Annotated in this window: 116 protein-coding genes, 1 tRNA gene and 1 pseudogene (2 of these 118 running past the window's edge); 40 read left to right on the top strand and 78 right to left on the bottom strand. The window is 55.6% G+C overall.

The window, feature by feature from the left end; genetic code table 11:
* From fliF to flgB, 22 genes and pseudogenes are all read right to left on the bottom strand, one after another.
* Window positions 1–1,362, bottom strand: the 5' portion of a protein-coding gene (fliF, locus tag HCU74_RS04980) for a flagellar basal-body MS-ring/collar protein FliF (protein ID WP_168449324.1). The gene continues 312 nt to the left of window position 1, outside the view; only the first 1,362 of its 1,674 coding nucleotides appear in the window; it begins with the start codon at window positions 1,360–1,362; its stop codon lies beyond the left edge, outside the window.
* A 27-nt stretch (window positions 1,363–1,389) separates the two neighbouring features.
* A complete protein-coding gene (fliE, locus tag HCU74_RS04975; RefSeq protein WP_168449323.1) occupies window positions 1,390–1,746 on the bottom strand; it encodes a flagellar hook-basal body complex protein FliE in 357 nt (118 codons plus the stop codon).
* Window positions 1,747–1,761: 15 nt separating this feature from the next.
* Window positions 1,762–2,745 (bottom strand): annotated as a pseudogene (locus HCU74_RS04970) (sigma-54 interaction domain-containing protein); the annotation flags it as partial.
* Between the two features lie 2 nt (window positions 2,746–2,747).
* Window positions 2,748–2,906, bottom strand: a complete 159-nt coding sequence (locus tag HCU74_RS04965) for a hypothetical protein (RefSeq protein ID WP_168449321.1) — start codon at window positions 2,904–2,906, stop codon at window positions 2,748–2,750.
* Between the two features lie 396 nt (window positions 2,907–3,302).
* Complete coding sequence (locus tag HCU74_RS04960; protein ID WP_168449320.1) at window positions 3,303–4,352, bottom strand: sigma-54 interaction domain-containing protein; 1,050 nt, start codon at window positions 4,350–4,352, stop codon at window positions 3,303–3,305.
* 385 nt (window positions 4,353–4,737) lie between these two features.
* A complete protein-coding gene (gene fliT, locus HCU74_RS04955; RefSeq protein ID WP_168449319.1) occupies window positions 4,738–5,100 on the bottom strand; it encodes a flagellar protein FliT in 363 nt (120 codons plus the stop codon).
* Window positions 5,100–5,546 (bottom strand): flagellar export chaperone FliS, encoded by a 447-nt coding sequence (gene fliS, locus HCU74_RS04950; protein ID WP_168449318.1) that lies wholly within the window; start codon window positions 5,544–5,546, stop codon window positions 5,100–5,102. The genes fliT and fliS overlap by 1 nt, the downstream gene beginning before the upstream one ends.
* A 115-nt stretch (window positions 5,547–5,661) precedes the next feature.
* A complete protein-coding gene (fliD, locus tag HCU74_RS04945) occupies window positions 5,662–7,059 on the bottom strand; it encodes a flagellar filament capping protein FliD (RefSeq protein WP_168449317.1) in 1,398 nt (465 codons plus the stop codon).
* A gap of 226 nt (window positions 7,060–7,285) precedes the next feature.
* Complete coding sequence (locus tag HCU74_RS04940; RefSeq protein WP_168449316.1) at window positions 7,286–7,744, bottom strand: flagellar protein FlaG; 459 nt, start codon at window positions 7,742–7,744, stop codon at window positions 7,286–7,288.
* A gap of 131 nt (window positions 7,745–7,875) precedes the next feature.
* A complete protein-coding gene (locus HCU74_RS20170) occupies window positions 7,876–9,342 on the bottom strand; it encodes a flagellin N-terminal helical domain-containing protein (protein ID WP_168449315.1) in 1,467 nt (488 codons plus the stop codon).
* 193 nt (window positions 9,343–9,535) lie between these two features.
* Complete coding sequence (locus HCU74_RS04930) at window positions 9,536–12,262, bottom strand: tetratricopeptide repeat protein (protein WP_168449314.1); 2,727 nt, start codon at window positions 12,260–12,262, stop codon at window positions 9,536–9,538.
* A 61-nt stretch (window positions 12,263–12,323) separates the two neighbouring features.
* Window positions 12,324–13,517, bottom strand: coding sequence for a flagellar hook-associated protein FlgL (gene flgL / locus HCU74_RS04925; protein ID WP_168449313.1), 1,194 nt, complete (start codon window positions 13,515–13,517; stop codon window positions 12,324–12,326).
* A gap of 61 nt (window positions 13,518–13,578) precedes the next feature.
* A complete protein-coding gene (flgK, locus tag HCU74_RS04920; RefSeq protein ID WP_168449312.1) occupies window positions 13,579–15,465 on the bottom strand; it encodes a flagellar hook-associated protein FlgK in 1,887 nt (628 codons plus the stop codon).
* A 1-nt stretch (window position 15,466) separates the two neighbouring features.
* Entirely contained in the window at window positions 15,467–15,871 is a 405-nt protein-coding gene (locus tag HCU74_RS04915) for a rod-binding protein (protein WP_168449311.1), read from the bottom strand.
* Window positions 15,871–16,980: a flagellar basal body P-ring protein FlgI gene (locus HCU74_RS04910; RefSeq protein ID WP_168449310.1), complete on the bottom strand. Its 1,110-nt coding sequence runs from the start codon at window positions 16,978–16,980 to the stop codon at window positions 15,871–15,873. The genes HCU74_RS04915 and HCU74_RS04910 overlap by 1 nt, the downstream gene beginning before the upstream one ends.
* Before the next feature lie 24 nt (window positions 16,981–17,004).
* Window positions 17,005–17,685, bottom strand: a complete 681-nt coding sequence (gene flgH, locus HCU74_RS04905) for a flagellar basal body L-ring protein FlgH (RefSeq protein ID WP_168449309.1) — start codon at window positions 17,683–17,685, stop codon at window positions 17,005–17,007.
* Between the two features lie 35 nt (window positions 17,686–17,720).
* Window positions 17,721–18,506 carry a flagellar basal-body rod protein FlgG gene (gene flgG / locus HCU74_RS04900; protein WP_168449308.1) on the bottom strand — a complete coding sequence of 262 codons (786 nt, stop codon included), beginning with the start codon at window positions 18,504–18,506 and terminating at the stop codon, window positions 17,721–17,723.
* Between the two features lie 12 nt (window positions 18,507–18,518).
* Window positions 18,519–19,259: a flagellar basal body rod protein FlgF gene (locus HCU74_RS04895; protein ID WP_168449307.1), complete on the bottom strand. Its 741-nt coding sequence runs from the start codon at window positions 19,257–19,259 to the stop codon at window positions 18,519–18,521.
* 24 nt (window positions 19,260–19,283) lie between these two features.
* Window positions 19,284–20,501 (bottom strand): flagellar hook protein FlgE, encoded by a 1,218-nt coding sequence (gene flgE, locus HCU74_RS04890; RefSeq protein ID WP_168449306.1) that lies wholly within the window; start codon window positions 20,499–20,501, stop codon window positions 19,284–19,286.
* A 65-nt stretch (window positions 20,502–20,566) separates the two neighbouring features.
* On the bottom strand, window positions 20,567–21,232 hold the full coding sequence (locus HCU74_RS04885; RefSeq protein ID WP_168449305.1) for a flagellar hook assembly protein FlgD: 666 nt from the start codon (window positions 21,230–21,232) through the stop codon (window positions 20,567–20,569).
* A gap of 9 nt (window positions 21,233–21,241) precedes the next feature.
* On the bottom strand, window positions 21,242–21,643 hold the full coding sequence (gene flgC, locus HCU74_RS04880; RefSeq protein WP_168449304.1) for a flagellar basal body rod protein FlgC: 402 nt from the start codon (window positions 21,641–21,643) through the stop codon (window positions 21,242–21,244).
* Between the two features lie 3 nt (window positions 21,644–21,646).
* Window positions 21,647–22,054: a flagellar basal body rod protein FlgB gene (flgB, locus tag HCU74_RS04875; protein ID WP_168449303.1), complete on the bottom strand. Its 408-nt coding sequence runs from the start codon at window positions 22,052–22,054 to the stop codon at window positions 21,647–21,649.
* Between the two features lie 395 nt (window positions 22,055–22,449).
* Here flgB and flgA point away from each other — a divergent pair, with 395 nt between their 5' ends.
* The 3 genes from flgA (at window position 22,450) to HCU74_RS04860 (ending at window position 23,935) form a co-directional block, all read left to right on the top strand.
* Window positions 22,450–23,154 (top strand): flagellar basal body P-ring formation chaperone FlgA, encoded by a 705-nt coding sequence (flgA, locus tag HCU74_RS04870; protein ID WP_168449302.1) that lies wholly within the window; start codon window positions 22,450–22,452, stop codon window positions 23,152–23,154.
* A 77-nt stretch (window positions 23,155–23,231) separates the two neighbouring features.
* Window positions 23,232–23,528 (top strand): flagellar biosynthesis anti-sigma factor FlgM, encoded by a 297-nt coding sequence (flgM, locus tag HCU74_RS04865; RefSeq protein ID WP_168449301.1) that lies wholly within the window; start codon window positions 23,232–23,234, stop codon window positions 23,526–23,528.
* Entirely contained in the window at window positions 23,528–23,935 is a 408-nt protein-coding gene (locus tag HCU74_RS04860) for a flagellar export chaperone FlgN (protein WP_168449300.1), read from the top strand. Before flgM ends, HCU74_RS04860 begins: the two co-directional genes overlap by 1 nt.
* A gap of 60 nt (window positions 23,936–23,995) precedes the next feature.
* On the opposite strand, the gene dinB is transcribed toward HCU74_RS04860, so the two are convergent.
* The gene (dinB, locus tag HCU74_RS04855) at window positions 23,996–25,060 is read right to left on the bottom strand and encodes a DNA polymerase IV (protein ID WP_168449299.1); all 1,065 of its coding nucleotides are present in this window, start codon (window positions 25,058–25,060) and stop codon (window positions 23,996–23,998) included.
* A 199-nt stretch (window positions 25,061–25,259) separates the two neighbouring features.
* On the opposite strand from dinB, the gene HCU74_RS04850 reads away from it, so the two are divergent.
* From HCU74_RS04850 to HCU74_RS04835, 4 genes are all read left to right on the top strand, one after another.
* Complete coding sequence (locus HCU74_RS04850) at window positions 25,260–25,664, top strand: hypothetical protein (protein ID WP_168449298.1); 405 nt, start codon at window positions 25,260–25,262, stop codon at window positions 25,662–25,664.
* A 128-nt stretch (window positions 25,665–25,792) separates the two neighbouring features.
* Window positions 25,793–26,440 carry a 7-carboxy-7-deazaguanine synthase QueE gene (queE, locus tag HCU74_RS04845; protein ID WP_168449297.1) on the top strand — a complete coding sequence of 216 codons (648 nt, stop codon included), beginning with the start codon at window positions 25,793–25,795 and terminating at the stop codon, window positions 26,438–26,440.
* Window positions 26,441–26,454: 14 nt separating this feature from the next.
* Window positions 26,455–27,156 carry a 7-cyano-7-deazaguanine synthase QueC gene (queC, locus tag HCU74_RS04840; protein WP_345889653.1) on the top strand — a complete coding sequence of 234 codons (702 nt, stop codon included), beginning with the start codon at window positions 26,455–26,457 and terminating at the stop codon, window positions 27,154–27,156.
* A 68-nt stretch (window positions 27,157–27,224) separates the two neighbouring features.
* Window positions 27,225–27,299: transfer RNA gene (locus HCU74_RS04835), tRNA-Lys, on the top strand.
* Window positions 27,300–27,447: 148 nt separating this feature from the next.
* Here the strand turns inward: HCU74_RS04835 and HCU74_RS20410 are convergent.
* Window positions 27,448–27,666 carry a helix-turn-helix domain-containing protein gene (locus HCU74_RS20410; RefSeq protein WP_428480336.1) on the bottom strand — a complete coding sequence of 73 codons (219 nt, stop codon included), beginning with the start codon at window positions 27,664–27,666 and terminating at the stop codon, window positions 27,448–27,450.
* A gap of 145 nt (window positions 27,667–27,811) precedes the next feature.
* Between HCU74_RS20410 and HCU74_RS04825 the strand changes: the two genes are divergently transcribed.
* The 6 genes from HCU74_RS04825 to HCU74_RS04800 all read left to right on the top strand — a co-directional run bounded on the left by HCU74_RS04825 (window position 27,812) and on the right by HCU74_RS04800 (window position 31,211).
* Window positions 27,812–28,048 (top strand): hypothetical protein, encoded by a 237-nt coding sequence (locus HCU74_RS04825; RefSeq protein ID WP_168449295.1) that lies wholly within the window; start codon window positions 27,812–27,814, stop codon window positions 28,046–28,048.
* 7 nt (window positions 28,049–28,055) lie between these two features.
* Complete coding sequence (locus tag HCU74_RS04820; RefSeq protein WP_210425127.1) at window positions 28,056–29,309, top strand: Arm DNA-binding domain-containing protein; 1,254 nt, start codon at window positions 28,056–28,058, stop codon at window positions 29,307–29,309.
* Window positions 29,306–30,247 carry a TraI domain-containing protein gene (locus HCU74_RS04815; RefSeq protein WP_168449293.1) on the top strand — a complete coding sequence of 314 codons (942 nt, stop codon included), beginning with the start codon at window positions 29,306–29,308 and terminating at the stop codon, window positions 30,245–30,247. Before HCU74_RS04820 ends, HCU74_RS04815 begins: the two co-directional genes overlap by 4 nt.
* Window positions 30,248–30,305: 58 nt before the next feature.
* Window positions 30,306–30,650 (top strand): hypothetical protein, encoded by a 345-nt coding sequence (locus tag HCU74_RS04810; RefSeq protein WP_168449292.1) that lies wholly within the window; start codon window positions 30,306–30,308, stop codon window positions 30,648–30,650.
* Between the two features lie 67 nt (window positions 30,651–30,717).
* Window positions 30,718–30,960 carry a hypothetical protein gene (locus tag HCU74_RS04805; RefSeq protein ID WP_168449291.1) on the top strand — a complete coding sequence of 81 codons (243 nt, stop codon included), beginning with the start codon at window positions 30,718–30,720 and terminating at the stop codon, window positions 30,958–30,960.
* Between the two features lie 14 nt (window positions 30,961–30,974).
* Window positions 30,975–31,211, top strand: a complete 237-nt coding sequence (locus HCU74_RS04800; RefSeq protein ID WP_168449290.1) for a hypothetical protein — start codon at window positions 30,975–30,977, stop codon at window positions 31,209–31,211.
* A 915-nt stretch (window positions 31,212–32,126) separates the two neighbouring features.
* Here HCU74_RS04800 and HCU74_RS04795 read toward each other — a convergent pair.
* Complete coding sequence (locus HCU74_RS04795; protein ID WP_210425126.1) at window positions 32,127–34,316, bottom strand: tetratricopeptide repeat protein; 2,190 nt, start codon at window positions 34,314–34,316, stop codon at window positions 32,127–32,129.
* 190 nt (window positions 34,317–34,506) lie between these two features.
* On the opposite strand from HCU74_RS04795, the gene HCU74_RS04790 reads away from it, so the two are divergent.
* From HCU74_RS04790 to HCU74_RS04770, 5 genes are read left to right on the top strand one after another with little or no spacing between them, the layout of a single operon-like run.
* Window positions 34,507–35,652, top strand: a complete 1,146-nt coding sequence (locus HCU74_RS04790; RefSeq protein ID WP_168449288.1) for a glutathione S-transferase family protein — start codon at window positions 34,507–34,509, stop codon at window positions 35,650–35,652.
* A 21-nt stretch (window positions 35,653–35,673) separates the two neighbouring features.
* Entirely contained in the window at window positions 35,674–35,982 is a 309-nt protein-coding gene (locus tag HCU74_RS04785; RefSeq protein ID WP_168449287.1) for a hypothetical protein, read from the top strand.
* 9 nt (window positions 35,983–35,991) lie between these two features.
* Window positions 35,992–36,675 (top strand): glutathione S-transferase family protein, encoded by a 684-nt coding sequence (locus HCU74_RS04780; protein ID WP_168449286.1) that lies wholly within the window; start codon window positions 35,992–35,994, stop codon window positions 36,673–36,675.
* A 30-nt stretch (window positions 36,676–36,705) separates the two neighbouring features.
* Window positions 36,706–37,809, top strand: coding sequence for a DUF2855 family protein (locus tag HCU74_RS04775; protein WP_168449285.1), 1,104 nt, complete (start codon window positions 36,706–36,708; stop codon window positions 37,807–37,809).
* 3 nt (window positions 37,810–37,812) lie between these two features.
* Window positions 37,813–38,454 (top strand): glutathione S-transferase family protein, encoded by a 642-nt coding sequence (locus HCU74_RS04770; protein WP_168449284.1) that lies wholly within the window; start codon window positions 37,813–37,815, stop codon window positions 38,452–38,454.
* A 45-nt stretch (window positions 38,455–38,499) separates the two neighbouring features.
* Here the strand turns inward: HCU74_RS04770 and HCU74_RS04765 are convergent, their stop codons facing one another.
* From HCU74_RS04765 to HCU74_RS04740, 6 genes are all read right to left on the bottom strand, one after another.
* Window positions 38,500–38,949 carry a PaaI family thioesterase gene (locus HCU74_RS04765; protein ID WP_345889652.1) on the bottom strand — a complete coding sequence of 150 codons (450 nt, stop codon included), beginning with the start codon at window positions 38,947–38,949 and terminating at the stop codon, window positions 38,500–38,502.
* A gap of 161 nt (window positions 38,950–39,110) precedes the next feature.
* On the bottom strand, window positions 39,111–40,898 hold the full coding sequence (locus tag HCU74_RS04760; protein ID WP_168449283.1) for an acyl-CoA dehydrogenase C-terminal domain-containing protein: 1,788 nt from the start codon (window positions 40,896–40,898) through the stop codon (window positions 39,111–39,113).
* Window positions 40,899–40,946: 48 nt separating this feature from the next.
* The gene (locus HCU74_RS04755) at window positions 40,947–41,744 is read right to left on the bottom strand and encodes an SDR family oxidoreductase (RefSeq protein ID WP_168449282.1); all 798 of its coding nucleotides are present in this window, start codon (window positions 41,742–41,744) and stop codon (window positions 40,947–40,949) included.
* Window positions 41,745–41,780: 36 nt separating this feature from the next.
* On the bottom strand, window positions 41,781–42,704 hold the full coding sequence (locus HCU74_RS04750) for a haloalkane dehalogenase (protein ID WP_168449281.1): 924 nt from the start codon (window positions 42,702–42,704) through the stop codon (window positions 41,781–41,783).
* 38 nt (window positions 42,705–42,742) lie between these two features.
* On the bottom strand, window positions 42,743–43,900 hold the full coding sequence (locus tag HCU74_RS04745; RefSeq protein WP_168449280.1) for a glutathione S-transferase family protein: 1,158 nt from the start codon (window positions 43,898–43,900) through the stop codon (window positions 42,743–42,745).
* Complete coding sequence (locus HCU74_RS04740; protein WP_168449279.1) at window positions 43,900–44,907, bottom strand: NADP-dependent oxidoreductase; 1,008 nt, start codon at window positions 44,905–44,907, stop codon at window positions 43,900–43,902. The genes HCU74_RS04745 and HCU74_RS04740 overlap by 1 nt, the downstream gene beginning before the upstream one ends.
* 284 nt (window positions 44,908–45,191) lie before the next feature.
* On the opposite strand from HCU74_RS04740, the gene HCU74_RS04735 reads away from it, so the two are divergent.
* Both HCU74_RS04735 and HCU74_RS04730 read left to right on the top strand, forming a co-directional pair.
* Entirely contained in the window at window positions 45,192–45,845 is a 654-nt protein-coding gene (locus tag HCU74_RS04735) for a hypothetical protein (protein ID WP_168449278.1), read from the top strand.
* Between the two features lie 168 nt (window positions 45,846–46,013).
* Complete coding sequence (locus HCU74_RS04730; RefSeq protein WP_168449277.1) at window positions 46,014–47,672, top strand: AMP-binding protein; 1,659 nt, start codon at window positions 46,014–46,016, stop codon at window positions 47,670–47,672.
* 86 nt (window positions 47,673–47,758) lie between these two features.
* Here the strand turns inward: HCU74_RS04730 and HCU74_RS04725 are convergent, their stop codons facing one another.
* Window positions 47,759–49,153, bottom strand: coding sequence for a DsbA family protein (locus HCU74_RS04725; protein WP_168449276.1), 1,395 nt, complete (start codon window positions 49,151–49,153; stop codon window positions 47,759–47,761).
* 50 nt (window positions 49,154–49,203) lie between these two features.
* Entirely contained in the window at window positions 49,204–50,871 is a 1,668-nt protein-coding gene (locus HCU74_RS04720) for a sulfatase (RefSeq protein ID WP_168449275.1), read from the bottom strand.
* A gap of 110 nt (window positions 50,872–50,981) precedes the next feature.
* On the opposite strand from HCU74_RS04720, the gene HCU74_RS04715 reads away from it, so the two are divergent.
* Window positions 50,982–51,620: a hypothetical protein gene (locus tag HCU74_RS04715; protein ID WP_168449274.1), complete on the top strand. Its 639-nt coding sequence runs from the start codon at window positions 50,982–50,984 to the stop codon at window positions 51,618–51,620.
* A gap of 319 nt (window positions 51,621–51,939) precedes the next feature.
* On the top strand, window positions 51,940–52,662 hold the full coding sequence (locus tag HCU74_RS04710) for a TonB-dependent receptor domain-containing protein (protein ID WP_168449273.1): 723 nt from the start codon (window positions 51,940–51,942) through the stop codon (window positions 52,660–52,662).
* An 828-nt stretch (window positions 52,663–53,490) separates the two neighbouring features.
* Here the strand turns inward: HCU74_RS04710 and HCU74_RS04705 are convergent.
* From HCU74_RS04705 to HCU74_RS04685, 5 genes are all read right to left on the bottom strand, one after another.
* Window positions 53,491–54,198: a hypothetical protein gene (locus HCU74_RS04705; protein ID WP_168449272.1), complete on the bottom strand. Its 708-nt coding sequence runs from the start codon at window positions 54,196–54,198 to the stop codon at window positions 53,491–53,493.
* Window positions 54,199–54,269: 71 nt separating this feature from the next.
* On the bottom strand, window positions 54,270–56,087 hold the full coding sequence (locus HCU74_RS04700; RefSeq protein WP_345889651.1) for an arylsulfatase: 1,818 nt from the start codon (window positions 56,085–56,087) through the stop codon (window positions 54,270–54,272).
* Window positions 56,084–56,473 (bottom strand): hypothetical protein, encoded by a 390-nt coding sequence (locus HCU74_RS04695; RefSeq protein WP_168449271.1) that lies wholly within the window; start codon window positions 56,471–56,473, stop codon window positions 56,084–56,086. Before HCU74_RS04695 ends, HCU74_RS04700 begins: the two co-directional genes overlap by 4 nt.
* A 16-nt stretch (window positions 56,474–56,489) precedes the next feature.
* Complete coding sequence (locus HCU74_RS04690; RefSeq protein WP_210425124.1) at window positions 56,490–57,356, bottom strand: type 1 glutamine amidotransferase domain-containing protein; 867 nt, start codon at window positions 57,354–57,356, stop codon at window positions 56,490–56,492.
* 39 nt (window positions 57,357–57,395) lie between these two features.
* Window positions 57,396–58,439, bottom strand: coding sequence for a glutathione S-transferase N-terminal domain-containing protein (locus tag HCU74_RS04685; RefSeq protein WP_168449270.1), 1,044 nt, complete (start codon window positions 58,437–58,439; stop codon window positions 57,396–57,398).
* A 211-nt stretch (window positions 58,440–58,650) separates the two neighbouring features.
* Here HCU74_RS04685 and HCU74_RS04680 point away from each other — a divergent pair, with 211 nt between their 5' ends.
* The 3 genes from HCU74_RS04680 (at window position 58,651) to HCU74_RS04670 (ending at window position 62,916) form a co-directional block, all read left to right on the top strand.
* Entirely contained in the window at window positions 58,651–59,241 is a 591-nt protein-coding gene (locus tag HCU74_RS04680; RefSeq protein WP_168449269.1) for a TetR/AcrR family transcriptional regulator, read from the top strand.
* 188 nt (window positions 59,242–59,429) lie between these two features.
* Window positions 59,430–61,814, top strand: a complete 2,385-nt coding sequence (locus HCU74_RS04675; protein ID WP_168449268.1) for a TonB-dependent receptor — start codon at window positions 59,430–59,432, stop codon at window positions 61,812–61,814.
* Window positions 61,815–61,854: 40 nt separating this feature from the next.
* Window positions 61,855–62,916, top strand: coding sequence for an MBL fold metallo-hydrolase (locus HCU74_RS04670; protein WP_246864469.1), 1,062 nt, complete (start codon window positions 61,855–61,857; stop codon window positions 62,914–62,916).
* A gap of 436 nt (window positions 62,917–63,352) precedes the next feature.
* Here HCU74_RS04670 and HCU74_RS04665 read toward each other — a convergent pair whose 3' ends face one another.
* The 3 genes from HCU74_RS04665 to HCU74_RS19735 form a co-directional block, all read right to left on the bottom strand.
* Window positions 63,353–64,399: an SIS domain-containing protein gene (locus HCU74_RS04665; RefSeq protein ID WP_210425123.1), complete on the bottom strand. Its 1,047-nt coding sequence runs from the start codon at window positions 64,397–64,399 to the stop codon at window positions 63,353–63,355.
* A 105-nt stretch (window positions 64,400–64,504) separates the two neighbouring features.
* Window positions 64,505–65,290 (bottom strand): SDR family NAD(P)-dependent oxidoreductase, encoded by a 786-nt coding sequence (locus HCU74_RS04660; protein WP_168449267.1) that lies wholly within the window; start codon window positions 65,288–65,290, stop codon window positions 64,505–64,507.
* Between the two features lie 194 nt (window positions 65,291–65,484).
* Complete coding sequence (locus HCU74_RS19735; RefSeq protein WP_210425122.1) at window positions 65,485–66,057, bottom strand: hypothetical protein; 573 nt, start codon at window positions 66,055–66,057, stop codon at window positions 65,485–65,487.
* A gap of 119 nt (window positions 66,058–66,176) precedes the next feature.
* On the opposite strand from HCU74_RS19735, the gene HCU74_RS04650 reads away from it, so the two are divergent.
* Window positions 66,177–66,467 carry a DUF1244 domain-containing protein gene (locus tag HCU74_RS04650; RefSeq protein WP_168449266.1) on the top strand — a complete coding sequence of 97 codons (291 nt, stop codon included), beginning with the start codon at window positions 66,177–66,179 and terminating at the stop codon, window positions 66,465–66,467.
* A 66-nt stretch (window positions 66,468–66,533) separates the two neighbouring features.
* Here the strand turns inward: HCU74_RS04650 and ybgF are convergent, their stop codons facing one another.
* From ybgF to HCU74_RS04575, 15 genes are all read right to left on the bottom strand, one after another.
* Complete coding sequence (ybgF, locus tag HCU74_RS04645) at window positions 66,534–67,367, bottom strand: tol-pal system protein YbgF (RefSeq protein WP_168449265.1); 834 nt, start codon at window positions 67,365–67,367, stop codon at window positions 66,534–66,536.
* A gap of 16 nt (window positions 67,368–67,383) precedes the next feature.
* Window positions 67,384–67,875, bottom strand: coding sequence for an OmpA family protein (locus tag HCU74_RS04640; protein WP_168449264.1), 492 nt, complete (start codon window positions 67,873–67,875; stop codon window positions 67,384–67,386).
* 83 nt (window positions 67,876–67,958) lie between these two features.
* A complete protein-coding gene (gene tolB / locus HCU74_RS04635; RefSeq protein ID WP_168449263.1) occupies window positions 67,959–69,248 on the bottom strand; it encodes a Tol-Pal system beta propeller repeat protein TolB in 1,290 nt (429 codons plus the stop codon).
* Window positions 69,248–70,015, bottom strand: a complete 768-nt coding sequence (locus HCU74_RS04630; protein ID WP_168449262.1) for an energy transducer TonB — start codon at window positions 70,013–70,015, stop codon at window positions 69,248–69,250. The genes tolB and HCU74_RS04630 overlap by 1 nt, the downstream gene beginning before the upstream one ends.
* Window positions 70,016–70,020: 5 nt before the next feature.
* Complete coding sequence (tolR, locus tag HCU74_RS04625; RefSeq protein ID WP_168449261.1) at window positions 70,021–70,461, bottom strand: protein TolR; 441 nt, start codon at window positions 70,459–70,461, stop codon at window positions 70,021–70,023.
* Between the two features lie 11 nt (window positions 70,462–70,472).
* A complete protein-coding gene (tolQ, locus tag HCU74_RS04620) occupies window positions 70,473–71,147 on the bottom strand; it encodes a protein TolQ (RefSeq protein WP_168449260.1) in 675 nt (224 codons plus the stop codon).
* 83 nt (window positions 71,148–71,230) lie between these two features.
* Entirely contained in the window at window positions 71,231–71,647 is a 417-nt protein-coding gene (gene ybgC, locus HCU74_RS04615; protein WP_168449259.1) for a tol-pal system-associated acyl-CoA thioesterase, read from the bottom strand.
* Window positions 71,647–72,678, bottom strand: coding sequence for a Holliday junction branch migration DNA helicase RuvB (gene ruvB, locus HCU74_RS04610; RefSeq protein ID WP_168449258.1), 1,032 nt, complete (start codon window positions 72,676–72,678; stop codon window positions 71,647–71,649). The genes ybgC and ruvB overlap by 1 nt, the downstream gene beginning before the upstream one ends.
* Before the next feature lie 12 nt (window positions 72,679–72,690).
* The gene (ruvA, locus tag HCU74_RS04605) at window positions 72,691–73,290 is read right to left on the bottom strand and encodes a Holliday junction branch migration protein RuvA (RefSeq protein ID WP_168449257.1); all 600 of its coding nucleotides are present in this window, start codon (window positions 73,288–73,290) and stop codon (window positions 72,691–72,693) included.
* Window positions 73,287–73,829 (bottom strand): crossover junction endodeoxyribonuclease RuvC, encoded by a 543-nt coding sequence (gene ruvC, locus HCU74_RS04600; protein WP_168449256.1) that lies wholly within the window; start codon window positions 73,827–73,829, stop codon window positions 73,287–73,289. The genes ruvA and ruvC overlap by 4 nt, the downstream gene beginning before the upstream one ends.
* An 84-nt stretch (window positions 73,830–73,913) precedes the next feature.
* Window positions 73,914–74,660 (bottom strand): YebC/PmpR family DNA-binding transcriptional regulator, encoded by a 747-nt coding sequence (locus HCU74_RS04595; RefSeq protein WP_168449255.1) that lies wholly within the window; start codon window positions 74,658–74,660, stop codon window positions 73,914–73,916.
* A gap of 58 nt (window positions 74,661–74,718) precedes the next feature.
* On the bottom strand, window positions 74,719–76,488 hold the full coding sequence (gene aspS / locus HCU74_RS04590; protein WP_168449254.1) for an aspartate--tRNA ligase: 1,770 nt from the start codon (window positions 76,486–76,488) through the stop codon (window positions 74,719–74,721).
* A 54-nt stretch (window positions 76,489–76,542) separates the two neighbouring features.
* The gene (locus HCU74_RS04585) at window positions 76,543–76,800 is read right to left on the bottom strand and encodes an FmdB family zinc ribbon protein (protein WP_168449253.1); all 258 of its coding nucleotides are present in this window, start codon (window positions 76,798–76,800) and stop codon (window positions 76,543–76,545) included.
* A gap of 209 nt (window positions 76,801–77,009) precedes the next feature.
* Complete coding sequence (locus HCU74_RS04580) at window positions 77,010–77,399, bottom strand: HU family DNA-binding protein (protein ID WP_168449252.1); 390 nt, start codon at window positions 77,397–77,399, stop codon at window positions 77,010–77,012.
* Window positions 77,400–77,645: 246 nt separating this feature from the next.
* Window positions 77,646–78,113 (bottom strand): HIT domain-containing protein, encoded by a 468-nt coding sequence (locus HCU74_RS04575; RefSeq protein WP_168449251.1) that lies wholly within the window; start codon window positions 78,111–78,113, stop codon window positions 77,646–77,648.
* Window positions 78,114–78,221: 108 nt separating this feature from the next.
* Here HCU74_RS04575 and HCU74_RS04570 point away from each other — a divergent pair, with 108 nt between their 5' ends.
* Entirely contained in the window at window positions 78,222–79,946 is a 1,725-nt protein-coding gene (locus tag HCU74_RS04570) for a proline--tRNA ligase (protein ID WP_168449250.1), read from the top strand.
* On the top strand, window positions 79,927–80,553 hold the full coding sequence (locus HCU74_RS04565; RefSeq protein WP_428480332.1) for a lytic transglycosylase domain-containing protein: 627 nt from the start codon (window positions 79,927–79,929) through the stop codon (window positions 80,551–80,553). The genes HCU74_RS04570 and HCU74_RS04565 overlap by 20 nt, the downstream gene beginning before the upstream one ends.
* On the opposite strand, the gene HCU74_RS04560 is transcribed toward HCU74_RS04565, so the two are convergent.
* From HCU74_RS04560 to HCU74_RS04535, 6 genes are all read right to left on the bottom strand, one after another.
* Window positions 80,547–81,032, bottom strand: a complete 486-nt coding sequence (locus HCU74_RS04560) for a periplasmic heavy metal sensor (protein WP_168449249.1) — start codon at window positions 81,030–81,032, stop codon at window positions 80,547–80,549. The genes HCU74_RS04565 and HCU74_RS04560 overlap by 7 nt on opposite strands.
* Window positions 81,029–81,478 carry a hypothetical protein gene (locus HCU74_RS04555; RefSeq protein WP_168449248.1) on the bottom strand — a complete coding sequence of 150 codons (450 nt, stop codon included), beginning with the start codon at window positions 81,476–81,478 and terminating at the stop codon, window positions 81,029–81,031. The genes HCU74_RS04560 and HCU74_RS04555 overlap by 4 nt, the downstream gene beginning before the upstream one ends.
* Complete coding sequence (locus HCU74_RS04550; RefSeq protein ID WP_168449247.1) at window positions 81,459–82,043, bottom strand: sigma-70 family RNA polymerase sigma factor; 585 nt, start codon at window positions 82,041–82,043, stop codon at window positions 81,459–81,461. Before HCU74_RS04550 ends, HCU74_RS04555 begins: the two co-directional genes overlap by 20 nt.
* Window positions 82,044–82,060: 17 nt before the next feature.
* The gene (locus HCU74_RS04545) at window positions 82,061–82,516 is read right to left on the bottom strand and encodes an EF-hand domain-containing protein (protein ID WP_168449246.1); all 456 of its coding nucleotides are present in this window, start codon (window positions 82,514–82,516) and stop codon (window positions 82,061–82,063) included.
* 111 nt (window positions 82,517–82,627) lie between these two features.
* A complete protein-coding gene (locus tag HCU74_RS04540; protein WP_168449245.1) occupies window positions 82,628–83,305 on the bottom strand; it encodes an NUDIX domain-containing protein in 678 nt (225 codons plus the stop codon).
* Window positions 83,302–84,153, bottom strand: coding sequence for a peroxiredoxin family protein (locus tag HCU74_RS04535; RefSeq protein ID WP_168449244.1), 852 nt, complete (start codon window positions 84,151–84,153; stop codon window positions 83,302–83,304). The genes HCU74_RS04540 and HCU74_RS04535 overlap by 4 nt, the downstream gene beginning before the upstream one ends.
* 293 nt (window positions 84,154–84,446) lie before the next feature.
* Between HCU74_RS04535 and HCU74_RS04530 the strand changes: the two genes are divergently transcribed.
* Entirely contained in the window at window positions 84,447–85,847 is a 1,401-nt protein-coding gene (locus HCU74_RS04530) for a wax ester/triacylglycerol synthase family O-acyltransferase (protein ID WP_168449243.1), read from the top strand.
* A 226-nt stretch (window positions 85,848–86,073) separates the two neighbouring features.
* The gene (locus HCU74_RS04525; RefSeq protein ID WP_168449242.1) at window positions 86,074–88,062 is read left to right on the top strand and encodes an SDR family oxidoreductase; all 1,989 of its coding nucleotides are present in this window, start codon (window positions 86,074–86,076) and stop codon (window positions 88,060–88,062) included.
* Between the two features lie 135 nt (window positions 88,063–88,197).
* Here the strand turns inward: HCU74_RS04525 and HCU74_RS04520 are convergent, their stop codons facing one another.
* The 5 genes from HCU74_RS04520 to HCU74_RS04500 all read right to left on the bottom strand — a co-directional run bounded on the left by HCU74_RS04520 (window position 88,198) and on the right by HCU74_RS04500 (window position 93,605).
* Window positions 88,198–89,343 (bottom strand): coiled-coil domain-containing protein, encoded by a 1,146-nt coding sequence (locus HCU74_RS04520; protein ID WP_168449241.1) that lies wholly within the window; start codon window positions 89,341–89,343, stop codon window positions 88,198–88,200.
* A 111-nt stretch (window positions 89,344–89,454) separates the two neighbouring features.
* A complete protein-coding gene (locus HCU74_RS04515; RefSeq protein ID WP_168449240.1) occupies window positions 89,455–90,609 on the bottom strand; it encodes an acyl-CoA dehydrogenase family protein in 1,155 nt (384 codons plus the stop codon).
* Window positions 90,606–91,298: a glutathione S-transferase family protein gene (locus HCU74_RS04510; protein ID WP_168449239.1), complete on the bottom strand. Its 693-nt coding sequence runs from the start codon at window positions 91,296–91,298 to the stop codon at window positions 90,606–90,608. Before HCU74_RS04510 ends, HCU74_RS04515 begins: the two co-directional genes overlap by 4 nt.
* Before the next feature lie 11 nt (window positions 91,299–91,309).
* Entirely contained in the window at window positions 91,310–92,485 is a 1,176-nt protein-coding gene (locus HCU74_RS04505; protein ID WP_168449238.1) for an acyl-CoA dehydrogenase family protein, read from the bottom strand.
* A 103-nt stretch (window positions 92,486–92,588) separates the two neighbouring features.
* On the bottom strand, window positions 92,589–93,605 hold the full coding sequence (locus HCU74_RS04500) for a helix-turn-helix domain-containing protein (RefSeq protein ID WP_168449237.1): 1,017 nt from the start codon (window positions 93,603–93,605) through the stop codon (window positions 92,589–92,591).
* Window positions 93,606–93,727: 122 nt separating this feature from the next.
* Between HCU74_RS04500 and HCU74_RS04495 the strand changes: the two genes are divergently transcribed.
* On the top strand, window positions 93,728–95,029 hold the full coding sequence (locus HCU74_RS04495) for a GntP family permease (protein ID WP_168449236.1): 1,302 nt from the start codon (window positions 93,728–93,730) through the stop codon (window positions 95,027–95,029).
* A 29-nt stretch (window positions 95,030–95,058) separates the two neighbouring features.
* Here the strand turns inward: HCU74_RS04495 and HCU74_RS04490 are convergent, their stop codons facing one another.
* The 3 genes from HCU74_RS04490 to HCU74_RS04480 all read right to left on the bottom strand — a co-directional run bounded on the left by HCU74_RS04490 (window position 95,059) and on the right by HCU74_RS04480 (window position 97,676).
* Entirely contained in the window at window positions 95,059–96,009 is a 951-nt protein-coding gene (locus tag HCU74_RS04490) for a glutathione S-transferase family protein (protein WP_168449235.1), read from the bottom strand.
* Between the two features lie 27 nt (window positions 96,010–96,036).
* The gene (locus tag HCU74_RS04485; RefSeq protein ID WP_168449234.1) at window positions 96,037–96,453 is read right to left on the bottom strand and encodes a DUF1330 domain-containing protein; all 417 of its coding nucleotides are present in this window, start codon (window positions 96,451–96,453) and stop codon (window positions 96,037–96,039) included.
* 215 nt (window positions 96,454–96,668) lie between these two features.
* Entirely contained in the window at window positions 96,669–97,676 is a 1,008-nt protein-coding gene (locus HCU74_RS04480) for an NAD(P)H-dependent flavin oxidoreductase (protein ID WP_168449233.1), read from the bottom strand.
* Between HCU74_RS04480 and HCU74_RS04475 the strand changes: the two genes are divergently transcribed.
* The gene (locus tag HCU74_RS04475) at window positions 97,670–98,797 is read left to right on the top strand and encodes a helix-turn-helix domain-containing protein (RefSeq protein ID WP_168449232.1); all 1,128 of its coding nucleotides are present in this window, start codon (window positions 97,670–97,672) and stop codon (window positions 98,795–98,797) included. The genes HCU74_RS04480 and HCU74_RS04475 overlap by 7 nt on opposite strands.
* Before the next feature lie 5 nt (window positions 98,798–98,802).
* On the opposite strand, the gene HCU74_RS04470 is transcribed toward HCU74_RS04475, so the two are convergent.
* Together HCU74_RS04470 and HCU74_RS04465 are read right to left on the bottom strand one after the other, a co-directional pair.
* A complete protein-coding gene (locus HCU74_RS04470) occupies window positions 98,803–99,069 on the bottom strand; it encodes a DUF4404 family protein (RefSeq protein ID WP_168449231.1) in 267 nt (88 codons plus the stop codon).
* An 81-nt stretch (window positions 99,070–99,150) separates the two neighbouring features.
* A complete protein-coding gene (locus HCU74_RS04465; protein ID WP_168449230.1) occupies window positions 99,151–99,627 on the bottom strand; it encodes a hypothetical protein in 477 nt (158 codons plus the stop codon).
* Window positions 99,628–99,873: 246 nt separating this feature from the next.
* Between HCU74_RS04465 and HCU74_RS04460 the strand changes: the two genes are divergently transcribed.
* The 3 genes from HCU74_RS04460 (at window position 99,874) to HCU74_RS04450 (ending at window position 102,441) form a co-directional block, all read left to right on the top strand.
* Window positions 99,874–100,644, top strand: coding sequence for a glucose 1-dehydrogenase (locus tag HCU74_RS04460; RefSeq protein WP_168449229.1), 771 nt, complete (start codon window positions 99,874–99,876; stop codon window positions 100,642–100,644).
* Between the two features lie 137 nt (window positions 100,645–100,781).
* On the top strand, window positions 100,782–101,597 hold the full coding sequence (locus HCU74_RS04455; protein ID WP_168449228.1) for a mechanosensitive ion channel family protein: 816 nt from the start codon (window positions 100,782–100,784) through the stop codon (window positions 101,595–101,597).
* A gap of 121 nt (window positions 101,598–101,718) precedes the next feature.
* Window positions 101,719–102,441: a DUF481 domain-containing protein gene (locus HCU74_RS04450; RefSeq protein ID WP_168449227.1), complete on the top strand. Its 723-nt coding sequence runs from the start codon at window positions 101,719–101,721 to the stop codon at window positions 102,439–102,441.
* Between the two features lie 12 nt (window positions 102,442–102,453).
* Here HCU74_RS04450 and HCU74_RS04445 read toward each other — a convergent pair whose 3' ends face one another.
* Window positions 102,454–103,122 (bottom strand): cyclic nucleotide-binding domain-containing protein, encoded by a 669-nt coding sequence (locus HCU74_RS04445; protein WP_168449226.1) that lies wholly within the window; start codon window positions 103,120–103,122, stop codon window positions 102,454–102,456.
* A gap of 122 nt (window positions 103,123–103,244) precedes the next feature.
* Here HCU74_RS04445 and HCU74_RS04440 point away from each other — a divergent pair, with 122 nt between their 5' ends.
* Together HCU74_RS04440 and HCU74_RS04435 are read left to right on the top strand one after the other, a co-directional pair.
* Entirely contained in the window at window positions 103,245–104,000 is a 756-nt protein-coding gene (locus HCU74_RS04440; protein ID WP_210425120.1) for a class II aldolase/adducin family protein, read from the top strand.
* A 20-nt stretch (window positions 104,001–104,020) separates the two neighbouring features.
* Window positions 104,021–104,347, top strand: a complete 327-nt coding sequence (locus HCU74_RS04435; protein WP_168449224.1) for an Mpo1-like protein — start codon at window positions 104,021–104,023, stop codon at window positions 104,345–104,347.
* On the opposite strand, the gene HCU74_RS04430 is transcribed toward HCU74_RS04435, so the two are convergent.
* Complete coding sequence (locus tag HCU74_RS04430; protein WP_168449223.1) at window positions 104,348–105,403, bottom strand: 2-dehydropantoate 2-reductase; 1,056 nt, start codon at window positions 105,401–105,403, stop codon at window positions 104,348–104,350.
* Window positions 105,404–105,644: 241 nt separating this feature from the next.
* On the opposite strand from HCU74_RS04430, the gene HCU74_RS04425 reads away from it, so the two are divergent.
* Window positions 105,645–106,835: an acyl-CoA desaturase gene (locus tag HCU74_RS04425; RefSeq protein WP_246864467.1), complete on the top strand. Its 1,191-nt coding sequence runs from the start codon at window positions 105,645–105,647 to the stop codon at window positions 106,833–106,835.
* Window positions 106,836–106,952: 117 nt separating this feature from the next.
* Here HCU74_RS04425 and HCU74_RS04420 read toward each other — a convergent pair whose 3' ends face one another.
* The 4 genes from HCU74_RS04420 to HCU74_RS04405 are packed head-to-tail and all read right to left on the bottom strand — an operon-like array spanning window position 106,953 to window position 111,814.
* Window positions 106,953–107,927 (bottom strand): GDYXXLXY domain-containing protein, encoded by a 975-nt coding sequence (locus tag HCU74_RS04420; RefSeq protein WP_168449222.1) that lies wholly within the window; start codon window positions 107,925–107,927, stop codon window positions 106,953–106,955.
* Window positions 107,920–109,215 carry a DUF2157 domain-containing protein gene (locus tag HCU74_RS04415; protein WP_168449221.1) on the bottom strand — a complete coding sequence of 432 codons (1,296 nt, stop codon included), beginning with the start codon at window positions 109,213–109,215 and terminating at the stop codon, window positions 107,920–107,922. The genes HCU74_RS04420 and HCU74_RS04415 overlap by 8 nt, the downstream gene beginning before the upstream one ends.
* 28 nt (window positions 109,216–109,243) lie before the next feature.
* Window positions 109,244–110,899, bottom strand: a complete 1,656-nt coding sequence (locus HCU74_RS04410) for a cation:proton antiporter domain-containing protein (RefSeq protein WP_168449220.1) — start codon at window positions 110,897–110,899, stop codon at window positions 109,244–109,246.
* A 60-nt stretch (window positions 110,900–110,959) separates the two neighbouring features.
* Window positions 110,960–111,814, bottom strand: coding sequence for a DUF1295 domain-containing protein (locus HCU74_RS04405; protein ID WP_168449219.1), 855 nt, complete (start codon window positions 111,812–111,814; stop codon window positions 110,960–110,962).
* Between the two features lie 179 nt (window positions 111,815–111,993).
* On the opposite strand from HCU74_RS04405, the gene HCU74_RS04400 reads away from it, so the two are divergent.
* Together HCU74_RS04400 and HCU74_RS04395 are read left to right on the top strand one after the other, a co-directional pair.
* Complete coding sequence (locus HCU74_RS04400) at window positions 111,994–112,869, top strand: LOG family protein (protein WP_168449218.1); 876 nt, start codon at window positions 111,994–111,996, stop codon at window positions 112,867–112,869.
* Window positions 112,870–112,950: 81 nt separating this feature from the next.
* A protein-coding gene (locus tag HCU74_RS04395; RefSeq protein ID WP_168449217.1) for an ATP-binding cassette domain-containing protein crosses the window boundary here: on the top strand, window positions 112,951–113,268 show its 5' portion. Its footprint extends 1,149 nt past the window's final position; only the first 318 of its 1,467 coding nucleotides appear in the window; it begins with the start codon at window positions 112,951–112,953; its stop codon lies beyond the right edge, outside the window.

Raw genomic sequence — 113,268 nt, 5'->3', positions numbered from 1 at the left:
CAACAGCAAGGCCAGGCCTACCAGCACTTGTCTCGCCAGATTGGCAAACCAGGGCTGCTCCCACATTTTGGGTTCACTGTTCTCCCGGTCAAACATTCCCTCTTCGCGAAAATCCGCGGCAATCACGGTAACCCGGTCACCCCGCGCGGCATCAAAGCCCACCGCGTCTTTCACCAGTAAAGTCATACGCTCTATTTCGGGATTGCTCAATGGCTCGACAACACGTTCGCCCTCTTCATTGGTCGAGCGCGGGTTATCCACCAGCACCGCCACCGACAATTTATTAACCGCGCCACTGGGGTTACTGCTGTGGGCCAGGACCCGTTCAATTTCATAGTTGCGTACCACGGAACGGCTGTTTACCTTACCGTCGGTAGCCCCGGCGCCCTCGGGAACCCCCGCAATGGGCGGCTGGTTGCTCAATGCGCCCGGCACCCCCGTCGCCACCCCGGCGCCATCAGCCATATTCTGTTCGCTGATTTGTTCGCTGCGCACCACCTGGCGATCCGGATTCCAGCTTTCGCGGCTTTGCTGCTCGGTCGTGAAATCAATATCCGCGGCAACCTTCACCCTCACCCGCCCGGAGCCGGCAATGGGCCGAATCAGATCTTCAACCCGCTCTTCGTAGGCCTTTTCAATACGCTGACGATAACTGAACTGGCGATCGCTCAGCTCAAGACCGTCGTTCTCGCTCTCTGTCTCAGACAACTGTTGGCCGAGCTGGTCGATCACGGTGACATCTTCGGGCTTCATTCCCCCGATACTGCTGGCCACCAGATTGACGATCGCCGACACGTTCTGCCGTGACACCACCGCGCCGGGGTAGACATCGAGCATAATTGATGCGCTGGGGGTCTTGCGATCCCGGACAAATACGGATTGTTTGGGAATTGCCAGATGCACCCTGGCCTGCCGCACCTGTTGCATACTTTTTATCGTATTGGCCAGTTCCTGCTCCAGGGCGTAGTGATATTTTTTCGATTGCATAAACTCGCTAACGCCAAAACCCTGCTCTTTTTCCAGCATGGCCATGCCGCTGCTATCCCGAGTGAGGCCCTGCCCGGCAAGACGCATACGCGCGTTGTGCAGCTCATCCGAAGGCACCTGTATCGCACCGGTCGCGTCCTGTATTCGATAGCGTATTCCCGCCAAATCCAATGCATCCACCACCGACGCCGCTCGCTCCGGGGGCAGCGAGGAATACAGGGTGCGGTACTCGCTGCCCTGAGACCACATCACGGCGGCACCGCCAATAGCCACACTGGCCGCAATACCCACCAAAATCAGCAGCTGCCGCAATACATCATTCTTCGCCAGATCTGCCAGCAAACTGTTCACCGACACCGCCTTTGCCTCAGCCATGGTCGCCTCCCACCGGATTGTTCGCCATTACACCGACATCCTCATCACTTCCTGATAAGCATCAACGACCTTGTTGCGAACCTCTGTCAGCGCCTTGAAAGACACATCGGCTTTCTGCATGTTTATCATTACCTCGGTGATACTGACATCTTCATCGCCGCGCTGATAGGCCGTGGCGAGACTGCTGGAGTGCTGCTGTGCGGTGTTCACCGACTCGATCGCCGTTTGCAGCATATCGCCAAACCGGGCCGGCTCAGTGGCCACCCCCTGGCTGGGCTGTAAACTGTCGATGCTCGGCTTATCACCCAGATTGAGATTCTGCGTTTGCTGCCGAATCGACCGAATCTGGCTGAGGATGGAATCTACTTTCATGCTGTCAGACATTGGTCTCTCCTCCCCTTATCCCGCCAATACGCCCTGGTCGCGCAAACGCGCCAGCTTGTAGCGCAGCGTCCGCGGGCTGATGCCCAGGATTTCAGCGGCTTCTTTCTTCGACCGCCCCTGACGCAGGGCATCGTCGATGCGACGGCGTTCCTGATGGCGCAAAAAATCATCCAGTTCGCCGTCGTCCGCACCCTCGTCACTGATCCCCGGGTCACAGGTACCATCACCCGCCAGCACCGAGGCCGTACCCCAGCCCATGTCCTGTTCGAAATGGATATCGTCAACGCCGAGGGTCGCATTCTGTCGAAGGATCAATGCCCGTTGCATTACGTTGTCCAGCTCACGGACATTACCCGGCCACGGGTACTGGTTCAGCTTGTCCAATGCACCGGCAGACAACACCTGGGCACCGTCTCTCACGCCTTCGTTGCGCTCAAGAAAATAGGCAGAGAGCGGCAAAATATCGAGGGGGCGTTCGCGCAGCGGTGGAATAAACAAAGGAAAAACATTCAGCCGATAAAACAGATCTTCACGAAAATCGCCATTGCGCACTGCTGCTCGCAAGTCGCGGTTCGTGGTAGCGATAACGCGAACGTTTAGCTTGACTGTGCCGCGCCCACCCAGGCGCTCGATCTCGCGCTCCTGCAAGACTCGCAACAGCTTGGCCTGCAAACCGATATCCATTTCAGAAATCTCATCGAGCAGCAGTGTTCCACCGTTAGCCTGCTCAAACTTTCCGGCGTGGGTGGTTGTCGCACCGGTAAAAGCGCCCTTTTCATAGCCGAACAACATCGCTTCGAGCATATTCTCGGGGATCGCCGCGCAATTAATCGCAACAAAGGGTGCACTGTCACGGCTGGAGTGGGTATGAATAAATCGGGCATAAACCTCTTTTCCGACGCCGCTCTCGCCACACAACAGCACGGTAGCGTCGGTGTCCGCCACTCGCGCGGCCAGCTCACGGGTCGCTTTCGAGGCGGGGTCAACCGCGATCAGCTCACTCATGACTGGGCTCCCTTGCAACGCAGCGCCGCCGACGTGGGCCGCAAACGGCGCAGCACGGCTGACAAAGCTTCGCGGCTGCGAACAAGCTCCGCCTCACTGCTTGCCAGCAGGCTGCGGCGCGGGTCGGTAGTAGGCTGTCTGAGGTCGGTCATCATGCTGCTCTCAATACGGTATTCAACAACCGCTATTGCAACAGACGTACCAGTATTTTTTTTGTTTTAAATCATACAGTTAAAAACAAAATCCGGCGGCAGCCATTTTTTTGGCGATCGATATAGCCCGTACTTTGTCACTGCTGACGGCCAGCCAAACACCGCGGCGCGGCGCCCTTTCCTGAGCCGGACAGAAGGTGATTCGCCACACGCTGGCCGTTGAAGGGTTTTATCAATTAATGGCCAAGGCGGCCAAATTTCGGGGAACCGAAACACACCTCCGCTCAACGAGAAAGCGAGGTTAAGGGGATTATCGAGATATGAAAGGAGAAGGATAAAAGCAGCTCGCCATAGCTGACATGCTGCACTACCGTCAGGCCGTCACTGAGGTATCGTCACTCAGGCGAGGCCCAGCTTTTTCATTTTTTCCGCCAGGGTCGTTCGCTGTAACCCCAACAACTGTGCGGCACGCGTAATCACCCCATCTTCCCGCGACAGTGCTTCGGTAATAAAGCGCTGCTCCAGCTCCTGAAGGTGATTTTTCAGATTGATTCCGCCGTCGGGCAGCAGGCTGCCTGGCACGTCGACCTCCGGTGGCAGGCCATCGTCCAGCGCATCGAACGCCGCTTCGGGCGGCTCAGAGACCTGCGGTCTGGCCAACAGGGCTTCCATCAGCGCGTCCTGATCGTCACGGTTAGCGGAATCGGACAAGGAACGGGCATCGCCGGACACCTGATATTTTTCCGGCAATTCCGATAACCCGACCCGCTTCCCACCGTGGGTGATGCACAGCCGCTCTACCAGGTTTTCCAACTCGCGCACATTGCCCGGCCAGTTGTAAGAAAACAAGGCTCGCTGAGCGGCTGCCGTGAGGATCGGCGGCTGCATTCCACGCTCTTTCATCTGGCAACAAAAGCGCGCGATCAAATCCGGAATATCTTCGGGGTGCTCGCGCAATGGGGGCACGACCACAGGAAATACATCGAGACGAAAAAACAGATCCTGACGAAAGCTGCCCTCGGCGACCATGGCTTCCAGGTCGCGGTGGGTGGCGGCAAGTATTCTAACATTGCACTCACGGCTTTCATTACTGCCAACGCGCTCGTAGGTACGCTCCTGCAGTACCCGCAACAGTTTGACCTGCATGGGCAGGCTCATATCGCCAATTTCGTCCAGGAACAACGTACCGCCTTCGGCCATTTCAAAGCGACCTTTGCGACACGCCACTGCACCGGTGAAGGCTCCCTTTTCGTGGCCAAACAGCTCGCTTTCCAGCAGATCGGCGGGGATCGCGCCACAGTTAACGGGAATAAACGGCTTTCGCTTTCGCGAGGAATACTCGTGCAGCTTGCGGGCAACAACCTCTTTACCACTGCCGGACTCACCGCGAATCAACACCAGGGTATCGAACACCGCAACCTGGCTAACCAGTGTATCCAGCTGCCGCATAACACCCTTTCCAGCGGCGTGCTGCTGACCAGAAGATGTACTCTTGAGTGCGAGAGAGGCGTTCATAAGGCAACCAGTATCATTATTAGGTTAAAGCGGGTAACGAGTACCGACCTGTATAGTATTAGCGACACTTGCTAACTTCGCCAGTAATCGACAGAAATAGTGTGCCAAATTTTTGGCTATGCTGTTAATACGTAATCAACGCAGGGCCTCATATCGGCCTGGTCACAAGCTACTATGGAAGGGAATCAGACAGGAAAGGCCCGCACAATCACCAAGGCAGGCGGGATACTACAGGAATGGGTTAAACTGCTACAACTACGGACCTTTGAAACAGCCCCGCAGCGAACGACGGGGCGTACTATTTTCTTGAATGCTGCGATCAGGCGCCGCAGTTCAGATATTGATTGACATTGTTTACCTGGCGACGCTGCTCGGCACCAAAGGCCATCACCGAGCGGCGCTGCTGGTACACCAGTTCCGTGACCCGGTCGTCCAGCGATAACATTGTCTCAATAACATCTGCGATCAGGCTGCTTTCATCACTGGAACAGGCCTGGGCAAAGAAGCTGTCCATCGCATCGCGGCGGACTTTTTGCAAATTCACCGCCTCGATCCAGCTACCCGTCTGGGCCTTATCCAACACCTGTTCACTGAGCCGCAGTAATTCGCGCAGCGCAGCGGCTCGGGCGCCCAATACCTCGGCGGCGCGCAATTCATCAATAGACATCGCCAGGCCCGCCATTACTGTGCCGCCGCGGCCAATTCGCCCCGGGCAATCTCGTGGGCATCATCTCCGCGCAATTGTTCAGGGATCGCTTCCCACGCCTCTTTAAGCTCTCTGAGCAGCACCGCCACCTCGTCCAGTGCTGACGGGTCGTTGTTAACATTGGCGATTAATAAACGTCGATTCATATAGTCGTAGAGGTTTTCAAGGCTTTCGGTCAGGTCGACGCTCACGCTGTGATCGAGACTTAGGCGAAGACCGTCAACAATGGCCATTACCCGCGAAATACTTGCCACTTTCTGGGGGATTTCCCGCCGCACCATATGGCCGCGAGCAATGCTCAAGCGATCCAGAGCGCCGTCCATCAGCAGTTGTATTAACCGGTGGGGACTCGCCGACGACACCTGGGTTTCTGCGCCTACCGACGCATAGGCCTGACTCGCTCTACCTGCTGAATAGCTCATTGTTTATCCTCTTATACTGTCTGGATGACTACCCAAAATAACGGCGCATCTCACATAAACTTTAGTCATTTCAAGCGAAAATTTCCGTATATTTTCGGGTTATTCGCTGGGTGCGTTAATCCTTGTTACGCACGATACCCGGCAGATTGGCTAACTGTTGATTCAGAAAATCTCCAGTGCTGGTCAGCTGGCCGAGAAGGCTGTCCAGAGCGGTAAACTGCGCGAAATAGCGGGCTTCTATGGCGGCTACGCGTCGATTCAATACCTCGCGCTGATCGCCGATGCGATCTATCTGACTTTCCAGACCATCGGTACGGCTGGCGATAATTCCACCGGATTGGGTCAAACCGGAAATCAAGGCATCAAAGCGGACGGCATAACCGGATTCACTGGAAAAAACGTCGCCTATTTCGCCAAAGTTGTTGTTTATGCGATCGGTCAATATATCGCTGTCGATCTTGAGTTTGCCCTTGTCGCCGGTGGTGATTCCCAACTGTGCCAGCGAATTGATATCCGAGCCGACCCCGTCAACAATCACGCCAATCTCCTGGCGAATACTCTGGGCTATCCCTCTCGTGGTGGAGTCACCCTGCAGCAGGCCCGCCGTGTTGGCTTCCGGGTCAAAGGCGGTCAGGTCGTTCAGTGTCGTCACCAGTTTGTTGTAATTGGTGACAAAACTCTCAATGGATTTCTTGACGCTGGCGGTATCCAGCGCCACTGACAACTCTATTTTCTCACCGGGTTGCGCTTTCACCAGATTCAGCGTCACCCCTTCGATCATATCTTCAACAACGAGATTGGGAGAGCTCTGGGTGAAGCCGTCAACGTCGACAATCGAGTCCAGCGCCTCCACCTTTTCCGTCATCGGATTGGATACCGCATTGGGGTCGAACGCCAGCTGGGTCAAGTCGCCGGTATCACCGCCATCGGTGGTTACGGCAATGGTCATCTCGTTTTCAACACCGCTGTTATTGCTGCTGAAAACAAGATGGGCACCATCCTGATCGTTAACAATTGTCGCGGTCACCCCGACATTGTCTTCCGCACTATTTACGGCGTCGCGAATACTGGCCAGCGAGTCCGAGCCGGCTTCCACGTCAATCGAGAAGGATTCGCCATTTACGGTAAATTGGAGCGTGCCGGTGCCAACACTGGTGGCGCTGTCGGCATAGGCTGCCGAGGCAATTTTGTGGCGGGTAGCCAGTTGTTCGACGCTAACCGAGTAGTTTCCCGCCACCGCCGTATCGTTGACAGAGGCAGTGAAGATGTCCTTATCGCCCACCGTCGCCGAACGCTTGGAGAAGGTCTCTGCATTTTTCAGCGCACTGAGGCTGTTCTTGAAGGTGTCGAGTGCGGACTTGAGGGAGCCAAAGGCTGAAAGCCGGGCCTGTATGCGTGCTTCTTTACCTGCCAGACGGTTTGCCTGGGGGGCACGTTCGGCTTCGACCAGTTGTGAAACAAGGCCGCTGATATCCAGCCCGGAGCCTATGCCCTGCGCGGTTACCGATGCCATATTATCTCCCGCCCGTTAAGGACTGATTGCTGACCACCTGCAGGATGTCGTGGCGTTCTCACAGTGTAGGTCATATTCTGTTTGCCCGTCCTCCAACGAAAACAGGGCTGCACCCGCCCTCAATGATTGCATCTATTGCTCCCCTTCCCCATCCGTAGTTACACCGGTTCCGGGACGGACTTACCGAGAGCACAGCTGCAATTATCAGAGCACGTTGCGTGCCAGTTCAGGCCTCATCCTGAATCAGGCTACCGGTTCCCTCGATAAAGGTCCGCGCAATCTGCAGCAGCTCCTCCGGGGGAATCTGCCGAATCACTTCACCGGACTCGGCATGAATCACTTTAAGAATGGTACGGCCTGTCGACTCATCCACCGAAAACTCGAGGTCTCGCTCGCGATCCTTCAGTATTTCATTCAGTTTGGCGACGGCCTGCTCTGTGCGCTCGATTCGACCTGAAGGGTCAAACTCAGCCACCAGGGCCTTGGCAATAAGACTGAGACTTTCACCGCTTTCTTTTTCAGGTTTGGCGGCGGTACCGGCGGCGGGGACCGCGGTGGGCGGCAAAGCCTTGCCTGAAACAGGAGCAAACTTGCCGTTATTCGCGGGATCCAGAGGGGCAGCCGTTCGCTCGGTCGGTCGACCCAGACTGGCAGCACTACTTATCACTTTTAAACTGGTATCCATAAGCTTACCTATTCACCCTTGCAAACAGTCAGCGGAAGCGCCGAAAGGGCCCATTGGCCCTTAAGTCTCTCCCGATAACTCCCTGTACACGGGCTGAAGGGCCCTGACCAAAGGTCAGAGCCCATTCAGGCTTACTGCAGCAGACTCAGAGCGGCCTGTGGCAGCGAGTTGGCCTGAGCCAGAATCGCGGTGCCGGCCTGTTGCAGAATCTGCGCCTTGGTCAGGTTGGCAGTTTCTGCAGCAAAGTCCGCGTCCAGAATCCGACCACGTGATGCAGACAGGTTTTCAGAGATCGTCTGCAGGTTAGTGATGGTGGACTCGAAGCGGTTTTGCACTGCACCGAAGTCGCTGCGGAGGTCACTTACCGACTTCAGAGCCGCGTCAACACGCTGAATTGCGGAATTGGAGTTGGCAACAGTGGTGACACTCGCCGATGACAGCGTTGTGGTATCAAGCGCCACAGTGCCTGCCGCAAAGCCCAAGGTGCTGGGGTCGCCCGCTACGGTGATCGTCTCGGACGCTGACAGAGTCACAGAACCGTAGTTAGTTGAGTCACCAGCAAAACCACCTGTAACCGCGTCAGTACCACCATTCAGGGTTTCATCAATCTGAATAGTGCGGCCATCTGCTGCTGTAAACAACACCTGGCCAGCGTTATCGGGGTCTTCAACTGCAGTCACACCCGTAGTTGCCGATTTCTGATTCACCGCGGCAACAAACTCACCGATAGTGATGTCTTCACCATTGTCGAGCTGAGTATCGTCAAAAATCAGCGTATCGTTGATCTGCAGGCTATAAGTACTGGCCGTCGCTGCCGCTGCACCGGAGTTCACTGTTGCGAAGGCAATGGAAGCCGTCGTTGTTGCCGTCGCGCTCAATCCGGAAATACCGGCTGAGTTAATCGCCTCTGCTTTGGCGTAGGCACTTGACGCTGCCTGGCCGCCTTCAGTCAGCGTGGCGTCGATGCCTTTGCTGCCCGCTACGGAGGCACCTACATTTACCGCAGTGTTAGTGCCCACCGCGATACTGATGTCATTGGCCGCCAAAGCGCCCGCCGTTACAGTAGTCGTCTGGCTCGCAACCTGACCTATTTGAGTAGATTTCACACCAGTCGCCAGGTTAACGCTGATGGTCTCACCCACGTTAGCACCAACCTGAAAGGCTGCATTACCGAAGCTGCCATCAAGAAGTTTAGTGCCGTTGAAGCTGGTTTGCGTGCCAATGCGGTCGATCTCGGCAAGACGTTGCTGAACTTCTGCGTCCAGTGCCGCACGATCCGAAGATGAGTTAGTCGCGTTCGCAGACTGAACCGCCAACTCACGAATCCGCTGAAGGTTATTGGTAATTTCGTCCAGCGCAGCTTCACCGGTTTGCGCCAGGGAAATGCCGTCATTCGCGTTGCGAACCGCTTGGTTCAAGCCGTTGATCTGGGTGGTAAAGCGGGTAGAGATGGCCAGTCCGGCAGCATCGTCTTTCGCGCTATTGATACGCAGACCAGTCGACAGGCGCTGCAGTGAGGTGTTCAGTGTCTCTTGCGAACGCTGCAGGTTGCGCTGTGCATTCAATGAGGCCACGTTGGTATTGATGCTAAGTGCCATGATGAATCTCCTTCCACTTTCTATCGGTAAAGACGCTGGTCTTTGTTATCAAGCATCACCCGAAGTGGGCTAGTTTGCTTTCACCCCATATAACGGCGGAGATTTGGGAAACTTTACTGTTTTTTTCAGTCAGTAGGGGTATTTACCGATGAGCGCACCTGAAAAACTATAAATAGATATGGATTTCAAAAGCTTATCGAAAAATATCAAAATTTTTCTGTGCCAGAGACAAGACGCGCCAATGAGTATCGTCGTCGATAACGAAGAGGGAGGGATCGGCTTCGAGCTTCAGGAGAGCGGCAGACAGTGTAGTACGAGCATCCGCGTCGCTCGGCACAAGGGCATTATGTAAGGACAGCGCTTCAACCAGTCCCAGAACCTTCGGAGTATTGCTGGCGAAGACAATCACAGGTGTTTTCAAGCACGCGGCAGCGATTGTGTGGTGAAAACGACCGGAAACAAGAGCATCAGCATCGTTGATGGCAGCCAGCCACTCCAGCTCTGACTGCGCTATCTTAACGCGCACACCCGGACACCGGTTCACCAACATTCGCGCAAAAAGGACATCATCTCCGGCCTGGTAGGCACTGGCTCCCAGCAGTAATTCAACCGTTCGACCCTGTTGAATCCAGTTGGTCACTTCTGTGAAAAAGCCTTCACCAAGGCTCTGCTGCCAGACCACCGAGCCCGCGATTACGATACGGCGACACGCCTTGGCGGCACCATCAGCGTCACCTGCGGGGGCAAGCTCATGGCGAACCGAATCAATAAACAATGGCAAGCAATCAAAGCTCTGCTCACCACTGCATCCAAGCACCTGCAAAGCGGCCAAACTTTGCGGCTCGCGAATCGCTATGGTATCCAATTCGCCGTAGACCGACGCATAAAGAGAGCTGAGTGCCGCGCTGTGCTCTGGCGCGGGCGGATATACCGAGTGATTAACGACATGTACAGGCTTGCCAAAGCGGCCCTTGGCAATTTTTGCAAGGTAAAGCAGGCCAAGGGAGGTCGCGCTGGCGCCGTGCAGGCTGCCCTCGCCGTTGATCACTATCACATCCGCCGCTGCAATCCGCGCGCAAATATCGGGATGGGTGTCTCGGAACCGGAGGAAGGCCTGCTCTTGATCAACCTCTGCCAATGGTGGCAAGCCGATCAGGTTTGCTGTCTGTGATATCGGCAGCCCCTCCACCTGATACCCGCGCTCCCGAAAGCCATGATGCAGTGCCAGACTCGTTCCGCTGCAACCCCAGTGATACCAGTCGGAGGTATCGTTAATTAACAGCAGGCGCCTTCCGGCGCTTTCTTCACGCTTGGCGGGAGTGTCTGGAACGGCCTCTCTATCAACAGAAGGGGATGGGTGACCTACCTGTACCCGCTGCAGGTCTGTGGTCATCTGTGCAAACACTGTCGACCAACTATCGCCGGGCTGCCGAAGCATTCTGACGCTCGAGTACCACAGCGAACGGTCTCGGCCATCGGTCCAGCGACGCTCTGGCCCCATCGGCAATAGCACCCAGGTAGGCACTCCCAGCGCGCCGGCGAGATGCACGGTGGCATTGTCTGCAGATATAATCAGATCCAGCTCAGAAACCAACGCCGCGAGATTCTCGATATCGTGAAAGGCGTCGAGATCTTCGTAGTGAACCACATTCGTGCCGAGCTCGTTGAGCTGCTGGCGCTCCACGTCGCTGGTGTTGTACTGCAGGTTCACAAAGGTCGCATCACACCCGCTAACCAGAGTCCGCCAGTGTGTAAAATCGATGTGACGCGCCTCTGCCGACCGGCCCTCTACCCCGCCACGCCAGCTAAAGCCTATTTTGAGTCGCCCAGACTGTTGATTAAGGCGCTCACGCCAGCTCGCTCGCCGCTCCGCCTCTGCAAACAAATAAGCCGTTCCCGGAAACGCCGCGTCGTCGTCGCGATAAAATCGTGGTAATTCGCCGATAGGCAGATGGCAGTCAACACGCGCAGCCAGGCCCTCTCGACTATCGACGACCTCAACCCCCTCAAACGAGCGCTGATACAACGATTTGAGCCGAGGATCGCAATGAAGAATAAAACGGGCATTCATCTCAATCAGGTCAGGAATACAGGATGCAAACATAATTTCATCGCCGAGCCCTTGTTCGCTATGGACTGCTACGACACAGTTTGAAAGGTCTGATTTCTCGGCATGACGCACCCCCATCGAAAACACCGGATTAAAGCGACGATAATCCTCAGCATTAAAGCGGGCGTTATAGGCATTCCAACCTTCCTCCAATTGACCCAAACGCAGCAAGCTGCCCGATTGCTTGAGGCGAAGGTCGGCATTGGCGGGGTCTATTTCCAACGCGCGATTGAAATAGTCCAGCGATTGCCGGGTGTTACCGTAGCGGAAATGCAGGGTGCCGAGATTTTTCAGCGCGATAACCGAATGGGGAGACAACGCCAGGGCACGTTCAAAGGCCTTGATGGCGCCTGGACTGTCGCCGGTATCTTGCAGCGCCACTCCGAGATTCTCCCACGACTGGCTGTGGCGTGGATTGATCCGCAGGACATTGCGGTAGGCTGTTATCGCATCGACTAGCTGCTCCGCGGTTTGCTGCACGACGCCATAATTGAAGTGGTAAGCATCCACCCCCGGATTGAGCTTTATCGCACCGGCAATATGCTCACGCGCCTGCTCCAGATTACCCGCAGCCTGAAATACCAGTCCCAGTAAATGCATGGAGTCGGCGTGCTTCGGCTCATGGTGGAGCACCTGCGCATAGCCATTGGCCGCTTCCTGCAACTGGCCCGCCTTGTGGTGAGCCAGTGCCTGATTAAAGTGATGCTGTAACTGTGGCGGGAGGATGACGGGCTTTGCGTTCTTGACCGGTTTGGTCGACGCGACAGGGCTTTTACCGGCTTTGGCTGGACGTTTTTTCTTCTTACTCAAACCGGATCCTTAACATAGACTGATGACAGGACGACCCCACTACCCCGTCGACCGGGACCTATCAAATATAGTTGAATAATGACAAGCCCTGCACTTTGGCAAAGGCTTTTTGCGCCGCTTCCAGTCCGATCCGCTGCTGCTCAAAGCGGGAAATCGCTTCGGCGTAGTCCAGGTCGTTGACCAGACTGAGATTTTCCTGAATCTGCAAGCTCGCTGCCGAGTTGATGTCGATCTGGCGTTCCAGCGTTTGCATACGCGCACCAATCCCCGCCTGGGTGGTAATCAGGTGATCCAGCGCGCGATCGAGGTTTGCCAGGCTGGTGTTAATCTCAGTGGTTTGCTGCCCCCGCGCCGCGGCATCAGGTCGGCTCTCGATCAGTGAATCGCGCAATTCCGCCACCATGGAAAACACATCCTGAGCGACGGCCGGTTGCAGCTGAAATTCATCGCCGCCCTGAGGCTGCCCCTGCAGGGTAACGGTCATTCCACCCACGGTAATACTGTCACCGTTGGCAAAGTTGCCGCCACCGACAATACTACCCGCGCTGTCGAGTAACTGATATTGATCGGCCGCGGTGAAGGCGATGGTAAACGACTCGCCGCTGTAATTGCTCAGGTCGGTAACGCTGCCCGCGTCGATGTAGGCATCGCCAGTGTTGGCTGGGTTGGCGGAGGTTTGAAAGCGACTGTTGCCGTTGTTGATGCCCATAAACACGTGGGATCCGGGGTCACTATCTGCCAGGGTGCGGTTAGCGCCGACCTGTAGCGCTCGCTGTCCGTCATCGCCGTTGTAAACCACCCCCGTTGCGGTTTTGGTGAAGGCGTCACCGCTTTGCTGGTAGCCCGCAAAAATCGACCGGCCATTGCTGTCGCGGGTATTCGCCAGATCGAGCAGCGCGCTAAAGTGCTGGTCGAGCTCGGCAGCGATAGCCGCTCGGGACTCATTGCTTTGAGCGGCATTATTGGCCTGAACGGCCAACTGTTTCACCCGCTGAAGGACATCGATACTATTGCTGATGGCATTCTCTTCCACACGTAAACGGGCGTCGAGATAATTGGCATTGCGATCGTATTGCGCCGTTTTTTCGTTTGCGCGGGTCAGTTCCAGCGAGCGTACCGCTCCCACGGGGTCATCCGAAGGATTGATAATCCGCTTGCCCGACGCCAGTTGTGTCTGGGTTTCGATCAGCTGTGCCTGCTGCTCCAGCATTCGATTAACGCCGTTACTGAATATTTGACTGGTCGAAATTCTCATACCGGTATCCGTTACAGCCTCGGGCTGTGCTGTGGCAGCTTTCTGGCTAGCGATTACTTATCTAGCGAAAAGCGCCCATCAATGACTGAAACAATTCGTTTGCGACACTGGTCGCCTGGGCCGCCGCCTGATAGGCCTGCTGATACTTGAGCAGATTGGCCGCTTCCTCGTCGAGATTGACCCCGGACAAGCCCTGCACTCGGGCTGTGGCCTGGTTAAGCAAGGCCTGCTGGGAGTCGAGGTTAAGTTGAGTACTGCGGGTGGCGACGGCGATATTGCCGACCATTCCATTGACCGTGTCGGCGATACTGCTGCGACCACCATTGAGATAGCCCAACTCTTCCGCAGCCGCCATCGCCAGCATATTGCGGTTGTCGCCCACCGCGCCGGAGTTGGCGGCAACGCTAAAGCTGTCACCCACCGACGGCGTGCCATTCAGTACGAACGCATTGCCATTCATCACCACGGTCTGGCCCGGTGTGTAGGCAAAGCTTCCGCTGCCATTCACCTGATAGGTATCCGGCGCAATAAAACTCAAGGTCAGGGTGTCGGTCAGATTGGCGTTATCGGGGTCAACCACCCGCGTTTCTGAAATACTACCGGACCCGGTATTGGTCGTTGCCGCTGCGCTGCGAGTGGCTGCCGCCGCCGCGATCCCGGCGGGATCTGTCATCACCACCTGAAGGTCTGCAGCGGCTCCTGACACCGGGCGCACGACAAAGCGGTCGCCCGCAACAGGAAGCATGTCTACACTGATGCTCAGCCCCTCAACTACCAGCGGGTCGGCTGGTGTTCCCGCGCCGCTGAACCCGGTTACGGGCTGTCGGCTGGCTTCGTTGAAGACCTGCCAGGCAGTGCCGTTGTAACTAATCATCAGATTGTTACCCGTCAGCGCGCCAATGTCAGTAATGTTGGCAGTCATCGCTGCAGTGCCAGTGTTAGTGCTCGCGGCAAAGGTTGTTGGCGAAGGCACCGCGAAGATATCGCCACCGCGGTTACCTTGTAAATCCAACCCGGCACGGTTGATGTCATTAATGCTGCCAGAAACCGCCACAGCAATTCGCCCGAGTTCATTCTTGCTTTTATCCAGCAGGTCATCGCGAAACGCCAGCACGCCGCCCAGACTGCCGCCGCTCAAAACGTCGCTGATTTCCACATTGACCGCGCCACGGATGGCAATTTCAACCCGCTGCGCATCAAACTGGGAAGGGGACGCGGTCAACTGCTGGGGTTCGCTGCCCAGCACCAGTGACTGGCCGTTGCCCACAAACACATTTACCGCACCATCGTCCTGGGCCACAGTACTGATTCCCACCAGCTCACTGAGTTTGAGCAGCGACTGGTCCCGTTGATCCAGCAGGTCGTTGGGCTCGCCGCTAAACTTACCCCTGGCCTCCACGATCATTTTGTTGGACAGGGCGATCTGGCCAACATAGTCATTTATCTCGCTCACCACGGAGGTAATTCTGGCATTCACCTCCTTGTCGAGACTGTCCATCTGCGAGGACATATCGGCAAAGCGATCGCCCAGTGCGCTGGCCTCGGACAATAACAGTTGGCGGGAGGACATCGACGCAGGGTCATCTGCAACATTTTGTACGCTGTCGTAAAATCTCGACAGCGCCGTGCTGATCCCCAGTTCCGGGTCAGACAGGGCGTTGTCCAGCTGGCTGGACAGGGAGTAATAACTGCTCAATTGGGCATGACTGTTGCTGGCGGTACGCATTTGCTCAACAGCAAAACTATCGTACACCCGGCGCACTGCGTCGATATTCACCCCTGACCCAATGGCAAAGCTGCCAACTTGCTGGGGCACACGGGTGTTAAAGGTTACCGCCTGGCGGCTGTAGCCCTCGGTGTCTGCATTGGCGATATTGTGACTGGTCGTGGCGATTGCTCGCTGATACGACACCAGAGCCGACAATGAATTGCCCAGCATATCACCCATACTAACTACCTCGACCTGTCAGAGTGTTATCGGCAGCGCTCGCGTCAACTTGAGTGTTGGCCTGATTCAGCAACTCGCTGCGCAGGGCGCTGCCCTGGCCGGTAATGGCCGTCGCGCCCCCCGACAGCTGCTCGACGATACTTTGGGCGATACCAATGCCGCCCTGCTCCGACAGGGTCACCGAAAGCTGTTTGTCGTACATTTCCCGATACATGTCGCCGCCGTCACTGCTGAGCAAGCCGCTTTCCTGCACTCCGTCGCGCATACTTTTCAGCATCATCTGCAAAAACAGGGCTTCAAACTGGCGGGCAACCGGCTCAATGGCGTCCTCGGTATTGGTGGTCGCCTCTCGACGCAGCGCCGCCAGTCCGGAGAAGTCGTGATAGTTGGCGGGCTTGATATCCATTAGATCACCACCAGCTCGGCGCGCAGGGCACCCGCCTGATCCAGTGCTTCAAGAATAGCGACCAGATCACTGGGAGCCGCGCCAACATCGTTGATCGCCTTGACGATTTCCTCGAGGGTGACGCCGGCATTGAGCAGGAACATTCTGGAGCCGGTCTGATTAACCTGGATATTCGATTCCGGGGTGATCGCCGTTTGCCCCTGGCCACCGAAGGGCCCCGGCTGACTGACATTGACACTCTCGGTGACCGACACCGTCAATGAACCGTGAGTCACCGCCGTGGGCATTACCCGCACATTGCCACCGATAACGATAGTGCCGGTGCGCGAATTAACCACCACTTTGGCCACCGCCTCCGCCGGTTGAATTTCCAGCTCCTGTAGCATGGAGATAAAAGTGACACGGCGATCGGCATTGCTTGGCCCCAGCACCTTCACGGTGGTCGAATCCATCGCACTGGCAGTGCCGGCGCCAAACACCTTGTTGATCTCCTCAGACAAACGGCTGGCCGTGGTGAAGTCCGCTTTTTTCAGGTTGAGCATCACCTCGCCATTATTGGCCATGGCACTGGGCGCCGCCCGCTCCACTATTGCTCCGTTAGGAATACGACCGGCACTGGGAATATTGACCGTTACCCGCGAGCCATCGTTGCCCGTCGCACCCAGACCACTCACCAGCAAACTGCCCTGAGCCACCGCATACACCTGGCCATCGGCCCCCATCAGCGGCGCCATTAACAGGCTACCCCCACGCAAGCTGGAGGCGTTGCCAATAGAGGAAATAGTAATGTCGATTTTTTGCCCCGGCTTGGCGAAGGCTGGCAGCGCCGCATGGATAGTTACCGCTGCCACATTCTTTAACTGGGGATTGACGTTGTCGGGTACGCGCACACCAAAACCGGTAAGCATATTGCGCACACTTTGAATGGTGAACGGCGCCTGACTGGTCTGGTCGCCGGTGCCGGGCAAACCTACCACCAAGCCGTAGCCGACCAGCTGGTTCTCTCTAACGCCGGAGATATTCACCAGATCCTTGACCCGGTCAGCGGCCACAGGCAGGGCCAGGCCAACAGAGAGGAGCATCGCCAGGACTACATTTTTAAACGTCATAATACTGTCCTCTTCTCACCCGACTCAGAACGGTGACAACACCGACTGGAACAAACGTCCCAGCCAGCCCATGGAGTTCGCGTCGGCCAGCGCACCCTTGCCACTGTAGGTAATACGCGCATCTGCGACCTTGAAGGAAGGCACCGAATTATCCGCAGCGATATCTTCGGGGCGCACTATGCCCTTGATGCGAATAAACTCGTCGCCCTGATTGATGGTGACCCATTTCTCGCCGCGCACTCTCAGACTGCCGTTGCGCAGCACCTCGGACACGGTCACGGTAATGCTGCCAGTCAAGCTGTTGCTCTGGCTGCTGGCGCCCTGGCCGTTAAAGTCCTGGTCGGAGCTGACCCCGGTGGTCAGAATCGGCACACCGTTGTCGGTAACCCCACGACCCAACAGCGTAACGGTGGGCACTGAGATATTGCTTTCCTTCGCGGTAGCGGTATTCGAGCTTTTGCTGGCGTCGGTTTTTTCCGACAGGATCACGGTAATCACATCACCCACCTGCCGCGCCCGGCGATCCAGAAACAGGCTCATACCGTAGCCGGCCTGGTATATCGAACCGGGGTTTTCCGACACCGTCGTCTCCCGACCCGGCATCTGGGATTCCCAGGAATCCTGCCGCTCAGGGCTCTGCGCACAGGCCGCCATCAGCATGGACAGCCCGACTGCCAGTAATAATTTTCCCTTGGAAACGACCATTATCGACCTGCCTTCACCCGGTAGTTACCGCGCGTTTACAAATTATTGTTAACGTATTGCATCATTTGATCGCTGGTAGAGATCGCCTTGGAATTCATTTCATAAGCGCGCTGGGTCTCAATCATATTGACCAGCTCTTCCACCACATTCACGTTGGAACCTTCCAGTGCGCCCTGGGCAATCGTCCCCAGACCCGTCAACCCCGGCGTGCCGGTTTGGGGCGCACCACTGGAGGCCGACTCGACATAGAGGTTTTCACCGCGGGCTTCGAGCCCCGCCGGGTTGATGAAATCGGCTAGCTGAAAGCTGCCTAGTTGCACCGGCGCCGAGTCGCCGGCGATCACCGCCGAGACCACGCCGTCGCTGCCGATAGTAATGCTGCGGGTGCCCTGGGGAACTGTCATGCCCGGCTCGACGATGTAGCCACTGTTGGTGACAATCTGTCCCTGGTCGTCCAGCTGAAAGGCGCCGTCGCGGCTATAGGCCAGCGAGCCGTCGGGCATGCGAATCTGAAAGAATCCATGGCCGTTAATCGCGACATCCAGGTTATTGCCGGTCTGGGTCATGGTGCCCTGATTGAATATCTTCTCCGTAGACACTACCCGCACACCGGTCCCCACATGCATACCACTGGGCAGCCGGGTTTGCTGGGAGGACTGGCCGCCTACCTGGCGATAGTTCTGATAGAGCAGGCTTTCAAAGGACGCACGGTCGCGCTTGAAGCCCGTGGTATTGGCATTGGCGAGGTTGTTGCTCACCACCTGCATTCGAGTGTTTTGCGCGTCGAGGCCGGTTTTAGCTACCCACAGCGATGAATTCATAAGAGACTCCTGTTATTCCAGTCGCATGAGTTGCGCGCCCGCCTCATCGACGGTTTTTGCGGTACTCATTACTTTGACTTGCATTTCATAGCGCCGGGCCAGTTCGATCATATTGACCATGGCTTCGATGGTGTTCACGTTTGAGCTTTCCAGACTGCTGGTCGCCAGGCGGATGTCCGCCGACACTTTGGCTTCGCTGCCGTCGGCAAGACGCAGCAGGCCATCCTCGCCCTTGCGCAACTGCTCTGCGTCGGCTTCCACCAGTTTGATGCGATCGACCACCACCGAGGACTCTGGCCCCAGTCCCAGCGGCACAATCGAAATTGTACCGTCGGCACCTATGGTGAGGCTGTCGTGCTCAGGCACCGCCAGTGGCCCGCCGTCGCCCATCACCGGCAGGCCCGCGCCGTTGATCAACATGCCATCGGTGGTCAGATGAAAATCACCCCGCCGGCTCAGGGCCTCACCGCCCTCCGGGGCCTCGACCACAAACCAGCCGGGGCCGTTAATCGCAACATCTAACGGGCGACCTGTGGTGGTAATTGTGCCCTGACTGTAATCGCTGATTTTCATATCGGCGATGGCATTGATGCGGGTCGGCAAGCCGCCGCCGTTGACCTGCTCCGACATCAGTGAGTAGAAGTCGGAACGAAAGCCTGTGGTGTTGGCGTTAGCCAGATTATGGGCATTGGTGGTCTGCGCCAGCTCGGTATGCTTGGCCGCCGTCATGCCGATATATAACAATCTGTCCATGCTTTACCTCCCGCTACCCGCCGCTTAGCGAATATTGATAATGGCCTGGGTCACCGCATCCGATGTCTGAATCATCTGGGTGTTGGCCTGAAAATTACGCTGGGCGGTGATCATTTCCACCAGCTGCTCGGTCAGGTCGACATTCGACCCCTCCAGTGCGCCGGCCTGTAACAAACCAAAGTTGGAGGTGCCCGGCTCACCTACGCGCGGGCCGCCAGAGGAAAAGGTTTCTGCCCAGGCGGTATCACCCTGCTGCTGCAGACCATTGGGATTGGTAAAGCTCGCCATGGCTACCCGCCCGAGGGAGGTCGCCTGACCATTGGTGTAACGCGCTGAAACCACGCCAGTGGACGAGACCTCAACGCCGGTCAAGCGGCCAGTGGTAAAGCCGTTTTGCTGAAGGGTATTCACACCGAATTCAGGACCATATTGGGTAGTGGTCTGGTAATCAAAGCTCAAATCCAGCGGCGCAGCGCCGGTGCCGGGATCGTAGGTGGGATAGGTCACCACCCCCGAAGCGGGGCTAATGAGCGTGCCCTGATTGTCGTATTGCAGGGTGTTAAACCCGCCCACTGCAACATCATCAACATAAAGCTGCTGCTGCCAGGTGTTGACGGCCGGATCTTTCACAAAATACATGGTCGCGGTGTGGCCTGCGCCGAGGGAGTCGTAAATCGTCATGGAGGTGGCGTGGTTGTAGCTCGACGCCACTGAAGGATCGAAGGGGCTCGCCGTCGGCACCGGTGCGTTGCCCGGCAGGTTGACTCCGATTTCCGCACGGGTCGTCGCCTCCGGTGCGTTTTCATTGACCTCCAGACGCAGGTCACTCAGGGAGCCGGTGGCAAATTGGCCATCGCCAGCGGGTGGAAAGACCTGCAGGCGATTGCCGTTGGTATTGACCACAAAGCCCTCGCGGTCAACGCTGAAGGCCCCGGCACGGGAGTATGTAATCCCACTGTTGCCCTTCATGGTGAAAAAGCCCTCACCACTGATGGCCAGATCCAGGTTGTTGTCGGTAAAGTCGATATTGCCCTGGGAAAACTGCTGCACAATGCTGTTGAGCTTGGCCCCGGCACCGGGTGTTGTTTTAGTCACGTCGTTATTGGACGTGGCATAAACGTCGGCAAAGGATGCCCTCGAGCTTTTAAAGCCCGTGGTATTTACGTTGGCGATATTATGCGCCGTGACATCCAGATGCGACGACGCGGCGTTCAATCCACTGAGTGCGATGCGAAAGCTCATTTGACTACTCCTGCTACGGCGGTTTCCCGTCTGTTATTGGCTGAGGACAACGACAAGGTCGCCATTCAGCTGATCTCTTTCACCTGGGACATGCTCACGCTGCCCAGGCCTTCAAGTTGAACCATGGGGCTGCCGCCCCCGGTAGGCACGCTGACGCTGTGCACGGGCACACGAACCCGGGTTTCCAGCGCTTCCAGCGAGTTGCCGTTCAAGTAATTCGCACGCAGGGTGTAATTGCCCGGCGGCAGACGCTGGCCATCGAGGCCGGTGCCGTTCCAGCTGAATTCCACCTTGCCCTGTTGCTGCGGCCCAAGTGCCACCTTGCCGAGAATTTCTCCGCTGGGGGCAAGAATGTCGATGTCGACGCCCCGAGTGCTGACCGGCAGCGTGACTTGCCCTTTGACCGATCCTGACGCCGGCAACGCAGCGCGGTCAGAACTCACCAAAACCTCCTTGCCGATCAGCGACGAGGCGTCCAGCAATTGACCGCCGTACAGCGACTCGGTGAGTGACGACAGGTTTTCATTCATTTCACTGATACCACTCACCGAGGTGAGCTGGGCCATTTGACCGATAAATTCAGTGTTGTCGGTAGGTTTGAACGGGTCTTGATTCTTCAGCTGCTGCAGCATCAGCTTCATAAAATCGTCCTGCCCCAGAGAGGACGCATCCTTTTTGGCCGTGGCGGCACTGTTCTGCTGCTGCAATTGTTCCAGGCTGCGAATTTCCATCATCTACCCCTATTGCTGACCGAGCTGCAAGGCGCGCAGCTGGAGCGTTTTAATGGTTGAAAACACCTCGGTGCTGTTCTGGAACGAACGGGTGGCCGACATCATATTGGCCATTTCGTCGGCGGTGTTCACATTGGTGCCGTAAACGTACCCGGTCTCGTCAGCCAGGGGGTTATTCGGCTCATAACGCTTGGGAATCGGCGCATCGCTTTCAATAATCCCGCTCACTGCCACCCCCGCAGGGTTGCGCTGGGCGTCCAACACGGTGGTAAACACCGGCTGGCGCGCCCGATAGGCTTCGGCCTCGCTGCTGGCCAGGGTGTCGGCATTAGCCAGGTTACTGGCGGTGATATTGAGCCGCATCATCTGCGCGTTCATCGCCGCCGCTACAGCGTTCAGTGGATTAGCCATTGCTTATCGGCCTCCCTGGAGAATGGATTTCATACTGGCGAAACGCCCACCCAGAAACTGCAGGGTGGCCTGATAACGCATACTGCTGTCGGAAAAGGCTGCCTGCTCTATGTGGCCCTCGACGGTATTGCCGTCCATAGAAGGCTGATAAGGCATCCGGTATTTCAGCCCACCGCTGGTCTCGCCGGTAGCATTTGGCTGTACCGACAAATGCGCCTCATTTGTCCGCGCCATTGCCAGGCGACTCTCGACTCCGGCTTCGCTCAGCGCCGCCTTGAAGTCGATGTCCATGGCCTTGTAGCCCGGGGTATCGGCATTCGCGATATTATTGGCAATCACATTCGTGCGCTGCTCGTGGATTCGCAGCGCAGGCTGATGGATGCCAAGTGCCTTATCAAAACTTATCGCCATTTTTTTCTCGTTTTTACTAAAGTTATTGCCGTCTCTGCCGTTGTATCCTGCACAGGCGCGCCATTCGTGTGGGCAAAAGCCTGCGTTTGCCACGGATCACGCAAACTGCGTGCCACTTAAAAATATCTCTATTTTTCAAAACGTTAAAAATACTTTCCTGCGAAGCGCCAGAATTTCGGCAAGACCTTGCCGCTTTTTCCCCGAGGCGGCGGCAAAAAGCTGTCACTCTGAAGATCTCGCCGCTTAACCCATTGGTTTGTAACAGCCAGCCCCTCCCCTCTTGTGAGAATCTTTATTCCTCTATTAGTGGAAAGCCCTGACAGCTTGCTGGCACGGCAATTGCTCAAATACCCCTACCACGACGACAGCGACATTTTTTTGGCGGGGCACAGGCAATGAACATTATCCAGGGCTATGTAATAGGGTGCGGGCTGCTGTCACTCGTTCTCAGCAGCACCGGGTTCACCGCTGAAATCGAGTCTGCGGCGCGCATCACTGCAACCGCCAAGGCCTATATCAGTGCCCGCCACCCCTGGCAAAACCAGAAACACCGGGTGGCCGTTGGCAAACTGGACCCACGGACAAAACTGCCCAAATGCGCCGCGGAACTTCGCGCCTTCCTGCCCCCCGGCGCGCAGATTCAACGACGGACTACCGTCGGGGTGCGGTGCAGCGCCGGCAAACCGTGGAAAATTTATCTGCCGGTCACAGTATCTGCCTACGCCAATGTCATGGTGGCCAAACACCCCATTGCCCCCGGTCGCGACATCACCGCCGCCGATGTCAGTTGGGTGGAACGCGATGTATCGACCCTGTCCTACGGCTATGTGCGTTCGCTGAAGCAGGCCGGGGGCTTTCGCAGTCGCCGCAGTATCGCCCAGGGCGCGGTGCTGACGCCCAATATGCTGGAGGCCAGCAGCGTCATCAGCAAAGGGCAGCGCGTAGAGTTAAGCAGCAGCGGTAGTGCCATACAGGTCACAATGATGGGTATCGCGCTGGAAGACGGCGCCCTGGGCTCGCGAATAAAGGTAAAAAACCTGAGTTCGGGCAAGCACCTGGAGGGCACTGTCGCCTCCGACAATCGAGTTCGATTAAACTGAATGGGTAAAAAACCGCTAAAGTTTCCCCGGACGCGGCCGATAAACAGTACAAGGCTCGAATTAATAGAGGAATTGACATGGTTGACCGCATAGATAGCTCGTCGCTAAATCAAGCCCGCAAGCTTGATACTAGCCGCAGCGGCGCGGCGACAAAATCAACCGGTGCCGCCCCGGTATCACCAATGCCACAGCGGGAATCCACCGTTGAAACCTCGCTGTTGCAGCGCACCAGCGCAGAAATTGCCAACAGTGATGGCGTTGATCGCCAAAAAGTCGAAGAGATCAAAAACGCGATTCGCAATGGCGAGTTCAGTGTTGATGCCGACGAAGTCGCCAAGGCCTTTATCGACCTCGAAATGCTGACCAGCCGCTGATGGCTGCCTCCGCCTCCCTTTACCAGCAACTGCTGACCTGCACACAGCAGTTTGAGGCCCTGCTCGAAGAGGAGCTGGCGCTGCTCACCAGCGATCGCGAACCCGATCTGCTCAGCGAGCTGGCAGAAAAAAAGATGGATTGCGTGCAAAACCTGGACTATCTCGACCGCCAGCGACCCGCACAGGATGACAACAGCCCGATAGACAGCAACTGGCAGACCTGCCTGGGTGTACTGGCCCGCTGCCAGGTGCTGAATGAAAAAATCGGCGCGCATCTTCAGCGGCAAACCGAGTACAACGCTCGAGCACTGGAAATTCTCGGCCTGGCCGAACCCCAGGTTCGCACCTACGCCCCCGACGGATTGGCGGCGGAATACGGTGGCGGTCGCAGCATCGGCAAAGCCTAGCCGACCCCGAACATTACCGGCTCACCCCCCACAGCACCGCAGATAGGAACAAACCGCCGGCTAGAACAAGGTCAACTGCTCACCATCCCCCTCTCTGGGACTTGCAAAGCGCACACCCGCACCAATTAATCTGACCGGCCGCCCCAACCTCTGCCAGGCTTCACCCAGCAATTCACGAAAACAACTTTCAGGCACCGGAGCCAACTGGCGGCGCTCGACGGTGGTCGTCTGAAAATTATCGCTCTTCAATTTTATAAAGGCCCCGGCCACCACCAGCCCCCGCTGATTGTCCAGCCGCCGGGTCATTTCCACCAGCAACGGCGCCAGGGCTTCCTCTGCCGCGGCCAGCTCGGGAATATCCGCTGCAAAGGTGCGTTCCACGCTAAGGGACTTACGCTGCCGGTTATTCCCCACCGCCCGGCTATCAATGCCGCGAGCATAGCCGTATAACTGGCGACCAAAGCGGCCAAACTCCTCTATCAGCGCCAGCTCACTCCAGGCCTGTAGCTGGCCGCAGGTTTCTACCCCCAGCGCCGCCAGCTTCCCCGCCATCACCTTGCCGACACCGTGGATTTTTTTCACCGGCAAGTCGATAACAAAATCGGCCACCTGGGCCGGGGTAATCACCGTCAGCCCGTCGGGCTTGTCCCAGTCGCTGGCCACCTTCGCCAGAAACTTGTTAGGCGCGACACCCGCTGAAATAGTAATGCCCACCTCTACCCTGACCTCGGCTCGAATGGCCGCCGCAATACGGCTGGCGCTGCCGGAAAAGTGCTGGCTGTCGCTGACATCGAGATAGGCCTCATCCAGTGACAGAGGCTCGATAACATCGGAGTAACGCTCGAAGATCGCCCGCACTTGATAGGCAACATCCCGGTATTTCTCCATATTGGGAGGACGCACTATCAGCTGGGGGCAGCGCTGCTTGGCCATCGAGGTGGGCATTGCCGAATGCACACCAAAGGCCCGCGCCTCGTAATTACAGGTGGCGACCACTCCGCGTCGATCCGACGCACCGCCAATCGCCAGCGGCCTGCCCCGCAAACCGGGGTCGTCGCGCATTTCCACGGCGGCATAAAAGCAATCACAGTCGCAGTGGATAATTTTTCGTTGTGAAGATGACATCGACGCAGCAACTTGCACACAGCAGACACACGGTGACGGCCCGCTCTTCACAGATCGCCACCACTGGATGAATGTCCATACTTTACTCCCGGTAGTCAGTAAACACTAGGGCCTGTTAACACTCTACCGGGCGCCTCGCCGCTTCGACTGGGTTATACTGGCCCACTACATTCACCATCGTTACAGGCTGAACACCCCTATGAGTATTGGTAGCTGGACGCCGGAATCAGAAAAAGCCGCACTGCAAATCGACACCGACTGGCTAAACACCTGCATTGCCATCAGCGAGAGCGACGCTCTGGATAAACTGCCCGCCCCCTTCAGCGAAAGCGAGCAGCAGCATTACAGCGCTTTTATGCGTCTGCCCCAGGACACCTGGCAGCAGGCGGTGGCTGACTTGAACAACGACCAGCTGATTCAGCTGATCCGCTTTTTTACCGTTGCCGAGGAGCGTATCAGTGGCTGGGAAGCTGGCGCAGAGTCCCCGGCAATCTGGATCAACAAGGTCCTCCGCCAGCGGGGAGAGAAACTCTCTACCGATATGCTGCGCTGGATTCGCGCCAACAGCCGCAACCGCTTTATTCCCAACGGCAGCTTGGGCTAGGGGCATCTTTGGCAAAATGCCGCCAAAGCCTTGGCGCGACGGCAGCAGGCTTTTAAAATGCCCCCGCCCGGAACGCACCCCGACGACCTCGAACGGCTCCGCCGTTAACCCTTTTTACGGCGACAGTAATGACAACCAGTCTGCGAATCACTGAAATCTTCTATTCCTTGCAGGGCGAGGCCCGCACTGTAGGCCTACCGACTGTTTTTATCCGCTTGACCGGCTGCCCACTGCGCTGCACCTATTGCGATACCGAATACGCCTTTCACGGCGGTGAGCGTCGCGACCTCGACGATATACTTCGCCAGGTTGCCGACTACTCCCCCCGCTACGTCTGTGTGACCGGTGGCGAGCCACTGGCCCAGCCACAGTGCCATGACTTGCTCACCGCGCTGTGCGACGCGGGCTACCAAGTGTCGCTGGAAACCAGCGGTGCAATCTCGGTAGCCCAGGTGGATAAACGGGTATCGAAGGTCATCGACCTGAAAACCCCGGCCTCTGGCGAGCAACACCGCAACCTGATGGACAACCTGGATCACGTCGGCCCCCAGGATCAAATCAAGTTTGTGGTATGCGACCGCCAGGACTACGACTGGGCCCGCTTTCAGCTGGACCAGTACCAATTGAACACCATTGCCGGTGAGGTACTGTTCTCACCCAGCTTTGGCCAAATTAACGCCACTGATCTCGCCAACTGGATTGTTGCCGATAACCTGCCTGTGCGCTTCCAACTGCAATTGCACAAACTGCTGTGGAACGACGCCGCCGGCCACTGAACAAAAGGCTCAACGTGACCCAACACAACACCCGCCCCGACAAAAAAGCCATTGTCCTCCTCTCCGGCGGCCTCGACAGCGCCACCGTGCTGGCCAAGGCGCTGGCCGAAGGCTACGAGTGCTACGCCCTCGCCTTTGACTACGGCCAACGCCACCGCGCTGAACTGGTCGCCGCCGAGCGCATAGCCCAAAGCATGGGGGCCAAGGCGTTTAAAGTCATCAAACTGGATCTAAGCAGCATTGGCGGCTCCGCATTGACCGATATGGCCATCGACGTACCCGACGCCGGTGGCAGCGGCATTCCCGTCACCTACGTTCCGGCACGCAATACTGTATTTCTGTCCATCGCCCTGGGCTGGGCAGAAGTCGTAGACGCCCGCAGTATCCATATTGGCGTCAACGCGGTGGACTACTCCGGCTACCCGGACTGCCGTCCCGACTTTGTCGCCGCCTTTGAGCGCCTCGCCAACGTCGCCACCAAGGCCGGCATTGAAGGCCACACCCTGCACATCGCCACCCCGCTCATCGACCTGAGCAAGGCCGAGATCATCCAGCTGGGCACCTCCCTTGGGGTCGATTACGCCTTGACGGTGTCGTGTTACAAGGCCGACAACGACGGTCTCGCCTGCGGACGCTGCGATAGTTGCCACCTCAGAAAGGAGGGATTTGCCCAAGCCAACGTCGCCGACCCCACCGCATATAAAGAAACTTCATAAAATTGCGTTTTTTTACACTTAGGCTGTTGTTTTTGATCTCAAAATCCGTATTATAAGCGCCTCTTTCGGGGCCGTTAGCTCAGTGGTAGAGCAGTTGGCTTTTAACCAATTGGTCGATGGTTCGAATCCATCACGGCCCACCATCAAATTCCGAAGAAAATCAAAGCACTGCAGACATGCGGTGCTTTTTTTTGCCTGCGATTTTTGTGCTGTGACGGATCTGTGACGGATCTGTGACATATATGTGCGGAATTACGCCTCCTCCGCCATCGGCTTGCGAACCAATTCGATTTATTGGTCTTTTTTAGTCACGTCTTGTCTCGTGCGTACTAACAGGTCGGAAATCTCGCAATCGAAATACTCACAAAGACGATCAATTATCTCGAGGGTCGGGTTATAGCCTCGATTTTTTCCAATCTTCGACAAGGTCACAGGATGGATGCCAGTAGCCTCTGACACCTCCTTCATTGTCACGGAGCGTCGCTCTTTAAACTCCCGCTCTGCAATCACTTCCTTTAAACGAACTCTAATCACGCTTTAATATATGCCTATAAGCTAATTTATTTGTTGAAAAGCTGCATTTCACTAGTATTATGGAACTATAAATTAGCGTATAGGCTATTTTATAAATCCAATATTAACTAGGAGAGCATACATGAGTTATACATATCTGACTACAGAGGCGCTCGCTGCGCGCATTCACTATGAACCGTCTACGATCCGCACCGCACTGAAGGACTCCGTGCTGATCGAAGGACGGCACTACATCCGCCCATTTGGTGGACGGAAAATTCTCTATATCTGGGAAGTGATCGAGAAGGACATGGCTGCCGAGTCGACTTCCAGCGACATTGCCATCCCCCTGGCTTCCGGAGAGATTTGCAATGGCTAAGATCAGTGTGAGAAAGGAAACCCAGACACTTTTGTTTGACTTCAATTATTTGGGCAAACGCTGCCGCGAACAAACCACTCTTAAAGACACCAAGGCGAACCGCCGCAAAATGGAAAAAGTGCTGGAGCGGATTGAGCTCGAGATCATCGCAGGCACCTTCGACTACGGCAAGTTCTTTCCCGGCTCCAGCCGCGCGAAGGTATTCGCGGCTAATGGCAATCCTGGAGCGTCGCAAACGGCTCCTGCTACGCCCCCAATTACAGAAGTAGTTGTTAACACTGCACCTTCTGTAGCGACGACAAAGGCCGTCACACCGATAAGCCCTGAGCCCTCCTCACCCACCTTTGCCGAATTTGCTGCCATCTGGCTGGGAGAGAACGAGGCAGTCTGGCGACGGAACACCATCCGAGCGGCATCCATCCACCTGAACAGCTATCTATTGCCCTACTTTGCCGATATGCCACTGTACTCCGTAAACAAAGCCCACTGCCTTGATTTTCGAGCAAAGATTGCGAGAGAAGGAGGCAGCCTAAAAGGGAAAACCCTTTCCGCAAAAACCGTAAACGAGGTGATGCAGGTGCTGGGTGCAATCATGGCTGAAGCGGCAGAACGCTATGATTTTGCGAACCCAATGCAGAACGTCAAGCGTCTGAAAGCCCGCAAGGTACACATTGAGCCATTCACCTTTGAGGAAGTGCAGCTGTTTCTCAAGCACGTGCGGCCTGATTACCACAGCTACTTCACTGTGCGCTTCTTTACTGGACTGAGAACTGGTGAAGTTCACGGACTACGATGGCCGCATATCGATTTCGATCGTCGGGAGATCCTGGTTCGCGAAACTTTTAGCCACCTTGGGCGGGAGTACACCAAGAACGAGGGTTCGCAGCGAGAAGTGAAGATGTCCGAGCCAGTGTACCGTGCACTAAAAGCACAGCATGAAGCCAGTGGTCATTTCAGCGATTACGTCTTCTGTTCAAAAGTGGGTACGCCGATCCAGCCGTTAAATGTGAACCGGCGAATCTGGAAGCCCACACTGAAACGCCTCGGACTAAAAGACCGACGCCTTTATCAAACCCGGCACACGGCCGCAACGCTGTGGCTGGCTTCAGGTGAAGCCCCGGAATGGATCGCCCGCCAGATGGGACACACCAGCACCGAAATGCTGTTCAAGGTCTACTCCCGCTATGTGCCCAACCTGACCCGCAAAGATGGCTCGGCCTTCGAGCGCTTGCTGGAGCAACGCTTGGGAGGTGGAGCATGACAACACCTTTCAGCCCTGCACCACGCCAAGTGGGGACGCCTCGAGTATCGCACCATGTCGAACAGATGCCTCACGTCAGCGGCTCAAGGCGGCTCAATGGCACCCAATTCCGGGTCCTCGGCCGTACCGACAGGCTCAATCCCGCCGGGCAACCGTGCTCACGCTTGGAATTGGGCAACCTCGGTGGTACGGCAAGAGCCGTGATAGTCCACGAACAGTTCTTGCCCTGCCATCGCGACGTTGAGCATGGGGATGTTGTCATAGTTATGGGCGAGTTTCAGTCCCTGCATGACCGCCATGTCATCGTCGTCGAGGAACTCTATCGTCCTGCCCGCGCCAGGTTGGCACCTACCGCATTGCTGCCGCGGGATTGGGCGCTACCCGCCTTTCATAGTGAGCAGCGAACGGTGGTGCGACATTGGATGGGTGTGGGTCACCCGGCGCTGCAGTTGTTCCTGCGTGAGGCCTTTCTGGATCCCAATGTGGCTTTGGGCTTCCTCAATGTGCCGGCCAGCGTCCGCCACCACCATGCCTATCAGGGGGGATTGCTGGAACACTCGGCTGATATGCTCAAGCGGTTTGAGCAACGCTACCTCTATCAGGCACGAGGCATCCAGCGAGACCTCGCCACCACGCTGATCCTGCTCCACGACATTGGCAAGACAGTCACGCTGGTCGGTAATGGCCGAAGCCAACGGGGCGCAAGCCAGCCCCATGAGTTGGCGGCCCTGGAGCTATTGGCCACACCGCTGGCCCAGCTCGAAATGACCAATCCCGAGCTGGCGAACCACCTGCGGGGATTCTTCAAACCGCGTAACTGGTACCCCCGCAATTACGACCGTGTCTATCAACTGGTCTCCGCACTGGATAGGCAGAGCGCTGAAAGCAGTGTTGCCCCGCTGCCCGCAAATACCACAGCGCACGCCGAAACAGACTAGACACACACATAACAGCACCTAACACCGCTGAAAGCCAACGAAAACGGGAGTTGCCCCTATGACGGAAAATACGAACAATGCCCTGGGACAGGAACAGCTGCGGATCAAGTGCCTACTGGAGGTCCCGCGCGTGGTCACGTTTTTCGAGGAAAACGACCTGGAACTGCCCGGCTTACTCTGGACGGTCTACGGCGTCTTCGACAGCAATGAGATCGTCGTCAAAGCCACCGCAGGTAGCGCGGTGTACTACGCGATCACCCCTTCGCCGCTCACCTACCCCGCGATGGAAAGGCGCTTGTCAGGTATCGACTACGCTGATGAAGCAGTGGCAAGAGAACTCGCGAACGCGACCTGGCGGATCCATCAGCAAGTGTTTCGCGCCGAGCTGGGTGTCGCGCTATGATCATGGAATGAGCCCACTTGAAGGCCAAGGGCTGCGAAAAACAAGGAACGACCGGAGACACGCAGAAATGAAGCGCTATGAAAGAAAGACCGTGTCGGTGAACGAGCTGGCCGGCATCACCTGTGACGTCTGCCTCGCGTATTTTGACGCCCCCCTGGACATGCAAAACTGCGTTCAGCTTAATGAGACTGAATCGTATGGCTCGATATTTGGCGACGGTGCCAGCATTGAATGCAATATTTGTCCGCACTGCCTGAAAGATAAGCTGGGTCAGTGGTTACGCGTGACGCAACAAGAAGGCCGGTGCTGAACCGGGAGTACAGCGTGAAGGCACCGAAAGCCATTGATGTGATGAAGTCGACCGCCCTGGCCCTGTTGGCTGGGTGGCTGTTCCACGTCGCCAATACCAACTTCATCGACTTCAAGGCGGCGTTCTGGTTTACCTTTGCGTGGATGGTCGTGGGCGATGTCGACCCGCTGCCCGAAAGCTATCAAAGCCTGTTGCCGGTGGTGCGATTTGTGGTCGCTTGCGCGACCGTTGCCGTCATCGCCCCTACCTAGTCTACTGTCGTTCATTCGAAAAGCAGCTAGCAAAGCACGCGTCATTTATTACAAGTGATATGCTGGATTCAGGTCACATTGGATCCGAGTACAGCGCTACGGGAAATATTTCCAGGTGCTCAACCAAATCAACGATACCGCGATAATCGCCCGGCAGCGAACCCATTTACCAATGCACTGTAACCAAAGGACACCCGCGGCTAAACGCGACTTACGAAGCCAGTCAGGATAGCAAAACGCTCAAACACCAGACGCCCATAGTCGCATTTAACCTATTCTGGCATTTAGAGCAGCTGTGAAACGTAGCGCACATCCTATCATCGGGCACTGCGAGTTGATGAGGACACCAGATCTACCGGTAATCAGGAGAGAAATATGAGCAAACCAAACGGTAATAAAATATCCCTCAGAGAGGCGCGGCAACACGCGAAGCGCTGTTCCCGCGGAGACATCCACCCCAACTCAGAGGACGCCAGTATTTCCGGGAGCCCGGCCGCAAGCTCAGACAACAATAATACGGCCCTAGCATCTTGGGACGCCTTCTTTAAATCTAAAAACCTCTGTGTATCTGAGGACTTTATTCGTGGCGCTCAAGGCGCTTCACAAGAGCGAGAGGACCTCGGCTGAAGTCGACGATCCATATTCCAAAAACCCAGAGAAAGCTCTGGGCGGCCTGCCCTTGTAGATTCACTCATAAGACGGCAGTTTTGCCACTTTATGCTATAAATCTTGCACTGCCAAGTTATGCTATAAACCCGTAACCCACTGATTTTAATAGCCGTATCATTCCCAGCCTACTCCCCAAAAACATAAAATGGAAATTTTGAGGTGGGTTTGTTCACGCTTTGCAATTCATAAAAACCCAGAAGCGATAATCCGCCAAAATATCATTATTACAGATTATGTTTTTCACAGTTACCGCTCAGCCGGTTTCACCCAACTATCCACCTGCCGCCGCCATGCGACAGCAACAGGGTTTTGCGGCTCCTTCTCGAGCCACTCCTTGATAAAAGCTATGGCCTCGGTCTTTTTACCGGACTTGAACAGATAGCGAAACTGTAAATCACGGGTTTCAGTGGTAGCAGCACCCAGAGCATCCAGTTGCGCCAATACTGCGATAGCTTTTTCAACGTGCCCGGTGTTTTCCAACGCGATGGCATAGGCATAGCTGTAAGTGACCTGTTCAGGGGTGGCCGCGACAGCTTGCTCCAATTCGATCAGGGCTTTATCGTAGTCCCGTTGCCGGACATGAAAGAGCGCGAGCTGATAGCTCACACCACCGCTGTTGTCGTAGGCTTTACCTCGATTTAACCATTCAAGTTCCTGCGGCGTTTCCGAGGCGAGTGCCGAGAGCTGTATATACGGATAGACAAAACCTGGGTCGAGTTTAACGGCGTGCATAAACAAATCCCTCGCCCGCTGTCTGTTGCCTTTGGCCATATAGTAGTTGGCAAAATTCGCGGTAATCTGCGGGCTGTCCAGATTGGATTCCATCTGCGCTTCATAGTTGCGGAACAGATCTGCCAACTGCTGGGCCTTAGCCTCTGTCGTGACATCCGGTGCCGCCCCAGCCAAAACCGGGGCAAGTTCCATGCGCACCGCCCGACTTGGGTCCGACAACAAAGGGGACAACAGCCGCCACCGTTCAGACAATGGCACGCTATTAAACGCCCGAATGGCAGCCGCGCGTATTACTGGCGACGGGTGGTTGAGCCTATCGCTCAGAAGGGCCCGGTCTGCTGCCAGGGCTGGTGATAATAAATGCAGCAGACTGGCTTCACGCAGCAATGGGAAATACCCATCGTCCAGCCGGGAGTGATCGACACCAGTAAAACCCTCCTGCTGAATCCGGGCGAAGTCACGAGCCCGCTGCTGTCCGCTGGTCACCTTTTCTGGCAGTCGTTGCTGTAGTCTGTCAATTGGGATATCCCCATGGCAGCTCAGGCACGGGTCAGGGCTGCCGACAGCTCGACTCAGGACGGGATCGGGCACCCCGAAGCGGTGGTCTCTGCGGGCATCCACCCCCATATAAACGGTCGCAGGCATATGACAATCGACGCATTGTACGTCCGCCAGGCGATGGCGATGATGCTCCGTTGCGGCGTAAGTATCGGCTCTATGACATTGCAGGCAAGTACCGTCACCGGCAGCACGCAACTCGCCGCTGTGGGGTTCATGGCAGCTACTACAGACCACACCACCTTCATGCATACGACTCTGCAAAAAAGAACCCATTACGAAAACCTCTTCGCGAACCTGCCCATCGGCGTGATACCTCGGAGGGTTAGGCAGCGTCAGCATAAGATGGTCAAACATTTGGGTATCGGGATGCCACCCACCAATGTTTTGCCGTAAAGAGTGGCACTGGGCACAGGTGGAAAGCTGTCGCCCCGCCGGTTTCCGCAATCGTTCGGCAATGGTTTCACCGTCCAGCCACTGCCATTGCCCCCCCTCCGCCAATGACACACTGAACCCCGCGTGGGGGGTTAAAGGACGGCCTGAGGCCAGCCACTGCTGATGCCCCTCGGCTGAGCCATGACAAGCAGCGCACCCCACATTCACCTCGCCAAAACTCGTCAGGAAGGTATCGGTATCCTGTCGATAGCCTTTTTCAAGATTAGTCGAGTGGCATTCCGCACAGGAGGTATTCCATGTGAAACCCGGGTGATCCCAATTCAGATCAGACTCCAGGGCAAACCAGCGCTGCCCGCCCTGCTCCTTTGGTCTGGTGTCCCAGGCAACCGGTATCGCCTGGTATCGCCCGCCAGGAAGGCGGGCCAGGTACTGCTGTAGCGGGTTAAAACCGAACACATAATCAATTGGATAGCTGGTCGCGTTATCACCCTCGCCCACCCATACCTGATACTGTTCGTCCTGCAGGTCAAAGCGAAACGCCCGCTCGTTGTAGTACGTTACTGAGCCGTCAAACTTACCCGCAATATTTTCCGGTAAAGCCGGTAACATCGAGCGGGCATGGTGAGACTGCCCCCAACTGGACACCTCCCCCCCGTGACAGCCGTCACAGCTTTCGGCATTTACCATTCCTATGACCAGAAAAGCCGCTAGAGCTATCATTAGCAAATGCTTGCAGCGATCAAAGGTCATCGAGTGAAGGCTCCGCGAAAAAACGGCTTTTCAAGAAAATATTCAACATAATTAATAACTTAATCAACGAAAAATACAAACTACCGGCGCAATCCCTGCACAGCTGGAATCTGCACGAAGCCAAATATATTGACACTATAAGTGCCATATTGATAGCCTGCTAGGACTATCTCACAATGAGCACGTCTACATGTCACGATTTACCCTTTTCGGAATTCACTGCTCACTGTATACCGCAAAGGCACGCAGCTATCTGCGTAAACAGGGCATTCCCTTTGAGGAATATTCCGTGTCTTCCCGGGAATATCAGTCGTCGATACTACCGACTGTTAAGCGAATGATCATGCCTGTACTAAAAACGCCCCAAGGCGTCATCGTACAGGACAGCGCCGACATCATTCGATACTGCGAAGCACATGAAGCCGTTAAGTATCCTGCACTCCCTGACTCCGCGGTATTGCGGGCAGTTTCCTATTTGTTTGAACTGTTTGGCGGTGAGGGCCTGCTGCGCCCAGCCATGCACTACCGGTGGAATTTCGATGAGGTGAATCTGGATTACCTCCGCTCAGAGTTCCGCTGTTTGATGCCCGCAGGGACAGCGGAGTCAGATAGGCCCCAGTTGTTTGATATTGCCAGTGGGAGTATGCGCAAGGCAGCAAAATCCTTTGGTGTAAGCGAGCACTCTGCTGCTGCGATAGAAGCCAGCTTCAATGAATTTTTGCGACTTTTTGAAGCCCACCTCAGCGACTACCCATATCTACTCGGCGGTCGCCCCACCTTGGGTGACTATGCCCTAATGGGGCCCCTCTACGCCCACTTCTACAGGGACCCCCAGCCGGGATTACTGATGCGCAGAAAAGCGCCGGGCGTCGCCCGCTGGGTGGAGCGCATGAACACCGCCGAGGACAATTGGACCGACTACGAAAACGCAGCAAGCGCTTTGGTTTCAGACACCGACTTACCGGAATCCCTACTGGCGCTGATGCGCTTCATCGCAATAGATTTTCTTCCGGAAATACTCGCCCATATCGAGTTCAGCAACCAATGGCTGGCCGCGAGGCCAGACCTACCAGCCGGGAGCAATGGTCTGGAAGACCCCGCCCAACGTTTCATTGGTATGGCGCAGTTCAATTGGCGGGGCATCCCCCTGAGAAGCTCGGTCATGCCCTACCGATTTTATTTACTGCAGCACCTGCAAGACAGTTACGCGCAGGCGACTGAATCCGCTCAGCGAGATATTGCCGATGTTTTTGCTGCCGGCGACTTGTCACAACTATTGACCAGCCATACCGAGCGGCGGGTTGCACGGCACAACTTTCTGGAAATCTGGCAGTAAACTTCTGAGGAGTTTCAGCAGATGAGTTACCCAAAGGGTTATCTGTCGGAGTCGGACTATTCGCTAAAGACCCGCTCAGCGCCACAGTTCAAAAATGTTCCCTTTCACTGGGTGGACCGCTGTGCCCATAAGCATCTTTTCTATGCACAGGCGAAGGTTCCGCTAATGCTCTTGTACTTCTTTCCAGACGACAGTGCCATGAACGGAGAGCTCTATTATCAGAGCACATTCAACTATCCACCCAACGACCTGCGGGCGTTAGTTACTCAATACCAGCAACGCCAGACAGGATTCCCGACCGGTCTTTTTCGCGAAGCTCCCTTATCCTGAGCCATAACCATGATTGAACTGTATACCGCACCCACACCCAATGGTCACAAAGCCTCCTGTACCCTGGAGGCCCTTGAGTTCGACTACACCAGCCATTTTGTGAACATCGGCGAAGGAGAACAGAAAAAGCCGACGTTCCTGAAGATTAACCCCAATGGTCGCATACCGGCAATCATTGACTCCGACCTCGGAGATTTCCCCTTATTTGAATCCGGCGCCATCATGATATATCTCGCCGAAAAAGCCGGGCGTTTGCTACCCACCGAGGCTAAAGGCCGGGCAAGGGTCATACAGTGGCTGATGTTCCAGATGGGGGGTGTCGGCCCGATGATGGGACAAGCCAATGTCTTTTTCCGCTATTTTCCGGAAAAACTGCAACCGGCCATCGACCGCTATCAGAAGGAAAGCCGCCGTCTATTCGAGGTTCTCGACTATCGTCTTGGGCAAAACGAATGGCTGGCCGATGATTACTCCATTGCCGACATTGCCAACTGGTGCTGGGTAAGAACCTACAAATGGTCAGGGGTATCCATCGAGGGGCTCAACAACCTCGAACGCTGGCTAAATGTGATGGGAGGTCAGCCAGGGATGGAAAAAGGCCTTGAAGTCCCTTTCAAGATAGAAAATCTGCTGAACGACGAAAAAGCCCGGAGAGAATTCACCCAAAACGCGAACAAAATGCTGCAAAAGTAAATTACCGCTACAACCAATAAGGAGAATACTGTGACCGAATGTACAGAACTGTGGGTAGACCGCAGCAATTTCCGCAAAACCAAAATTGTGAATGTGCCGCTACGCGCTCTTGATGCGGGCGAAATTACCGTTGCAATTGACAAGTTTGGTCTTACAGCCAACAACGTCAGCTATGCGGTATCCGGCGATTTCATTGGCTACTGGAAGTTCTATCCAGCAACGGACAACTGGGGCAAGGTCACTGTATGGGGGTGTGGAAACGTCATTGAATCTCGCTCCGAAGATATCGCAGTGGGCGAGCGACTTTACGGCTTTTTTCCCATGAGCAGCCATACTATTTTGCAACCCGGCAAGGTGCAGGAGGACAGTTTTATTGATGTCGCGCCACACCGTAAGGAGCTACCCGGTACAGGGCTGTATAGCTCGTACCGCCGCACACAGCACGAACCCGACATTGTCCAGCAATACGAAACTGAACGATGCCTGCTGTTCCCCCTGATCGCCACCGGCTACGTACTCTACGACTACTTGGTTGACAACAATTTTTTTGGTGCGCAACAGGTAGTGGTCGGCTCTGCTTCGTCAAAAACCGGCTTTGGCCTCGCCACCCTGTTGCAAAATGATCTCACGGTGACACAGAAGGTCATCGGCGTAACCTCCGAACGCAATGCACCCTTTGTCGAGTCTCTGAAATGCTGTGACCAGATAGTGACTTACGGCAACGAAGCTGACATCGACCCATCATTGCCGACAGCCTACGTTGATATGTCCGGCGATATAAAACTGACCCGGGCCTTACATGGTCACATCAAAAACAATATTGTTGAAAGTGCTATGGTCGGCGCAAGCCATTGGGAGGATGGTGGCAAGGCAGGAGAGCTCCCCGGCGCCAAGCCGACCTTTTTCTTTGCGCCCGGACAAATCGCCAAACGAGACAAAGAATGGGGCCCAGGGGTTTTGATGATGAAGGCCATGGAAGCAACACTGTCCATTTCAGCAAAGGTCAATAATATTATTCACGTAGAGTGGTCGCAGGGGGCAGACGCGGTGGATCAAAGTTGGCACAATCTCCTCGACAACAAAGTCCCGGGCAGTGTCGGTATTATGGCCACGCTGCTCAAAGGTCAGGAGTAACCCATGATAAAAATTCACGGTGTGTACGGCTCGCCATTTGTGCGCAAAGTGCTGGTGTTGCTGGATCTAAAGCAGGTGCCGTACGAACTGGTCCCACAGATGCCCTTTGCCCGCGACGAGAACTATCAGAAACTTAACCCGCTGGGAAAGATCCCCACGCTGGTAGATGGTGATCTGACTCTGGGGGATTCGAAAGTCATCTGCCGTTACCTGGAGAGCGCTTACCCTGATACGCCGTTATACCCGGCCGACATCAAAGACCGGGGCCGGGCCGACTGGTACGAAGACCTGGCGACGGGCCCGGTAGCAGAATTGGCCACCGGCATATTCTTCCAGCGCTTTATGCGGCCTTTCGCCTTTAAACAGGAGCCCGACGAAGAGCTGGTCTCCAAGATCATCGATAAGCAATTGCCACCGCTACTCGACTATCTGGAGGGTGAATTGCCCGCCGAAGGCTTTATCTTCGGCGAGTTCTCCATGGCCGATATGAGCATAGCCAGCCCCTTTTACAATGCAGACTATGCGGGTTATCAGGTAGACGCCGGTCGATGGCCGAAACTGGCGGCGCTTATTGAGCGGGTTCGGCAGATTCCACAGGTCAAGACCATTCTTGCAAAGGAGGCCCGGACACTGGGCTTGAACTAAACACGGCGTCGGAGCGGGCCTGAATGATCAGGCCCGCAGATGTCTTCAGTCCGATGAATAGCCCGGAACATCGGCGAGGGGCATTCTGCTACGCATAAAAATGCCATTCCCTCTGCCAATTTCCCGACCCTGATCGTCGTAGACCACAGATTCCGCAATAAACTGGCTCTTATTGCTGTTAACAACACGACCAACCGACTTCAACTTTCCTGAGGACACAGGACGAGTCAGGTAAGTAGTGAAAGAGGTGGTCAGCACGAAATAGTCCGGTTCCATTGAATTCGCCGCGAAAAAGGCCGCGTCATCCAACATCTTGAAATACACCGAGCCATGTACCGCTCCGGCAGAATGAAAATGTTGGTCTGATACGGCAATTTCGATAACCGCTTCACCTTTACTAACGACCATTTCCGGCCGATAAAACGCATTTATCGGCGCCGTTTTATACATCGACACCAGCCCGACATAGTGGTCTACTTCCGGTTTATCAGCCACGGAATAATGGTTCCCTATTACAAACTTCACTGACGTTAATATTATTACTCGGTTTCCCTGTTAACAGGGACACCGGGCAGGCACAGTTTGACAGCAAAAATAGCCCCGGCGCAAATTCGCAGTGCGTAGCAAGACGTCGCTATATAACGCGGAGAGTCGTGCTAGAAGGAATCGGCCTCTAATTGCATCAGGCTATCGCTCGAGGCATTTAAAGTCGTCGCGTGAACATTGGCACGGGGTAAAAGACGCTCAAAATAGAAGTCGGCGGTAGCCAGCTTGGACTTATAGAACGCACTTTCGGCGGTACCGCGGCCAAGGGCCCCATGGGCTGTCACTGCTACCTTGGCCCAACACCACGCCAGGGTAAGATAGCCAATATACATCAAATAGTCGAAGGCAGCTGAGCCCACTGCGTCTGCCTCGCCTTCCATTGCTCGCTTCCCGATATTGGCTGTCAGCGTTTGTAAATCGCTTTTCAAATCTTCGATTCGTGCTACAAAGGAGGAAATTTCACCGGCGCGATGCTCCTGACAAAAAGCATCCAGTTCCGCCATATAAGGCTCCAGTATTTCACCTCCGGACGCCAGTATTTTCCGGCCCAGCAAATCCAGCGCCTGAATCGTATTGGTACCCTCATAAATCGCGGTAATACGGGTGTCTCGGTATTCCTGTTCAAGACCCCATTCGCGGATAAATCCGTGGCCACCGAGTACTTGTAGACCATTTTGGGTAGCTTCCATACTGACTTCCGTCAGAAAACCTTTGGCGATCGGCGTTAGCACAGCCAACATTGCGTGGGCTCGGCCTTTTTCGTCGGCGCTGGTTGCGCTATGGGCAATATCCGAATACAAGCCGCAGATATGGTTGAGAATTCGCCCACCCTCTGCCAGTGATTTCTGCATCAGCAACATGCGGCGCACATCAGGGTGAGCGATAATCGGATCCGCAGGTTGATCAATTAGTACACGCTTGCTCGCGCGCATTTGCACACGCTCCTTCGCGTATCCCAATGACTTCTGGTACGCCACCTGCATATGTGCCTGGCCCTGAATTGCTACACCCAGCCTTGATTCGTTGATAAAGGTGAACATACTGGCCATGCCTTTGTTCGGCTCGCCTATCAAATATCCCTTGGCGCTATCGAAGTTGATCACGCAGGTTGCATTGCCGTGAATACCCATTTTTTCTTCAATGGAACCACAGCTGACGCCGTTGACTTCGCCAGGCATTCCATCCGCTTTAATCGTAAACTTGGGCACAATAAAAAGCGAAATGCCTTTAACGCCACTCGGCGCGCCTGGTAGCCGTGCCAGTACCAGGTGAATAATGTTTTCAGTCAGGTCGTGGTCACCGGCAGAAATAAATATTTTGCTACCGGTAACGCTGTAGCTGCCATCGTCATTGGCTATTGCCTTGGTCCGCAGTAATCCCAGGTCCGAGCCACAATGGGCCTCAGTGAGACACATAGTGCCACTCCACTGACCGGCAACCAACTTCTCCAGGAAGGTATTTTTTTGCTGATCAGTACCGTGTGCAAGAATGGTCTCAACCGCGCCAGCTGACAAGGTCGGGTACATTGTCCAGGCGTGGTTGGCCGAAAATAACATCTCGTTAATAGCAAAGTTGAGCGAACCCGGCAGTCCCTGCCCGCCATATTCCTGTGGCATCGCCAAACCGCACCAGCCTCCCTCAATAAACTGTTGGTAGGCGTCTTTAAACCCCGAGGGCGTAGTGACATTGCCATCAACCCAGTGACATCCTTCCTGATCCCCGACGGCGTTCAGCGGCGCAATTTCCTGCTCGGCAAATTTTGCCGCTTCTTCCAGGATGGCAGACACAAGTTCTTCATTCACCTCATCGGTGCCAATCTTTTCGCAGTGACGAGGGTAATCAAGTACCTCATTCAGGCTGAACGTTATATCTCGCAGAGGGGCTTTGTATTCGCTCATTACACATGGATTCCTTTTAAATTATGGATGATACGCGCTCTGTCGGACCTAATACTTCAAGAATAGTCGGCGATACAAGCTGGAAGATATGCGCTTAATGCGCCATTGCCAGCGGCTGGCGCGGTGAGGGATAAGTAAAAACTGCTTGCGCTGCACAGCAGAAAAAGCCTGCTCAGCAATATCCTCGGCACTGATAGGAGACTTTGCCATCTCGGCTTCCAGTGCATTGCGGAGTTCCGGGTTATCGATAGGCGCGCGTTGCGCAATTCCAGTTTTAAACATGGCCGGGCAAACCACCGTAACGCCGATATTGCTCGGTGCCAGCTCTACCAGCAAAGTTTCCGACACACTTATGACCGCGGCTTTAGTCGCGTTGTAGGCCGCCATAAAAGGGGTATTGGCAATGCCTGCAATGGAAGCAATATTAACGATATGTCCACCACCCTGTTTTCTAAACAACGGGACAAAGCTGTGGCAGCCACGCACCACACCCAGCAGGTTTATATCGATCAGACGCTGCCAGCGTTCCATAGGCTCTTTGTGTATAGCCGCCATTGAGGCTATACCGGCGTTGTTGATCAACACGTCAAGCCCGCCCCACTCCTTTTCGCAACGCTTACAGAGATCCGTCAAGTCGTTGTCTACGGTCACATTACAGTGGGCCGCTAGTACTTCTGAGCCCACTGACCGTAGTTGCTGCGCGACCGCTTCCAGTCCGTCACGATCAATATCACACACAGCCACTTTCCAGCCCCGCCGGCCATAAGCCAATGCTAACGATCTGCCCAGACCGCCAGCAGCACCCGTTACAAGAACCCGGGATTGAGAAACATACTGATTAGGCATAGCTAGCCCGCCGCTTAATATTTATAGCAGTACCTATTAACACCCTGCTTTATTCTCTTTGGCTGCAAGAAAGCGAGTTATTTCAGCCACTAATTCGGCCGCCTTGTCTTCCTGAATAAAATGACCGCCACCTTCAATAATCTTATGAGCTTGCCCTTGCGCCCCGGGCACATAGCGCTGAATGATTTTTTCGTAGCCTTTACTTACCGGGTCACGGTCACCGTATAGCGTCAAAAAAGGCTTATCAAAGGACTTAAGCCTTGCCCATGTCTCGCGATTAATTTCTACCTCAGGGTGGTCTGGAAACACCGTAAGTAATGCAGGAAATTTTTTGATGCCCGCCTGATATTTCCGGGCAGGGAAAGGGGCTCTCTCAAAAGCAGCGAATTCCTTTACTGTCAGCTGGCGTTGCAGCACCTTCCTGAAGGCCAGACGCCAGGGAAAGGACGGTGCATAGCGCATGACTGCCGGCCAGACGCGCAGGAACTGATTGGCGCCTTTTCCGATAGGTAGGCCGGTATTGGCGGCAATTATCCGATCAAAACGCTCAGGATGATGGGCGACCAGATGCAAGCCAATGATCCCACCCCAATCCTGACAAAACAGCGTAATATTTTTCAGATCATTGGCGAGCAGCCACTGCGTCAACCAGACGCAATGCCTGGCCAGGGTATAGTCTTTTTTCTGGGCAGGTTTATCACTGCGGCCGCAGCCTACCAAATCAAGTGCGATAACCCGGCGACCGGTTTTGAGCAAGCCAGGAATCATGTGCCGATACAGGTAACTCCACGTCGGATTACCGTGCATCAGCAGGATCGGTTCGGCGTCGGCCGGACCTTCGTCGATGTGGTGTATCCGCAAAGGGGTGCCGTCGTCAGCATGGATCGTCGTGTAGTGCGGCGCGTAATCAAAATCCGGCAGTCCTTCAAAACAGCTGTCCGGCGTTCGCAATACTTTCATCGAAATATTCCTATGTACATTGGGCGACTCCGCAGCAACTACTGGGCGTGTCCCCATACTTCAATGTGGTGTTCACGTTCGACGCGTCGACATGCCTTCATGGTCAGTAAAGGTGCCAGGCCCAGCGGACGGTAGAAAGAAACCATGCGGTCCTGCTCCGCCGCCGATAACTGTGCGAAGTAATCCGTAATGCGCTGCAACATATACAGGCGGTACGGAACCACCATGCCGTCGAGTAAGGCTCCGCGGAAGTTGTATTGCATGGTATCGAGCATTTTGATGTGGGGTTTTGCGGTCACACACCGCCCGGAGATATCGTTAGGCGCAGCTTCCAGATGACGATTTACTACCGCAACGGTCTGTTCCAGTTCCGGCAAAAAATCACGCCCCACTAGCGCGAGCAGGCGACAGACCGTATCGGGTATTCCATCCTCTGGAAATAGTAACTCCTGATAGTCATCAAACTCCGGCATATCCCGGTCGGGTGCCTGCATACGCTCGAGCCAGCGGTAAACGCGCTGGGCTTTACTCTTCATGATTGCACTGGGGTAGGGATCTCTACCGCAATGGGCGTAGAGTGGTGCCAGAAGTCCGTAATCGGCTACGCAGGGCAAACCTCCAAAGAGATACGGATGCTTTGCGAAGTGCTCATTCAGCAGGGCCAATACCTCGTCGTATTGCGCTTCAATCAGCGCTGCGCTCTCGGCATTGACCCCCATCAGTGGCAGGTACTTACGCATCGGCTCCATACCCGCTTCGGCGATCGATAACACCATTGCTTGATCAGCACCGGGCACAATATGATCGCCGAATTCGCGCTGTAGAAAGGCTTGGTTCCCTTCGGGAAAACTCCAGCGGAAATGCATGGCGACTTTGAACAAGCCCTCGCTGCCAAACAAATCCAGTATCAAAGCGGCCAGACGCTGTTTTGGCGCGCTAGGATAAATAGAAAATCGGCGCGTGGCTTGCGCATCGAAGTGATCGATAATATCCACAGAGTCCTGAATTAAACGCCCATCGGGCAATTCCACCACGGGCACTACGCGACGTTTAATTGCAGGAAAAACCTGTTCAATACAGCGCGCACTCCCCGGCATACGCTCATCAAAAGGTATGTGTTGTTTGCGCAGATAAGCCCTTACCTTGCCGGTAAACAAGGACATAGGGGCGCCATATAAAATCGTAGAGTCGGCCATCAGTCACTCACTTTGATCATCAGCTTGCCATTATTTTTACCGGAGTAGATCATCTTTACCGCTTCCGGGTAGCACTCGATACCATTCAGTATATGTTCTCGAAAGACGACCTTTCCTTCATGCTCCCACGTCAGAAGATCTATAAAGGCCTCCTTGATTCGGTGCATATAATCACGCATTGTAAAGCCCTTGATCATCAGGCTTTGCGTAATAACGAGCATGTAGTTCCCAAGCCCTTGAGGTGCCTCCAGGTTGGCGTACTGGGATACCGCGCCACAAGCAATAATCCGGGCATGTCGATTGGCAACCATTAGCACGGCATCGAGGGTTTCGCCCCCCACACCATCAAAATAAACATCTACCCCTTCAGGAGCCGCAACTGCCAGCGCCTCAGGGAGGTTGCCCTCACGGTAATCAATCACCGCATCGAGTTTCAGTTCGTCCCGCAGATAAGCGCATTTCGCCTCGCCACCGGCAATACCTACCACACGGCAGCCTTTTAGCTTGGCTATCTGTGCCACTATGTGGCCGACTGCCCCCGCTGCAGACGACACGACCACCGTTTCCCCTGGAGCCGGTTTACCGATGTCCAGCAGGCCAAAATACGCAGTAAAACCCGGCATTCCCAGGCCACCCATAAAGCGTGACAGGGGCGCCAGCTGGGGATCAATTTTGCGCAACTGGCGGCTATCCATGGTCGCGTGGGTCTGAATTCCGGTGAAACCCGTGCAGAAATCCCCGACACTAAAGTAATCGGATTCACTGGCGATGACCTCTGCAACACCGAATCCCCGCATAACATCACCGGGTTTAACTGCCTCGATGTAGCTCTTTTTGTCGGTAATCCAGCCCTTGATCGCCGGATCGATTGACAAATAATGCAGCTTTATTGCTATTTCACCTTCCCTCGGATCTGCAATCGGGTCATGAGTAATCGTCCAGGTATTGTTACCTGGAATACCCTCGGCGGGCTTGTTAAAGCGAACTTGTGTTGGCTGTGTGGTCATCAATCGAGCACCTGTTATATCGTTCGTACTTATATTGACACATCATGTGCCAATATATCAAGGAAGAACTCAATCTATGCGCAGAGCGGTCTAGTTATTTCCCAAACCACCCGAGAGCGACTTGGCCTGCCAACCATCCGGGCCAGTCACAAACAGAAAAACCTTGAGAAACTCACTCTGTGCTATGTTGTAAGTCAGCATACGTTGGATTCTTCCACGCGTTGACCACAGGGCCATATAATGGCAGCATTAGTGCCATTAAATTATGGGCCGGAAATTACTCGATGGTCAGTGAGCTGACAATCAGCCCGCGCCACCAAATGGACTGGAATAAAATTAACGCAAGGTGTTCTCGAATGACGCAGGCTATCTGGGTAATAGCTGGTTTGGTCTACGCGGTATTTTGGCTTTGGTATGCCAGACCAAGGAAGAAAATTACGCCACTGGAAGCTGACCGCTTTCAGCAATGGGCTACCGATTCTGGCATTCCGGCTGCGCGCGCCAAGGGGCTGCGGGATTTTTTTGCCAACGATGACGGGCGCGACTTCGTTATGGTCAATTTAATCACGCTGAAAAAGCCTGTTAGGGAATCAAGCGCTAAATTAGCCGCCTATCAAAGGGTTTTTCTCGGGCAACTCCTGCGCAAAGCTGGTCACCCGGTTATAACTGCACTGCGCTGTGGGGCCAATATTGAGCACGTCAATTGCGAGCAGAATAGCGACTGGGCAGCAATGGCCGCCATCCGTTATCGCAGTCGGCGTGACCTGCTGGAGATACTACCGAAAACTTTTGGCTGCGATCATCACCAATTGAAGCTCGACGCGGTGGCGAGCACTATCGCCTTTCCCGCTGGGAAATGGTTTATATTAGCGGGACCAAAAATTGTGGTAGCACTGATTACACTATTAGTCGCTTGCATATTAGAGCTCCTGATCTAATGTTGCAGTTACTGCTCAATTTCCAGCTTATCAAAACTCAAATGTAATGCAATTTATAGCAATCGGTTATAACACTCATTATTACTCAGTGATTTTCCGATATTAAGTACACTCAGAGAATACACCAGTACACCTGAAATATATCAGATAACAAAAGGGATATTGCCTATGACCGCTACCGATACTTCTACTTACGTGCTTCCCATCGAGCAGCTGACCGCTAATTTAAAAAACAGGCCCAACGAAACATGGCTGCATCAGCCCACCAACGGTGTATGGAAAAGCTACACGATTGCCGAAGTTATTGATGAGGGTAGCCGGGTCGCCAATGCCCTATTAAAACAAGGTATTGAACCCGGCGACCGAGTCGCTATTCTCGCCAAAAACAGCTACGCCTGGCTTGCGGCGGATTTCGGCATGATGCTAGCAGGGATCATACCGGTACCCATTTATTCCACCGCCTCATCAGAGACTATCGAATATGTACTTGAGCACAGTGAAGCAAAACTGTGTTTTGTAGGAAAATTGGACAACTGTAGCGCCGCACAACAAAGTCTGGCCAATATCCCGGTCATCACCTTACCGGACGCCAACGCCCAATACGCCGGTGCCCTGTCCTGGCAAGGCATTTTGGATTCCTCGGCGCCACTGGATAGCTATCACTCCCCGAAAGCGGACGACATGGCTACCATCGTCTACACTTCGGGTAGCACCGGAAAGCCCAAGGGCGTATTACTGACTCACGGCCACCTCGGTGCCGCCGCTACTGAAACCAAAAACCGTATGGTTGGCGGAGATCAACTACACCGTATGATGTCTTACCTGCCACTGGCTCATATTACCGAGCGCTCAGTGGTCGCAATCACATCTATTTACGGCCAGGTAGAACTCTTCTTCTCCGAAGGTCTGGAAACCTTTGTTGACGAACTTCACCACTGCCAACCCACTGACTTCATTTCAGTACCCAGACTCTGGGCCAAATTCCAGGCAAAAGTACTCGCACAAATCCCTGACGAACAGTTGCAGGACATGCTTGCCGGCGACGGCGGTGATGCAGTAGCCGCGGCCATCCGCGACAAACTCGGTTTTGGCTCATGTCGCAATTACGGCTCTGGCTCGGCTCCTATCGCCCCTGCTCTACTCGAATGGTTCCAGCGCATTGGTGTAGGTATTGCCGAAGGCTGGGGTATGACAGAAACGTCCGGACTTGCCTGTTCCAACCAGCCATTCACTGTTGAGGGTATGGGCACCATCGGCACCCCACTAGCGTGCAATGAAATGAAACTCTCTGACGACGGCGAAGTGCTGATTCGCGGCGCAGCGATTTTCGAGGAATACTACAAAAACCCCGAAGCCACCGCAGAATCGTTTATTGATGGATGGTTCCGCACCGGCGACAAAGGCGTCAAAGACGAGAACGGCGCCTACCGCATCACCGGCCGAGTAAAAGAGCAATTTAAAACAGCGAAAGGCAAATACGTCGCCCCCGTACCCATTGAAAGCCAACTGGCGACTAACTCACTGATCGAGCAGGTCTGCGTGCTGGGTTCCGGGCGTCCGGCGCCCATGGCCATTGTGGTGCTCAACGATCAGGGCCTGAGCAAAGAACAAATCAAGTCCAATATTGAAAAGACCTTGAAAGAGGTCAATCAGCAATTGGAATCTCACGCCCGCCTGGATCGCATCGCAATAACTGAGACAACCTGGGACGTAGGAAACGATCTTCTGACACCGACCATGAAGTTAAAGCGCGATAAGATCGAAGCGTTCTACCGCGATCCGATCGACTGCGAAACTGAAAGCGGCGTGTACTGGATTGATAAGTAAGGGGCTCTCGACCCAAAGCGCCCCTGCCGGGAATAGCAGGGGCGCTGTATTACAGAAATGTCTGATTACGTTTGTTATGTATTTGGCTACAATTGAGATTTATCGCCACGCTGATCTTTATTTAACTCACGCTGAATTGCCCGCGCAAACAACCACAACCGATCCTGCCCCCACAGCGCCAGCACTGATTCACCCTGCGCATTGAGCAAGCGGAAACTCGGCACGCCCCAAAGACCGGCCTCATACATCGCCATGCGATTTTCCTCGAGTGGCTCCTCCCAGCCTCCGCTACCAATCAGGCCCTTGGCAACGCTCCAATCCAGACCGGCATTCTCCACCACCGTTTTAAGCCCCGAAAGCCGGTTGGTATTGATACCCTCGGCGAAGGCTGCGTGAAGAAAGCTGGAAATAAATTCCACATCCCGCCCCTGCTCTACCGCCCAGGGGTAAAGCGAGTAGGCTTTGCGCACTGGCTCGCCGATGGGGTCTTTAAACCGTCCGTAAGGCACACCGGCTGCCGACGCCTCGCGCGCCGCGTCCATAAAAATGTACATGCCCTTCTCGCGGGTAGCCGGCACACCGCGCATCACCATGGGCAACACCGGTCGTACCGATAGCTTGACGTTTATGTCGCGAGCCAACTGAACTGCGCGGTCAAAAGAGATCGCCGTATAGGGGCTGCGCAGGGAAGGATAAACTTCGAGTGTCAGGCTACCATTATCTTTCAGACTGCCGACATTCAAAGACGGGCGATCAAACAGTAAGGGAGTATCTGGTTTACGATCTGCACCCAGTGCAGCGAGACGTTTCTCCAGATGGTAAAGGCGATCTACGCCCCAGTACCACTCGCCCCCGTAGTAAAACATGGCACCGGAATAATGACCGAGGTCCGTTCGTAGCGTTGTTCCCCGATCAAGGGCTTGCACGGTGTCGTTATTCGAAGCGACGCCAAACTCTACCGCGAATTGTTCGAGCTTATCGGCTTCACCTGCCCACATGGCCCGGCCAACCACAGCGGCCCTGTCAATGAACTCCTCTGAATTCTGCGCAGCCAAAATGGTACTGGCGCGGTCACGCAAATCGTCCCGAAGTGGCTGTTCGTGCCGGGAAAATTCCAGCCCATATTCCGGTGCCACTTGATAAGCGTCATAACGTGATAGCTGCAAAAGGAGATCCGGCTCGGGGAGGTTCGGCCCGGCAGGCCCGCGCACGAGACAGCACTCCAACTCGATATCATAACGCTCTGCCAAGGCCGGGAGAACCTGTGCTGCAAGATGACTGTAGCCATCATCAACTTGATGAAAGTATATTACCCGATGTGGCTCACCGGCTTTTTTTCGCTGCACCTCGGCACGGGCGCGACGTGCCTCCAATTTTTCCGGAGTAAAGAGCCTGGTCATTATGGTAGATGTCAGCCAGCGCACAATGGCGTTAGGGCTCGAATTCGCAGCGCCGCCCTGATTTGAAAACTTTTGGTTCATATCCATCGCGTATCTGCTCTTTATAAATTGAAACGGTATCATTGGCCGATTCAATTTGGCCAATAGATGAATTCATCCCCAGGCACAAAGCCTTCAGCTAATGTTTTATCCACCGCAACCGGAATTTCCATAACATAGGGATACAGAGGAGGCCTCCCATGCTCTTTATGCTGATCCAGCAACGCTACCAGCTCCGCGACCTTGTCGGGGCGATGCTGCGCCAGATTGTGCTGTTCTGTCGGGTCTTCGGCCAGATTATAAAGCCACTGCTTGTTCGGACGCTCTGACACTTGCAGCTTCCAATCACCGTGACGAACGATACGATAGTAGCCACTGTGCCAGAACAGCGTGCGCGTTTGATCATCTTCAGCCTGACCAGTGGCCAACGGAAGCAGATCGATTCCATCTATCTCGATACCTTCCGGCGTGCTTGCGCCCGCAGCACTGGCCACCGTTGGCATCAAATCAATATGGGCGACGGGTGTCTCCACCGCCGTACCCTGGGGGATTCGCTGCGGCCACTTGATAAACAAGGGCGCGCGAATACCGCCTTCAAACGCAGTTAACTTCCAGCCTCTGTAAGGTGCGTTCAGTTCAGGCAGCCCCAGATAGCCTGCACCGCCATTGTCACTGGTAAAGATAATGACCGTATTATTTGCCAAGCCTTCGGCTTCGAGGGTTTCAGTTATGCGCGCAACACTGCGATCCAATGCGCGCACCATCGCTGCATAAACACGCAGGCGATGAGGCTTTATGTCCCCCACGGCCTCGTAGTCTTCCCGCGTTGCTTGCAAAGGCGTGTGTGTCGCCCAATGCGCCAGATAAAGAAAGAAAGGTCTGTTTCGATTTGCACGGATAAACTTGATGGATTCATCCGTCCAGTAGTCAGTCAAGTACCCTTTGGGACGAAACCGGTTCACATCACCGGTATTAAACGATGCTGCGTAAACCATCCGTGCCCAAAGAAACTGATCGATCGGATCGAACGGCAGTTTCGCATTCACTACGTTGGGGTCATCTTCCGGCAAAAAAAGGCCACTGGCCATCAAAAGACTGTCATCAAAACCTTGATCATGGGGCAATGAGCCCGCACTTCGCCCCAGATGCCACTTACCGATATGGGCCGTCTGGTAGCCCTTCGTCTTCAACACTTCGGCAACCGTCACTTCATCCGCAGGCAGTCCCTGCAATTCATAGGGTAACGCTACTTCCGCAGCCTCCTTGTTAAAGTGTGTTGCCGGCAATCCACGATCCATTGAATCAGTGATCTTTGCTATCATCGGCGCCATACCACTGGGTGTCGGCGTAAACTCTAAACCGGTTGAGGTAGGATAACGCCCTGTCATAATCATTGCCCGAGACGGCGCACAGGTTGCGCTGCCGGAATAGGCCTGACGGAATACCGCACCTTCTGCCGCTAGCTGATCAATACCAGGGGTTTGCACGCGGCCGCCGGCCACACCACCGCCAAAGGTAGAAATATCGTTGTACCCTAAATCGTCTGCCACAATCAGCACGACATTAGGAGGCCGGGCATCTACGGGTATCGAGCTATCATTCGGGCCCGCTGGCCAGTCTATCTCTCTATGGGCAGAAACCTCGAATTCACGTTGTGACTGATATTTCACCACCATCAACAACAGGTCAATTCGATAAACCCACCCGAACGCGCCAAAACCCGCCAAACCGATTAATACCAACGCAATCTTTGTCTTCATGCTCGCCTCTGTTGAGGGTGACTTGTATTATGGCACTCATAATGCCATTATCTTAAGAATAGCGTCAAGCGCCTGCGGGCGCTAGCCCATTGCTCAAGAGGTGTCTGATCGTGAAAATTCTTTACGCAGTATTGGTGGTCTTCTACGGTGCCTTTCTCGGCTGGTACGGAGGTTTTGCATCACCTGTAAATGACCAGGAGCTGGAAAGCTACATCGAGAAGTTCAAAGCTGCGAGCCACGCCCGGGGGCTCGACCCCTCAGCCCCAGTCAAGTATATGCGTAACCTCGCCGCTTCTGATCAAGGCGGGGAGTTTCTTATGGTTAATTTGATGGACTTCCGGGAAATCGCGGCCTACCCGCCGGATTCCCCTTGGGCCGCGGACCCTGATCCACTGGCCGCGAACGCGCGATATACTGACAAGATCGCGCCTTTACTCCTAAAGCGCGGCAGCCATCCCATGCTACTCGGTCCTCTGAACGGCACCTTTCTTATTGAAGGCGAGTGGGGAGACTGGGACAGCGTCATTATTATCCGTTATCGCAGCGTGCGTGACATGTTGGAAATGTTGATTGAAATGGCCTCACTGGGTGACGTTGCGGTTCATAAATGGGCGTCCATGGAAAAAACCCAGGTATTCCCTATTAAACCAACCCTGACCTTTCCGGGGCTGCGCCTGCTGGTCGCGCTTTTTCTTATTGCATTAGCCATTACGGCCAGGTTTGCAATGAAGTTTATCAAAAGAAAATAGTGACTATGAGTATGGTTACGGCAGACCACTACAAGTTATACGGCTTTCTGATGACGCCCTATTCCGTGAAGATGCGGCTTACTTGCGTTACCGCCGCATTCCCTTCCAGTGGATCACCAGGCTAGCCAAAAGCAGGATAAATTTCATTGGCTGGAGGTGACCGGTGTAACCTATGAGCGCCGAGTGCTTCCACGCTGGCCGCCAGCACTTCAGAAACAATACGGCGCGCTCTCAGATTCTGCGAAGGCCGCGTTGAATCCTGTGCTGAAAGATACGGGTTGCCTGCTATTTCTACACGTAAACCCGTAGCTTTCGCTCTGTGTACGAAGCGGAAGAAGCGCTTTCCACTGAGATCGGCATAAAAAGTCGCTTATTTGATCAAACGCTTGAGCTGAACGCTACTGTATACAAGGTCGATTTCGACAACTTTCAGCTAAACTTGTTCGACGGCACGCAGATTTCTACCGCCAATACTGGCGAGGCTCACTCCACCGGGCTTGAGATTGATTTCCAATGGCTCCCGCCCGTACCATGGCTCACATTACAAGGCAGCGTGGGCTTTAATAAAACACGCTATGGGGATTTTCCCTGCGGGCCCACAACCTGGGATGATCGGGACGCGCTACCGGAGTGTGGGGAAGACGCGCCACCTTCGCAAGATTTAACTGGCAAGCGATTGGCATTCGCGCCGGCGGAATCTGCCAGTATTACGCCTACGGTTAGGTTGCCCCTTTGGCCCGCACGTGAAATAGGCGCCATGTTTGCGGTCGATATAATTTATCAGGGCGATCACTTCCTCGACCCAGATCTCGACGAAAAGACCTATCAAGAGGCTACTACCAAAATCAATGCACGCTTGGCAATATCTCCGCTGAACAAACTTTGGGCCGTCATTCTTAATGCCAAGAACCTAACCCAACAGAAGGAAAGGCTGTTAGTGCTTGATGCACAGCAACAGGGAGGCAACTATGTCGCTGTAACACATCCCGACGAAACCCTTTACTCAATAGATTTTCGCTATAATTTTGGATTTCTGGACTGATGACCAGAAACTGCTCCCGTAAAGGATTGAAATCACCGTTAGATGTATACTTATACTGAACATCGCCTGGTTGCCAATGCCTATCCACTGATTTTCGGTAGCGCATACATAAAAGTGCCCAGGCACACGTCGACTATCTGACCTCGACAGCCTTGCAGCAGAGTACCAGAACGCTTTATCGCTACACGCGCATGAACCTTGGCTAATGATTCGCTTAAATGTTCCCGACGGCGATAGTGCACTTACTATCGCCATGTACTTTGCGAAGTTTTCGCTAACAAGTGTCAGTTCTTCACCACGGCTTATACATAAGGGCGCAGTACCCAGGGATACTCAGTAACATTCACTCTCTGGGCTCCATTCGTTTATAAGCCAAGGCTATGTTCACCGAGTTCTTGCCGCGCAATTTCGCCCTACTGGACGACTGGAAAAAATATCGTGGAGGCCTTACCTAGCCGACACCAATCCCCAGCGTTTTGGCAAAGCGATACAGTTAGGGGATAGCCGGGAGTGAAATCTTCGTCAGAAAGCCAGTAAGGGTCATCCAAAACTAAAGGTACCGCGATCTAGCACCCCGTCATCCGGGGTCTTTACTGCATACAGTCTATTACATTAAGGATATTATCTTGAAATGAACCAATCCGTTCGCTGCGACGGATTGGTTGTAAATCGCGAACAATGAGATACCGATAGGCGTATTTGGCGTTCCAAAATTGAGGAGCTACTGATCCAGCTGCTGTTGGCGCAGCAGGATTACTCCCGTAGGCGTCAGTTTTTCTAGCTATTTCCAACCGCCAGGCGTGGTCATCTTGCCTACCAACACCTGAATTAAAAGATATTCCAACGCAGCCCTCGCTCCTCAGGAACTTTTTCGTCTTCAGGCAGGGTGCATATTCTTTCCATGTACGTGGTCGAGCCATCCGCGTATTCCCACACTAATTGTTCGCCATTGGGCCCCTGGGTGAGGTAACGCTTCACGACCACGGGGCCCCAACCAAAAACATTAAATTCGAGGACTTTATTTCTCCACGTCATACTGGCCGAGGTTCTGGGACAGTATTCCTTATCACCTATCGTAAAGAGCACTGCACCTTCTGTATCATTGGAGTTCATTCCAATCGTATCCGCATTGAGATTGGGGCCGCCGTCATGAATGATACCCGACGACGTAATCACAACCCGCGAGCCGCATTGCTCAACTCTCTCGACATGCCCAACATTACCACCCTTAACACCAATCCAGAGCCCACGAATATCGTCAGCTTCTTCAGGCAACGGCTCAGTACATTCCGCCAGAATTGGAAAGGGAAAGTGGTCATAGCCACAGCCTGGCGTATTACCCTTCGGTATATCTTCAGCTCTCTTACCGCTACCGTCCAGCGCTGGAAAATGGCAATAATTAATTGCGCTTCCATCACCTGCCAGAACAGCTCGATCAGTCATTAATGGTGGCCTGGCCGAGAAAAAAGCGAGCCAAAAACCGAATAATAATAAGACCGTCAATGTCGCTGCTACCCGTAGTATCCATTTTTTCATATCAATTTCCCATTAAGTGCTACGCTGCAACACCGCAATTAGACATAGCCTGAAGATCTTGCCACTTAGCATCACTTTTTAGCGTAGACACGGAAGCCCACCAGTAAAACAATAAGAATAAGCACCGCCACCGCTTCACCACGGAATCGATCGTAGATGGTGTTTAAAGCAACCTGGCGAATATGGTTATATCCCTGCGGTGGGTCCAATACCCCATTTTCACGTTTATATTGCTGATAGAGATTCAGCATTTTCTGGAAACGCACGGCTTGCTGAGAACTCAGATCCCGGGTTTCGCCGGGGTCATTATTTATATTAAAGAGCCGCCATCTGTCGTCGCCCACCGGCCCGCGTGTCATAACAAGCTTGTAATCTCCTAAAAAGAGCACGCCCTGCCCCGCAAGTTCGTAGCCGATGGCCTCGTCGTCACCGTAAACTTTATCAACGTTGCCTTTTAGTAAAGGGCTAAGATCTTTACCTGTAATCCGCTCAACGGGTTTACCGGCGTAGCGCCCTCCCGGCTGGTCGACCCCGGTCAGAGATAAAATCGTTGGGGTTATATCCTTTACATAGGTAAAAGCTCGCTCGACGTCAGGCTTAATCGCCAATGGCTTGCCCGCGATGATAAGCGGCACACGCAGTCCACCTTCACCTGCGTAGAATTTATAGTAGGCTAGCGGGGAAGCACTGGCACTGGCAAAACTCGGTCCAAGATTAACAAAGCTCCCTTTAAGACCAAGGGTCTCGTAATCAGCGGTATAGCCCTGCCGCGCTAGTTGAAACCGGGCTCTCGTCGTATTAAGCGCGTCGGCCCCACTGGGCTCACTGCCGTTATCCGAGGTAAATATAAAAATAGTATTATCAAACTCACCAATTTCGCGGAGATATTGAACCAAGCGCGCAATATGGAAATCCATGGCTTCGACCATGGCCGCATACACCGCCATGCGCTTGGCCTCAAACCGTTTGTCTTCGTCACTTAACTCGTTCCAATCCCTCGTTGTATGCATAGTGGCTGCGGGCACATCGGGCAATACAATCCCGAGTTCAATTGCCCTCCGGCGACGCTCCTCACGCAGCGTTGTCCACCCCTCCAGGTAACGCCCCTCGTAGCGATCAATAAATTCCTGCGGCGCCTGGACCGGTATATGTACGGCCTGAAAAGGCAAGTACGCGAAGAAGGGCGCTTCCCGAGATCCATCTTTCAACTGATCAGATTTAATAAAATCAATCATTTTGTCGACAAGAAATCGAGAGGAATAAAAATCATCGGGCAAGGTAAAGCGCTCGCCATCTGCATACCAATTGGCGTTATCGTAAATAGGTATATAGGGTTTTTGTTCCCAATTGTCGGCACCGGAATCAGCAAGAGCTATCGTGCGCTGAAATCCCCTTCGACTGGGCAACTTGTCCTGGGTGCGGCCGAGATGCCATTTACCAGACATATATGTGTTGTAGCCAGCTTCTTCCAATAACGTCGCCACGGTGACGACATTGTGACTCAGTTCGCCTTGATAAGCTGGATGATCCCGCTGCTCAGGAGGAATCATCTCGATAATATTGGCTACTCCCGCGCGATGATTAGACACCCCCGTTAGAAGCATCGCTCGAGCGGGTGCACAGTTTGCCGCCGTATGATAGTTGCTAAACCGTATTCCCTCAGCCGCAAGACTATCAATGGTGGGTGTGGCAATCTCCCCGCCAAAAGACCCCACGTCGGTATAGCCCAAATCATCGGCGAGGATTAACACTATATTAGGGCGTTTATTATCGTGCAGGCTCGCGGCACTGACGTCGATTTCAGAGTGGACTGAACCCGCCAGACTCTGGAAGGCGAGCAACAACCCAACCTGCAGTGCAATACACCTGGTTCGAATTGAAACGATCACGATGGGCGTTCCGATTTAGTGCACAGTATGCGCGCCGCCAGAAGCAGAATAACGGTGAAAAATACCTCGGGGCCTATGACTTTCGGCAGGAACGCCGCTCCGTGGAGCAGCCAGGCCAGAACTCGACCGAAAGCAGTGAGGCCTAGCAGCAAGGCCGCAGCGTAGTACCAGTGTGGCCATCGGGTACTTAGCCCCATCAAAGTAAACACGCCGATGCAAAGAAAAAAAGCCGAGAGATCGCCTATCTGCGTACTCAGTCCCGCGCCATCCAACAGCGGCATACCCAGTTCGCTGGCAATACCCGACGGAGCCATCAACCAGCGTAGCCCCATACTTAACATCAGCACACCAATTAGGGAAACCGGTATTTTCAACAACCATTGCATGGCTATAACCTCGTTATTATTGAATTTTTCGCTGTGCCAGAATATTTACCGACGTGTACGCAGCTTCCAGCCCGGAGTTCTGGTTCTGCCCGGTCACAAAGCGTTGTTCGTCATCTACTGTCACCCAAGTGGCAAAGATATCCCGGAAAGCCGTGGCGCTTTCAAAGACTGCACCGGCTTTGCGCAGCTCAGTTTCCGGGTGCATCGGGGTAACCTTGATGCCCAGCTCTTTAACCTGCTTGTCGGTGACCCCTGTCGCCCGACGCCCTTCGATCAAGAGTTTACCGTCGTTATCTTTGGCACCTATCAAGCCCAGAGCGCCATGGCAGACTGATGCGACCACCGGCGCTTTCGGCGAATAGTACGCGGCGCTGATCAGTGCCGCCAACTCCTCTGAATTACCCATATCATAGGCAGCCCCCCACCCGCCTGCGAGAAAAATAACATCGTACTTGCTGATATCTACATCCCTCACAGCAATCGAATTGCTGGCTTTCGCCTGAAAAATACTGTCCTCCAAAAAGCGTTTATCATGGTCTGTGATTATCGGGTAGGAAAGTGTCTGAGGGTCTATTGGTATTGATCCACCCTGAATGCTGGCAACGTCAACGTCCATGCCAGCCTCCTGAAATACATAGTAAGGATGGGTCATTTCAGAGGCCGCCACACCCGTGGCGGGCCCAACGTCCAGGCCAGGCTCCGATAACACTCCGTGACTGGTAGTGATGATCAGTGCCTTGCCGCCAGGATACTTAGATACCTCACCGGTATACTCGGGGTGCAGGCCCGCGTTGTGCAGAATTGTCGGTAACGCAATTGCTATAACAGCGAGGGTTCCCGCGATGAACGGCAAACCAACCTTTAAAATTTTCTTGATATCCATCATCCAGCTCCTTTAAGTTATATACGCGACCAGGTGTCGCTAATCGGCCTTTAACATATCTTCACAGCCGGTCCCCTCAAGCACACGATCTACGCGATTTTTATCCCGGGCAGTCAGCGACTGATAGGCTCCATTAATCCATGCCAAACATTTGGACTGGTACGGAAACGAGCGTTGCTGCCAGTCACAGCCATCTATCTCGGTCGACCAATGCTTTTCGCCGGCTTTTACTGCTGCATTGTTAGCAAGCAAGGCTGGAACGTACACGCGACCACACTCCGCCAATAGACCCCGTAGGGTATCCGACTGATCTTCCAAAGACATCCAGCCGTCAATGCTCGGTTGCAACCCCGATAAGTCATTCATCATGTAAACCCAACCGACAGTACGAGGTGATAACTCATGGGCGATACGCCGAGGTGTAGGGTCAAAACCAACTAACTGGCTTAGCTGCCCGTAGAACGCGAAATCGCTGGCAGCCGGTTGCTGCCCTAGCAGAAAAGGCCGCTGTGCGAGATGAGCCTGCATCGCAACCAGAAAACGCCGATAGCTCGCTTCGATTACCGGCGCTGTCAGTGCATTTGAACCCACATATTCGAGGCGGGAAATCTGGCGCTGGGTGAAGAATTGTTTGAGCTGGGTCGCCTCATCGTCGCTAAGATGAGGCCCAGCGCTCAGCGGCAACAACGTTCCGGCATTATCCGCATCGACCTCGGCGTGCCAGCGGTAATGGAACATGTACTTGGTAACCCACTCATCGGCAAAATCTTCAAGTAAATAGTCGATAAAGCCGAGCGCAGGATCGCGGGGCAATACTGTGCGCTCCGGGTAGCGCGCCTCCAACTCCCGAATGATCGGTGTTGAATCACAGTGCGCGACAACTTCCCCCAGGTCATCGTCAAACAAAAATGTTGGCATGAAAACCATATTAGGTTTGGCTACGTGCATCTGCTCCAGCACAACCTCCGGCATCCCCCACATTACGTCATAGGGAATTTGACGATAGCGCAGGAGGCCCAACATTTTTTGGGTATACGGCGACCCTGGCGCACCGATAAGTCGCAGTCGAATAGGTCTGTCCATTTAACACACCAGCCTTTAACACAACCACAGTAACTATCGACTCTATTATTATGGCACTACCAATGTCAATATAATCGAAAAGTTATAACGACTTTATTTGGTCTGTCGGCTAGCAACAATAGACATAGAATATGCCACTATATACAATGACCCACAGCTTTATTCATGGCATGAATAGCTGCTTGTAACGCCACATTGAGGAATCCTGCATATGACCGAAACTACCGCCCAGAAATCCGCTGACGGACGTCGGCAGAGGACAGAGCGCAGTCGCGCTGCCATTGTTGCCGCAGCGGTGGAACTAGTTAACGCAGGCGTGCTGATTCCAACAGCGCAGCAAATCGCAGAACGAGCCGGCGTTGGATTACGCACTTTCTTTCGTCACTTCGACGATATGAGCACCCTATTTGTCGCCGTTGATGAGACTATTCGTGACAAATATATCGCGCTGACGCTGGGCGGTGATCGAAATGGTACGATTGAAGAACGTATAGAGCACGCGGTAGAGCAACACGCTGAAGTGTACGAACAAAACAGCAATATCATATTGACCACTGCAGCGCAGCGCTGGAAGTACGACTTTCTACGGAAAAACTACGCAAAAATTCAGCGAGGGCTGCGCAAGGATCTTGACGACTGGCTACCAGAAATCACTAAACTCGATAAAGCTTATCGCGAAGCGGTCGACGCCATAGCCTCTTTTGAAATGTGGCACCGTCTGCGTGAACACCAGGGACTGAGCAAGTCCACCAGTCGCGAAATTATTACCACTCTTCTCAAGGATATTCTCGCGCGCCAGTAAACGCGCCACACTCCGGCACTCATCATATCGCGCTTTAAATCAACGAGTTATCAAAATCCGCGCAATAAGGTGTCAAGACACTTGACATTAACCCGCTAACACCACATATTGGCACTATTGATGCCATAATAATTGGATCGCTCAGATCCCTTAACACGTTTGCGCTTGAAATACCGGAGCACCGAATAATGACCTACAATAAGCAAAAACAAATTGACTGGTTTCCAATCCTGACACTGCCTCCCCTTCTCGCTTGCCTGGTTTCCGGCAGCGTTGCCGGCGAACGCACGATAGAAGAGGTAATAGTTACTGCCCAAAAACGGGAGCAGGGTCTGATTGATGTGCCTGCATCAGTGTCTGTTGTGGGTGGCGAATTGGCGAGCGAAGCCGCGTTGGTTGATGCACAGGATATGGTGCAATATACCCCTAATGTTAAATTTAATTCGAATAATTCTAACCCGGTATTGAGTATTCGTGGCTTTGGTACACCGCCACTAGCGAGAAATATAGAACCCTCGGTAGGCATTGTGATCAATGATGTTTATTACGGGCGCGCCACTTTTACGAACGATGGCGCGTTTGATATGGAGCGCGTTGAAGTACTGCGGGGCCCGCAAGGTACGCTGTTTGGCAAGAACACGGTCTCTGGTGTACTCAATTTCACCACACGAGCTCCAGCCACTGAGCCGGTTGGTTATATTAATGTAGCGAATGGGTCTCTTAACGAACGTCGCATTGAGGGTGGCTTGTCATTCCCGCTACTGTCAGACAAAGTGGGTGCACGTTTGTCATTTCGCACGCGCGAACGGGAAACCGGCAACTACAACACCACATTAGATAAGGAACTGAAACTGCAAGAAGAATCCTTTCGTCTTAGAATGGCCTGGGACGCTAGTGATTGGCTTGCCCTGGGGCTGGATTATTTCCAGACCGAATCAGAAGTTAACGGTTACGGCCTTCAATACCAAAAGGCAACACCCCGCGCGGCGGAGGTGTACCGTGAAGCTGACCCGCAATTTGAAGACGATGTTTATAATGGAAAATCGTCTGCTGACAGTGATGAGTTCAATAAAAGAAATTCACAGTCGCTTACACTTAACGCTACAGCATTTTTCAAAGACGTAGGCCCTATCCCAACTCTGGAAGTTGCCTTAATCGCTAATGCTGCCGAAATTCGCTCGCCCTTCCTGCTGGATTCCGATTTCAGCCCCGTCCAATTTTCCGAGTTGGGTACGGACGGCCCCGAAGGCTTCGAACAGAAATCCCTGGAATTACGCTTTACCGGCGACTTGGAAGCACCATTCGGCTGGGGCCGTGGCATCGACTTTGCCACCGGGCTTTTTGCCTACCAATCAGATGCCGCCGCGACACAATTTAGCACTATTTACTACGACGGCCTCGAGGAGGCATTGCGGGCTGGGCAAGGCGGAATGCCAGCGGCGGTCGCACCTGTGGCTGCTGCAACTCTTATTTCCGCTGATCGAGCAGCTGCCGGCGATCCCAACAAGGACAAAGCGATCACCCGCAATGTTTCCGCGTTGAAAAACACATCCCACTCGGCATTCGCTCAGTTCACCTGGTACTTAACAGACCGCATGGACCTGACACTCGGTACGCGCTACGGCGAGGAAGACAAAGAAGGGATTACCGGGTCGAAATCTGACAGCGCCGTCATCGCCAGGCAAATCGGTGGACAGCAGGATTTCTTTGAATCCTATGACGCTAACGAAAGCGATTTGTCACCCAAACTGGCCTTCTCATGGGAGGTTTGGGACGACGTACGACTGTTTACCGTTGTCAGTAAAGGCACTAAAGGCGGCGGTGTGAGTGGCCCGCTAATATCACCGATTGATACGACTTACGACAAAGAAACAGCCGTTTCCAAGGAAATCGGCATAAAGAGCTTCCTGTTGGACAAAACGCTGCAACTTAATTTAACCGCTTATCATGTGGATTATAAAAACCTTCAGGTACAGGCCTTTAACGGTATACAGTTCACCACGGTTAACGCAGCCGCAGCGGTCGGCAAGGGTTTCGAGCTGGATTTTCAGTGGTTACCAGATTGGCAGGCCCTGACGGTCGCCGGCAGCCTCGGCGTATCTGACACAACCTATGATAGTTATCCATGCGCTCCGGGTACGGCAACGCAAACCACAGACAGCAACCCATCCGAGTGCGGCACAGAGATTCCACGACAGGATCTTACCGGCCGTGAAGTGCCCTACGCACCCAAGATATCAGCCAGTCTGTACCCATCTCTCAAGTTTCCTATCAGTGATCAGTGGGGCGTGCTGATCGGTCTGGATATTCTTCATCAAGGGGAGCACTACCTGGATATCGATCTGGATAGAGAAGCTTTCCAGGAAGCCACTACCAAGGTTAATCTGAGGCTGGGCTTGAAACAATTCGATAACGGCTTAAGCGTGGTCATCAACGCGAAAAATTTGACCTCCGAACAATCTCGCACCATCTTTCTTGATAGCCCGCGCAATGCCGGCAATTACGTTGCCCTGGCAGAGCACAGCGACCCGACCTATACCCTGGATGTGCGCTATACCTTTGGTGAAAACTGACCACCATAAATAAATCAAATATCGGCAGGAGCGTCTGCATATGTACAAAAAAATTATCACACTGATTCTTGCGACCTCTCTCGCGGCTTGTATGCCTGCGGGTCTTACCAGCAAAATTATGGAGAAAGGTCTCGAGGCACGCCTGTCAGCTCAGGCCTCGCAGGATTTGGATGACGGGCTACATCTGGCCCTGTGTGGCGCAGGTGGGCCAATGCCAGCGCCTTCTGCTTCCGGCCCCTGCGTTTTGGTCATCGCAGGTCAGCAAATGTTTGTTGTAGACGCTGGAACCGATGGCACTCGCAATATCGGCCGAATGGGATATAACATTGGCGATATTGAAGCTGTTTTTCTAACACATTTCCACTCCGACCATATCGATGGTCTGGGTGAAATGGCGACTCTCCGATGGGCCAGCCGCGCTAACACTAGCCCACTTCCGGTTTACGGGCCCCAAGGGGTAGGAAATGTCGTTGCCGGCTTTAATCAGGCCTATCAATATGACTTCCATTACCGCCATGAGCACCACGGTGATGTCGTCGCCCCGGCAAGCGGCGCAGGTTTACAGGCACGTCCTTTCCAACAACCTGAAAAGGGTATACTAACAACACTGGTAAAGACGGCGGATCTCAAAATTGAGGTCTTTTCGGTAGAGCATGCCCCGGTAGAACCCGCTGTTGGTTATCGCTTTTCCTATAAGGATCGCTCGCTTTTGATCACAGGTGACACTATAAAATCCGACAATGTCGCATACTTTGCCAAGGGCGTAGATCTCCTTGTTCATGAAGCATTATCACCCAACCTTGTTGGACTCATGAACAAGGTTGCCAGAAACACAGGGAACACCGTAATGGCAAAGGTGACACACGATATTCTGGATTATCACGCCAGCCCGGTAGAAGCCGCAGAAACAGCAAGGGACGCCAATGTCGGCCACCTGCTCTACTACCATATTGTTCCTCCCATGGTGATTCCTGGACAGAAAGCGCTGTATCTCGATGGTGCCGACAAAATATTCAAGAACTATACGATCGGTGAGGACGGAGTTTCGTTTAGTCTTCCTGCAGGATCCAATGGCATTATCAAAACCCGTGAAGGCCTTTGATCTATAAAACCACTTCGGATAACTCTGTTTATAAATAGCTAGCAAGCCTCAAATTCCAGACTATTTAAGGTCACAGTAACTTAGAACACACATTGACTAAATCTTAATTTGTATATGTATTTATGTAGATTACAAAAAACACGGAAATGTTTTCTTTTAACCAATTGTCGATGGTTCGAATCCATCACGGCCCACCATCAAATTCCGAAGAAAATCAAAGCACTGCAGACATGCGGTGCTTTTTTTTGCCTGCGATTTTTGTGCTGTGACCACCCTGTGACCGCAACGTGACCATCCCGTGACCAAATATGGTACGAACACTGGTCACAGGATGACTATATTTGACCTATTGGCTATCCGTGGTCACCCATCAGGCACATGAACGAACAGATCACTGACTTCACATTTAACGCAACTCATCGGCTGAAAGCAGTCTTCAAACCGTCTTCGTCACTTTCTGCAAATGCATAGGCGTATCAGGGTCAAAGCCCCGCGCGAAAGCAAGCTCAACCAGTAGCCGATAGCAGCTTTGGGTTAGCAGGATGGGCTCCAGCGATGGCTCGTACCGATCGGCCCGCAGGGCGTCGGCATACCCCGGCACAGCCAACACCAGGTTGGCCTGACAGCTTCGGGCCATCGCGGCTACGGCGAGGACACTGTCAAGGGATTCGTCATTTTGACCCAGAACCATTATTGAAAACGCTTTGCGCAACAGTGCCATCGGGCCGTGTCGAACTTCGGCTGCGCTCAATGCTTCAGCATGGATGCCGCAGCATTCCTTGAACTTTAATGCGGCTTCCTGCGCCGCCCCAAGGCCGAGGCCACGGCCAATCACATACATTGACGAGGTCTGCCACAGGGCGGTCACACCCTCCGCCCAATCGACTGACCAGGCCTTGTTCATCGCCTCGGGCAAGCCCGGCAGAGCGGCGCTTAATGCCTTGTCTCCCGACCACGCGGCCACCATCTGCGCCAGCACAGCGGCGGCGGCCAGATGGGTTTTTGTCGCGGCAACGCTGTGCTCTTCTCCCGCGAGCAAGGGCAGTATTACATCGGCCACCCTGGCAAGGGGAGAATCGCTGTTGTTGGTAATCGCCACCGTTAACGCACCACAGGATCGAGCATGGGTCGCCGCCGCCAAAATATCCGGACTCGCGCCCGATTGCGAAATAGCCAGGCATAATGCACCAGTCATCGACAGCTGACTTTGATAAAGCGAGTTGATGGACAGAGCGCTGGGCATGGTGGGGATGCCCAGATATTTCTCAATCAAGTATTTGCCATAGGTGGCGGCGGTGCTGGAACTGCCACGGGAACAGGTGACGACAAATCCTGGTCTTTGGGCATTCAGCCTGCGCACCAGGTCGGCAATTACCTCGCGATTACCGCTGAGCTGGCCGGCCACAACCGAAGCCGCCTCAGCGGCCTCGCGAAACATATGGCTCTGCTCTACCCGCGCTGCGCTATCGCTGTCCGTTGCCATACCCTGCCCTGTCTCACTGAGTTGCCATGTTTGAAGAATAGTCTACAAACCAGGACAACGTCATTCAGGCAAGGGTTCCCCCGAAGGGGTCTGTCCCCATTGAGTTCAGTTATGCACGCCACCATCAACCTTGACGATTTCGCCGGTCATGTGGGCACCGTCGTTGGATGCCAGCATGGCGATAACCGCAGCGACGCTCTCCGGCGCGCCAAAGACGCCGTCAGGGCGCGAAAGGTGGGTAAACAGATCCATGTCGAAGCCGCCCATGCTTTCCCCCTGAGCCACCACCATAGGCGTCATGATGCCACCCGGCGCGACGGCGTTTACCCGCACGCCCTGCTTGAGGTATTCCCAGGCGAGGGTGCGGGTCAACGCAAAAACACCGCCCTTGCTGGCGGCGTAGGCCGCCATATAGGGATGACCAAACTGTGCTGACGTCGATGCGGCGTTAACAATATTGCCCTTTGACTCCAGCAGTGCAGGCAGCGCTTCTCGACAGCACAAGAAGGTGCCAATCAGGTTGACGTTGAGCACCTGCTGGAACAGGTCCAGAGATGTTTCCATGGTCGGCAGCGAGCGGAGAATGCCCGCCATATTCACCAGCGAGTCGATTCTGCCTTCGGTAGACAACACGCCGCTTATCAGCGCTTTAACGCTTTCTTCGCTGGCGACTGAGCATACGACGGCGCGGGCACTGCCACCACCGGCCTCCAGTATGCTGTCCACCGTTTTTTGCAAACCGGCTTCATTCATATCCACCGCGACAACCGCGCCGCCTTCGGCGGCGATACGCCGGGCCGTCGCTTGGCCGATTCCAGAACCCGCACCGGTCACGATGACCACTTTGTCGGCAAAACGCGGTAATGCCACTGCTGTAGTGTTACTAGCCATTGTTATAGTTTGTCCTGTTCTTGGGGATGATGGCACCGGGCCGAAGATGGATCGGTTGCCAGTATAGCGATACGGGAAAGCCGGAACATGCTTCATTCGGAGGAGTAGGCAAGCACCCGTCCCGCGACAATGCCACGGGACCGGTGAAAGGGAGTTACCGGGACAGCGCAGCTGTCCCGCGCCGACCGGTGATGTCAGCTATCTGAAGCGGGGGCCTTTTTGGCTGCAGCTTTTTTCGGAGCACTCTTTTTGGCGGGAGCTTTCCTGGCCGCAGATTTCTTCGCCGGCGCCTTTTTGGCAGCGGCCTTTTTCGGGGCAGCTTTTTTAGCAGCGGTCTTTTTTGCCGGCGCCTTTTTCTCGGGGGGATTTTTCTTATCGAAATCCTTTGCCGCGTCAGCCGCTGCCTTGGCCAGCGCGCGGGCGCGCTTGTAGTCAGCCTGTAATTCCTTTATTTGTTCCTTGGCCATCAGGATAAGCGCCCGAGCATCTATCTCCAGCTCCTTTGCCCCCTCAACCGCCTTGTTCGCCTTGTCGATCTGGCGCTGCAGCGTCGCGTCCATTTCTGTCCGGGCTTTGGCTTGCAAGTCCTTGAGTTTCTGCTGCTCCTCCTGAAAGCGCTGCCGGGCCTTTTCGGCCTGTTCCTTTGCCTTGGCAATCGCATTGTCCGCATCCGCCATCAACTTCTCTCGAAGCTTTTCAACCTTGCTCTCCAGCGCTTCGATTTCACGGTTTATGAGTGCAACCGGGTCCAGTTTTTTCTTGGTCATAGGATGTGGCTCCGCGTTCGGTTAAATTAGGCATGGCGAGCAGAGGTCTGTTCGTTGACTTAACATAGCAAATTTTTTTGAAATGAACAGTTCCGCAGATGCATTAAGGAGCATAGACCATGACTGACACCAACACCGACGCGATTGAGGCGGCGGCCTTTCGCCGCCTGCTGCAACATCTGGATGAACGCAAGGACGTACAGAATATCGACTTGATGAATCTGGCCGGCTTCTGCCGCAATTGCCTGTCAAAGTGGTATGCCGCCGCAGCTGAGGATTTGGGCGAGCCGGTCGATTACGACACCGCCCGCGAGCGGATTTACGGTATGCCCTACAGCGAATGGAAGGAAAAATATCAGAAGGAGAGTAGCCCCGAGGCGCTGGCAGCATTCAATGCCAACAAACCCTGAGCATTGGTGGTGAACGCCTGACCTGACCACGACGCCCGCCCCTTGGCGGGCTAACGGTCGGCGGGATTAATAGTTCTGGCGAAGAAATTCCCGAGCTTTGATGACCGCGGAATTGCCGGTTTTGCCGTAGCGGTCGATCACATGGGTGAGCATGGTTTTGGCTTTGTCTTTTTCACCCTGAATAAAGTACACCGTACCCAGCTTGTACATCGCCGCCGGCACCTTGCCGTTGTCGGGGTAATCCGCAAGCAACTTCTGAAAGGCCTGGGTGGATGCCACCAGGTTTTTCGGTGATACGGCAATATAAAGCTCGCCCAGCCAATACCAGGCATTGGGGGTATAGCGATCATTGGGGTAACGTTCGACAAAGCCCTTGTAAGCCTCGATAGCCGCCGCGTATTGGCGCGCTTTCACCAGCTCATAGGCATTGGCATAATCCTGGGACGGGCTGCCGGTCAGCGCATTCGCTGCAGCTGACGTGCCAGATGTTGCCGCTGCGGCGGCCGCGGTCGGCACCTCGGCCCCGGCGGCCACGTTGGCCTGTATAGATACATCGCCAGTGTCTCCCTCAGGTGAAGAAACTGGCGATGAATCCATGTCAGCCGGCCCTTGGGCCGGACTGCCAGACAGGGCACTGATGCGTCTATCCATATCGATATAACGATCAAGGCCCTGCTGTTTAAGCTGACGAATCTGATGCCCCTGCTCTTCAACCGTTCCGCGCAGGCTCATAATTTCCTGCTGGAGCTGCTGCAACTGCTGGAAGAGCTCTTCGTTCATGCCACCAGCGGACTGGTAACCACGATTTCGATCATTGATATCCTCTACCGGAGCCTGAGCCGCTACCGCCGCCGACAGGGTTAGTAGGGATATCCCCAACAGTTGTTTTTTCAATTGCATCAGTTCGCCTTGTTAATTACTTCAGCTCAACGCGACGGTTTTTCGCGTAGGAAGACTCAGACTGTCCAAATGATACTGGACGCTCTTCGCCGTAGCTGACGGTTTCTATACGGTAACGGGGAATGCCGTTGATTGCCATATAATCTGCAACCGCCATGGCACGACGCTCACCCAGTGCCATATTGTATTCCCGTGTGCCGCGCTCGTCAGCATGTCCTTCCAGACGAATGGGGCCAGTGGTTTTCTTCAAACGCTGGATCTGGGCATTCAGGTCGGCGCGCGCCTTTGACGTCAAAGTTGCTTGGTCAAACTCGAAGTAAAACACAGTTTCCAAAGCCACCTGAGGCTCTTCGCGCTCGTAGGCTGAGGTGTCCACGCTCTGAGTTGGCTCGGAGTAGGTGCTCACGTCGCTGCTTTGACCACTGTCCTCTGTATCAGTAGATGCACAGCCGGTCAGCAGGGCACCAGTCATGGCAACACTCAGAAACAACTTAGATTGGTATTTCATAGCATTTTTCCCTTTTTACAAGTTTTACATAAATTAGCAGATAACCATTTATCTGCTTAATTCTGGTTTTCCGGCTTCGTTTGTTAATACAGATAAGGCGACCAAGCCGGTTCGCGCACATCTCCGAATCGGGACGGCAAGCGGTATTTCACACCGCCGTCCACTGATACTGCTGCCAACACCCCCTGCCCGTTATGCTTTGTAGCATAGAGCATCATGCTTCCATTCGGTGCCACACTGGGTGACTCGTCAAGCTCGGTGGAGGTAAGAATTTCAACACGCTTGCGCTTGAAATCCTGAACCGCAATATGAAAATTGCCGTTCACTCTGTGTACCATCACCAGGCCCAAACCGTCTCCCAAAACTCGGGCTCGAGCGTTGTAGTCCCCCTCAAAGGTGACTCGTTCTACGTATCCTGTCGCCAGCTCTACCTTGTAGATCTGCGGCTTGCCACCGCGGTCCGAGGTAAAGAACAGCGACTTGCCGTCCGGCGCCCAGGCTGGCTCGGTGTCTATCGCAAAATGGTTGGTCACCCGTTGCAATGCCTGAGTGGACAAATCCATCACATAGACATCCGGGCTACCATCTTTCGACAGTACCATTGCCAGCTTATTACCATCCGGCGAAAACGCAGGCGCCCCATTAAGACCGCGGAAGTTGGTCAGTTGTTTCCGTTCGTTACTCACCAAATTATGTAAATATATCGCAGGACGGGTGGTTTCAAAGGATACGTAGGCGATTCTCTGACCATCCGGCGCCCAGGTCGGCGCCAAAATGGGTTGCTTACTATCCACCAGAACCACTTCGTTGGCCCCGTCGATATCACTTTTCAGCAAGCGGTAACGGAAATTATCGTTCCCTTCTCTCACCGCGGAAACATAGAGTAGTTCCGTGCGGAAAGCTCCGCGAATATTTGTGAGTTTTTCATAAATCATGTCGCTGATGGTGTGCGCGAGGAAACGGCTGCGGCTGGCGGGCTGGGTTTCTGTTCCCGCAAGCAAGCTGCGCTGGGTATTGACGTCCAGCAATTCGTACTTCGCCACCAGAGTTCCGCCTTCTACGGCCAGCTCGCCCACCACCACATAGTCCACACCGAGACTTTTCCAGTCGCGAAAATAGACTTCGCTGGCATTTGACGGACGGCTGAGCATGTCTTCCCGGCTCAGCGGATCGAACAGACCGCTGCGATGCAGGTCCCTCTCGATGATGGCGCCAACGTCTTCCGGCAGAGTGACCCCAGCCTTCCAGCCGAAGGGCACCACCGCGATCGGCAACGGATCGTCATTACCCTTGTTGATTTCAATGGTGAGTTCAGCGTGGCTGAACACACTCATCGTCAATATCATTCCCAGAAATAACAGTCTCGCTAACATTATCGCCTCAGATCAGTTGGCTGAAATCTAAATCGGAATCGCCGAAAATTGCGCTCGTAGGCCGCGCGATTGGTTGTGGCAAGCTCGCGCAGTTCATCAATGCGCTCCAGCCCGGACACCGCTCGCAACACCGACAGGTCAAACGCTTCGTTACCGCTGCTCTCCACAATGTACTGGTTGCTGATTTCGCCTGTGGGCAGAGTCTCAATGCCGACAACGGCCACCATACCATTTCTGGCGGTAGGCGGGCGCGACCAGTTGCCCTGTACCAGCGCCGAAATCAGCTGCTGATAACTGGAAACCTGTTCCGCCTCATCGAACACCTCGTCTTCCGCCGCGAGGGCCGCAGCTAACTCGGCTTCCTGCTTGCGCAAAATTTCCTCCTGAAGCTTGCGCTGCTTGGCGGCCTCAGCGGCTTTTTTCTCCGCTTCGCGCTTCTTGAGTTCTTCCGCTGTCGGCTCTTTCGGCTTCGGTTTTGGTTCGGGCTTCGGCGTCGGTTTCGGCTCCGGTTTCGGCTCGGGTTTCGGAGCCGGCTTCGGTTTGGCAACGGGAACAGGCTCGGGCTTTTTCACCGGCGGCGCAGGCTTGGGCTTGGACACCGCCTTGGGCGGTATCTGATCAATCACCAGCTTGGCATGGATAACCGTCGGCTGCGGCTTAAGCTCAGGGCTCAAATCCAGCCCTGGCAAACCGAGCAGCAACAGTGCCGCAACACCGCCGTGCAAGCTGAGGGAAGCCAATGCGGGGATCAGACGTGGACCAGACATCGCAGCTATTTCCGTCCCGCAGCAACAGGCTCTTCAGTAATCAAGCCGATGGATTTGGCCCCCGCCCCCTGCAGAGTCGCCATAGCAGCAACCACGCTGCCGTAGTTCACCGCCGCATCGCCCCGCACCATAACCGGGGTTTTCGGTTTATTGCGCAGGATTTTGCTCAATTTATCGCCGATTTCCTCCAGCTTGACCGGAGACCCCTGCTTGTCGGGGTCTCCAAGACTGATGTAATAGCGGCCCTTGGCATCGACCGACACCACAATCGGATCGTCGTCGGTGGGCGGCACCGGCTCGGTGGATGCTTCAGGCAAGTCAACTTGCACCCCCTGAACCAACATAGGCGCTGTCACCATAAACACAATCAGCAGCACCAGCATCACGTCGATGTAGGGCACGACGTTGATGTCCGACATGGGTTTTCGTTTTACACGACGTTTCATCGGCCCATTCCTCAACGTACATGGACCTGACGATGCAGGATACTGGAGAACTCTTCAGCAAAGGTTTCATATTTGCCGCTGAGGTTGTCGACCTTTGACGAGAAACGGTTGTAGGACACCACCGCCGGAATCGCGGCGATCAAACCCATGGCAGTCGCCACAAGGGCCTCGGAAATACCCGGTGCCACCGTGGCCAGGGTCGCCTGCTGTACCTGCCCCAGGCCGTGGAACGAGCCCATGATCCCCCAAACTGTACCCAGCAGACCGATGTAGGGACTGGTCGAGCCCACGGTCGCCAGAAATGGCAGATTGGCTTCCAGACGCTCCTCTTCCCGGGACAATGCCACCCGCATCGCCCGTTCACAGGCTTCCATAATGGCATCGGAATCGACCTTGCGCGGAGCCATGCGGGTGAATTCCTTGTAGCCGGCGCGAAAGATACTCTCCATACCCACCGCCATACGCTGGGAGTTTGTTCCCTCTTCGTACATGCTATTCAGATCAGTACCGCCCCAGAATCGGGATTCAAAGCGCTTCATCTCCCGCTCGGCATTACCGAAGTAGGTCATGCGCTGTACGATGAAATACCACGACACCACCGACGCCAATACCAATACCGCCATAATAGCCTGAACGAAAATACTGGCCTGGCTAACCAGTGTAATAATGGACAGGTCCTGATCCACGTGCATTCCCCTTAATTGGTGTTGTTCTTCGCCTGATTACCAGGAGTCATTCAAATATACGTTTGTCTTTTACACTGACCTTGTTACCGGTCAGCCGCTGCCAATTCCAGCGCCGCCAACTGCTCACGCACCACCGCAGGCAGGCGTTTGGGCCGGCCGCTGTCAGCGTCCACACAGGCGATCTCGACATCGGCCTCGCACAGCAACTGCGCGCCGCGATAGACACACTGCTTGAAGATAAGTGCCACAGGTCGCAGCGAAATAATTTCGGCAGTGACCTGCAGCTCGTCATCCAGCCGCGCCGACTGGCGGTAGCGAATGTCTACACTGCGCACTACCAGCAGCGAACCGTCGTCACCCAGCGCCGCCTTGGCTACGCCCTGTGCACGCATATATTCGGTTCGGGCGCGCTCCATGTATTTGAGATAGTTGACGTAAAATACAATACCGCCAGCATCCGTGTCTTCGATGTAGACCCTCACGGGCAAGGCGAATTCCACTAGAGACCATCCTCACCGGTAGTATTACCGGGAAATTCCAGGCCAAAGTGTAGATAGGCGTGAGCGGTGAGCACCCTGCCCCGGGGCGTACGCATAATATAGCCCTGCTGAATCAGATAGGGCTCGAGCACATCTTCGATTGTGCCCCGCTCTTCGCTGATGGCCGCCGCCAGGCTGTCGATGCCCACCGGGCCGCCATCAAACTTTTCGATCATGGCCAGCAGCAGACGACGGTCGAGGTGGTCGAAGCCGCTGCTGTCAACGTTGAGCATACTGAGGGCTTGATCGGCGATATCTGCACTGACATGGCCATCGGCCTTGACCTCGGCGAAGTCCCGCACCCGCCGCAGCAGGCGATTCGCGATCCGCGGTGTTCCCCGTGAGCGCCGGGCAATCTCCACCGCCCCGGCACTATCCAGTGTCATACCAAGAATGGCCGCCGAGCGGGCAACTATGGTCGACAGGTCGTCCACCCCGTAAAACTCCAGGCGCTGCACTATGCCGAATCGGTCGCGCAATGGAGAGGTCAGCAGACCTGCCCGGGTCGTTGCGCCAACAAGGGTAAAGGGCGGCAAATCCAGCTTGATCGAGCGCGCAGCCGGGCCCTCTCCAATCATGATATCCAGCTGATAATCTTCCATCGCGGGATAAAGAATTTCTTCAATATGGGGGCTGAGGCGATGAATCTCGTCGATAAACAATACGTCCCCGGCATCCAGGTTGGTCATCAGCGCTGCGAGATCACCGGCTTTTTCCAATACCGGCCCGGAGGTCGTGCGCAGCGCCACGCCCATTTCATTGGCCAAAATATTCGCCAGGGTCGTTTTGCCCAAGCCCGGCGGCCCGAAAATCAAGGTGTGATCCAGCGGCTCACCGCGCTTGCGTGCCGCGCTCACAAAAATATCCATTTGCTCACGCACCGCCGGTTGGCCGATATAATCCGACAGGGTCTTGGGCCGTATCGCCCGGTCAAAGCGCTCCTCCGCCGCCTCTACCGGCTGCGGCGCAACCAGCCGATCCACTTCTATCATGATGCCCCGCCCCTACCTGATCATATTCTTGAGAGCCGCCCGTATCAGCGCCTCGCTGCTCACACCGTCGCTGTCCAGCGCGCTGATCGCTTTGCTCGCTTCCTGGGGTTTGTAACCCAGCGCCACCAGTGCAGACTCGGCTTCGGCAATCACCGCCGACGCTGACGGCGCCGAGGGTTTCGCCGGTGCGTCGCCCAGTGCCGGCGCCCAGCTTTCCAGACGGTCGCGCATTTCCATAATCAGCCGCTCGGCAGTTTTTTTACCCACTCCCGGCAAGCGCACCAGCGCCGCCGCATCGCCCTCGTGCACACAACGCACAAAGTCGTCGCTATCAATGCCCGACATCACTGTTAAAGCAAGTTTGGGGCCGACGCCGTTTACCTTTATCAGGTTGCGGAACAGTTCCCGCGCCCGGGTATCGCCAAAGCCAAACAGGGTTTGGGCATCTTCGCGAACAATAAACTGGGTGTACAGTACCACCTCGCCGCCGAGTGGCGGTAGGTCGTATAAGGTGGTCATGGGCACCAATACTTCGTAGCCGACGCCATTGACGTCGAGCACAATTTCCGGCGCCTGCTTTTCAATCAGAACACCGCGCAAACGAGAGATCATGAATTTACCTTATTAGAGAGCCGTCCCCGGCGCAAACGTGGGGCGGCCATGGGTTCGGACATATTGCTCAGGCCCTGTCGAGCATTGGCGTGGCAGATTGCCGCCGCCAGTGCATCGGCGGCATCTTCCTGGGGAGCCGCGGGGAGATTCAGCAGAATTTTCACCATATGCTGGATCTGGGTTTTGTCGGCGGCACCACTGCCCACCACGGCCTTTTTGATTTGCCGCGCCGTATATTCCGCTACCAGCAAGTCAGCGGCGACACAGGCGACAATTGCCGCGCCCCGAGCCTGCCCCAGTTTCAGGGCAGAGCCGGCACTTTTGGCCATAAATACCTCTTCCACCGCGGCTTCATCGGGACGGTATTCGTCGATAATTGTGGTTAAATTACGAAAAATAATATCCAGCCGTTCCGGCAGGGCTGACTGGGGCAAGCGAATGACACCGCTACTTAAATAGCGGTGTTTGTGCCCCTCTACTGAAATAAGACCAAAACCGGTCTTCTGCGAGCCGGGGTCTATACCAAGAATGATTGTCATATTGGGTCGCGGTCGAATCGTTACCCTATTATGCACAGAACAGTGCGTGAAATGACAACGACCCGCAGGCGGAATCGGCTCGACTCAGGAAAGTTCGTCGAGGATGTCGTCGGGAATCTCGGCGTTGCTGTAAACGTTTTGTACATCGTCGAGATCTTCAAGCATCTCGATCAAGCCGAGCACGCTCTCGGCACCTGCGCGATCCAGCACGACAGTGGTGCCAGGCTGCATCACAATATCAGCGCTGTCGCTGGCCAGGCCCGCGGCTTCAAGGGCGTCCTTAACACTGTGAAAGGACTCCCAGGGCGTCAGGACTTCGGCGCTGCCATCCTCATGGAGAATCACGTCCTCCGCACCGGCTTCAAGCGCCAGCTCCAATAACTGTTCTTCGTCGACACCCGGGGCAAACACCAGCTGACCCAGGCGGGTAAACAGATAGGCCACGGAGCCGTCGGTACCCAGATTGCCACCACGTCTGGAAAAGGCGTGACGCACCTCAGCCACCGTGCGATTGCGATTGTCGGTCATGCACTCGACATAGATTGCTACCCCACCTGGGCCATAGCCCTCGTAGGTGATCTCGTCGTAATTGTCGCCTTCGGCATTGCCCGCACCCCGGGCGATGGCTTTATCAATGGTGTCACGCTTCATGTTGGCACCGAGAGCCTTGTCCACGGCGGCGCGCAGACGGGGATTGTCCTCGGGCAGCGGCCCACCGGCTCGTGCGGCGACCACCAACTCGCGAATCAGCTTGGTGAAAATTTTGCCACGCTTAGCATCCTGCGCGGCTTTGCGGTGTTTGATATTGGCCCATTTACTGTGCCCAGCCATACACTACCTCTTGCGCGGCACGCCCCGAAACGCCGCCGGGGCATGCCGTTTTTTCGACTTACTCTTCGTTCTTGCGCACGCGAATGCTCAGCTCGCTCAGCTGACGGGTTTCCACCACTCCCGGTGCATCGGTCATCACACAGGCCGCACTCTGGGTTTTGGGGAAGGCGATAACGTCGCGAATGGAGCGCGCACCGCTCATCAACATCACCAGACGATCAAGGCCGAAGGCCAGACCCGCATGCGGTGGTGCGCCGTACTTCAGTGCGTCGAGCAGGAAGCCGAACTTCTCACGGGCTTCCTCGTCGCCAATACCCAGTACGCGGAATACCGCTTCCTGCATCGCGGGGCGATGGATACGCACCGAACCGCCACCCAGCTCAGTGCCGTTGAGCACCATGTCATAAGCGATCGACAGCGCGTCAGCGGGTGCTTTTTCCAGCTCTTCCGGCGAGCAGGACGGCGCGGTGAAGGGGTGGTGCAGCGAGGTCAAACCACCGTTGCCGTCTTCCTCAAACATCGGGAAGTCCACCACCCACAACGGCGCCCAGGGCGCAGTGTACAGGTTGAGGTCTTCGCCGAGTTTGCAGCGCAGTGCGCCGAGTGCTTCATTGACCACTTTGGCGCTGTCGGCACCAAAGAAAATCAGGTCGCCATTGTCAGCACCCACCCGCTCCAGAATGGCGGCGCGCACCGGTTCCGGCAGGAATTTGACGATAGGAGATTGCAGGCCGCCTTCCAGATCCGACTTATCGTTGACCTTGATGTAGGCCAGCCCCTTGGCGCCATAAATACCCACGTACTTGGTGTAATCGTCAATCTGCTTGCGGCTGAGTTTGTCGTTACCACCGGGCACTTTCAGTGCTGCCACACGCCCCTTGGGGTTTTTCGCTGGGCCGGAGAACACTTTGAAATCGACCTCGGTCATCAGGTCACCCACATCTACCAGCTCCAGCGGAATACGCAGGTCTGGCTTGTCGCTGCCGAAACGCGACATCGCCTCGGAATAAGGCATTTGTGGGAAGTCCCCCAGGTCGAGTCCCATCACTTCTTTGAACAGATCGCGAATCATGCCCTCGGCAACCGCCATTATCGCCTTGTCGTCCATGAACGAGGTTTCGATATCAATCTGGGTAAATTCCGGCTGGCGGTCAGCGCGCAGGTCTTCGTCGCGGAAACACTTGGCAATCTGGTAATAACGATCAAAGCCCGACACCATCAGCAACTGCTTGAACAGCTGGGGCGACTGGGGCAGTGCAAAGAATTTGCCCGAGTGGGTACGGCTGGGCACCAGGTAGTCCCGTGCACCCTCTGGTGTCGCGCGGGTCAAAATGGGCGTTTCAATATCCAGAAAGCCCTGCTCGTCCATATAGCGGCGCAGCACTGAGGTAATCCGCGCACGCAGGCGCAGCTTGTCGGCGATTTGCGGGCGACGCAGGTCCAGGTAGCGGTAGCGCAGACGCACGTCCTCACCCACTTCGGTGTGGTCATCCAGTTGGAAGGGCGGTGTTTCGGACTCATTGAGAATCTCGATTTCCTTACCCAGCACTTCGATTTCGCCGGTTTTCATATTGGCGTTGACCGTGGCACCGTCGCGGGCACGGACACGACCACGTATTTTCAGTACATATTCACTGCGCACGCGGTCGGCGGTGGCAAAGTGTTCCTCGGTGTCGGGGTCAAAGACCACCTGCACAATACCCTCGCGATCCCGCATATCTAGGAATATCACCCCACCGTGGTCGCGGCGGCGATCCACCCATCCACATATGGTGACTTCCTGATCGATGTTCTCGCTACCGAGGCTCCCGCAATAATGGCTGCGCATTTGATATTCCCGCTGTGTTAAGTCATTGACGGGCCGGTCGTCCGGCCCCTGAAATTAGCTGTCTGAGCTGCTCGACGAGCCGCCGCCCGATGAAGAGCCGGCATCCCCCGCCAGGTTTTTCTTGCTGCCGCCGGATTTGAAGTCGGTCTCGTACCAACCGCCGCCCTTCAGGCGAAATCCTGCGGCTGAGATCTTCTTCACCAACTTGTCGGCCTTGCACTCCGGGCAAGCCACCAAGGCGGGGTCGCTCATTTTCTGCAACGCTTCCATTTCATGCTGGCAAGCCTGGCATTGATATTCGTAAATCGGCATTGGAAACCTCCCAAGACAAAATCGCCGTAGTCTGAGCCTCAGGAAAACCCGTCGGTCAAAAAAAGAGCGCGATTATAACGCAAAGCGGGGCTGTGAATAAACGGAGGGGGTGAAACTCAATGGCAGCTATGGGGAAACAACAGGGAAATAGCAGAAACCACAGGGGGGAAACGGAAGCGGCGGCGCGGTAACGCGCCACCGCAAGGAAATCAGGCGGCGAAATCCTTGAGCTTTTTCAGCGGGCGAACCTTGACCGCCACACTGGCAGGTTTGGCCTTGAAGGTGGTTTCTTCACCGGTGAAGGGGTTGATGCCCTTACGCGCCTTGGTCGCAGGCTTTTTCACTGTGGTGATTTTCATCAACCCTGGAATGGTGAACTCACCCAGTGCGCGCTTCTTGATGCTGCGCTCGATGAGGATCTCCAGCTCTTCCAGCACGTCTGCCACCTGCTTGCGCGTCAAATCGGTGTTCGTCGCAATTTCAGTAAGAATTTGCGTTTTGGTCATTTTCTCACTCAACGCAGTGGTTTTGCGCTTCGGAGCCGCAGCAGTTTTTGCCTTAGCGGCAGCTTTCTTTGGAGCAGCTTTTTTTGTCGCCATAGGAATAGGTCCTGTAATCACATTAGAGTTTATTGTTGCTCTTTTCCGGTACAGCACTGTGCCAATTCACCCCGCCACCAGCACCTGAACAGCTATTGGAAACCGGGCCAACCGCCAACGCAAATTGTGCCTGCCGATACCTATAATCCATTGCACCGTACAAAACAAGGGGTTTTCAGCATCAGCGACCAATTTAATACTTATTTTATAGCCTATTCACACACTTTTTCCCGTTGCTCCGCCCAATCACTCAAATTTTCGCCCCGCGTCCGATAATGGCCAGGCGTTAGTTTTTGGACAAAAGTCCGGCGCAGCAGAGAGCGCCTTGACCAACTGCTCACAGCGACTTTGCAATGCTTCATCAGTGTACGGCTTGGCGGGAAACTGACCCCACACCGGTTTTGGCCAGGCCACATCGGCGCGATACCGGGCAATATGATGCACATGCAGCTGCGGCACCATATTGCCCAGGGCCGCGACATTCAGTTTCTCCGCAGCAAACACAGTGGCCAGGATTCGCGACACCAGGTCCGACTCCAGCACGAACTGCTGCCTGTCCTGCTCACTCAGTTCGTATAGCTCGCGCAAGCCCTCCCGGCGCGGTACCAGAATTAACCAGGGATACTGACTGTCATTCATCAACAACACCCGGCACAGCGGCAAGTCACCGAGTTCGACTGTATCTGCCGCCAATTGATTGTGCAGTTCAAACATAATTCCGTCTCCTGTCTTACACGGTAAGGATTAACCCTGTACCAGACTGTCTATCAATCGTAAAATGCCGGCACTTCATCCCGCAGCTTTTAAGGCCAGATATCCGTTATGCGCGCCAGCCAGATTCTTATTGCCACCGTCAAAGAAACCCCCGCCGATGCCGAGGTCATCAGTCATCAATTGATGCTGCGTGCGGGCATGATACGCAAGCTGGCGACCGGCCTCTATAGCTGGCTGCCACTGGGCCTGCGAGTGCTGCGCAAGGTTGAACGCATCGTCCGCGAGGAAATGGACCGCGCCGGCGCCCAGGAGGTATTGATGCCCGTGGTGCAGCCCGCCGAGCTGTGGCAGGAATCCGGCCGTTGGGAGCAATACGGGGCCGAGCTGCTGCGCATCGGTGACCGCCACCAGCGGGATTTCTGTCTGGGGCCGACCCACGAAGAGGTTATTACCGACCTGATTCGCAACGAGCTGCGCAGCTACAAGCAATTGCCCGCTAACTTTTACCAGATTCAAACCAAGTTTCGCGACGAAATTCGCCCGCGCTTCGGGGTGATGCGCGCGCGGGAGTTTGTGATGAAGGACGCCTATTCCTTCCATCAGGATCAGGCCTCACTGCAGGCGACCTACGACACCATGCACGAGGCCTATACCCGTATATTTACTCGCCTCGGGCTGGACTTCCGCCCGGTTATCGCCGATACCGGTTCCATTGGCGGCAGTGGCTCCCACGAATTCCACGTGCTCGCCGAGTCCGGTGAAGACGACATCGCCTTCTCTGACAGCTCTGATTATGCCGCCAACGTAGAAATGGCCGAGGCCCTGCCCCCCGCCGGAGAGCGCCCCGCCGCCACGGCCACCCTCGACAAGGTCGCCACACCCGAGGTCGGCAGTATCGAGCAGGTGTGCGCATTCTTTGATTGCCCGGCAGCTCAGACCGTGAAAACCTTGCTGGTGTATGGCGAAGCCGACGAAAACGGCAAGCAAGCACTGATCGCACTGGTGTTGCGCGGCGATCACCAGCTCAACGACATTAAAGCGGAAAAACTTCCGGGCATCGCTGCACCGCTGACCCTGGCCGAGGAAAAGGATATCAAGGCAGCCCTGGGCTGTGGTCCCGGCTCGATTGGCCCGGTTGGCCTGAACCTGCGCACTGTTGTAGACCGCAGCGCAGCCCACTGCGCCGACTTTATCTGTGGCGCCAATGACGAGGGCTACCACCTCACCGGCGTCAACTGGGAAAGAGATGTACCGCTGGTAGAAATCGCAGATATCCGCGACGTGGTCAGCGGTGACCCCAGTCCCGACGGCAAGGGCACGCTACTGATTAAACGCGGCATTGAAGTCGGTCATATTTTCCAGCTCGGCACCAAGTACTCTGAAGCCATGAAGGCCACAGTACTGAACGAGCAGGGCAAAGAGCAAACCATGATTATGGGTTGCTACGGCATCGGCGTCAGCCGCGTGGTCGCCTCCGCCATCGAGCAAAATAACGATGACAAGGGCATTCTCTGGCCAGACAGCATTGCCCCCTTCCAGATCGCTATCGTGCCGCTGAACATGCAAAAATCCGAGCGGGTACGCGAGGCTGCAGAAACCCTGTACGAAGAGCTGAAGCTGCAGGGTTACGATGTGCTGCTGGATGACCGCAACGAGCGCCCCGGGGTGAAGTTCGCCGACATCGAGCTGATCGGTATTCCCCACCGGATCGTGATCGGCGATCGCGGTCTGGACAAGGGTATGCTGGAATATAAACACCGCCGTGCAGAGGACAATGAAGACCTGCCTGCGGAAAATGTGCTGGCCTTTATCAGTGAACGTCTGCCGCGCTAAACGCAGGCGCTGTGTCGCTCTGCTGCTCGGCGCGCTGATCCTTGCCGCTCCGGGCCTGGCCCTCACCTCCGGCGACAAAGCGGCGAGCGAGCGCGCTGCCCTGGCAGCTTATCTAAAGGACGCCGTGCCGCGCGCGGACAATTTTCAGGACCGCTTTGACGCTGAGGTGTGGCTGCTGGATATGTCCGGGCGGCTAAAACCTTTCATCAAGGACCCCGCCGCGCGACTGACCTTTCTGCGAGGAGTTCACCGCGAAGCTGCCGCCGCCGACCTGCCTCCGGAGCTGGTACTGGCATTGATCCAGATTGAAAGCCGGTTTGACCAATACGCGATTTCCCGGGTCGGCGCCCAGGGCTTGATGCAGGTGATGCCGTTCTGGAAAAATGAAATAGGCCGGCCCGACGACAACCTGACCAACATGGATACCAACCTGCGCTACGGCTGCCAGATTTTGCAGTACTACCTGCAACGGGAAAAAGGTCACCTCAGTCGCGCGCTGGCACGCTATAACGGCAGTCTCGGGAAAACCTGGTATCCCGATCTGGTCTTTCGCGCCTGGCGCGGACGCTGGTACGACGGCCCCCTGCCCTACCACGGCATTCACTGAACAGGCGGTTCGCCAGCACATTTTCCCTTACCACCATGATGCTTATCACCGTGATGATGCCCTTTGCGGCTACCACTCAACAGCGCCGTGCGTTGGGCCGGCGACATTTCCGGCAACACCGCGATCAGAATCTCGTGACTGAGAGTCTTCAATGTCGCGTCGGCAAGACGCAGGCGGGCGAACGCCTCTTCCAGCTCTTGCGGCTCCGGTGGCTCGCGCTTGATAACGCCGGCCAGAGAACGCCGCGCCCGCTTTAACTCGTGGAAGGCCGCTCGTATCTCACCGCGCTTGGTGGCCATCAGGTTCTGCACTGGCGCACTCAACTCCTCCGGCTCATGACGCAGGATGTGGCGACTTAAACCGTGTACTGCCATACGTTCCTCGCCCCGCCAACGGTGTCCCAGCCAGCCGCCTATCAACAGGCCATTGATGATGATCGACACCACCAGCGCAACGTACAACCAACGACGCCGTGTCATTGCTCTTCTCCAGAAATCCAATTGCTGAACTCGGCTGTACCGGCCACATCGAGGTAGGCCAGGCTATTTTCCGAGTATTCGCTGTACAAGCTCAACTCCGCATTCATTCCCAGCAGCAGGCCACAGACAATAGCCGCCACCACCGCTCCGGCCTGGGGCCACCACTGAACAACGGTGCGCACAGGCGCGGTCGCCGGCACTTGTACTTCACTGTCGGGGATACGCTTCAGCCTGGCCATCAGCGCCTCGCTTACTTCGAAATCGCCCACGCCCGAACGCTCGGCCAGCTGTTGCCAACCGCGATGCTCATCCAGGGCTCTGCGCCAGCGGCGGCGACAGCCGGGCACGCACAGGGTTAACAGGGTCAGCGGCCAGTAGCGCACTGGCCATTCGTGGCGCAGCGGCCCATAGCGGGCCAGCACATGATTAAAAAGGGCTGAGATCATTTTCTCTCTCCACATCATTGTCCGCTGCGTATTGCTCGCCCAGCATTTTCTTCATGGCGAGTTTGGCACGCCCCAGCGCGGACTCCACCGCCTTGGGGGTCGAATCCATAATCTGGGCAATCTGCTTGATCGAAAGGTCTTGAAAATAGCGAAAGCTCATCGCGACACGCTGGTTTTCCGGCAGTTTCCCCAGTGCCTGGAGCAGCTGCGGGTCACTCTCAATGGGGGGCGGTGCGGCAGGTGCATCGCCAATTCGGCGCATCACCTCATCACTGCCCGTCACCATGCGTTGCTGCACACGCTGGCGATGGTTCAGCGCCAGGTTCATCGCTACTCGATACAACCAGGTGCTCAACTGCGCCTCATCCTGCCAGTTTGGCGCCTGCTTCCACAGGCGCACAAAGACTTCCTGACAGATGTCTTCAGCATCAGCGCGGGACTGCACCACGCTGTATGCCGTGCTGAGTACTCGAGCAGAATGACGCTCAGCCAACTGGCCAAAGGCGCGGCCATCGCCGCTCGCCACCCGCTCGAGTAACTCAGCATCACTAATGCCAAGCCGCACGAGTCAGTAACTCCGCATCAATCGGCCATCGTCATGTCGCCGTGACGGCCGCGGTCGCTGTGGTGGCCACGATCGCTGTGACGGAAAGCCCGGTGCATTTCGCCGCGGCTGATGGCGCCGTCGCCGTCGGCATCAAGCTTCTGCACCCGAGTCTGGGCAAAAGCGCGGGCCTCGTCCTGACCGACCAAGCCATCGCCATTGCTGTCGGCCAGCTCAAATCGATCGGCGCGCGAGCCGGTGCGCTGCTCCCGCAGGCGGGCCTTGAACTCGGCGATGTCGTCGCGACTAACCGCACCGTCGCCGTCGACATCCATTTTCATAAAGCGATTTGCCTTGTGTTGGGCCACCTCGGCGGTGCTGACGATGCCATCTTGATTAGCGTCAAAGGGAGCTTTACGGCCAGCTTCGCCCGCGTGCAGCGGCAGTGCCACGCACAATAGACCTGAAGCAAGTAACAGGAAGGAGGTTTTCATGGGTGTTCTCCAAAAAAGTAGTAAAGGGGTCAACGGCCGTTATGAGTTAAACCCTTTACAGCACAAAACCCCTCGCGGCTTTTTCGATATTGCCCTACCGGGAGAACGGTATCAGGGGGCCAGAAATTCGTAGCGCCAAACGCCCTCTTCAAGAAAACAACGATTGCGCGGACCGGGCAGTGCCGGATTGCTCTCCTCGTATCCTGCGTCGCCCCCATATAACATGCACAGCGTCCCCAGGTACTCGGTTACCAGGGGTTTAATAAAAGGGACATCCCGCGAGGCATAGAGATGTCTGGCCTCATCCACTGTGGTGCAGCGCGCCAGCTCCGAAAGTGTCACCACAGTCGGAGGCATCATTTTGAGTTGTCCAGTTCGGTGCTCAACGATCAAGTCAGCGGGCGCGCCCCAGCGATAGGCATCCATTTCTTCGCCATCCACCTGGACGGGCTCCCAGCCCCCCTTGCACAGGTAAAAGGCCGTGGCATAACGTCGCCCGAAGTTTCCCGGTGTCGTCCAATGGGAAATAAACTGCAGCTCACCTACCGACAGATGCAGACCGCATTCCTCTTTGGTTTCACGCACAGCGGCCAGCCGCAGCGCCTCAGCTTCGTTGTTGTCGGCATCGTGCCAGTCCTCCGGGTCAACCGTGCCACCGGGAAAGACCCAGTGACCGCCACCCACTTTCAATTGCTCGTGACGACGCAGGAGAAGCACCTCCAGTCCGGCGTCGCCGTCACGCACCACCACCGCTGTGGCGGAGGGGCGAATTTCAACATCCTGGCTCACTGACAACATCCTTCTAACGCTTTGAGAAAAGGCCCCGGACGGGGGCCTGCGCGAAAATTTTCCGGTAAATCGGTATAGCGAATGACGCCGCTTTCATCAACGTAAAGCAGGCTGGGCAACACCGTATTGGGGCTCTCGCTCCACCACACGCCAAAGGGCACGCCATTGCGATGCTCGATACCCAGTGTTCGCGCAGCACTGAGGTCACGATCGAATAATATCTGCGCCTGCACTCCGTGCTCCGACAACAGCCGCGTCCCCATAGCTGAAGGCTGAGGCCCTACCAGAACCAGCTGCACCCCTTTCTCGGCAAATTCGGCAGAGCTGTGCAGAAAGTCCCGCAACTGGGTGCGGCACAGCGGACACCAACTACCGCGATAAAACACAAACACCGTTTTCTTGCCGAGAAAAGCCGTTGAGTGGACGTCACGCCCCTCAGCATCGCTGAGGGTAAAGCCGGGCAGTGGCCGGCCGATTCGCAACAGAGGATTGTCTCCTCGATCCAAAAAGGAATACCAGAAGACGTAGGTAAATACCCCGCCGAGCCCCAGTACCAAGCCATAAAGTGTTGGCAACGGCTCCAGCTCAATCACCACCAGCAACGCACCCAGCATCGCCGCCCCGAGCTGTACAAAGATATAAGGCGTTGCGTAGACGAGGGGCAGTAAGTAGAGCAGTGGCACGAATACCAATACCGGCGTCACCGCGATATAAGCCCCCAGCCAGGGCACACTGAAGGTATCTGCTGTCCACAGCTGCCACGCGGCATGTATCGACGCCATCCCGCAGAGGATGAGATAGGGAATTACAAAAAAGCGTTTTGCCAGTGCTTGTATCGCTTCTATCATTGTACTTGTACACGGACACTGAATGTTTTTACCGAAAACATATTGTTCCACCACCGTAATCTGGGTTAGCGTAGAAGCCATAATGGCAAATTGGCCGATGGCCCTGATTTCGGGCGCTGGGCACGCTACAGCACTTACGTCGCAAGTGCCGCGCAGACGTGCAATTGACTCTGCCGACCAGCAAAGGGGTAACGTCGGCAATAGCGAGCGTGCCCATTAGGACATAGACTATTTAGGTATTCAATCTCGGCACCATCCGGGACCGACAGCACAATAAGGATATACGGGCAACTATGGCGAAACTATCCCTGATGGATCTGGCGTTTTTTATCACCGAAACGGAGTCCAGTCCCAAACATGTCGGCGGCATGATGATGTTCCGCAAACCCGCCAAGGCTGCGGCGGATTTTGTGGAGACGGCAGTGCGCGAGTACGTCGGGGGCAACGATGATATACGCGCGCCCTTCGACCAGGTCATCAAGTTCAGCCGTTTTTCCGCGCCGCAGTGGCAGCAAGCCAGCCAGTTTAACGTCGATGACCATGTATTCTTCCACACTCTTGAAGGCGATGATTTCCGCGATAGCCTCTACCCACTCATCGGCGAGCTGCACACCCCGATGATGGATCGCGAAAAGCCGATGTGGGAAATTCACGTTATCCAGGGCATCGACGATAACCGCTTCGCCATTTACACCAAGCTGCACCACGCCTACGCCGACGGCGTCACCATGTCGTCAATACTGGCCAAGAGCCTCAGCACCTCGGCCCGATCAAAGAAAGTGGCGCCGATGTGGTCAGTATTGCCCAACCGGCGAGTAGAAAACGCCGCCGATGGTGTGTCGATAATGAAGGCCCTGACCAAACTCAGCGGGCAGTCCGGCAGTTATATGCGTTCGACGCTGGGCCTGGCCAAACTCACCACCCAGTTGGCACTGGAGGCCATGAAGCTGACCAAGAATGCGGTCGCGGTGCCCTTCAAGGCCAACCCCGGCACACCACTGAACGGCCATGTTGTCGCCGGGCGCCAGGTCGCCACCGCAGCGGTTCCCATGGAAAAGGTCAACCACCTGCGCGCCCTCACCCGCTCGACCCTTAACCACATTGCCCTGACCTGTATCGACGGCGCGCTGCACCGCTATCTGGAAGACTGCGACGCCGACATCGACGAGCCAATCACCATTCAAATGCCAGTCAATCTTCGCCGCGAGGGCGATGACAGCATGGGCAATAAAATCGGGATTGTACTGGTGGAGCTGGCCAGAAAAACCACCGACCCCTACGAACGCCTGCGGGAAATCGGCTTCACCCTGCGCAATGTGCGCTATCAGGTAGACGGCGTACCACCCGCCTCGGTCATGGCCTACACCGTGCTGCTTGGCAGTTTTGCCCAGCTCACCGAACTACTGGGGGTAGACGACAAATTGCCACCTCTGGGAAACACCCTCGTATCGAACGTTCCCGGGCCGCGTAAACCACTGTATCTGAAAGGCGCCAAGCTGGAGGAAATGTACCCGATCAGCGCGCTGACACCTGGCTGCCATTTAAATATAACCCTTTACAGCTATGACGGACGGCTGCAATTCGGGCTGGTGGCCTCTTCCGCACTGCCCAAGCTGGAGGTACTGAGCGAATATATCCACGACGCCTTCGCCGAGCTGGAGGAGGCAGTAACACCCAAGCGGCTTGGCAACTGATTGTAAACGAGCAACATCGCGAAATTACGACTATAACTAAAAGAGCCAGCACAACGACCTGCGGGTTGAGGAACGGACTCTAAAAATAAGACAACCACCTGGGTTGTCACCTTCACTGACAGCGACGTTATCGGCGCCCTTCCGGGAATCACCGGAGGTCGCTTGCCGGCGCGTTTTCGCCCGGCATTTTTGAAGGGTCTATTTTGACGATATCTGGAGAGCGTATATGAGTTATTTTGTCACCGGTGGCACTGGCTTTATCGGCCGCTTTTTAATCGACCGCCTGGCGAAGCGCAAGGGAACCATTTATGTTCTGGTGCGCCGTAGTTCAAAGAACAAATACCAGGACTTGCTCGATAAAACAGGCCTGAGCAAGGAACGGCTGGTGCCGATATGGGGTGATTTGTCCAAGGCCAAACTCGGCATCAGCGCCAAGGAAATGGCCAAGCTCAAAGGCGAAGTGAAACACTTCTATCACCTTGCTGCGATCTATGACCTGAAAGCCGACGCTGAAAGCCAGCAGGTCGCCAATATCGAGGGCACCAAAAACGCGATCTCCGCCGCCCATGCCATGGAAGCGGGTTGCTTCCACCTGGCCAGCTCGATTGCCGCCGCCGGCCTGTACAAGGGCATTTTCCGCGAAGACATGTTCGAGGAAGCCACCGGACTCGATCACGCTTACTTCCGCACCAAACACGTCTCTGAAGGGCTGGTGCGCAAAGAGTGCAAAATCCCCTACCGTATTTACCGCCCGGCGATGGTGGTCGGCGATTCCAAGACCGGGGAAATGGACAAAATCGACGGCCCCTACTACTTCTTCAAGCTGATTCAAAAGCTGCGCTACAGTGTTCCCCAATGGTGCCCGCTCATCGGCATTGAAGGCGGTCAGATGAACATCGTGCCGGTGGACTACGTCGCCGATGCCATGGACTTCCTGTCCCACAAACCCAAGCTCGATGGACGCTGCTTCCACCTCGTTGACCCCAATTCACACAAGGTCGGCGAAGTGCTGAATATTTTCTCCAAGGCCGCCCATGCCCCGCGCATGGCGATGCGCATCGACAGCCGCATGTTCGCCTTCATTCCACCGTCAATCATGGGCATGGTCAAAAACCTGCCGCCGGTAAAACGCATTACCAATGCAGTGCTGGCGGACTACCAGATTCCCCCCGATGGTTTACAGTTCATCAATATGCCGACCCGCTTCGACGCCCGCGACACCGAAAAGGCATTGCGCGGCAGCGGCATCGAATTGCCCCAATTGGAAGACTACGCCCACCGTATCTGGGACTACTGGGAGCGCAACCTCGATCCCGATCTGTTCAAGGATCGAAGCCTGCGTGGCAACGTTGAAGGCAAGGTCATTGTCATCACCGGCGCTTCATCCGGTATCGGTAAAGCCAGCGCACTGAAGCTCGCCGAGGCCGGCGCCGAGGTGGTTCTGGTCGCCCGCAGCATGGAAAAACTGGTGGAAACCCAGGAAGAGATCAGCGAATTGGGTGGTGTCAGCTATGCCTACACCTGCGACGTGTCGAACCTGGAGTCCTGTGATGAACTCGTAGCCACGCTGCTGAAAAACCACGGCCATGTCGATGTGCTGGTCAACAACGCTGGACGCTCAATCCGCCGCTCGCTGGAACTGACCTTCGACCGCTTCCACGATTTTGAGCGCACCATGCAGCTCAACTACTTCGGTGCGATCCGGCTGATTATGGGCCTCGCTCCCTCTATGCTGGAGCGCAAGGCAGGCCATATTATCAATATCTCTTCCATCGCGGTTATCGTCGGCACCTCGCCGCGCTTCTCGGCCTATGCCGCGTCCAAGGCAGCGCTTGATGCCTTCTCGCGGAGCGCGGCTGCGGAATTCTCCGACCGCAACATCTCTTTCACGACCATCAACATGCCGCTGGTGCGCACGCCGATGATCGGCCCCACCTCCATCTATAGCGCGGTGCCCACACTGTCGCCGGAAGAGGCGGCGGACATGATCTGTGAGGCCATCGTGAAGAAGCCCAAGCGTATCGCGACGCCGCTGGGAATCACCATGCAAGTGCTCAACGCCGTGGTACCCAAGGCAACCGAGATCATTATGAACACCGTGTTCCGCACCTTCCCGGACTCGTCCGCGGCCAAGGGCGAAGATGGCCAGGCCGCCACCGAAGCCTCAGCGGAACAGGTAGCACTGGCTGCCGTTCTGAAAGGTATCCACGTGTAACACGCCGCAAACTCCGCGCAATAAAAAAGCCTCCGCAATGGAGGCTTTTTTATTGGTGTATTACACCGGGTTCAACCCTGAAGAAATGACAGACGATTTCTTCAGACTAACCACTCTTGCATGGTCTTCAAGCTATCAATTTTCTTCGCAGGCAAACCAGTCATATTGGTGGCTGGTGTCCCAGCAATGACTCTTTCCAGTATTGCCATAGCCGTCGCCATCCGGATCACATAGCGAGCAGCCCCAATCACGAACCCCTGCCCAACCGGAACTGGACCCCGCCACACAACTCGGCGAATCGGGAGCAAACGCGTAACCGTTCATCGTTGCCGGATTACCTGTAGTCGTCACCAGTCCATACACCTGAACCCAAGTATGGTAGTTATCTATTGCTCGCGCATTATCCAGCAATAACTGGGCGTCCGCGGAAGATTTTGGACTCCACCACACCAAACCACGACTTTCACAGAAATCGACATAATTCGCTAACACCGCCGCTTGGGGCGTTTTGAATATATGCACGTTACGATTTTCAGATTCATACGATAACTCGACACCCGAAAGGTCAACCTCCGCTCCGTGAGAGTGGTTGGCCACCTGATCTTCCACGGTCATCACTCTTAGCAAGAGTGCATCCAGCTCGGCTTCCTGAGCAGACGCTCTGCTCTCCAGCGCTGCAATCGTCTGCTGCGCATTGGCCAACTGAAGATTTAGAGTTGTGGTTTGTGCATTCAACAGCGCCAGATCAGCGGTGAGACCATCGACAGCCAGCGCGCCGTCATCGATCGCAGCGCTTAATTCCGCTGCCTTGGCGACCAGTTGCGCACTGAGGTCGCTCAATGCAGCGGAATGATCGGCAATTGATGCTGACAAGCCATCGATCTGCTGATGAATCAGTTGTATGTCATCCGCGTGACGCGCCGCTAATTCCGACACTTCCGAGAACAAGGACGCCAGAGAGCCGTCCACCCCGTCAAGTCGCGCATGAGCCGATGAAATGTCTGTCTCATTGCTGGATACGCGAACCTCTAACTCTGACAATGAGGTTCCCAGACTGTGAAAAGCCTCCAGCAGAGAGGTGGACTGCGCCTGCAACGCCGTTATATCACCTTGATTTGCTTGGATTAATGCCAGGTTCGCATCGATCCGGTTCTGTATCGCCTGAAATGGCTGACCGTTATTTTGCCCTTGGGATTTAGCGGCGGCGAATGCACTATAAGATGCTCCGGCTACCGCCAGTGCCAGCGCACAACAACGTATTGTCTTATTCGTCCTGATCATTTCCCTGCCCCTCAAAAAATTATTATGTGACCGGGGAAACAATAGCCCTCTTCTATCGAAATAGCAAAATAATGTGAACCAGTTCTCGTTTTTATGCGATGCGCGTTGAAGCTACCCTCGCCCCGGTGACGCTCCCATCAATTTGCAGATGATTCCCAGCATCACCTCATCAGCTCCCCCGCCAATCGAACTCAGTCGCGTATCGCGATAGGCTCTCGCCACAGGGTTATCCCACATAAAGCCCATTCCTCCCCAGTATTGCAGGCATGCGTCGCTGACTTCCCTCACCAATCGTCCCGCCTTGAGCTTGGCCATAGAGGCCTTCATCGTCACATCGCCACCGTGGATGTATTCCTCTACCGCGGTGTAGACCAGCGCGCGCAAGGCTTCGATCTCGGTTTGCAGCTCCGCCAAGCGAAAATGGATCACCTGATTATTCAACAGGGGCTGACCAAAGGCCTGTCGCTCACGGGTGTAGCCGATGGTTTGCTCTATACAGAACTCCATGGTTTTCAGCATTCCCGCAGCGGCGAAGAGCCGTTCTTCCTGAAATTGCAGCATCTGATACTGAAAGCCCATTCCTTCTTCGCCAATACGATTGGACTGCGGCACCCGCACATTGTCGAAAAACACCTGGGCGGTATCCGAGGAGCGCATACCCAATTTGTTTAGCGGAGCCGACAAACTGACGCCCGGTGAATCAGCAGGCACAATAATCAGCGACTTGTTACTGTGGGCCTTGCCGTCGCTGGTGTTGGCCAGCAAGCAGAAGTAATCCGCCTGGGTGGAATTGGTGATCCACATTTTGCTGCCATTGATAACATAATCCGCGCCGTCCTTTCGGGCCGTGGTCTTGATCGCAGCCACATCCGAACCGGCGTGTGGTTCACTCACAGCGATGGAAAACACCGCGTCGCCGGAAATCGCCGGGGCCAGAAACTCCCGCCGCAGGGCGTCGCTGCCGAACTTTGCCAGCGCCGGAGTGGCCATATCAGTCTGCACGCCGATGCCCATCGACACGCCGCCGCTGCGCACCCGCCCCAGCTCTTCGGAGAACACCAATTGGTAACTGTAGTCCAGCCCCTGGCCACCGTATTCCTCGGGCTTGCAAATACCCAACAAGCCCAGGTCTCCCATTTTTTTGAACAGGGTGGCGGCGGGAAAAATACCGGCGTCTTCCCATTCGTCACAATAGGGGTTGATCTGCTCGTCAATAAACTGTGCAACGGTGTTACGCAGCGCCTGATGTTCTTCGGTCAAAATCATTTTTTCGCTCCTGGTAAGCTGTCAAAGTCCATGCCAAAGGGATAGGGCTGGGGCGTGAACAGGCTTTGCTCAGCCCCCAGCGGCTCAACCTGCAAGAATGCCGGCCGTGAACACATGCGTTCGGCGTAAGCTTTGGTCTGCGGTGTGAAGAATTGATCAAGCCCCAAGCCCGTCGCCAGATAGAGGGCATAGGCAACGCTGATATCGGCGATGGTGAACCGTTGGGCGCAAAGATATTCCCGGCTCAACAAGTGTTGATCCAAACGCTTCAAGCGCGCGAGAAACCAACGACGATAGTCCTCAACAATGGCGACAGACCGCCGCTCCTCCGGCTCCAGTTGCGAGTAACGCAACACCAGAGTCTGGGGAAAGGTCAACGTGGCATCGCTGTGAAACAACCAATTGAGGTAGTCGGGGTAGTCCGGGTGGGAGGATGGCACTCCGAGGTCACCACCGTATTTTTCCACCAGGTAGAGACAAATCCCGGTGGACTCAGTCATTTCAACCGGGCCATCAGTAAAGAAGGGCACGGTGCCCAATGGGTTGATATCGAGATAGTCAGGTTGAAACATTCGCGGCGGAAAGGGCAGCAGCTCGAGATCATAGTCCAGTCTCATTTCCGCCAATGCCCACAGTGGGCGCAGCGACCTGGACGAGTAGCAGTGCCAGAGTTTGGGTTTGATGGTCATGCTATTCCCCTTCATAGGCCGTACTGCCGAGCAGCGAGGTCGCGCATGATTTCTTCAGAGCCGCCGCCGATCGCATTTACCCTCACCTCGCGGTAAAAGCGCTCCACACGATTGCCGCGTAGATAACTGGCGCCGCCGAGAATCTGGCTCGCCTCCCGCGCACAGAATTCCATGGTTTCGCTGGCCTGCACCTTGGCCAGCGCCAGGTCGCCGGGGTCGCAGCGCCCCTCTATAAACGCCGTAGTGAGATAGTTCATATAGCACTGGCAGGCGTTAATACGCTGCTTCATCGCGGCAATTTTATGGCGAATCACCTGATGGTCGGCCAGGCGCTTACCGAAGGTTTGTCGCTGCTGAGCCCAGCCAACAGCCTCCTCAAGACACACCCGGGCGGCGGCTTCCATGGTAACGATCAACGCCAGACGCTCCGCGTTGAAATTACTCATAATCGCCAAAAAGCCCTGGCCCGCTTCGCCAACAAGGTAATGTTCCGGTACCACCACATCATCGAAGTAAATCGTGCCGGTATCCGCACACCACCAGCCTTGCTTACGATCGAGGGGGGTGCGGGATACACCGGGTAAATCAGTGGGAATCACCAACATTGACAGCCCCCTGGCCCCGTCGCCGCCAGTACGCACGGCGGTACAGACCCAGTCGGCGGACATCACCCCGGAAATAAAGGTCTTGCTGCCGTTGACGACAAAGCCCTCCCCCTGCCGCTGGGCACGGCACTGAATATTGGCGACATCCGAGCCCCCGGAGGGTTCGGTAATCCCCAGCGAAATCCGTTTACGACCCGCGAGCACCTCCGGCACCACCTGTTCCTTCAGAGCCTCGCTGCCAAAGCTCAACACCGGCGGCAAGGCAATGCCGTGAATCAGCAGATTGCTGATGAGCCCACCCGCCGACCCGGCACGGGTAAATTCTTCATTGGTAATATTGATAAACCACTGGTCGATTCCCGCCGCTACACCGCCGAAACGCTCGGGATAACCCAATTGCAAAATCCCCATATCGGCGGCCTTGGCCCAGAGTTCATCAGGCAGATTGCCCGCCTCTTCCCAGTCATCAATATAGGGAACAACCTCGGCGTCCAGAAAGCGACGCAGCTGGCTGCGCCAGGCCTCGTGCTGTTCACCGAGACAGGGGTTGTGCAAGCGCGCACTGTCGAAATCCAAAGCCATTTACCGCCACCTATGCTGAGTCCATGTTGCTCAAGTATAGGTAGCAGGCCAGCTCATGCTTCGGTTTCGGTGCCAGTTCGCCATTGATTGGGTGCCACTAAAATTATCGAGCCCCCTGCGCCCGCCGAAAATCCCGTGGCGACACGCCGTGCCAGCTTTTGAACGCGCTGGAAAAGGAGCTGTGGTCGGCATAACCCAGCAATAAGGCAACATTGGTGATGGTGAGATTTTTATCGGCAATATATTGCACCGCCAGCTCCTTGCGCAGTGCTTGCAGCACCTCGGCAAAGTGCGTTCCCCGCTCGGTCAAGCGCCGCTGAAGGGTGCGCCGGGAAATATTTTGCTGCCCCGCCACGGTATCGATGCTGAACTCGCCCGTCGGCAACAGCCGCATCAGACTGCGCCGCAGCTCCCTCACCACCTCGTCAGGCTCGTCGTCAAACAGGTGACGGGTCGCTCGGCAAACCCCCTCATTCCAATCACCATGCAATTGGATAAGCGGATAATCGAGGCAGGCCTCATCGAAATACAGGCAGCTGCGGGGTTGCGAGAAAACCAACACCTCGCCGAAGGTCTGCCCTAGCATCGTACAATCCGCCGGCCGGGCATAGGTAAAGCAGGCCTTTACCACCGGGATCGGCGGCACGCAGATTGATCGAACGATGCTCACAGCGGTGCTGAGAACTTCATCGCTCTGATAGCGATACGCCGAGGCTCCTGACCAAAGGGGCAGCCAGTCCATTCGAATCAGGCCGGCCTCCCGACTGACCCGCACCTCGCCAATATCCCCGGCAAACCTCAACACACTGGGCATCACATTCAGATATTCGCGGAAGGTTCGGCAAATGCCACAGGTATACAACTGCATATTCAGGCGGTTGATATACTCAACGCGCCCGACGTACAAACCAATATCCTCACCACAGCAGTCGATGAGCGACAGGTACAGCTGATGCAAACTGGATACTCGGTGGCGCGCATCGGGGTCAATCAAGGCTTCGGCATTGATACCCGCCGCCCGCATCAGCTCCTCGACCGGGGCCGCCAGTGCGCCCGCGGCCTGCACCACGCTATTGATACTGGTGCTGTTTACTGTCCAATGACTATTGATTGAATCCATTGCCGCCTTTCTTTTAATTTTGGTAGCATCGGCGCTGATTCTATCAGTGCCCACTTTTCCACTGCATTGGGCAGTATACTGCGTTGCACTGGCACAACAATAAATCTGCTTCAGGACTGTTTATGTTGAGTATGATTGGTCTCATCAGCGGCCTTATACTGCTTACGGTATTGGCGCTGCGCGGCTGGAACCTGTTTATTGCCGCGCCGCTCTGCGCCATCGTCGTCGCCCTCTGCGGGGGAATTCCCCTGTTTCCCGCCGATACCGGCCCCGCTTTTGTCACCACTTATATGGACGGTTTCGCCGGCTTTGTCAGTGCATGGTTTTTAATGTTTTTGCTGGGCAGCCTGTTCGGTAAATTTATGGAAGACACCGGCTCGGCCGATGCTCTGGCGCGCTGGATTGTGCACCGCATTGGCATGCGCCACGCCGTCGCGGCGGTAGTAATGGCCTGCGCCGTGTTGACCTACGGCGGGGTGAGCGTGTTCGTGGTGGCCTTTTCGGTATACCCGATGGCGCTCAGCCTGTTCAAGGACGCTGACCTGCCGCGTCGTTTTATCCCCGCGACCCTCGCATTCGGTTCGATCACCTTTACCATGACCAGTGCCGGGTCACCGGAAATTCAAAACTGGATTCCGGTGAAGTTTCTCGGCACCACGCCCTACGCCGCGTGGGAAGTCAGCGCCGTCGTCGCACTGGTCATGGCGGTAACCGGGTTCATCTGGCTGCGCTATATGATTGGCCGGGCGGTAGCACGGGGGGAATACTTTGAACACCGCGACAGTGACCCAAGCATTCCCGAGCGGGATTTCCCCCATCCACTCACCGGATTGATTCCCTTGCTGGTGGTACTGTCACTGGCCTTTTTCTGCCACGATGCCCTGGCGCAATACGCGTTGATTGTCGCTCTATTGGGCGGTTGCCTCACGCTGTTCGTCTGCAATTATCGCTTTTTCCACAATCTGCCCGCTGCAATCAATAGTGCCACCACCGGCGCCCTGATCGCGATTGGCAATACCGCTGCGGTGGTCGGTTTTGGCACCATTGCCAAGGCGTCTCCCGCCTTTGCGGTTGCCGTCGAGGTGATGACCGGGATTCCGGGTAACGCATTGATTGGTGCGGCCGTGGCAGTCACGGCGATTGCCGGTTTGACCGGCTCAGCGTCGGGGGGGCTTGCCATTGCACTACCCGTGCTTGGCCCCCACTACACCGACCTGGGGGTCAACCCTGAGCAACTGCACCGGATCTCTTCGATTTCGTCGGGGGCGCTGGATTCCCTGCCCCACAATGGCTACATCGTCACCACGGTAAGGGCCATCTGCGGGGAAACCCACAAAAGCGCCTACTGGCCCATCGCTGCGGTCACCATGGCAGTACCGACACTCGGCCTTATAGTCGCCATTGCCTTAATGCACTTTTTCTAGGACTGTCTAGGCCTGTGCGGCGTACCGCGCTATACAGCTGTTCTCATTTCTTCCGGATCAACGAGGCCTATCGCGTAACCTCGTTTGGGTAAATGCACATGCAGCACCCCCAGGGCGAAGGAATCTACACGGACGATCCAGCGGCTGTGGGTGCAGGCCACCAGCTTCCCGGTTACCGGCTCCCGGGCGTAGTCCTCCGGAGTAATACTGACCCACTGCCCAAGGCGATGATCCGAAATCTGGCTCTGGGGCAAGGGCCGTGGCTCACTCGTCTGAGCTACCGCAAGGGCCTCACTGGCACTGATTTCACTGCGCCCCCCCTCGCCAAAGGCAACGATTGAATCGTACCAACGGCGCACTGCCGCGCACTCCGTGGGCAGGGTGCGCGCTGACATCCTGCAGTAAAACCACAGGCTGTGGTAAGCCGCAAAATCGGCCACCCCCGGCGAATCTCCGGCGAGATAGGGCTGAGCGCCCAGGCGACGGTCGAGATCCAAGAGGTGCTTGCGCAGGCCCCGAGCAGCAATACCAGGCACCGGCGGCATTACCGCACCCCGGCGCAGCAGTCGTGCACGATCACCAAGCAAGCGCAGCACGTCGCCCATGGAGTAGTGGTGCAGCAGTGTTTTTATCAACGGGATTGGCGCGGTAGCCACCAACGACTGGAAAAAACATTCGCCATCGAGATAGGCAATAAAGGTGTGGTCTTCATTGACGTCGCTGTTGCGTGCCGCCTCGTCCCCCCGTGCAAGACGTATCACTTCGTTGGCAATAAGCTGCGTATCGCAAAAGATATCTGCCCCCAGCTGGGCAACTGGCAGCCGCCGATAACCATTGGCCAGTTGGGCGAGCGTGCTGCGGGGGGGCATCGGCGCATGACGCACCGACTGCCAGTCGAGGCTGTAATAACCAAGCTGCGAGCGTATTTTTTGCGAAAACGGAGACAAGTCGTAGTGGTGCAAAATTAACGTCGCGGCCATTTTATTTTCTGTACCTCAAAAGCTGTGTCAATCGCCTCCTGTCACATCGTTGTCACTCAAGGCTATCAAACGAGAATCCATCAGTGCCGCCCGCCGGTGCCGGGTGATTTCCTGGTACTCCGGGTTCAGCAGCATTTCCATAAAGTTTTCCACTGCGGGATAACGCACCAAAAAAATGTCGTCCCAATCCTCCCCCTGTGGGCCGATTAATGGCGACAGCGCGGCCCCCCTCAATATCACTTTTCCGCCCACTTCCTCGACGAACTTCCGCGCCAGTGTCGCGTAGCGCGCGTAAGCGTCTCTCCCGCTGACCACCTCGTCGCTATCGGGGTAACTGGCATACTCGGCAAACCGAAGCATATTCAGCATCACTACCGGCTGCCGCGGAGGAATTCGCGCTATCAATTGGCTGAACTCCTCGGGCCGAGGATCAATACTCGCCATGTTTTTCTCCCGCTCCATGTGTGGGCTCTTTACGCAAATTAGCGACCACCAGTTCTCAAAAAGTTCTCATTGAAAACATAGTCATCGTCAATTCAACGGCAAAAAAATGGCCCGAGCGCCTAAGCGGTCGAGCCAAAGTCTGACACACTGCTCTGCGAGCAAAGCGTGTCGCATTCGTCAATTTATAGCACTGCTATAACATAAAATCCAGCGGTTCAGGGTTTTGCGAACAGTTCGGCATAACGCTTCTGATGAGCGGCTATGGCGGCGTGATATTCGGCTGCCAGCGTTGCAATTAATTCTGCCGCAGGCTGCACTCCCTTGATACTACCAACCCCCTGCCCGGCAGACCAAATGGTTTTCCATGCGCCACTGGCTTTATCGCCCTGTTGTGCGTCGCTGTCTACAGTGAGTTCTTCGCCAAAATCCACGTGCTCCTTGGCCTCCAGATTATTGGGATCCAGCCCCGCCTGGACGATACTTGGCCGCAGGAAATTGGCGTTCACCCCGGAAATTTTTGGCGTATAGATGATATCCGCCGCACTGCTCTCGGCAATCATTTGCTTGTAGGGTTCCACCACCAGACATTCTTCGGTGTTGATAAACCGGGTACCCATATAGGCGAGGTCGGCCCCCATCAGTTCCGCCGCGGCAATTTCGTTGCCATTGGACATGCAACCAGCCAGCAGCAGAGTTTTATCGAAGAACTGACGGATTTCTGCCACCAATGCGAAGGGGCTGATATTTCCCGCATGACCGCCGGCGCCTGCGGCCACGGCGATCAGTCCATCGACACCCGCCTCAGCAGCTTTGCGCGCGTGACGGGCATTCACCACGTCGTGAAAAACCAGGCCACCGTAGCTGTGAATGGCGTCAATCACATGTTTGGCGGCCCCGAGAGAGGTGATGACCACTGGCACCTTGTGCTTTACACACAACTCGACATCGGCCTCAAGACGCGGATTGGTTTTATGCACGATAAGGTTCACCGCGTAGGGCGCCGCCAACTCGCCGCTGGTGGCCTCGTAATCGGCCAGTGCCTGCTTGATCTCGACCAACCAGTCCTCAAACCCTTCACTGGTTCGCTGGTTAAGCGCCGGGAAGGAGCCCACCGCGCCGGATTTGCAGGTTTCGATAACCAGCTGTGGCCCAGAGGCAAGGAACATCGGCGCAGCGACAACAGGCAAACGAAGGCGTTGGCGGAGAATTTCAGGCAGTGACATGGGTATCCCTCAGTAAGATCAATCAGCCATCAAACTTTACCCAGCGCCATGGTGGAAAGGCAGAGGGAATTTTGACTTTTTTATGGTCAAAAACGACAATACTTGCCCAAATTGCCTTCGCGATACCCGCCATGCACCAGATGTTCCTGATTGCCTACGACAACTGTTACGCCAGCAGTTTGAGTAATTTGCCTGATCTTTTCACCATTGCCCTCTCCCATTGGCGGCAACAGCGCGGCAATGAAATGCCGCCCATTGCCTGGCAAACCCTTTCAACCGACGGTGGCGCGGTACGTTCGGCTTCGGGTTTGAACATTCACCCGGACGGCGGCCTGCAAGCCATGCACGACCAGGCAATTGTGGTGATTCCAGCAATGAATTACCCCGGGGATCGTCCCTTCAAGGCCTTTCTCGCCAGCCACGCGCCGCTGCTGGACTGGTTGCGGGAAGCCCATGCCCAGGGCGCTACCCTGTGTGCACACTGCACCAGCAGCTTTATTCTGGCGGAAACCGGTTTACTGAACGGTCGCCGGGCAACGACCAGCTGGTGGATGACCGACAAACTGCGCAGGGACTACCCTGAAATAGAAGTGCTGACCGACGCCATGCTGGTCGAGGAACCGGGCATTATCACCGCGGGGGCCATCAACGCCGAAAAGTATATGGGGCTGCGTCTGATCGAGCGGTTTATGGGAATGGATATCGCCAAGCTAAGCGCTGCGACCCTGCTGCTGGACAACCAGGCCCTCGATCAGACGGTGTATTTGCGTGAGGAGAAGGGCGACAACCATCACGATCCGGCGGTGGTTAAAGTCAAGGTGATGCTTGAGCGGCGACTGTCCGACGATATTGCTCTGGAGTCCCTGGCCGCCGACCTGGGCATGAGTTACCGCACATTGATTCGCCGCTTCAAGCGGGCGACCAACGACACACCTCTGCACTACCTGCAACGCCTGCGGATCAATGCCGCCAAGCGGCTGCTGGAAAACAGCAATATGCCGATTGAGTCGCTGATGCAGGAAGTCGGCTATCAGGACCTGAGTTCGTTCAGCAAGCTGTTTCAGCGGGAAACCGGACTGACTCCCAGCAGCTACCGCCGCCAGGCCCGCGCCCGGTCATAAAGGGCTTACACGCCGATACTGGCTAGTTTGACCATAATATCCTTGAGAATACCCGCCACGGTGGGGTGTTCGATCTCGAAACTGGAAACCATCTCGTCCAGCCGGTCCTGAATGCCGGTGTCTTCCAGCACCATATCCGGGCCACTGCCCAGCTCGCGGTCGATATCATCAACCAAGGCGTGCAACTTGGCGTTGTGCTCGGCGTCAAGATGCATACCATCGATTTCTGTTTGCAGCCGCTGTAGCTGCTCATGCAAATGTTTTGGGTCCATTAACTTGCTCCTGAGGGCCTGACTACAGCATAGCAAGTCACAGAATTATCGCCCACTCTAAAATCGGCGTTTAAGCCGCGGCTAATGGTAGCAACGCTGCAACAGGCGCAGACTTTCCCGTCGACAGTGACTCAATTCGTCCAGGCGATTTTCTGCACGGTAGTGGCGCTCCAGCATTTGCAGGGAAATTTCGACATTGCGCTGCAGCGACAGCCCTCTGCCCTCGGGCGATTGCAGGGTTTTCAATAAACGGTAATGCACGGCCAGCAGGCAGTGTTGCTGGAGATGGCTGTCGCCACAACGGGCAAAACATTCCGCCAGGTAATGACCGGCGAGCATATAGCGATCCAGCGATGGGGCATCTGGCAGTCGCTCCAGGCCCAGCATCAACTCGCTCAGTTCAAAGCTGCACCCCAGATAACGCAAGGCCGAGACCCAGTTCCGCTCGGCATAGGCCTCGCGACCCGCCTCCATCCATTCGTCCCAGCGGGTCTCCGCGACCACCTTGCTACGCAGCAGTTGTTGTCGATGGGTGTCACACAGAAATCGAATACTCATTATTAACTCCTAGGACTGGCGGGGGTGATTGATAACGAATTAATGATAATGATTATCATTTGCGAAATGCAAGGGCTTTTTGCAACTTTATGCTCACCAGATTCCAGCGATCCGACCCCTATTGTTATTGCCGCCGGGGTGGCCCTTGCCTAGCATCGGCAAGCAATCGCTTATCAGAACAAAAAGCACCGCCGGGGTTCCCCCCCGCCGTCTATTCACCGCCAGGAAAAATAAAAAGGATACACCATGGGAGTCGACACACTTTTTTCACTCGAAGGTAAAACCGCCATTATTACCGGGGCAGGCCGGGGCATCGGCCGCGCCATTGCCGTGCTATTCGCACAGGCTGGCGCGCACGTGGTGTGCGCCGCGCGAACTGAGTCTGATCTGGAGCACACCGTCGACCTTTGCGGGGAAGCAGGTGGTCGGGCATTGGCCCTGCCCTGCGATGTCAGCGAGGAAGCTCAACTCGAAAAACTGCTGGCCGGTGCAGTTGAACACTTCGGTAGCCCCGCCATCGTCGTGAATAATGCGGGGGGCGCGTGGCCCAATGACCCACTGACCACCCGTACCGACACCCTGGTGAAGGACTTTGCGTTTAACGTCGGCAGCGCCTTCGCCCTGTCCCGCCTCGCCCACCCGCATCTGTGCGAGCAACAGGGCTGCATCATCAACATCACCTCGGCCTCGGCGCGCTATGCCCAGGCCGGGTTCAGTAGCTACGGCACGGCCAAAGCGGCACTCACCCAGCTCACCCGTTTGCTTGCCGCCGACTTTGCCCCGAATGTTCGGGTCAATGGCATATCCCCCGGCACCATTATGACCAGCGCGCTGGAGCCCTTTCTGGACGACAACGCCCGCCAGCGTATGACCGAACTGACACCCATGAAAAGACTGGGCCAGCCCGCCGACATCGCCGCAGCCGCCCTGTTTCTCGCCAGCCCCGCGGCGGCCTGGATCACCGGCAAAATTATTGAAGTCGATGGCGGAGCGGAATCCACCACCTGGCCATTCTGACACTCTGGCCCACATTCGTCTGATCCGCTCGCGGGCGAATCCCGTAGACCCCACTCACGAAAGAGTTACCGTCAATGACTTTCGGGCATAGACCCGAGCGTGTTTATAATGGGCTTTTTACACTCAGAGGGCTAAACATGGATTTTCAGGCGTTGTTAGATGAATACGGGCCAGAGGCCATCGATATCGCCATTCGCGGGGCGGGCGCCCTTGCAATTATTCTGGTCGGATATTGGCTGGCCAAAATTATCTCAGGTATCACCCAAAGCGCCCTGCAAAAACGCAACTTCGACGCCACACTCAACAACTTTATCAGCCGACTGGTGTTCTTTGTTCTATTGGCCATTACCGTAATTCCGGCGCTGGCCCACGCTGGCATTCAAACGGCGTCGGTGATTGCCGCTCTGGGTGCCGCCGGCCTGGCAGTGGGTTTGGCATTACAGGGCTCATTGGCCAACTTTGCCGCAGGCGTGCTGATTATTGCCTTCCGTCCTTGCCGAGTGGGCGACTGGATTGAAGCGGGTGGCAGCTCGGGCACCGTCGAGAGCATCAGCCTGTTTTCCACCATATTGCTTACCGGCGACTACAAGCGGGTAATAGTGCCCAACTCGAAAATCATGTCCGGTGCCATTACCAACTACAGTGTTATGCCCCGCCGCCGCATTGATCTTGTGGTTGGCATTTCCTACGACTCCGATTTGCGCAAAGCCAAGGAGATTCTCCAACGCCTGTGCGCCGCGGATGAACGCATTATGAAGGACCCCGCCACCAATATCGCGGTATCCGAGCTGGCCGACTCCTCGGTTAATCTGATTTGCCGTCCCTGGGTCGCCACCGCCGACTTTTGGCCGGTACGCTGGAAATTGATCGAAGACATTAAACTGGCCTTCGACGAAGAGGGTATCAGCATTCCCTTCCCGCAAATGGATGTGCACTACCACAAAGACGCTTAAACGCGCACCGGGGCAGCTGTACTGCCCCGCTCACCAAAGCCCACCGCGTACTTGCTATCAAGAATCATTTCGTTATGATGCGCGGCACAGGGCCCTATGCTCAATTTACCAAGGATTTACCATGAAATATCTCAGCGCTGTCTTACTCGGCGGTCTCGCCGCCAACGCCTGTCTCGCAGAAACCCCGGCCAAATTGTGGACCGGCGACGTCGAGTTCGGGTATTACCAAACCGAGGGCAACAGCAACGAAACCAGCGTGTTGGCCAAAACCAACGCCATTCGCAAGCGCGACCTGTGGACCTACGAAATCAAGGCAAACGCCCAGAACAGCGAAGTCGATGGTGTGCGTTCCGAAGAGCAGTACTTCCTCTCTAACCGTCTGGCCTACGACGTTACCGAATTCAACTATACCTTCGGCTACGCCTCGGTAGACCGCGACCGTTTCAGTGGCTATGTCTACCAGGCAACCGTTGCCGGCGGTTACGGGCGCCGCCTGCTGAAACGCGAGCGCGTCACCTGGGATGCAGAGATTGGTCCGGGTTTCCGTGTCAGCGAATACGACACCGCCAGTGAAGAAGGTCACGGCAAAAGTGAAGAAGCCATTTTGCGTCTGTCTACCGAACTGAAGGCAAAGGTATCGGAAACCGCGTCCTTCGAGCAGAATATCAGCGTCGAAACCGGTGACAACAACACGGTGAGCAAGTCGGTCTCCGCGCTGAAAACCAAGATTGTCGGCGGCTTCGGTTTGAAAATCAGCTACACCATTGAGTACAACGAAACCGTGCCAAACGACACCGTGCACATGGACCGACAAACCGCAATAACGCTGGTATACAGCTACTAAAAACCGTCGCGGCTAGCCTGCCACCGCCTCGCTGCACAGCAAATCAACATTGAGGATGCGCAGCTTGCCGTAGGATACCGCCACCGCGCCCGCGGCCTCCAGGCGCTTCAACTCACGACTCAGCGCCTGACGTGACACCGCCAGCATTTTGGCCAGATCTTCCTGTGGGAAATGCAGTTCCGAATCGGCGCTTTGCTGGTGTAAATCCAGCAGGCGCCGGGCCAGGCGAGCCGAGAGTGGGTAGAGCGCGGTAGCCTCGACATAACTCAGCGCCAGTCGCAGCTTGCGGCACAGCATCGGTACAAAATACCGGTAAAGTTCCGGCCTGGCCTCAAGCAGTGTATCCAGTTGCTCCTTGCCGATGCGCAGTACCTCTGTGTCACCCAACGCGTAGGCGTCCTGACTGCGGGCGGCGCCGTCAAACAGGGACACCTCGCCAATCCAGTCCCCCCGCTCTACCAGCATCACCAGCAGCTCGCGCCCTTCCCGGGTGGTATTACTCAAGCGAATCTTGCCCTCCAGTACACCGTACATGGCATCACCCTCCTCGCCTTGCCGGTAAATATACTCGCCATCGCGCAATCGCCGCTGCTGGCAAATCGCCAACAGTTCATCCACCAGAGGCTCTGCCAACCCCGCCATTAACGGGGTGCCGTGCAGGATGTCGCGCTTATCTGTCACAGTGATTCCTGTTGTTATGGGTAGAGTCCACGTGCGGTTTACTGGCAATTGTCACCTCGATGACAGACTCGCCTACACTTTAACGGAAGAATAACGATATAAAAGCAACCGGAGCAATGCACATGTCAGATTCAATTCAATCGCAGGTCAGCACCGAAGAGTGGCAACTGCGGGTCAATCTCGCCGCCGCGTATCGACTTATCGCCCTCTATGGCTGGGACGACCTGGTGTTTACCCACGTGTCGGCCCGGGTCCCCGGTGCTGAACAGCACTTTTTGATTAATCCCTACGGAATGCTCTTTGAAGAGGTCACCGCCTCGTCGCTGGTCAAGGTCGATCAGCAAGGCAACAAGGTCATGGACTCACCCTATCCGGTAAACCCCGCCGGCTTTACCATTCACAGCGCGATACACGCCGCCCGGGAAGACGCCCACTGCGTGATGCACACCCACTCCCTCAATGGCGTGGCGGTATCCGCCCAAACAGAAGGGCTACTGCCAATTTCCCAACAGTCCACCCTGGTGCTCGCCGCGCTGGGCTATCATGACTATGAGGGCATCGCCCTCAACGAGGACGAAAAGCCCCGCCTGGTCGCCAACCTCGCTGACAACACCTTTTTGATGTTGCGCAATCACGGCTTGATTACCGTCGGCAATACTCCCGCCGATGCTTTTTTGGCCATGTATATCTTTGAAGCCAGCTGCATGATCCAGGTTAAGGCCCTGGCGGGCAACCGCGCACTGACTCCCATTGCCGAGGACATTGTCGATGGTGTGAAAGAGGCTGCAAGGGTTGTCACCAAGGGCATGTTCGGTGACCTCGCCTGGCCCGGACTGCTGCGCAAGCTCGACCGGCAGAACCCCGGCTACGATCAATAATTCTGAAGGGGAACTTTATTATGAGCCACGAATCTGCACCGAACATTCGCACTTTTTCCAGCTTCAAGGAGTTTTATCCCTATTACCTGGACGAACACCGCAACACCACCTGCCGGCGGCTGCACCTCTGCGGCAGCCTGCTGGTACTGGCGGTCATCGCCACTGCCGTGGTGACCGGCCACTACCAGCTGTTGTGGTGTATACCACTGATCGGTTATGGCTTTGCGTGGATAGGGCACTTTTTTTTCGAGCACAACAAACCCGCGACCTTCAAACACCCGGTGTACAGTTTTATCGGCGACTGGGTGATGGCCAAGGATATGTTAACCGGAAGAATTCCGCTGTAATCAGCGCCCCCCCTCGGTAACGGCGGCGGTCAACAGCGAGAGCAACTCGTCGCCGCCATAGTCCCGCCTGCCACCGCGCTCGGCGGCTTTTATCAGACTGAGCATGCGTTCATTGGCCGGCGCCGGCAGATTCTGGCTGCGAGCAAGTCGCACCACTTCACCGTTGATCCAATCAACTTCCGTGAGCCGCCCCCGCTCCAGATCCTCCCACATGGACGACCGCGCCAGCGGGTCTATGGCCAGCATACTTTGCGCCAAACGCCGGAACAGATAGTCAGGACTGGATAGCAGCAGGGGCAGCATCGAAGTTGGTGCGGCGGTGAGTTTCTGCAGGGGAATCCCCGCCGCCTTGATGGCGCGTATGGCCTCCCGTTGCAACAGTGCCAAACATTGCCGATAGGCACGCTGGGACAACTCTTCCTTCAAGGGCAAGCCCGACAGGGCGTTAAGGGGGTTATTCAAATTAAGCAGTAATTTTGACCATTGCACCGAGCGCATATCCCGATGCCGTTCAAAGGGTACTCCAGCGCTGCCCAGTGCCGCGGCCAGCTTCGCCAACGCGGGGTGCTGCTGCACGACAATCGCGCCGTCGGTGCCCGCATGAAAACTGCCGTGCCCCCGGTGTAGCACATTAAACGCCACCATGCCCTCCAGCACGGTGGCCTGGGGCAGCTGGGCCTGAATCCGCGCACCGTTGCCCACACCGTTCTGCAAGCTGATTACCAGAGCGTCCTTCTCCACAAAGGGAGCGATCTCGGCGGCCACACTCTCACTGGCCGCCGACTTGACGGTAATGAGCCAGCAGCCAACGTCCTTCATCTGTGCCACATCGGTATGAAAACTCAGCGAGTCCGGCGCCACCTCGTGATACAGGCCGCGAAAGTCGCTGATCTGCAGGCCGTATTCCTGCAACTCAGCGGCGATGCGCGGGCGCCCGAAAAAGCGAACTGGTGCGCCGCCAAGCATCAGCGCGCCGCCGACAAAACAGCCAATACTCCCCGCACCCACAATGCCTATCGTTGTTGCCACCACGTCGCCCTCTTGAAAAAAAACCATGCGAGAATCGCGTGCAGTATACGCCTCAGTGGCGACGGCGAACCATCGACTTCCTCACTGTTATGCAACAACAGATTCGCCCCGTGGCCATCCCTTATAGAAAAAACCTGCCACTGGGGGCAAGCTGACTATCGAGGCGAATCGCCGCCGGCACCTGTTGTCATGTGTTGGTAACTGTCATTGAGCGGTGGCATTCGCTAAAATACTCAGGCTGTTCGCAACTCACTACCACGGTGGACCCATGCCCGATAAAGACAATACCCCCGACATGCAGTCACAATCCAAACCGCCCCTGCTGATGATGCAGACAATTCTGTTCGCATCGACGTTTCTGATCGCACTGATCGGCGTCCCCCTCTACGGCATACTGGAAGGCTTCACCCTGGCGGGCTGGATCGGCTTTGTACTGGTGCTCGGTGCCAACGGCATGTCGATTACCGCCGGCTATCACCGGCTGTGGGCCCACAATGCCTACAAGGCCCACTGGAGCCTGCGTCTTCTGTTTGCCCTGTTCGGCGCCGCCGCCACGCAAAACAGCATCCTTGTCTGGGCGAGCGGCCACCGTCGCCACCACCGCCATGTAGACGATATCGACCACGACCCCTATTCAGCAAAACGCGGCCTGTGGTTCTCTCACATCGGCTGGATGCTGCGCGACTACCCTGCCAGCGCCGAGGATTTTTCCAATGCACCGGACTTGCAGCGGGATAAAATCGTGATGTGGCAGCACCGTAACTATCTGGCGCTGGTGATTATCATGAACGTTCTGCCCGCGCTGGCACTGGGCGTCATTACCGGCAATATCGTTGAGCACCTGCTGCTGGCGGGCGTGCTGCGTCTGGTCGTCAGCCACCACAGCACCTTTTTTATCAATTCACTGGCGCATTTCTGGGGACGCCGCCCCTACACCGACGAAAACACCGCCCGCGACAACGACTTTCTCGCCCTGTTGACTTACGGTGAGGGCTATCACAACTATCACCATATTTTTCAGAATGACTATCGCAACGGTATTCGCTGGTGGCACTACGACCCCACCAAGTGGTTAATTAAAACCGCTTCCTGGATAGGCTTGACCTGGGACTTGAAAAAAGTACCCGACTTTAAAATCCAGCGCGCTGTGCTGACGATGAAATTCAAACGCGCCGAACAGCGCCTGTTGGAATACAAGGGTGCAAACGCCCTGCATCTCAGCGAATTTCTGGAAAAGGAATACCTGCAGTTCCGCAAGACCTTGCAGGACTGGAACGCCGTGGGCCAGGAGTGGATGGACGCCAAACGCCAATCCATTGCCGAGCAGACAGAGTGCCTGCAACAAAATCTGGCCGACGCCTGGGAGCATGCAACTCTGCGCAGCCGCTTCCAGGAACTGGAATATGCCATGAAGATGCAGATTCAGCGACTGGAGACTCTGCGAACCCAGCTCGCCTGAAGCAAGCCACCACGAATACAGGCGCTGCTCCCCTAAGGAGCAGCGCTTTTTTTATGCCTGCTGCATACGAATCTTCAACAGCACTGTCGCAAACACCGGAAGGCGAAATGGCGGTGGTTATTCAAAACCACGCAGGCTGAATGGGGCGCTGTGCAGCTCGCCGCGCCAAAGATTAATTTCTGCAGAGGCCTCCTGCAATGCTGCCGGCGAACGATAAACCAGACGCAGCGACGACACCGGGGCGAACTCTCGCACATCCTGCAAACCATCACCGCCGTCGACAAACCATCGCCGGTGGGCGAGATCAATGGTAAAGCGGTGCACCGCCCCTGGAGCCAGTTCAATAATGTCCTCGCGACTGACCAGGTATCGTCCACAGGGCGCTGCGGCCGACGACGCCAGCCGATTTACCACAGTCAGCACAACACCGCAGTGCTCGGCATTATCGACAACAGCCAGCGGATAATCCGCCAGATTTTTGAGCTGAACCAGAAGCCGAGGGGTCGCCGCCGCGCCGTCAATCTCAGGAGCCGGACTTACCGAGATCGCCAACGGTGCCCAGCGATACCCCGTCACAATCGCGCGGCCTTGCTCATCCACCGCCAGGGCAACTTCCATACTGCGGCGAAAACCGGCCTCGCCCCGCTGGCGTTGCTCTATGTCGATGCCCTGCCCCTGCTCGACAAATAGTTGTTCGATGCCATAGTTCACCCGCAGCGCCTCGCCGGCGACGGCTTCTGCCTGCACCCTGCCGCGCAAAAACACACCGCTCTCTGGCGCCCTGTCGGCTATACCATCAAGCTCGTAGACGCCGTCCCCGACCGGCCGCAATAACGCATAGACCACCTCGCCCCGGCGCGCTGGCACCAACCCCTGCAGCCCCGGCAGTCGGCTCGGATACAACTGATTCAGGCTATAAGCCAAACGCACATAGTCACCGCGCATCGGATCTCTGGGATCCAGCGGCAGGGTGCGCAGATAAACAGTATGGCCGTGGCGAATAATTGCCTCCTTGTCGGCGACCATATAAGCCAATGTTCCGAGTTGAGCGGCAATAGCCAGCAATAACAGGATGGCGCGCAACCTAGACATGACGTTGCTCCTGCAGTCGACGCTGTTTCTGCCGCGAATATCGCAACCCGGCCAGAAACAGCAGTACACCGAGCAGCAGGAATACCCCCGCCCGTGCCAACAGACTTTCAAACAGGTCGGTAAAGCGCAGCCCCACCAGTAGCACGATCAAACCACAACCCAGTACAAGCTGACGACGGTCCAGGCTGGAGGTGCCACGCACTATAAACAACACGCCATAAGCCAACACCGAGAGGTTAGCCGCCGTCATTATCATACCCACCTTGTGAACACCACCACTGATCGCCGCGAGCACCAAAAGGGGCAACAGCAACAGTGCACACTCGGCAATCTGTATCGGGCTGCGCGGACGCAGGGATTTATCCAGAAGCACCCACAACCAGGCCGCGCCCAAAACAAACAGCATCGACCAGGTTAACGGCGCTGCGGCGCCAGTCTGGCCGTCGAGCTGAACCACAATATTCGCCGCATCGGCAAAACTGAATATCAGCATCAGAGCCAACCACAGGGGCAGACCAACCCGACGAAACACCGACCCACACCCCGACCACGACATCCGCGGAGAAAAGTGCTCGGCACAGAGATACATCGCCGCCAGCAAACAGGCATGCAGCAGCGCGGCCCCCTCCTGCAGGTGCCAGCTATTCACCAGCAAGGCCAGTGCCAGCAACATCAACACTACCGTCAAGGCCAACGGCGAGCGCTGCCAATACGCCCACGGCAACTGCAGCAATAGCAGCACCGCCAGGGCCCAAAAATGCAACACATTGAATTCCAGCACCTCAACGGCGCTCCACAGGGTAAGCAGGGCGCAGCCCAGCAGGCATTGCGATAGCGACGGCAGCACCCAGGCCATCAGTAAGGCAGCCATGGCCCACAACAGGAAGCCGTCGGGATAGTGGGCAGAAAAGTGGTAGACCTGAGCGATCAGCCAAATACCGGCACCGAATAGCATCGTGCCCAATAGATGCAGGCTGGAGGATACCCGCGGATCTTTAATCAGCGCGGCAAGACCATGGCTGAGCGCCACACCGAAAAAAATCGACCCCAGTTTGGCGTAGCGGTGCATCTCGGCCCAGTTATAGGCGAATAACAGCATGACCCCCATGCCAAATACCAGCACGCCGAGACTGGCAAACACCCCCTTGCCACCGCCATATTCCACGGGTTCCGGTGTGCTTGGGTAACGCTCAAGCAGCCGTTGTGCCTGCTCATCGCTGATGATGCCCTCCCGCAGCCACTGCGCAATTTCGGCGCGCAGCCAGGGTTTGGTGTTATCGCTGGTCACTGATGGGCTCCATGCCAATTTTTCGGGATTACACGGGGTCTGCCCCCAACTCATCCAATACGCGTTCGGCGAAACCGTGACCGGCCTCGGCATATAGGTTAAAGGCAATACAGCCTAACTCTACCAGCTCGCGACGTTGATCCTCAAAGCGGGCGACGGCGGCTACCTTGCCCGAAAACGACAGGGAACGCAGTAACTTTACCACCTGAATATTTTCGCTGTGATTACTCAAACACACCAGAACCAACCGCCGCTGCTCCAGGTGGGCCCGCTCAAGAAAATCACGATCACTGCCATCGCCCAGCTGACAGCGAATACCGCTGTCCCTGAGGTCGGCGGCCTTGCTGATATTTTCCTCGACGCCCATTACCCGGTCGGGATAGCGCTGATTCAGATAGGCATAGGCACCGCTGCCAATACGCCCCATACCCAGAATCAAAATATCCGCGTTACCGAGATCCACCGGACGCTCCACGGTCAGCAGCTGGCGCCGTTCACGGGCCTGCAGGCGAGCGGTGTAACGGCTGTAGAAGGTATGGGCAACGCGATTTAATGGCGCGGAAACAAAGAGCGATAAGGCCATCGCCGCCGCCAGCGTGGTGAGCCACTCGGCCTCCAGCCTGCCCGATTGTACCGCTAACGCAGCAACAATCAGGCCGAACTCGCTGTAGTTACTCAGCGACAGCGCCGCGAGGACACTGGTGCGCGCTCGCAGGCGAAAAAGAATCAGCAGGTAGAAATAAATCAGCGGTCGCAACACAATCAGCCCGGCAAGCAGGGCGGCAACCAGCAGTGAATCTGCGCTGGGCAGGCCGTAGTAGCCAATACTCAGGAAAAACGCTGTCAGAAAAATATCTTTCAGTGTGACCAGGCTTTTGTATAGCTCCACGCTTTTGCCGGTGTTCGCCAACAACACGCCAAACACCAGTGCGCCCAACCCCGCCTTGAGATGCACGGTTTCAAACAGCCACGCGCCCGCCAACGCCATGGTCAAGCCGAATAATACCAGCAGTTCTCCGTGACCCGCCTGGCGCAGCATCGCCACCAATAGCGGACGCAGCAAAGGCAGCGCCAGCAAGCCCAGAGCCCACACACTGGGCAGATGACCCGAGGATATCAGCAGGTAGGCCACCGCCATTAAATCCTGGACAATCAGAATACCAATGGCGATATTGGCGTGCAGAGCGGCACCTTCACCCCGCTGTTCAAATATTTTGACGGCGAAGACAGTGCTGGAGAAGGACAGGGCGAAGCCCAGGGTCAGGGCGGTATTGCGTTCGATGGCCCCGAAGTTGGGCATCAGCAGCGGCAAAGCCATCAGTACCACAGCGGTGAGCGGCACCACAATCAGGCAGTGCAGGCTCGCCGTTCCCCAGATCTGCGGGGCCAGCAACTCCCTTATCTTCAGCTTCAGACCAATGGTAAACAGCAGCAGTACCACGCCGAAGTCCGCCATCGCGTCGATCACCTTGCGGTCACCGATTTCCAGCGCGCCGGCCAGAAAGCCCGCCAGCAAAAAACCCAGCAGGGGGGGCATATCCATGCGGCGGAACAGAAGTCCGCCAATAAATGCGATCGCGACGAGAAGGGGTTCGGTCATCGGGGCTTCCAGCAATAGCTCCCCGCCCTGTTCCCAGTCTATCCAGATCCCTGGCGAGGAGATAACAACCAGCCCATTATGCACAGAGTCTTCTATCGCCGTGAAGCCCTTCGCTTCGGTTGACGAAATTACCTGCCCGCTGTTTTAGTACCGCGGTGGGCGCGGCCACAGCACCGGGGTTCGCCGCACATAGTCGCGATAGGCTGGGTTATCCCCCCAGCGTCGTTCCGCCGCAGCCTCCAGCAGGTTCACCCCGCTGATCTTCGTCAGCAGCACGAGAACAAACAGCGGCGACACCAGCGCCAGCCAGTGCCAGCCGTGCAACAGCGGCACAGCAATCAGAGACATACCGAACCACAGTACGATTTCTCCGCAATAATTGGGGTGGCGACTCCAGGCCCAGACACCTCTGGTGATAAATGATCCACTGTCGTTATCCTTACGGAACTGGCGTTTCTGCTCGTCGGCGACAATCTCCAGCAAAAAACCGGCCTGCCAAATCAATACCCCGGCTGCCGCCCACCATGACAAGGGCTCTGCAGGGAGCAACATCACCATAAACACCGGTAGCAGGGTCACGGATATCCACAGGCCTTGCAGCAACCAAACCATCAAAAAACGCCAGCCATCCAGCTTGATCTCATCGAAGCGACTGTCACTGCCCGCCCGGCGAATGCGCAAAAACAAAAAACTGCCCAGACGTAGCGCCCACAGCCCAACCATCGCCGCCACCAGCAGCGAACGCACATCGAAGCGCCCTACCCAGAGCAATGCGAACACCACCACCGAGATATAGCTGATACTGCCCGTGAGATCGTAGTAACCCTCTGTTTTAGCCGCGTAGGAGGGCACGAAGGCGGCCACTTGCAAGCCAAAGGCCACCGCCATGAACATCAGCAGCGGCGTTTCCAAACCGCCGTGGCCCACCGCCAACGCCAATACTGCGGCCACCGCCAACACCACCAGGCACGCCACTATGTTTTTTACCGCACTTGTCATATGTCCCGCCCGCTTTGGCTATGGAGATAATGTCGATACGCAAACCCCGGCAATTAAGATGAGCGCCATCCAATATAGCCACCGCCAATCAAAACACCCACGCCACATCAACAACACCTGCTATGTTAGTAGTGTAGACGCATCCTTCGAATGCACTCGCCCTGAGAGGTAAACGCCCTATGACCGAAAAACACCGTTTGCATGATGCCAATTTCCCCTCCGCACGTGAGGAAGCCAGTCCCCGTGAAACCGAGTACCCACCGGCATACCGACTGGCCTTTAATGACCAGGACTTCCTGCTGCGGGAAGAACTGCGGGGCCTGCGCTTTCATCTCGAGCTGCAAAAACCGGAAATGACACTCAAGGAGCACGGTGTTGACGCCACCATCGCCATCTTCGGCAGTGCCCGCTATCTGTCACCGGATCAGGCCAAGGCCGCCAGCGCCGCCGCCGAGGCCTCCGGCGACCCCGCAGTGATTCGCCGCGCCAAGCGCGACGAGCGCAACAGCCATTACTACGATCAGGCCCGGCGCCTTGGGCAGCTGGTCACCGAGCACTCGATGAACTGCGCCAAACCCGAGCAAATCTATGTGGTCACCGGCGGTGGCCCTGGCATTATGGAGGCGGCAAACCGGGGCGCCCAGGATGCCGGTGGCCCGTCGATCGGGCTGAATATCGTGCTGCCCCACGAGCAGGCCCCCAATCCTTACATCAGTCCGGAATTCTGCTTCCGCTTTCACTACTTCGGCATACGCAAAATGCACTTTATGCTGCGGGCCAAGGCGGTTGTGGTCTTCCCCGGCGGTTTCGGCACTTTCGACGAGCTATTTGAAGCTCTGACCTTGATCCAGACCGGAAAATCCCGCCGAGTACCGGTTTTGCTGGTTGGCCACGAATTCTGGGGCAAGGCCATCAATCTGGAATTTTTGCGCGACGAGGGAGTGATCAGCCCCGAGGACGTCAATATGATCAAAGTGGTGGATAACGCCGACAGTGCCTGGCAGGAGATTATCGACTTCTATGACCTCAGCCCCGGCCGCGCGCCCTCCTGCTGAACTCCGACACAGGCGGGCTGAGTCTCCCCTCGGGCTGTGCTATAGTCGCCGGCCCATTTGTACCCCGGACCACCCCGTACTATGCACGCAGACCGCGCCACCCCCGATGCCATTGTCGCCATAGAGCGTATTCGTTTCGCCTACCAGCTCGACCCGATTCTCGATAACTTCAGCTGGCACTGGCCCGCCGGGCGTCATATCGCCATTCTCGGCAGCAATGGCTGCGGCAAAACCAGTCTGGCCAAACTGATTACCGATGAGGTGCGCCCCAGTCGCGGTGATCTGCACTATGGCGATACGCTATCCCCTAACGACTTTGCCCATATTTCCTTTGACAAGCACCGGGAGCTGATGGAGCACGACCGCCGTTTCGACGACAGCGAAACCCGCGACGACGCC

The sequence above is a fragment of the Spongiibacter thalassae genome (genome assembly GCF_012272835.1).
In the GTDB taxonomy this organism is placed as follows: Bacteria; Pseudomonadota; Gammaproteobacteria; order Pseudomonadales; family Spongiibacteraceae; genus Spongiibacter; species Spongiibacter thalassae.
Note: the sequence above shows the minus strand (reverse complement) of the source record. Positions and strands in the feature narration are given on the sequence as shown.

What these genes read in the sequence shown, in the direction of transcription:
- fliE (WP_168449323.1), bottom strand. Translation starts at nt 1,746, where the DNA reads ATGTCTGACAGCATGAAAGTAGATTCCATCCTCAGCCAGATTCGGTCG.
- HCU74_RS04965 (WP_168449321.1), bottom strand. Translation starts at nt 2,906, where the DNA reads ATGATGACCGACCTCAGACAGCCTACTACCGACCCGCGCCGCAGCCTG.
- HCU74_RS04960 (WP_168449320.1), bottom strand. Translation starts at nt 4,352, where the DNA reads ATGCGGCAGCTGGATACACTGGTTAGCCAGGTTGCGGTGTTCGATACC.
- fliT (WP_168449319.1), bottom strand. Translation starts at nt 5,100, where the DNA reads ATGGCGGGCCTGGCGATGTCTATTGATGAATTGCGCGCCGCCGAGGTA.
- fliS (WP_168449318.1), bottom strand. Translation starts at nt 5,546, where the DNA reads ATGAGCTATTCAGCAGGTAGAGCGAGTCAGGCCTATGCGTCGGTAGGC.
- fliD (WP_168449317.1), bottom strand. Translation starts at nt 7,059, where the DNA reads ATGGCATCGGTAACCGCGCAGGGCATAGGCTCCGGGCTGGATATCAGC.
- HCU74_RS04940 (WP_168449316.1), bottom strand. Translation starts at nt 7,744, where the DNA reads ATGGATACCAGTTTAAAAGTGATAAGTAGTGCTGCCAGTCTGGGTCGA.
- HCU74_RS20170 (WP_168449315.1), bottom strand. Translation starts at nt 9,342, where the DNA reads ATGGCACTTAGCATCAATACCAACGTGGCCTCATTGAATGCACAGCGC.
- flgL (WP_168449313.1), bottom strand. Translation starts at nt 13,517, where the DNA reads ATGAGAATTTCGACCAGTCAAATATTCAGTAACGGCGTTAATCGAATG.
- flgK (WP_168449312.1), bottom strand. Translation starts at nt 15,465, where the DNA reads ATGGGTGATATGCTGGGCAATTCATTGTCGGCTCTGGTGTCGTATCAG.
- HCU74_RS04915 (WP_168449311.1), bottom strand. Translation starts at nt 15,871, where the DNA reads ATGGATATCAAGCCCGCCAACTATCACGACTTCTCCGGACTGGCGGCG.
- HCU74_RS04910 (WP_168449310.1), bottom strand. Translation starts at nt 16,980, where the DNA reads ATGACGTTTAAAAATGTAGTCCTGGCGATGCTCCTCTCTGTTGGCCTG.
- flgH (WP_168449309.1), bottom strand. Translation starts at nt 17,685, where the DNA reads ATGGTCGTTTCCAAGGGAAAATTATTACTGGCAGTCGGGCTGTCCATG.
- flgG (WP_168449308.1), bottom strand. Translation starts at nt 18,506, where the DNA reads ATGAATTCATCGCTGTGGGTAGCTAAAACCGGCCTCGACGCGCAAAAC.
- HCU74_RS04895 (WP_168449307.1), bottom strand. Translation starts at nt 19,259, where the DNA reads ATGGACAGATTGTTATATATCGGCATGACGGCGGCCAAGCATACCGAG.
- flgE (WP_168449306.1), bottom strand. Translation starts at nt 20,501, where the DNA reads ATGAGCTTTCGCATCGCACTCAGTGGATTGAACGCCGCGTCGTCGCAT.
- HCU74_RS04885 (WP_168449305.1), bottom strand. Translation starts at nt 21,232, where the DNA reads ATGGAAATTCGCAGCCTGGAACAATTGCAGCAGCAGAACAGTGCCGCC.
- flgC (WP_168449304.1), bottom strand. Translation starts at nt 21,643, where the DNA reads ATGGCTAATCCACTGAACGCTGTAGCGGCGGCGATGAACGCGCAGATG.
- flgB (WP_168449303.1), bottom strand. Translation starts at nt 22,054, where the DNA reads ATGGCGATAAGTTTTGATAAGGCACTTGGCATCCATCAGCCTGCGCTG.
- flgA (WP_168449302.1), top strand. Translation starts at nt 22,450, where the DNA reads ATGAACATTATCCAGGGCTATGTAATAGGGTGCGGGCTGCTGTCACTC.
- flgM (WP_168449301.1), top strand. Translation starts at nt 23,232, where the DNA reads ATGGTTGACCGCATAGATAGCTCGTCGCTAAATCAAGCCCGCAAGCTT.
- HCU74_RS04860 (WP_168449300.1), top strand. Translation starts at nt 23,528, where the DNA reads ATGGCTGCCTCCGCCTCCCTTTACCAGCAACTGCTGACCTGCACACAG.
- dinB (WP_168449299.1), bottom strand. Translation starts at nt 25,060, where the DNA reads ATGTCATCTTCACAACGAAAAATTATCCACTGCGACTGTGATTGCTTT.
- HCU74_RS04850 (WP_168449298.1), top strand. Translation starts at nt 25,260, where the DNA reads ATGAGTATTGGTAGCTGGACGCCGGAATCAGAAAAAGCCGCACTGCAA.
- queE (WP_168449297.1), top strand. Translation starts at nt 25,793, where the DNA reads ATGACAACCAGTCTGCGAATCACTGAAATCTTCTATTCCTTGCAGGGC.
- HCU74_RS04825 (WP_168449295.1), top strand. Translation starts at nt 27,812, where the DNA reads ATGAGTTATACATATCTGACTACAGAGGCGCTCGCTGCGCGCATTCAC.
- HCU74_RS04815 (WP_168449293.1), top strand. Translation starts at nt 29,306, where the DNA reads ATGACAACACCTTTCAGCCCTGCACCACGCCAAGTGGGGACGCCTCGA.
- HCU74_RS04810 (WP_168449292.1), top strand. Translation starts at nt 30,306, where the DNA reads ATGACGGAAAATACGAACAATGCCCTGGGACAGGAACAGCTGCGGATC.
- HCU74_RS04805 (WP_168449291.1), top strand. Translation starts at nt 30,718, where the DNA reads ATGAAGCGCTATGAAAGAAAGACCGTGTCGGTGAACGAGCTGGCCGGC.
- HCU74_RS04795 (WP_210425126.1), bottom strand. Translation starts at nt 34,316, where the DNA reads ATGACCTTTGATCGCTGCAAGCATTTGCTAATGATAGCTCTAGCGGCT.
- HCU74_RS04790 (WP_168449288.1), top strand. Translation starts at nt 34,507, where the DNA reads ATGTCACGATTTACCCTTTTCGGAATTCACTGCTCACTGTATACCGCA.
- HCU74_RS04785 (WP_168449287.1), top strand. Translation starts at nt 35,674, where the DNA reads ATGAGTTACCCAAAGGGTTATCTGTCGGAGTCGGACTATTCGCTAAAG.
- HCU74_RS04780 (WP_168449286.1), top strand. Translation starts at nt 35,992, where the DNA reads ATGATTGAACTGTATACCGCACCCACACCCAATGGTCACAAAGCCTCC.
- HCU74_RS04770 (WP_168449284.1), top strand. Translation starts at nt 37,813, where the DNA reads ATGATAAAAATTCACGGTGTGTACGGCTCGCCATTTGTGCGCAAAGTG.
- HCU74_RS04760 (WP_168449283.1), bottom strand. Translation starts at nt 40,898, where the DNA reads ATGAGCGAATACAAAGCCCCTCTGCGAGATATAACGTTCAGCCTGAAT.
- HCU74_RS04755 (WP_168449282.1), bottom strand. Translation starts at nt 41,744, where the DNA reads ATGCCTAATCAGTATGTTTCTCAATCCCGGGTTCTTGTAACGGGTGCT.
- HCU74_RS04750 (WP_168449281.1), bottom strand. Translation starts at nt 42,704, where the DNA reads ATGAAAGTATTGCGAACGCCGGACAGCTGTTTTGAAGGACTGCCGGAT.
- HCU74_RS04745 (WP_168449280.1), bottom strand. Translation starts at nt 43,900, where the DNA reads ATGGCCGACTCTACGATTTTATATGGCGCCCCTATGTCCTTGTTTACC.
- HCU74_RS04740 (WP_168449279.1), bottom strand. Translation starts at nt 44,907, where the DNA reads ATGACCACACAGCCAACACAAGTTCGCTTTAACAAGCCCGCCGAGGGT.
- HCU74_RS04735 (WP_168449278.1), top strand. Translation starts at nt 45,192, where the DNA reads ATGGTCAGTGAGCTGACAATCAGCCCGCGCCACCAAATGGACTGGAAT.
- HCU74_RS04730 (WP_168449277.1), top strand. Translation starts at nt 46,014, where the DNA reads ATGACCGCTACCGATACTTCTACTTACGTGCTTCCCATCGAGCAGCTG.
- HCU74_RS04725 (WP_168449276.1), bottom strand. Translation starts at nt 49,153, where the DNA reads ATGAACCAAAAGTTTTCAAATCAGGGCGGCGCTGCGAATTCGAGCCCT.
- HCU74_RS04720 (WP_168449275.1), bottom strand. Translation starts at nt 50,871, where the DNA reads ATGAAGACAAAGATTGCGTTGGTATTAATCGGTTTGGCGGGTTTTGGC.
- HCU74_RS04705 (WP_168449272.1), bottom strand. Translation starts at nt 54,198, where the DNA reads ATGAAAAAATGGATACTACGGGTAGCAGCGACATTGACGGTCTTATTA.
- HCU74_RS04695 (WP_168449271.1), bottom strand. Translation starts at nt 56,473, where the DNA reads ATGCAATGGTTGTTGAAAATACCGGTTTCCCTAATTGGTGTGCTGATG.
- HCU74_RS04690 (WP_210425124.1), bottom strand. Translation starts at nt 57,356, where the DNA reads ATGGATATCAAGAAAATTTTAAAGGTTGGTTTGCCGTTCATCGCGGGA.
- HCU74_RS04685 (WP_168449270.1), bottom strand. Translation starts at nt 58,439, where the DNA reads ATGGACAGACCTATTCGACTGCGACTTATCGGTGCGCCAGGGTCGCCG.
- HCU74_RS04680 (WP_168449269.1), top strand. Translation starts at nt 58,651, where the DNA reads ATGACCGAAACTACCGCCCAGAAATCCGCTGACGGACGTCGGCAGAGG.
- HCU74_RS04675 (WP_168449268.1), top strand. Translation starts at nt 59,430, where the DNA reads ATGACCTACAATAAGCAAAAACAAATTGACTGGTTTCCAATCCTGACA.
- HCU74_RS04670 (WP_246864469.1), top strand. Translation starts at nt 61,855, where the DNA reads ATGTACAAAAAAATTATCACACTGATTCTTGCGACCTCTCTCGCGGCT.
- HCU74_RS04665 (WP_210425123.1), bottom strand. Translation starts at nt 64,399, where the DNA reads ATGGCAACGGACAGCGATAGCGCAGCGCGGGTAGAGCAGAGCCATATG.
- HCU74_RS04660 (WP_168449267.1), bottom strand. Translation starts at nt 65,290, where the DNA reads ATGGCTAGTAACACTACAGCAGTGGCATTACCGCGTTTTGCCGACAAA.
- HCU74_RS19735 (WP_210425122.1), bottom strand. Translation starts at nt 66,057, where the DNA reads ATGACCAAGAAAAAACTGGACCCGGTTGCACTCATAAACCGTGAAATC.
- HCU74_RS04650 (WP_168449266.1), top strand. Translation starts at nt 66,177, where the DNA reads ATGACTGACACCAACACCGACGCGATTGAGGCGGCGGCCTTTCGCCGC.
- ybgF (WP_168449265.1), bottom strand. Translation starts at nt 67,367, where the DNA reads ATGCAATTGAAAAAACAACTGTTGGGGATATCCCTACTAACCCTGTCG.
- HCU74_RS04640 (WP_168449264.1), bottom strand. Translation starts at nt 67,875, where the DNA reads ATGAAATACCAATCTAAGTTGTTTCTGAGTGTTGCCATGACTGGTGCC.
- tolB (WP_168449263.1), bottom strand. Translation starts at nt 69,248, where the DNA reads ATGTTAGCGAGACTGTTATTTCTGGGAATGATATTGACGATGAGTGTG.
- HCU74_RS04630 (WP_168449262.1), bottom strand. Translation starts at nt 70,015, where the DNA reads ATGTCTGGTCCACGTCTGATCCCCGCATTGGCTTCCCTCAGCTTGCAC.
- tolR (WP_168449261.1), bottom strand. Translation starts at nt 70,461, where the DNA reads ATGAAACGTCGTGTAAAACGAAAACCCATGTCGGACATCAACGTCGTG.
- ruvB (WP_168449258.1), bottom strand. Translation starts at nt 72,678, where the DNA reads ATGATAGAAGTGGATCGGCTGGTTGCGCCGCAGCCGGTAGAGGCGGCG.
- ruvA (WP_168449257.1), bottom strand. Translation starts at nt 73,290, where the DNA reads ATGATCTCTCGTTTGCGCGGTGTTCTGATTGAAAAGCAGGCGCCGGAA.
- ruvC (WP_168449256.1), bottom strand. Translation starts at nt 73,829, where the DNA reads ATGACAATCATTCTTGGTATAGACCCCGGCTCGCAGAAGACCGGTTTT.
- HCU74_RS04595 (WP_168449255.1), bottom strand. Translation starts at nt 74,660, where the DNA reads ATGGCTGGGCACAGTAAATGGGCCAATATCAAACACCGCAAAGCCGCG.
- aspS (WP_168449254.1), bottom strand. Translation starts at nt 76,488, where the DNA reads ATGCGCAGCCATTATTGCGGGAGCCTCGGTAGCGAGAACATCGATCAG.
- HCU74_RS04585 (WP_168449253.1), bottom strand. Translation starts at nt 76,800, where the DNA reads ATGCCGATTTACGAATATCAATGCCAGGCTTGCCAGCATGAAATGGAA.
- HCU74_RS04580 (WP_168449252.1), bottom strand. Translation starts at nt 77,399, where the DNA reads ATGGCGACAAAAAAAGCTGCTCCAAAGAAAGCTGCCGCTAAGGCAAAA.
- HCU74_RS04575 (WP_168449251.1), bottom strand. Translation starts at nt 78,113, where the DNA reads ATGTTTGAACTGCACAATCAATTGGCGGCAGATACAGTCGAACTCGGT.
- HCU74_RS04570 (WP_168449250.1), top strand. Translation starts at nt 78,222, where the DNA reads ATGCGCGCCAGCCAGATTCTTATTGCCACCGTCAAAGAAACCCCCGCC.
- HCU74_RS04560 (WP_168449249.1), bottom strand. Translation starts at nt 81,032, where the DNA reads ATGACACGGCGTCGTTGGTTGTACGTTGCGCTGGTGGTGTCGATCATC.
- HCU74_RS04555 (WP_168449248.1), bottom strand. Translation starts at nt 81,478, where the DNA reads ATGATCTCAGCCCTTTTTAATCATGTGCTGGCCCGCTATGGGCCGCTG.
- HCU74_RS04545 (WP_168449246.1), bottom strand. Translation starts at nt 82,516, where the DNA reads ATGAAAACCTCCTTCCTGTTACTTGCTTCAGGTCTATTGTGCGTGGCA.
- HCU74_RS04535 (WP_168449244.1), bottom strand. Translation starts at nt 84,153, where the DNA reads ATGATAGAAGCGATACAAGCACTGGCAAAACGCTTTTTTGTAATTCCC.
- HCU74_RS04530 (WP_168449243.1), top strand. Translation starts at nt 84,447, where the DNA reads ATGGCGAAACTATCCCTGATGGATCTGGCGTTTTTTATCACCGAAACG.
- HCU74_RS04525 (WP_168449242.1), top strand. Translation starts at nt 86,074, where the DNA reads ATGAGTTATTTTGTCACCGGTGGCACTGGCTTTATCGGCCGCTTTTTA.
- HCU74_RS04520 (WP_168449241.1), bottom strand. Translation starts at nt 89,343, where the DNA reads ATGATCAGGACGAATAAGACAATACGTTGTTGTGCGCTGGCACTGGCG.
- HCU74_RS04515 (WP_168449240.1), bottom strand. Translation starts at nt 90,609, where the DNA reads ATGATTTTGACCGAAGAACATCAGGCGCTGCGTAACACCGTTGCACAG.
- HCU74_RS04510 (WP_168449239.1), bottom strand. Translation starts at nt 91,298, where the DNA reads ATGACCATCAAACCCAAACTCTGGCACTGCTACTCGTCCAGGTCGCTG.
- HCU74_RS04505 (WP_168449238.1), bottom strand. Translation starts at nt 92,485, where the DNA reads ATGGCTTTGGATTTCGACAGTGCGCGCTTGCACAACCCCTGTCTCGGT.
- HCU74_RS04500 (WP_168449237.1), bottom strand. Translation starts at nt 93,605, where the DNA reads ATGGATTCAATCAATAGTCATTGGACAGTAAACAGCACCAGTATCAAT.
- HCU74_RS04495 (WP_168449236.1), top strand. Translation starts at nt 93,728, where the DNA reads ATGTTGAGTATGATTGGTCTCATCAGCGGCCTTATACTGCTTACGGTA.
- HCU74_RS04490 (WP_168449235.1), bottom strand. Translation starts at nt 96,009, where the DNA reads ATGGCCGCGACGTTAATTTTGCACCACTACGACTTGTCTCCGTTTTCG.
- HCU74_RS04485 (WP_168449234.1), bottom strand. Translation starts at nt 96,453, where the DNA reads ATGGCGAGTATTGATCCTCGGCCCGAGGAGTTCAGCCAATTGATAGCG.
- HCU74_RS04480 (WP_168449233.1), bottom strand. Translation starts at nt 97,676, where the DNA reads ATGTCACTGCCTGAAATTCTCCGCCAACGCCTTCGTTTGCCTGTTGTC.
- HCU74_RS04470 (WP_168449231.1), bottom strand. Translation starts at nt 99,069, where the DNA reads ATGGACCCAAAACATTTGCATGAGCAGCTACAGCGGCTGCAAACAGAA.
- HCU74_RS04465 (WP_168449230.1), bottom strand. Translation starts at nt 99,627, where the DNA reads ATGAGTATTCGATTTCTGTGTGACACCCATCGACAACAACTGCTGCGT.
- HCU74_RS04460 (WP_168449229.1), top strand. Translation starts at nt 99,874, where the DNA reads ATGGGAGTCGACACACTTTTTTCACTCGAAGGTAAAACCGCCATTATT.
- HCU74_RS04455 (WP_168449228.1), top strand. Translation starts at nt 100,782, where the DNA reads ATGGATTTTCAGGCGTTGTTAGATGAATACGGGCCAGAGGCCATCGAT.
- HCU74_RS04450 (WP_168449227.1), top strand. Translation starts at nt 101,719, where the DNA reads ATGAAATATCTCAGCGCTGTCTTACTCGGCGGTCTCGCCGCCAACGCC.
- HCU74_RS04440 (WP_210425120.1), top strand. Translation starts at nt 103,245, where the DNA reads ATGTCAGATTCAATTCAATCGCAGGTCAGCACCGAAGAGTGGCAACTG.
- HCU74_RS04435 (WP_168449224.1), top strand. Translation starts at nt 104,021, where the DNA reads ATGAGCCACGAATCTGCACCGAACATTCGCACTTTTTCCAGCTTCAAG.
- HCU74_RS04430 (WP_168449223.1), bottom strand. Translation starts at nt 105,403, where the DNA reads ATGGTTTTTTTTCAAGAGGGCGACGTGGTGGCAACAACGATAGGCATT.
- HCU74_RS04425 (WP_246864467.1), top strand. Translation starts at nt 105,645, where the DNA reads ATGCCCGATAAAGACAATACCCCCGACATGCAGTCACAATCCAAACCG.
- HCU74_RS04420 (WP_168449222.1), bottom strand. Translation starts at nt 107,927, where the DNA reads ATGTCTAGGTTGCGCGCCATCCTGTTATTGCTGGCTATTGCCGCTCAA.
- HCU74_RS04405 (WP_168449219.1), bottom strand. Translation starts at nt 111,814, where the DNA reads ATGACAAGTGCGGTAAAAAACATAGTGGCGTGCCTGGTGGTGTTGGCG.
- HCU74_RS04400 (WP_168449218.1), top strand. Translation starts at nt 111,994, where the DNA reads ATGACCGAAAAACACCGTTTGCATGATGCCAATTTCCCCTCCGCACGT.